Genomic DNA, 115,343 nt, shown 5'->3' on the forward strand with positions numbered 1-115,343 from the left:
GGCCGCCACGCTGAACCAAATGGAAGCGCTCTCCCCGGATATGTTGAATTCCCCTCCCATCCAGACCTCCTTCTCCGTCTGGAGGAAAACTCCGGCGACCGTGAGACTGGCGGAGGAATGGGAAGAAAAATGCCGCCATTTGCCGCTGGTAGGAGATTACGACGCAAATACGGACATTCCGAACGGCCCTTCCTTCAAGGACCACAGGCACGACCAAGCCATCTTCTCCATCCTGTGTTTTCAGCGCCACCTAAAGGCATTGGACTCCATCGGGGGACAACGGCCGGAAGTTGACAAGGATATGGACGCCTGGCTTCAGCTTCAGGGAGCTCCGCCGTCAGGCGCCTGTACAGATGCCCTGTTAAACGGCCTTTCCGCCACCGCCAGAAAACTGGAAAGCGCCGTCAGAACTTGTTTGAAAAAGTAGCCCTCTCCCTTTCCGGCCACCACAGAATCTCCATGCAGCCATACCCAGCCACCCTCTCCACCCTGTTCCTTGCCGGTCCCACCGGATCCGGAAAATCCGCCGTGGCCGTGGAACTGGCGGACATGCTGGGCGCGGAGATCGTCAGCTCGGACGCCTACCAGGTGTACCGTGAAATTCCCGTCCTGACGGCGGTCCCTTCCCCGGAAGAACAGGCGCGCATCCCCCATCACATGATTTCCGTCATTCCCGTCCAGATGCCCTGGGACGCCACGGAACACTACCACCGGGCCATGCGGTGCGTGGAAGACATCCATGCGCGGGGAAAAACGGCCATCGTCACGGGAGGCTCCGGCCTGTACTTCAAATTCCTTTCCCACGGCCTGTCGGAAGCTCCGCCGGGAGACGCCTCCCTGCGCGCCGCCTTTGCAGGCTACTCCACGAAAGAGCTGTACGCCCGGCTCTACGCCCTGGACCCGGAAGGCGCGGCAACTACCAGCCCCGCCAACCGGCGTTACGTGGAGCGCAACCTGGAAATCGTCCTTGCAGGAGGAAAACCCCTTTCCTTCTGGAAGCGGAACTGGTTGAAACCGCCCCGTGGCCCAGGCTGGGCCATCACCCGGGAAGTTCCGGAACTGGACGGCAGAATAGCCGCCCGCGCCGCCCGCATGATGCAGGAGGGAGCCGTGGAGGAAGTGGAGCGGCTGGGCCCCTGCTCCGCCACGGCGGAACGCACCCTTGGCCTGACGCTCATACGCAGCATGCTGCGGGGGGAAACCACCCGTGAAACCTGCCAGGCGCAGCTGGCCCTGGCCACCCGCCAGTACGCCAAACGGCAGCGGACCTGGCTGAAACGCGAACAATGGCTCCGGGAGCTTCCCGCCTCCCCGTCCACCTCCCCCCGGGAACTTGCGGAGCGCATCATGAGGGAGCTGGAGCGTTAGCCCTTTTTACACGGCGGCAACATCCGGAACCGTTCCAAACAGTGCTGCGTATTCAGCAATGCCACGTGGCCCGCGGGGAAAGATATGCCCGGTTGTCCGCACGGAAACACCGCGCTACCGCCTGATGTTGGCGCCGGATGCCTGTCTTCCCCGCTTTTTGTCTTGGCTTGCGGGGGCATCTTTGATTTACAGGGGCAGGCGGGAAAGACTTCCCAAACGCAGGTTCCCTATCACACCCATATCCTTTTCAACATCGTGGCACGCATTCTTGTAGGCTTATCCGGCGGGGTGGACAGCTCCGTGGCAGCAGCCCTGCTCGTGGAGCAGGGACATGACGTGGTGGGGGCCTACATGAAAAACTGGGTGAATGACGAGGGCATTCCCGGAGAATGCCCGTGGGAGCAGGATATCCAGGACGCGCTGGCCGTCGCCAAAAAAATCGGCATTGAATTCCGGGTCATCGACCTGGTGGACGAATACCGTTCCCGCATCGTGAATTATCTGATTGAAGGCTACCGCGCCGGATACACGCCCAATCCGGACGTGCTCTGCAACCGGGAAATGAAGTTCGGCGTTTTTCTGGATTACGCCCTGGAACAGGGGTTTGATTCCGTAGCCACCGGCCACTACGCCCGCAGGCTGGATACGCCGCAAGGTTCCTTCATCCTGCGCGGGCGGGACCCCAACAAGGACCAGTCCTACTTCCTGTCCCTGATGCGCCCGGACCAGACAGCCCGTGCCATGTTCCCCCTGGGGGACCTGCTGAAGCCGGAAGTCCGCGTGCTGGCGGATAAATACGGCCTTCCCACAGCGCGCAAGAAGGACAGCCAGGGCATCTGCTTCATCGGCCAGGTGAAGATGAGCGACTTCCTGCGCCACTACCTGCCGGACAAACCCGGCAAAATCGTGGATACGGAGGGGAAGGCGCTTGGCTCCCACAACGGCCTGCACCTGTTCACCATGGGCCAGAGGAAAGGCCACGGCGTCGCCTCCCCGCGGGAAGGAATCGCCTACGTGGTGGTGGGGAAGGACGTCAAACGCAACCGCCTGATCCTGGGGTATGAAGACGCGTCCACGCAGGGACTGTACGCAGCCCATGCGGTGGTTGGCGGCATTTCCAATACGCTGTCTCCCCTGCCCTCCCGCGTGATGGCGCAGCCCCGCTACCGCGCCAAGGCGGAATGGGCCTCCTGCGAATATCTGGAAGAAGGAAAGGTGCGCCTGAGCTTTGATACGCCCCTCCGGGCGCTGGCCGTGGGACAGGTCTGCGCCTTTTACGACGGAGGCAAGCTGCTGGGCGGCGGTTTTTTTGAATCCATAGAACCATGATTGACCCGGAACGCACCATAGCCGCGCAGGCCACCGCCGCAGGACAGGGAGCCATCGCCGTCATCCGCATGAGCGGTCCCGGCTGCATGGCCGTCCTGAAACAATGCACCCCCGCGGCCTTCACGGAACACCTCCAGCCGCGCCGGGCAACGCTGGCCCGCATTCTGGACGCGGAGGGAACCGCCATTGACCAGGCGCTCATCACCTGGTTCCCGGCCCCGGCCAGTTATACGGGGGAAGATACCGTGGAAATCTCCTGCCACGGCGGCATGCTGGTGACAGACCGCCTGCTGAAACACCTGTACCAGTGCGGAGCTTTCCCGGCGGAACCGGGCGAGTTCACAAAGAGGGCCTTCCTGAACGGGCGCATGGACCTGACCCAGGCGGAAGCCGTCATGGACGTGATTTCCGCCGGAAGCGACCTGGCCCTGAAGGCCGCGCAAAGCCAGTTGGGCGGGGGCATCGGCTCCCAGGTGAACGAACTGAAGGACAGCCTGGTTCATGTTCTGGCCCATATTGAGGCCTATATCGATTTTCCGGATGAAGACATTTCCCCGGACACCGCCTCCGGTTTGCTGGCGCGTCTCCGGAGCATGGAAGAAAAACTTTCCGCCCTCCTCCGGACCGCCGAGGGCGGCCGCCTGCTGCGGGAAGGAATCCGCACCGCGATCGCCGGACCGCCCAATGTCGGAAAATCCAGCCTGCTGAATACCCTGCTGGGGTATGACCGGGCCATTGTCAGCAATATTGCCGGAACCACGCGGGACACGGTGGAGGAATCCGTCCAGCTTGCCGGGCTGGCCCTGCGGCTGATTGACACGGCAGGCGTCCGGGAATCTTCCGACGTCATTGAACAGGCCGGCATCACCCGCACCAACAGGGCGCTGGAATCCGCGGACCTAGTTCTGGAAGTGGCGGACGCCTCCGCGCCCCGGACAGAGGCGTTCCCCACCGCCGCCCGTACCGCGCCCCGGCTGCTAATTCTGAACAAGTGCGACCTGGGAATCCACCCGGACTGGGAGGCCGTTCCCGGCATCCGGTTCTCCTGCGCCACCGGAGAAGGCAGAAAGGAATTGGAAGAAGCCATCGTCCGGGCCTTCGCCTCCTCCCTGCCCGGTGAAACGGGCAGCTCCCTGGTAGCCATCAACGCCCGGCACCAGCATGAACTGGGCCTGTGCCTGGAGCATGTGCGGATGGCTTCGGAATCCATCTCCCGGCAGGAAAGCCCGGAATTTACGGCGCTGGAACTGAGGGAAGCCCTGACGCACCTGGGGGAAATCACCGGGGCTGTGGATACGGAGGACGTGCTGGGCGCCATTTTCTCCTCCTTCTGCCTGGGCAAATAACCCTCCGGAACGTCCGGAAACGCCATTCAACGAGCGGAAACCGTTACTTCCCGCCGGACTTCCCGGCAAGGGCTTCCTTCTCCTCCTCTTCCATGGCTTCCGGTTCCGCCTCCGGGGAGAACAGGGGGATGTAGGAAGGCAGGTTCCAGTTCCAGCGGATGGCCGCCAGGCGCACGGAGAGCGTGACTACGAACCCCGTCACGAAGCAGGTGGAGGAGTCGATTCCAAAGTAGTAAAGCACCGCGTACGCCACACCGCCCAGCAGGGCCGCGGTAGCATACAGTTCCCCGGGACGGAACACGTAGGGAACGTTCCCGGTAAGCACGTCGCGCAGCAGGCCGCCCGCCACGCCGGTGCAGATGCCCATCATCACGGAAACGGTAGGCGTATAGCCGTGGAGGTAGGATTTTTCCGTGCCGATCATGCCGAAGAGGGCCAGCACAATGGCGTCCGCCACGCGGATAGTGCCCATGGGCGGCGGATATTTCTGGGCCAGGTAAAAAGTCACCAGGCTGGTGACGACGGCGGCCAGAACGAAAATTTCACCGGAAGGCAGCGTCCAGTATACCGGGATATCCAGCAAAAGGTCACGCACGGTTCCGCCCCCCAGGGCCGCCAGCGTGCCGCAGACAATCACGCCGAACAGGTCCATTTTCACCCGTGAAGAAGCAATGGACCCCGCCAGGGCTCCAATGATCGTGCTCATGATTTCACAGATGGAGAGGAACATGGCGGGGGAAAGGAGGAAGAGGAGAGCTTCAGCAGACCCGTATCCACGGCAGGCAGGAGTCCTGGCTGGCGCAGAACAGGGAGGTGGAAGCCAGTCCCATGTCATGCAGGGTAGCACGCATCAGGCTTTCTGCCAATGCCGGAGAATTGCTTTCTGCGCTCAGGTGCGCCAGCACCACGTTTTTCAGGGCGTCATGGGCGATGCGCCGCAACAGGTCGCAGGCCTGCTCGTTGGACAGGTGCCCGTGCTCGGAGGCAATGCGCTGCTTCAGCGGCCAGGGACGCTTGGGGGTGGCGGCCAGCATGTCCGGATCATAGTTTGATTCCACCACCAGGCTGTCCACCATGGAGAGGTATTCCGCCACGCTGCCGGGGGCATGCCCCGTATCGGAAATGAAGCCCAGGCTGGACTGTTCCGTTTCAAACTTGAACCCCACGGGGTCCACGGCGTCATGGTAGGTGGCAAAGGGGGTGACCACGATGTCCCCTATTTTAAAGGACTGCCCCTTTTCAAAGTAGGCCCAGGGGGCTTCCGGCGCCTTTTCCTGAACGCACATGGCCGTATGGCGGGTGGCATAAACGCGCACGGTGTACTTCTTGGTGAACTGGTGCACGCCTTTCATGTGGTCGTTGTGCTCGTGGGTGAGCAGAATGGCGTCCAGGTCATCCGGTTCCACACCGGCGGATTTCATTTTATCCCGCAGTCTGGCGGCGCTGAACCCGGCATCCACCAGCAGCACGGTTTCCCCCGCCTTCACGATGGTGGCATTTCCTCCGCTGCCGCTGCCCAACACGCAAAACTGCATCATGCGCGGAATATAATACCGGTCCCGGAGCGGCGCAAGACCGGATCAATGCTTTTTTTTCACGACATGAACACAATAAAAAATACTTTTTTCCAGTACGGTGTTGACATTTCAAGTGCATTAAAGTGTATTGAAGTCACTACGTAGTGTACTTGCATGTGATGAGCAGTGTATCTGACAACCTTTTTGGTGCATACACCCACAAGCTGGACCCCAAAAACCGGATTGCAATTCCGACTGAATGGAGGCCTACCGAAGGTTGCGCCCTGCTCCTGCTGTCCGGACGGCGCCTTGAACTGCCGACTGTTAAAGCCTACACGCGGGAAAAATTCCAGCAAATCATTGATAAGATTGAATCCACCCCCGGATACACGGAGGCGCAGATCGACCTGTTTATCGGCAGATTATACGCCAACTGCGTGGAGGCTGTCATTAACGCCCAGGGTAAATTGCTGATACCCAAACAAATGTGCGAACACGCACAATTAAGTTCCTCCGTCAAGCTGGCCGCGCGGAGAGGATACTTCGAATTATGGGAACCGTCTCTCTACGAAGAGGTTTCCCGGCGGGAAAACGCCAGCATTTCCGATATTAACCAATCCTACGGCATTCTCTGATCTCCATCCTTCATGCCCCCTGACTCCACCATTCCGCCCTCGCACCAGGCCCATCCGTACGCAACGCTTGCGCTGCGCCCGGGCTGGCTTGTTTCCAGCCTGGGCGTTGGAGCCAGAACCGGGCTGGATGCGGAAGTCACGGCATATTCCATTGTTTTCTGGGGGCACGACGCCCTTCCGGCGCAGGACATGATCGCCTGGCAGCAGGAAAAAACGCGCATCACCGGGGAAATGTCCCTGGCGGGCCAGAAGGGCGCCTACGGCAAATTGGGCGCATTGTCCTCCAGCCTGAACCGGGCTTTTGACAGCCACGTTGAGCTTTCCTTACGCGCGGGCGCGGGTACGCACATCCGCCCGGACGAGGTCCAGGCCCTGGCGGACGGCCTGGCGGATACCACCTCCTGCCGCGTGCTGGCGTGGAGCATCTGCCGCAACCATGTGCATGTGATTGCGGAGCTGACGGAGGAGATGGGCGTGGATGAGCTGGTCTGCTCCTGGAAAGCGCTCGCCCCCTCCATGGCCTGGGAAAACGTGTACCATACGGAAGCCCTGAAGGCTCCGGAAGCCGGAGCCAAAGTGGACGCCCTGGTTGCCGAGCTGGGGGATGACGCCATTTCCGCCACCGCTGACGCGGAAACGGACGAAGCCGTCTCCGGCAACGGCTTCAGCCACATCACCGTCCTGCTGCATGAGACGGTGGACATGCTGGCGGCTGGCCCCGGCAAACTCATCGTGGACTGCACGCTGGGCGGCGGCGGCCACACGGAACTTCTTCTGGAACAGGGCGCTACCGTCTGGGGCATTGACCGTGACCCGGACGCACGCCGCGCCGCCACGCTCAAGCTGGCCCGCTTCGGCTCCCGCTTCAAGGTGCTCGCGGGCAATTTCCAGGATGTGGAAGCCATCCTCGCCCAGCAGGGAGTTTCCCGGGTGGACGGCCTTTTGGCGGACCTGGGCGTTTCTTCCCACCAGCTTGACACCGCCTCCCGCGGCTTTTCCTTCCGGGAAGACGGCCCGCTGGACATGCGCATGGATACCCGCGCCGCCTTCTCCGCCCGGAACCTGGTTAACGAGGCTCCGGAGGAAGAGATCGCGGACATTCTCTGGCAGTTCGGCGAGGAACGCGCCTCCCGCGCCATCGCCCGCGCCATCGTGAAGGCCCGCTCCCAGGCTCCCGTCACCACCACCGCCCAGCTTGCCCGCGTGGTGGAATCCGTTCTCCCCCGCAAAGGCAGGCAGCATCCCGGCACCCGCACGTTCCAGGCCCTGAGAATTGCCGTCAACGGCGAGCTGGACGCCCTGGACTCCCTGCTGGATTCCTCCGTGCGCCTGCTCGGCAAGGGGGGCCGCATGGCCGTCATCACCTTCCACAGCCTGGAAGACCGCAGGGTCAAGCAGTTCTTCGACCTCCGGAGCCGTCCGGAGATCGACCGCCCGGAATGGCCGGCGCCGCGCCCCAATCCGGATTACTGCTTCCGCCTGCTTTCCCGCAAGCCAGTCACCGCGGGAGAAGAAGAACTTTCAACCAACCACCGTTCCCGCAGCGCCAAATTGCGCGGTGTGGAAAAAATCGTCTGACACCCTCTCCTTCGCCACCACCATGAAAAAATTCAAACAGCGTTTCACCGGCCACCAGATCAGCGTAAGCATGATCATGTGGCTCATTGCCTTCGCCGCCCTGACCTGCGGAGCGGGCATCACTTATGCCGTGCTGAAGAACGACCAGATCCAGGTCGCCCGCGACATCAAGCAAATGAACGAGGAGATCGCCTCCTGCGAACTCACGAAGGAATACTACCGCTCCAAGACTTCCTCCCTGACCAGCCGCTGGGCCATCCGCGACCGGCTGGCCCAGGACAAGTCCAGCCTTCAGCCTATTGAGCCCTCCGCCATCGAATACATTTCTTCCGAAAACGCCTCCCGCATTGCCGCGGCAGGCAATTAATGCGTTGAGCCGTTCATGACCACGATCACGAAGTCCAGATTTGCCAGAAGAAGCCTCGTCCTGTGCGGCGTGGCGGGAGCTGCGGTCATCTGGCTGATGCTGACTCTGGTCAACCTCCAGCTGGTTTCCCCCCGGAAAACGAGCGGCGTTCCCAGCGGCGGCATCATTGAACGGGAGGTGCTTCTGCCCCAGCGCGGCCGCATCATGGATGCCAATGAGGAAATCCTGACCAACAACATGCAGAGCTCCGAGCTGATTGCGGATGGCTACCACCTGAACGATCCCAAGACCATCAGCTGGGCGCTTGCCTATTCCAAGGCCGTCCATTCCGCCTTCTGGGAGAAAGCCGTGACGGAAAAGGAAAAAGAGAAGCTCGTTTCCGGCTTCCGCAGCAAGATTCTGGGCCAGGCGGCCAGCAAAAAAGACGGCAGCAAGGAACATAATCTGGCCAAAATCCTGCTGGAAGAACCTGAAGACGGCCCGGAAGGGGTGGACATGGCCAGGAAAAAGCTGGAAGAGCTGTACGAGCCGGAGATGGTGAAGGAATACGTGCAGGCCCATCTGGAATACGCCGCCAACGTGATTGCCCCCTTCCTGCCGGACGTAAGCGTGCAGGACATCATCAACACGGTGGAAAAGGACGGGGAGATTCCCAAAAAGCGCATCGTCATCGCCAAGAACCTGTCCGAGGAAAAAGCGGAGCTGCTGCGGCAGGCCATCCAGAACGCCCGCGTCCAGGGGTTCCGGTTTGAAACCTCTTCCAAGCGCGTCTATTCCGTACCGGAATGCATGGTGCACATTCTGGGCTACATTGCCCAGACGAAGGACAGCGGCCCCCGGCCCGTGGCTCTTTCCGGCCTTGAAAAGCAGCTGGACGACCAGCTTCTGGGCCACAACGGCATCAGGGAGTACCGGAAGGACAGCCGCGGCCGCATCATCCCCTCCGCGGATTCACGGTTCAAGGACGCCGTGGACGGCCTGAACGTGCGCCTGACGGTGAACATGGAGTACCAGACCATCGTGGAGGAGGAACTGGATGCCGCCATCTCCTTTTACACGGACCAGACCCACAAGCCCCGCGGCTGCATCATCGTGGTGGAGCCCAAGACCGGCAGCATTCTGGCGATGGCCAGCCGCCCCCACTATAATTTAAATACGCGCGAGGGGCTTCAGGAGGGAGCCTACCACTTTGCCGTGCAGTCCCTGTACGAACCGGGCTCCACGTTCAAAATAGTTTCCGTCACTTCCGCCGTGGATACCGGGAAAGCCACGTTTGACACCATGATCAACTGCACGCCGTACATGGTGCCCGGCTCCCGCCCCGTCACGGACGCTCCCCGCTTCTACAGCGGCCTGACCGTAGCGGGCGTGCTGAAAAAGTCCAGCAACCCGGGCGCCTTCCGCATTGCGCTCAGGTCCGGCTGGCCCACCTATAAAAAGTACTTTGACCTGTACGGCTTTTCCTCCAAGACGGGCATTGACCTGCCGGGAGAAACCAGCAGCCAGTGCCAGGACGGCAACAACTTCGTCAACTTCTCCCGCATCAGCTTCGGCTATTCCCTGATGGTCTCCCCTCTGCAAGTCGCCATGGCTTATGCCGCCATCGCCAATGACGGGGTGCGCATGCGCCCGCGCCTGGTGGACGGCATTTATGTGGATGACAAGAACTTCCAGCCCTCCCCGCCCGTGGAAGCCTGCCGGGTCATGAGCGTTAAAACGGCCCGCAGCCTCCGGAACGCCCTGTTCCATGTCACGGACCTGGACGGCACCGCCAAAAGGGCGCGGATTGAAGGTTACAACGTGGGGGGCAAAACCGGAACCGCCCACAAGGTGAAGCCCACGGGCGGCTACTTTGAAAACCGCTATACCGTCTCTTTCGTAGGGATGCTTCCGGTGGAGGACCCTGCCTTCGTCTGCCTCATCGTCATTGACGACCCCACCTCCAAGCACTGCCATCCCGGCGGCGGCACCGTCTGCGCCCCGGTCTTCCAGAAACTGGCCACACGCCTGGCGGCGGCCATGAACATCCCCAAAAACACGCCTTCCGCAGAGGCGGACAAGAAAGCCTCCCGGGCGCAAGCCTCTTCCTCCACGTCCAAACCGCCGCGCAGATAAACCACATCATGAAGCTACTTACGCTACTCAAAGACCTTCCCGCCCATACGCTCACCGGCTCCCCCCAGGTGAAAATCTCCCATCTGGAATGCGACAGCCGCCGTGTTCTGCCCGGCTCCTGCTACATCGCCGTGAAGGGGACCCAGACAGACGGGCACGAGTTCATCCCGGAAGCCATCCGCCGCGGAGCCTGCGCCATTGTCGCGGAAATGCCCTGCACGAAGGAAGCCCGGGACGGCGGCGTCTCCTGGGTGGAGGTAAATGATTCCCGCCTGGCCGTCAGCCTGCTGGGCGCGGCCTGGAACGGCCATCCCTCCCGCCACATGACCATGATCGGCGTAACGGGGACGAACGGAAAGACCACCACGGCCTACATCGCCCATTCCCTGCTCAAACAGTCCTGGCTGCGCGCCGGGCTGATCGGCACCATCGCCTATGACAACGGGGAGGAAATCACCCCCTCCACCCACACCACGCCCGGCCCGCTGGAACTGGAACACCTGTTGAAGGAAATGAATGAAAACGGCTGCCGCGGCGTCTCCATGGAGGTATCCTCCCATGCGCTGGACCAGGAACGCGTGGCAGGCATCAATTTCAACGTGGGCATTTTCACCAACCTGACCCAGGACCATCTGGACTACCACCACACCATGGAAAACTATTTCCAGGCCAAGGCGAAGCTGTTCGAGCAGATGGCGCAGGAAACCAAGTCCCGCCGCAAGCCCGTGGCCGTCATCAACATTGACGACGCCTACGGCCGACGCCTGGCGGAGATGTTCTCCGGCCGCATGACCGTGAAGACCTACGGTTCCGCCCTGGGCGCGGATTTCCGCATGCTGGTGCACCACGCCACGGCCAAGGGCAGCGAGTATGAACTGGAATACAAGGGGAAAAGCTACCTGGTGCGCGTGCCCCTGATCGGCAAATTCAACATGTACAACAGCCTCGCCGCGCTGGCGGCCGTGATCTGCGCCGGCATCCCGGTGCGGGACGCCATCGCGAACCTCCAGAACATTCCTCAGGTTCCCGGCAGGCTGCAATTGTTCACCCACCCCGGAGGCGCCCAGATCTTCATTGACTACGCCCATACGCCGGACGCCCTGGAAAACGTCTGCAAGACGCTCAAGGAAATCTGCTCCCGCCGCCTGATTACCGTGTTCGGCTGCGGCGGGGACCGGGACAAGGGCAAGCGTCCGCTGATGGGCGCCGTGGCCGCGCGCCTGTCTGACGCCAGCATCGTCACCTCCGACAATCCCAGGAGCGAGGAACCCCTCTCCATCATCAACCAGATTACGGCGGGCATGCCGGAAGGCAGGTACGCCATCATTCCGGACCGCGCCCGGGCCATCGCCACAGCCATTGAACAGGCCCGGCTGGGGGACGTCGTCCTCATTGCGGGCAAGGGCCATGAAAACTACCAGGAGCTTTCCACCGGGCGCATTGATTTCAGCGACGCCAAGGAAGTTCGCCGCAACATGTTCATCAAGGAGAGGGAAGAATTCCCGCAGGCATAACACACGCACCATCATTTTCATGACCTCCCTCACGGCACACGGCATCTGCAATGCCATCGGCGGAAAACCGGTCAGCGGCCCCTTGGAAAGGGTCGCTTCCGGAGGCGTGTGCACGGACAGCCGCTCCCTGCCGCCCCATGCCGTTTTCTTCGCGCTGGGGGGAGAAAATTTTGACGGCAACCTGTTTGCGCCGGAGGCATCCCGCACCGCGGCGGCCGTCGTCGTCAGCCGCGTGGAACCGGGCATTGACCCCTCCTGCGCCGTCATCCTGGTGGAGGATACGCTGAAAGCCCTTCAGAAGCTCGCCTCCTGGTGGCGCACGGGCCTTACCCTCACCGCCGTCGGGCTGACGGGGTCCAACGGAAAAACGTCTACGAAGGACCTGACGGCCTCCGTTCTTTCCCAGGGCCTCCGGACCATTGCCACGCAGGGCAACCTGAACAACCACATCGGCGTTCCCCTCAGCATCCTCCAGGCCTCTCCGGCGGATGAAGCCGCCGTGTGGGAAATGGGCATGAACCACCCGGGAGAACTGGCCCCCCTGTGCGACATGACGCGCCCTAAGATCGGCATCATCACCAGCATCGGCACCTCCCACATTGAATACATGGGGTCCCGGGAAAACATCGCCCGGGAAAAATGCACGGTGGCGCGCTGCCTGCCGGAAGACGGCTTCATGATTTTCCCGGCGGACTGCGACTACGCGGACATGATCCGCCAGTCCACCCGCGCCGCCTGCATTGACTGCGGCATTGACGCCGGAACCGTCCGCGCGGAAAACCCCGTTTCCACGGAAAACGGGACGCGCTTCACCCTCTCCATCCCGGACTTCTGCCGGGAGGTGGTGGAACTGCCCGTCCACGGCCGCCACATGGTGAAAAATGCTCTGCTGGCCGCCGCCGCGGGCTGGGTGGCAGGTCTTGCGAAGGAGCAGATCGTCTCCGGCCTCAACAGCGCGCAGCTTACGGGGGGCAGGCTCCACTGCACCCGGGTCAACGGCATCCTGGTGGTGGACGATACCTATAACGCCAATCCGGATTCCATGCAGGCCGCCCTGCACACCGTAGCGGAACTCTCCTGCCCTGGCAGGCGCTTTGCCGTGCTGGGCAGAATGGGGGAACTGGGCACGTTCTCCGCGGAAGGCCACGCCCTGGTGGGCCGCACGGCGGAAAAACTCCGCTTTGACTGCGTGGTCAGCGTAGGGCCGGACGCGGCACGCATCACGGACGCCATTTCCCCCGGCTCCTCCACCCAGGCCGTAAACCTGGGCACCGCGGAAGAAGCCGCGGAGTGGCTCCGCAGCCACACATCCCCCGGGGACATCGTCCTGTTCAAGGGCAGCCGCCTTGCCCGGATGGAGCAAGTCATGAACCTCACCTTTCCGCCCCAGTAAATTTTATGCATTCCCTCATTGAACAGCTCAGCCCCGCAGGGGCGCTTGCAGAACCGGCAGGGAGAGCCCTGCTGGCCTGCCTCATCTCCTTTGTCCTGACCATGATGTTCGCCCCGCGGGTGATCCGCGCGCTGATTTCCCTGAAAATCGGCCAGCCCATCAGAACGGCGGAGGAAGTGCACAAGCTGGCGGAGCTCCACGGCGCCAAGGCGGGCACGCCCACCATGGGCGGCGTGCTGATTACAGGCTCCATGACGGCAGCCACCCTGCTGTGCGCCAGAATGGGCAATCCCTTCATCATCGCCTGCCTGTTCGTCACGCTGGCGCTGGGGCTGCTGGGCTTCCGGGACGACTACCTGAAGGTGGCCAAGAAAACGTCGGACGGCATCTCCGCGCGCAAAAAACTCCTCATCCAGTTTCTGGCCGGGCTGGCTGGCGTCACGTTCCTGTACCTGTACCCGGAAGGCGCTCCCCGCGTGGAACTGAATGACTATGTTTCCTCCCTCTTCATCCCGTTTTACGGCCAGGTAAACCTGCCGTGGTATGTTTACATCCCCTTCGGCACCGTGGTGGTCATGTCCGCTTCCAATGCGGTGAACCTGACGGACGGCCTGGACGGCCTCGCCTCCGGCTGCTCCGTCACCACGGGCATCTCCTATGCCATCCTTGCCGCCGTCTGCGGGAACTGGCTGATGGCGGATTCCCTGGACATCCCCTTCCACCCCGGCGCAGGTGAAATCAGCGTCTTCATGATGGCCCTGGTGGGGGCCTGCCTGGGCTTCCTGTGGCATAACTGCTACCCGGCCAGGGTTTTCATGGGGGACACCGGCTCCCTGGCCCTGGGCGGGGCGTTCGGCATGGCCGCCGTCTGCACGGCGCAGGAACTTCTCTTCATCGTCATCGGGGGCGTCTTCGTCATGGAAGCCGTATCCGTCGTCCTCCAGGTAGGCAGCTTCAAACTGCGCCACGGCAAGCGCATCTTCGCCATGGCCCCCATTCACCACCACTTTGAACTCAAGGGATGGAAGGAAACGCAGGTAATCACCCGCTTCTGGATGATCAGCCTCCTGCTGGCGTTCCTGGGCCTGTTCCTGATCACCACCGCCTGACAAGCCACGGACATGCAGCTCAACAACCTCAACATAGCCGTCCTGGGAGCGGGAAGAAGCGGACGCGCCGCCGCGCGCCTCGCCATGAAGCACGGCGCCCGCGTACGCGTGTTTGACACCTCCGCCTCCATCGGAAACTGGCCGGAAGACATTCCGCTGCACGCTGCCGCCACGGAGGAAGACGGGCGCGCCTTCCGCGCGGACCTGGTAGTCATTTCCCCCGGCATTGAGACGGACAGCCCCTTTGTCAGGGCCTTCGGGCGGGAAGGCGTGGAAACCATCGGTGAAATGGAGCTGGCCTGCCGCTTCTACCATGGCCGCATCATCGCCATCACCGGAACCAACGGAAAAACCACCACCACGTCCCTGGTGGAAAAAATCCTGCTGCGCGCCGGAAAGGATGCCGTGGCCTGCGGCAATTACGGCGTTCCCATGGCGGAAATCCTGCTCCGTGATTCCGTGCCGGAAGTGCTTGCGCTGGAAGTCAGTTCCTTCCAGCTGGAAACCATCCGTGACTTCCACCCGGACGTGGCCGTATGGCTCAACTTTGCGCCGGACCACATGGACCGCTACAAGTCCGTGGAGGATTATTACCAGGCCAAGCTGCACATCTTCGACAACCAGACGGAAAACGACCTGGCCGTGGTACGCTCCGGAGAGCGGCTTCCGCACCTGGACGCCCCCGTCCGCACCTTCAGTTCGGAAGATCCGGCGGCGGACCTTTATTACCGGGAACCGCAGGTCATGGAGGGAGACAAGCCCCTGCTGAACCTGGCGGATACCACCCTGAACCAGCGCCACAACGCGGAAAACGCCATGGCCGCCGTGCTGGCCTGCCGCCACCTGGGCATTCCCACGGAAACGGCTGCGAAAGTATTGAAGGAGTTCACTCCCCCCGGCCACCGCTGCGAGACCGTCCGCACGCTGGACGGCGTGCTGTGGCTGAACGATTCCAAGGCCACGAACCTGCACGCGCTGGAAGCGGCGCTGAAATCCCAGAACTCCCCCGTGGTCCTCATTGCCGGAGGCAAGGACAAGGGACTGGATTACCTGCCCCTGCGGCCCATGCTGAAGGAAAAGGTGCGCGCGTGCGTCGTCTTCGGCCAGATCGCGGACCAGCTTCAGAATGCCTTTTCCCCCGTGGTTCCCACGGAAAAAGCCGCGGACGTGGCGGACTGCGCAGCCAGGGCCCGCGCCCTGGCGCAGCCGGGAGACACCGTCCTGTTCTCCCCCGGCACCTCCTCTTTTGACATGTTCACCGGGTATGTCCAGCGCGGCCAGGCCTTCCGGGACGCGGTGAACGCCCTCACACCCCTTCCCTGACAACCCACCAGAAACCCACCATCATGAAAACGACCAAGACCCCCGATCACAATCCGACCGGACGCACCCGTCCGAAACGCAAAATGGGCACCGTACTCCGCGCCAAGCTCAGCAGGTACCGCGCCCGCGTCTCCGAATTTGAAGATGACGCTCCCAGCAGCACCGTCGTGCGCTGGCTTGTCGTCCTCCTTCTTCTCCACCTTCTCGTGATCGGCGGCGTCTATATCCGCAGCACCTGGTTCAGAAACACCACGGAAACAGTGGAAATGGCAACCACGCTGCCTGCGCCGCCCACTGTTGCCCAGACGCCCGCGCCTGCGGCTGCCCCCGCGGCGCTGCCCCGTGTTCCGCAAGCCGCTCCCGCCGCCCCGGTCACCATCACGCAGCCGGAACAGGTAGTGGACGCCCGCCCGGACAGGCAGCCTGCGCCCGCCGCCCGGGAACATATTCCGGACGCCGCTCCGGTGGCAGGTCCTGCGCGCCACATTGTACGCACGGGGGACACGTGGGACCGCGTTGCCCGCGACAACCGGGTGGCCGTCAATGACCTGAAGGCCGTCAACCCCAAGGTGCAGCGCCTTGTCAGCGGAAGCACGCTGGTCATCCCCGCACGCCCGGGGGACAAGCCCGTGCAGGAAAAGACCGCCGCGGCTGAGGCGGAACTGGACGGCGTGCCGCACGTTGTGAAAAAGGGAGAAACCCTCTCCGTGATTGGCCGCAAGTACAAGATGAACTGGCGCAGTATCCAGAAATTCAACAAGATGAGCGACAAGGACGTAGCGCGCCTCAAGATCGGCCAAAAGATCATGATCCCCAAGAAGTAGCTCTCCTCCCGCCCCCAACCCTCCCGCCATGTCTTCCAAAGTCTGCATGATTCTGGTCTGGTTTTTCGTCATCTGCCTTCTGGTCGTGGGCCTGGTGATGGTATCCAGCACGGCGGCGTGGGCGGAGGAAACCACGCATCCGTACGAGCCCCTGTTCAAGCAGACGGCCTTTGCCTGCGCGGGCCTGCTGGGGGCCCTGGTCCTCTCCCGGATAGATTACCGGATATGGAGGAAATACATCTGGTGGATCCTGGGGTTCGCCTCCTTCCTGCTGGTGCTGTGCTACGTGCCGGGCATCGGGAAGGAAATCAACGGGGAACGCCGCTGGATCACCATCGGCATGCAGTTCCAGCCCAGTGAATGCGCCAAGCTCTGCATGATGATGGCGCTGGCCCACTGGCTGGCCCTGTACCGGGACCGCACCACTTCCTTCTGGTGGGGGTTCGCCATGCCCGGCCTCATCTTCGGCATTCCGCTGGCGCTGATCCTTTTTGAAAAGGACATGGGCACCTCCGTAGCGCTGGCCCTGGCCGCGTTCTGCGTGATGTTCGTGGCGGGAACGCGTAAAATTTACCTGGGCGGCGCCCTGGCCCTGGCCGGGGGAGCCCTTTACGTTCTGGTCCAGAGCAACGCCAACCGCCTGGAACGCTTCCTGGCCTGGAAGGACCTGGACGCCCACCGCCTGGGCGCGGGGCTCCAGCAGTACCGCGCCTCCATCGCCCTGTCCCGCGGGGGACTGGACGGGGTGGGCCTGGGCAACAGCGCGGAAAAACACGGCACGCTGCCCTTCGCCCATACGGACTTTATCTTCGCCCCGCTTGGCGAGGAATTCGGCTTTTACGGAACCATGTTCGTCCTGCTCTGCTACTTCCTGATGACGTACGCGGGCATCGGCGTAGCCATGCAGTGCCGGGACGCCTACGGGCGGTTCCTGGCCGTGGGAATCGTCGCCATCATCTTCTGTCCCGCCATCCTGAACATTGCCGTGGTGACCAACGCCGTGCCCAACTCCGGCCTTCCCCTGCCCTTCATCAGCTTCGGGGGCACCAACCTGGTTTTCACGCTGGCCGCCCTGGGCATGCTCACCAGTATTCAGAGATTTTCCACCGGAGCACAGCCCAATTGTGAAATCACCCGCAAAGACGAACGTTCCATTGATGTAAGATTATGACTGACCCCTCCTCCACGCGTCCCACCCTGAACATCGTGATTGCCTGCGGCGGCACGGGGGGACACCTTTTCCCCGGCATCGCCGTGGCCCAGGAACTTAAAAAGCGCGGCCACAACGTCACCCTGCTCATCTCCCAGAAGAAGGTGGACGCCCAGGCCAGCCGGAATTACGGCGATCTCAACTTCCGCACCATTGAAGCCATTGCCATGCCCAAAATCCCGTCCATGGCCCTGCTGGGGTTCGGAATCAAGCTGTACAAGGCCATCCGTTTCAGCCGCAGCCTGCTGGACGAGGTGAACGCGGACGTCGTCATCGGCATGGGGGGCTTCACCTCCTTTCCGCCCGTGTACGCCGCCCACCGCAAGGGCATCCGCACTTACGTGCATGACTCCAACGCGCTGCCCGGCAAAGCCAACCGCATGACCGCCAAATGCTGCACGAACGTGCTGCTGGGCATTGAGGAGGCCAGGCACTATTTCAACCCCGCCAAGTGCATCGTCACCGGCACCCCGGTGCGCCAGGAGATGGAGGAGCGCAGGGACAAGGATGAATCCCGGGCGGAGCTCAACCTGCCGAAGGACCGCCGCGTAGCCCTGGTGATGGGCGGCTCCCAGGGGGCCAAGAACCTGAATTCCCTGGTCATTGAAGCGGCCCGGCAGTGCGCGAACCTGTGCGACTTCCTCATCATCACCGGCTCCGCGGACTTTGCGCGCGTGAGCCAGCTGACGGCGGACATGCCCCATGTGCACGTCATTGAGTTCTGTTCCGCCATGGCGACCGCGTATGCCGCGGCGGACGTGGTCATTTCCCGTTCCGGGGCGTCCAGCCTGACGGAGCTGGCCCACATGGGGAAGGCGGCCCTGCTGGTTCCCTACCCCTTTGCCGCGGATGACCACCAGGCGCACAACGCGCGCGTCTTCGCCGCCCACGGGGCGGCGCGCATGATGCGTGAAAACACCCTCACGCCGGACGATATTACGGCCTTTCTGAACGAAGTCTTCAAGGATTCCTCCCTGCTGGCCTCCATGAATGAATGTGCTTTACGTCTGGATACGCCTGATGCAGTATCCCGCATCGCCAATGTCATTGAAAACACGGACCATGCAGCCATCCATGATTGAAACCTTACGCAAACGCCTGATGGACAGGGAACACCCGGCACGCCTGCATCTCATCGGCGTAGCGGGTTCCGGCATGTCCGGCCTGGCTCTCATGCTGATGGAAATGGGCCACCGGGTGAGCGGCTGCGACCGGGTAACCAGCACGGAAACGGAACGGCTCCAGAGCCTGGGCCTGTCTTTTTCCTGCCCTCACTCCGCGGACGCCGTCTCGGACGCGGAAATCGTCATTTATTCCAGCGCCATCCGGGAAGACAACCCGGCCCTGTCCGCCGCGCGCAAGCTGAACATCCCCTGCATGCGCCGCGCGGAATGCCTGGCGGCCATCCTGAACGGTAAGAAGGGCGTCGTGGTCTCCGGAACGCACGGCAAAACCACCACGTCAGCCCTCTGCGCCCACCTGATGCGGGAAGGGCGCATGCGCCCGTGCCATTACGTGGGCGCGGAAATTCCCGTGCTGGGCACCAACGCCCACTGGAACGAGGACAGCGAATACCTGGTGGCGGAAGGGGACGAGAGCGACGGCACGCTGGTGAACTACATTCCGGAGCACAGCATCGTCCTCAACATTGAGCCGGAACACCTGGACCACTACAAGGATCTGGATGAAATCAAGACCGTATTCAACCAGCTGTGCTCCCAGACGCGGGGCAAGATCATTTACTGCCGCGCCCATCCCGGCGCTGCGGACGTATGCGCCGCGTACCCCAATTCCGTTTCCTACGGCTGGTCCGATGCGGACTACACCGCCACGGACGTGGTGGAACGCCGCGGCCGCACCCTGTTCACCGTGCTGAAGGGGCAGGAGGAACTGGGCCGCGTGGAGCTGGGCATCCCCGGACGCCACAACGTGCTGAACTCCCTGGCGGCCATTGCGCTGGCAACGGAACTGGGCGTGGATTTCCCGGCGGTGACGCGCGGGCTGGCCTCCTTTGCCGGAGCCAAGCGCCGCTTTGAAACCAAGTACCTTTCCCCCTCCATCCGGATTGTGGACGATTACGGCCACCATCCCACGGAGATAGCCGCCACCCTTCAGACCGCCCGTTCCCTCCAGCCCAACCGCCTGGTAGTGTACTTCCAGCCGCACCGCTACACGCGCACGCAGATGCTGGCGGACGACTTCGGCAAGGTGCTCCAGGCGGCGGACCTCGTCTTTGTGGCGGACGTTTATCCCGCCAGCGAACTACCCATCAAGGGAGTAAGCGGGCAGACCATCATTGACGCCATGCACAAGCACGGCCCGGTGGAAACCCATTACCTTCCCAACCTCGCCACGGCGCACCACGCCATCGGCAACGCGCTGAACCCGGGAGACCTGTTCCTGACGCTGGGAGCCGGGAACGTCCATGAATGCGGCATGCGCATCGCCCGTGACCTGGCCCTGCTGGAAGACCTGGAACGCACCGCGGGGGAAGACTTGAAAGGCAGGCTGTATGAACCCATGTCACGCCATACCACCATGGGCGTGGGCGGCTGCGCCCAGTACTGGCTGGAGCCTTCCACCTTTTCCGGAATGCGGACGGCGGTCAACTACTGCCGGGACCGGAACATTCCCGTGCACGTCATTGGCCGCGGCTCCAACATCATCGTCAGGGACGGCGGCCTGCGCGGCGCCGTCATTCACCCCTCCGGCGGCGAATTCGACGTGCTGGACATCCAGGGCAGCCATATCTCCGCAGGTGCGGGCGTACGGCTGAAAAAGCTGGTCTCCGCCTCTGTCCAGAACGGCCTGGGCGGCCTGGAATGGATGGACGGCATTCCCGGCAACGTGGGGGGAAGCCTCCGCATGAACGCCGGAGCCATGGGCATGGATATGATCCAAAACCTGATCTCCGTCGTCTGCCTGGATGAAGACGGGGAAATCCGCAGCCACACAAAGGAGGAACTGAATGCCCAGTACCGTTCCATTCCGGACCTGGCCCATAATTTTGTTCTTCAGGCCGTGTTTGAGACGCAGCCCGCTTCCCCCCAGGAAATGGAGCAGCGCCTGGAAGAAGCCCGCGCCAAGCGCAAGCTTACCCAGCCCGTAGGAGCCAGCGCAGGCTGCATCTTCAAGAACCCGGCGGAAATCCCGGCGGGCAGGCTCATTGACGAACTGGGCCTGAAAAACGCCTGCGTGGGAGATGCCTGCGTGTCCGACGTGCATGCCAACTTCATCATCAACCGCGGCCGCGCCAGGGCGCGGGACATCACCATCCTGATTGACATGATCCGGAAGGAAGCCATGGAAAACCGCGGCATTGACCTGAAATCGGAAGCCCAGGTCATCGGTGACCGGGAACCTCAATTTTAACCTACTTATTATTTTATTTCAATATGAGCACTCTCAAGCGCGACCTCAGGATCGCCCTTCTTCTGGGCGGTCCCGGAGCTGAACGGGAAGTATCCCTCGTCTCCGGCAAATCCGTTTACGACGCCCTGCTCCAGGCGGGCTTCACCCATGTAACGCAGGTGGACGTGCACAGCCCGGACTTACACCTGCCGGAGGGCACGGAACTGGCCTACAACATCATCCACGGCACCTTCGGCGAGGACGGAGCCCTTCAGGCCATTCTGGAGGAACGCGGCGTTCCGTATACGGGGGCCGGCTCCCGTTCCAGCGCCCTGTGTTTTGACAAGGCCAAGTCCAAGAAAGTGTTCCTGGCCGCCGGAGTGCCCACTCCCCGCGCAGAAATTCTGGACTGTTCCGGCGGCATCGTGATGCCCTCACTTCCCCTGCCCTTTGTCATCAAGCCCCCCTGCGAAGGTTCCAGCGTGGGCGTCCACATCGTCCACAGGCAGGAAGACGTGCTCCCCGCCATGGAGGAAGCCGTTACCCACGGCTCCACCGTGCTGGTGGAGGAATTCATTCAAGGCCGTGAACTTACGGTAGGCGTTCTGGACGGGGAAGCCCTCCCCGTCATCCATATCTGCCCCCGCTCCGGGTTCTATGACCTGAGCAACAAGTACCCGTGGATGAATATGGGCGGCGGCACGGACTACATCTGCCCCGCGGACCTGCCGGAGAAAACCGCCCAAAAGGTGCAGGAAGCCGCCCTGAAGGCCTACCGCGCCGCCGGCGTGGAAGTGTACGGCCGCGTGGACGTGCTGCTGCGTGAAGAGGACGACGAACCCTTTGTGCTGGAAATCAACACCATTCCCGGCATGACCCCCTCCAGCCTGCTGCCCAAGGCCGCCGCCGCCGCAGGCTGGTCTTACGGCGCCCTCTGCGAAAAAATAGCGGAATTATCGCTAGCCACCCCCCGGAAATAGCGTAATATCTGACAGAGGGCGGGGAGTCGCCCCTCCTACACCCCCCGATGTCGCACAAAGCCACAACGCCAGTCCCCCGTTCCGCCAAAAGGCCGGAGCTGCTCCAGCTGGAGCGGGAGGCGAGAAAAGAAACCATTGAGCGCAAGGGCCGGAACTACCGTTTCTGGCTCTTCCGGCGCAGGCTGTTCCACATCCTCACCGTTTACACGCTCATCTTCGGCCTCATCGGGGCCATCGTTTTCCTGTGGAAGGACTACATCCTTAAATACGACTGGCTCTCCATTGATACCGTTACGCTGAAAAGCAACGGCATCTTCAACGCGGAGCAGGCCTTCTCCCTCATGGGCGTGGGTCCCGGGGACAACATCTTTTCCATGGACGCCGCAGAGCTGGAACAGCGCCTGCTGAAATGCCCGGCCATCCGCAGAGCGTCCGTCAAACGCCAGATATCTTCTGATCCCACCCTGCTGGTAGATATTGACGCGCGCATCCCCGTGGCCTGGATTGACTGCCCAGAACTCGGCATCCGCCCCGGGGACGCCAGGTACGGCGTTCTGGCGGACAAGGAGGGCGTCATCTTCCCCTGCATGGAGCAGGTCCACCTGCCCTACATCCAGGGCAAGCACATGCCTTCCGTGACCCTCAGGCCGCCCAGCTCCGGCCAGCTTACTTACGGAATCAGCATCCGTGAGCTGGAAGCGCCCATGCAGCTCATTGAACTGCTGTCCGGCAGCGTGACGGAATTCCTGCCCAGCATCGTCTCCATCACCATGCCCAACGACTGGTCCTTCTGCGTGCGCTTCTCCAATGACTGCCAGGCCACCTTCAGCCATTACGGCCTGGAGCACCAGGTGGAAAAACTCTCCAAGGCACTTGAGCACGCGCGCCAGACGCACCGCAAAATCAGCGCCATCAACCTGATTCCGGAACATAACATCCCCGTCATTTTTGACGACGCCTACGAGGATATCCCCCTGGCGGAACCGATTGAGGAATGACGCGCCCCTGCCGCCCTTTCCCGGTGGCGGGCCCTCTCCCATTCCTCGTGCCCACTCACGGAGAATTCTCCATTTTTCTTCAATTCCCAACGGAGGGAATACCCGGTTTTCACAGGATTTTCCCCATGTCAGAATTCTATTCTTTCTCAACGGGAAATGAGGCCGTGAAGACCTACTGAACACTTGCCATCAAGGCCGCGTCAGCTATAATTCCCACGATATTATGAGCAACGAAACACCTTCATCCCCCGAAGCTGAAAAACTGGCGGCGGCCCGCAAGCGCAACCTTGACCTGGCCCTCTCCCAGATCCAGAAAGACTTCGGTGAAAACGCCATCATGCGCCTTGGCGACAACGCAAAAATGGAAGTGGACGTCATTCCCACCGGCAACCTTCTCATTGACCGCGCGCTGGGCGTGGGCGGCTTCGCCCGCGGCCGCATTGTGGAAATCTACGGACCGGAATCCTCCGGCAAGACCACGCTGACCCTGACGGCCATCGCCCAGGCCCAGAAGGCCGGCGGCCTGGCCGCGTTCATTGACGTGGAACATGCGCTGGACCCCCAGTACGCCGCCCGCCTGGGCGTGAACCTGGACGACCTGCTGGTCTCCCAGCCGAGCTCCGGTGAAGAAGCCCTTCAAATCTGTGAAGCCCTGGTGCGCTCCAACTCCATTGACGTCATCGTGCTGGATTCCGTAGCCGCCCTGGTCACCAAGCAGGAACTGGAAGGGGAAATCGGGGACTCCACGGTGGGCGCCCAGGCCCGCCTGATGTCCGCCGCCCTCCGCAAGCTTACCAGCTTCATCTCCAAGGCGCGCACCGTCTGCGTCTTCACCAACCAGATCCGTGAAAAGATCGGCGTCATGTTCGGCAACCCGGAAACGACTCCCGGCGGACGCGCCCTGAAATTCTACGCTTCCGTGCGCGTGGACATCCGCCGCATCGGCCAGATCAAGGCCAGCGACGGAACCGTGGCCGGAAACCGCACCAAGATCAAGGTGGTCAAGAACAAGGTGGCTCCGCCCTTCACGGAATGCGAGTTCGACATCATGTACAATGAAGGCATATCCTCCGTGGGAAGCCTGCTGGACCTGGCGATGGAATACGACATCATCCAGAAGCGCGGCTCCTGGATCAGCTACAACGGCAGCCAGATTGCCCAGGGCAGGGACGCCGCGAAGGAAGCCCTCAAGTCCAATCCGGACCTGTACAAGGAAATCGAAGAACTGGTCAAGGCCAGGATGGACGAGAAGGCGGCCAAATAACCCGTCGCCTTCCCTCTCCCCTCCTCCAAGGCGGCTTCCGGAAACGGAAGCCGCCTTTCCTCTTTACGGACGCGGGCGCAAAAGAATCTTTCACGGAAACTTTTCTCTTGTGCGTCATGAAAAATCCGTTAGTCTGGACGCGATATCGTCCTATGTATCCGACCTCTCGCACATCATTTGCAGCCATGCTCGGCGTTTTGGGCATGTTTCTGCTGACGCTGTCTACGGCCTTCGGATGGAACCCGGAAACCATCAACGGAATACAGTATATTCCTATGTCCGAGGTGCGCACCCATTACAAGCTGACCCGTGAGCGCACGGAAGGACGGCAGAAAGTTTACGAAGTGCCGGAAAAGATTCAGATCCGCATGCAGGCGCACAGCCAGGACATGTTCATGAACAATATGAAGTTCGTGCTGTCCTATCCCGTGGCTGACCATCCTTCCAAGGGGCTGATGGTCTCCAACATGGACCTGCATAAAATCATTGATCCGGTTCTGCGCCCCATTTACATCGCCAACCGCCGCAGCTTCAACACGGTAGTCATTGATCCCGGCCACGGCGGCCATGACAGCGGCACGCGCAACCGCATCAGCCGGGAGGCGGACATCAACCTTTCCGTGGCCAAAAAACTGCGCGACCGCCTCAAGGGCATGGGCTACCAGGTGGTGATGACCCGTGACACGGACAACTTCATCACCCTCCAGGACCGCGTCCGCATTGCCAACAGGCATGACAACGCCATTTTCATCAGCATCCATTTTAATGACGGAGGCTCCTCCGCCCGCGGAGTGGAAACCTTTACGCTGGCTCCTGCAGGAACTTCCTCCTCCATGTCCCGCAACATCCGGCAGGACGCGCTCCAAGGCAACGCCCAGGACAGCATGAACATTGCCCTGGCTACGGCCGTGCAGGGGCACATGCTGAAAGGGCCGCTCGCCATCAAGGAGGGCATCTCCATGGTTGACCGCGGCATCAAGCGCGCGCGTTATTCCGTGCTGTGCACCATCAAGCACCCGGCCATCCTGGTGGAAGGGGGTTTCATGTCCAACCCGCAGGAGGCCCTGCTCATCGCTACGGAACGCTACCAGAACTTCATGGCCTCCTCCCTGGCCGCCGCCGTGCGCCAGTACCGCACCGCCCTGGGCCAGCAGGCGCGCAGAACGCGTTAAACCCGGTCCTACCGGGCATTGCCTCCCGCCGCATGAACATCATCCGCATTCCCGGCCTGGCAGACTATCAGGAAACCCTCCAGCTCCAGGAACAACTGGTCCGCGCCCATCAGGAAAACCCGGAGCGAGAAGACGACCTGCTCCTGCTGGAACACGCCGGGGTTTACACCATCGGCCGCACGCGGGACCGCGCCAGCCTGCATCCCGGTTCCATGCTCCCCTTCCCCGTTTATGAAATCAACCGCGGAGGGCAGGCCACCTACCACGGCCCCGGCCAGCTGGTAGGGTACCCCATTACGGACCTGAACCGCTGCGGCAGGGACCTGCACAACTACGTTACCGCTCTGGAAAATGCCCTGATTGAAACCTGCGCCCGGTTCGGCGTGCATGCCCGCATCCGGGAAGGGCTGGTGGGCGTGTGGGTGGAGGACCGCAAAATAGCCTCCATCGGCGTAGGGGTGAAAAAATGGATTGCCATGCACGGCTTTGCCTTCAACGTGACCCGTGAATCCCTGCCTCCCTTCCAGGCCATCACCCCCTGCGGCATCCAGGGCGTGCAGATGACCTGCCTGGAGAACGAGATGCCGGACCCTGGCCCCGGGGACGCGCTGCTGACCCGGTTCGGGGACGTTTTCGCAGAACTGTGGAAGGAAAAATTCCACAGGAATTCCGGCGCAGGAGAGCGTTGAAAGCCTTCTTTCCTTGAAGACGTAAATGCGCCAAAGACTGGGAAGCGGCCATTTCAGACCATGAATGCAGTGAAAATGTTCAAAAAAACACTTTCTGTAAGACACAGACCGTGTCAGCAATACGCCCTTGCATCTTGACGCGGTTCCCGAACGGACGGATGCTTATGCCAGCTATGGGGAAAACGCTTTTCCAAAAAATCTGGGACGCTCATTCCGTCGGCATCCTGCCGGACGGAAGAACGCAAATGTTCATCGCTACACACCTGCTGCATGAAGTCACCTCTCCGCAGGCCTTCGGAATGGTCCGGGACCTGGGCCTTGCCGTGCGCCATCCGGAACGCACCTTTGCCACCGTGGACCACATCATTCCCACGGACAACCAGGCGGAACCGTTCGCGGACGCCACGGCTGACGCCATGATCAAGGAACTGCGCCGGAACTGCGCGGAAAACGGCATCCGCTTCTTCGACCTCCCTACCGGGCTCCAGGGCATCGTTCACATGGTGGGTCCGGAACTTGGCATCACCCAGCCGGGCATGACCATCGTGTGCGGTGACTCCCACACGGCCACGCACGGCGCCTTCGGCTCCATTGCCATGGGCATCGGCACCACGCAGGTGCGCGACGTGCTGGCTACGCAGACCATGGCGCTCAGCCCGCTCAAGGTGCGCCGCATCAATGTAAACGGAAAGCTGGCTCCCGGCGTTCGCGCCAAGGACGTGGCCCTGCACATCATCGGCCTTCTGGGCGCCAAGGGCGGCCTGGGCTTCGCCTATGAATACGGCGGCAGCGTCATCGACGCCATGAGCATGGACGAACGCATGACCCTCTGCAACATGTCCATTGAAGGCGCGGCCCGCTGCGGTTATGTAAATCCTGACCAAACCACGGTGGAATATATCAAGGGACGCCTGTTCGCCCCCACCGGCGCGGACTGGGACAAGGCCGTGGAACGCTGGCTGGGCTTCGCTTCCGATGCGGACGCGGAATATGACGAGATCGTGGAGATTGACGGCGCCGCCATTGAACCGACGGTAACATGGGGCATTTCCCCGGACCAGAACACGGGCATCAGCGGCAGCACGCCCAGCCCGGCCTCCGCCAAAGATGATGACGAACGGAAGATGATTAATGAAGCGCTGGAATACATGAAATTCCCCGCTGGAATGCCTCTCAAGGGACTGCCGGTGCAGGTGTGCTTCGTAGGCTCCTGCACCAATGGCCGCATCTCTGACTTCCGGGAAGTGGCCGCCCTCATCAAGGGGCGCCATGTGGCGCCCGGCGTAAGGGCGCTGGCTGTTCCCGGCTCCCAGATGACTGCAAAGCAGTGTGAGGAGGAAGGCATTGCGGACATCTTCCGTGAAGCCGGCTTTGAATGGCGCCTGGCGGGGTGCTCCATGTGCCTGGCCATGAACCCGGACAAGCTCCAGGGGGACCAGCTCTGCGCCAGCTCCTCCAACCGGAACTTCAAGGGACGCCAGGGAAGCCCCACCGGGCGCACCCTGCTGATGAGCCCCGCCATGGTGGCCGCCGCCGCCCTGACCGGGAAAGTCTGTGACGCCCGCGAAGTATTCTCCTTTAATTAACTTTCCAACTTTTTCCTTTATGTCTCTGACCAAATTCACCTCCATCACCGGCACCTGCGTTCCCGTTCCCGGACCGGACATGGACACGGACCGCATCATTCCTTCCCGCTTCCTCAAGTGCATCACGTTTGACGAGCTGGCAGGGGTCATGTTCTGGGACGAACGTTTTGATGAAAACGGACAGTCCAAATCCCACCCGGTGGACGATCCCCGTTTCAAGGGGGCTTCCATCATCCTGGGGGGCTCCAACTTCGGCTGCGGCTCCTCCCGCGAGCACGCTCCGCAGACCATTAAACGCTCCGGCGTCAACGCCGTCATCGCGGAATCCTTTGCGGAAATCTTCTTCGGCAACAGCACCGGCATCGGCCTGCCCTGCGTGTGCGCGTCCGCCGGGGACATTGCCGCTCTGGCCCAATACATCTCCAGTCATCCGGAAACGGAAGTGACGATCGACCTCCTGAACATGACAGCCTCCTGGAAGGAAGGTTCCTTCCCCATCCGGATGCCTGCGGAAGCCCGGGAAGCCCTGAGCAGGGGCCGCTGGGATTCCATCGCGGAACTGCTTGTCAACATGGAGGCCGTGGAAAAGAAGAATGCGGAGCTGCCCCAGGTAACGGCAGCCTGCTGATCCTGTATTCACCAATCTCCCCCTACCCCCCGCTCCCCATATGATTTTCAGAATTACAGACTACGTCCACTACGGCACCCTGGACAACCGCGAACGCGGAACCGTCAAACTTACGCTGCAGCTCATGGGGATGTCCCATCCGGTGAACATCACCCTGCAGGGAGATTGCTTGCAGGATCTGGCCGGATGCACGGTGGACTTCAGGAACCCCTCCCCCCAGCGGCTCCCTGCGGAGCTCACCCAGCTCCCGGAAAACATCCGGGGCGTGGCGGGAGACATGACGGCCAGCCGCCGCATGCCCGTCAAGGGGAAGAAAACCATGGAAAACTCCCTGTACCTGGAATGGTTCACGGACCATCACGACATGGTGCTGCTGGAAAGCACGGCCTTTTCCATCAAGGTGTCCCTGCCCGAATGGGTCATGGACTCCTGTGAGGAACAGGCGCAGATCATGGCGAGCCAGCAGATGCTGCGCACCCAGGTAAAGGAATGGTCCAGAGCCTATTCCAACAACCAGGAGGACGGCAACCTGCCGGACCACCACTGGGACAAGCGTCTGCGGGAGGCGGAAGCCATCGCCATCGCCTACCAGGAGGTGTTCCAGAAATACAGGCTGAACCCCAGCGGGGACATCCGCCTTGCCTTTGTAATGGGCTGGGACGACGTGCTGGACAACATTGCCCAGTCGGAAGAAACGGGCACCCCGTGCTCCTGTAAAAGCACCGGCATGCTCAGCCTGTTTGACATCCTCAATGAGGAGGAGGCCCAGGAAGTGCAGTCCTGCATGTTCCATCCCCTGTTCCAGCAGGTCATGGAGCTGACAGACCTGTGCCAGCGCCAGTTCAGCAGGGAGATCAGCAAGTCCCAGCGGAACCGGACGGAACCGCCGGAACCCCTGAGCCAGATTTTCTACTGCATCCGCTACATCACTCCGCGCATTCTTTCCTGCCTTCTCCAGGAGAAGGACAACGATGCGGACTACTGCACCATGGCGGCCCGCATGGCCCTGTGCGTGGAACAAACGCGCCAGACCGTCGGCACTCTGGACAACCGCGGCAACCAGGTGGACGACGAGGTGACGGAGCGTTTCTCCTCCCTGCTGGAAGAAGTCAACTCCTTCCAGGAAAGCCTGGCCACCCAAAGCCGGAAGAGCAATTTATAAACACCATTCCCTTTCTTAACAACATCACCTTCAACCGCTGACCACCATGCATCCCCATACTTGCTTCCAAGGACTGTGTGCAGTCCTGGCCGCCGCCGCCCTTTCCCATGCGGATGAACCGGCCGTTTCCCTCTCAGACTTCGGCGTGGACAAGGTCATGTCCGGCCCTGTCCTTTCCATTAACGACCAGTACAAGGGAGTCGTTAAAATTGAAGTGGACTCCCTGACGCCGGATTACGCCACGCCGTGGGACACGGGCCGCTACCAGGGCGGCATCGGCACCGGCTTCCTGATCGGGGAAAACGCCTTCATGACGAATGCCCACGTAGTCAGCAACGCGGAGCGCATTTACATCTCCATGTACGGGGACTCCCGCAAAATTCCCGCCAGGGTCAAATTCATCGCCCATGACGCGGACCTGGCCCTGCTGGAAGCAGAGGACCCCAAGCCCTTCAAGGGCATCAAACCCTTTGAATTCAGCAAAAACCTGCCCCACCTGGAAGATGAGGTGCGGGTGATCGGCTACCCCATCGGCGGGAACAGGCTTTCCGTCACGCGCGGCGTGGTCTCCCGCATAGACTTCACCACGTACGCCCATCCCCGGAACACGGAGCACCTGACCATCCAGGTGGACGCCGCCATTAACCCGGGCAACAGCGGCGGTCCGGCCCTGATGGGGAACAAAGTCATCGGCGTGGCCTTCCAGGGCCTGAACAATGCCAATAACACGGGTTACGTGATTCCCACGCCCGTCATCCGCCACTTTCTGGAAGACATCAAGGACGGCGTCTATGACGGCTATGTGGACATGGGCATCCAGGCCGCTCCCATCCTGAACCCCGCCATGCGCAAGGCGTTCGGCCTGCCGGACGACGAAAAGGGCGTGCTGATCGGTAAGGTGCTCAAGGGCTCCTCCGCGGACGGCGTGCTCCGCAACGGAGACCTGCTGATGAAGGTGGACGGGTACGATGTGGACAGCTCCGCCATGATTGAACTGGACGGCCAGAAAATCAGCATGAAAGAGCTTATTGAGCGCTGCTTCAAGGATGACCGGCTCCCGCTGGACATCATCCGGGACGGCAAGCCCATGAAAGTGGACATGGTCATGAAACCCTCCCTTTCCAAGGATCTGCTGATGGCGGAATACGATAAAATGCCCCGTTACGTCGTCTTCGGCGGCCTGGTGTTCCAGCCCATCCAGCGCAACGTGCTGGCGGCGGCGGACATCTCCCTGCTGGACGTGGCCCTGGACATCCGGGATTACCAGGAAGACGGGGGCTGCGTGGACCATGAAGACATGGTGATCATTACCAAGGTGCTGGATGATGAAGTGAACGCCCGCCTGTCCGGCTCCATCTCCAACGCCATTGTGGAAAAAATCAACGGCGTGAAGGTCAAGGGCCTCACCCATGCCTACGAGCTCCTTTACCCGAAGAACATGCCGGAATACGTGGTCATTGAACTGAAAGACGGGGAACGCCCCCTGGTCTTTGAAGGCAAAGCCATGGAAGCGGCCAACAAGCGCATTTCCAAAACCTACAATATTCCGAAAAACGCCCGTCTGGACAGCGCCATTCCCGGCCGCCAGCCTGAACGGAACACCAATCCCGCCCGTTAACCGCCATGAAAATTCTTTCTCTTTTCTCCCTTGCTTCCCTGATTCTCCTCAGCGGCTGCCAGCCGCGCGAAGACGGCCGTACGGCCCCCACGCCGCAGCCTAAACAGCAACAGCCGGAACCCTCCCGGGAACAGCTGGAGGAAGCGTCCGCCCCGGCCAGGCTCCCCTCCCCCACCAACTCCATGGTGGGCATCAACGCCACCAACCAGGGCTATGCCATGGTTCAGCCGTGGAGCAAGGAAAACCCGGCGTACAGCCAGGGCTTCGGCATTTACCTGGGGGACGGCAACATCCTGACGGCGGCCAACATCGTTTATTCCGCCAGTTTTGTGGAGGTGACCTCCGCGGACGGCTCCCAGACGGTTCCCGTGACCGTAACCGCCTTTGACCCGGAGGCCAATCTTGCCCTGCTGCGCCTGAAAAATGAAAAGGACGCCTCCTTCCTGGACAAGCTGGTGCCCGTTACGCTGGGGAGCGCTCCCCGCCTGGGGGACAAGGTAGTCTTCTGGCAGTTCAATGACGACGGCCTCCCCATCACTACCTCCGGCACCCTTCTGGCTACGGAAAGTTCCAGCCCTTTCACCAACAGCGAACCTTTTGTCCTGTACAATGTCAAATCTTCCGTCACGCCCCTGAAAGGCGGCGCGGGCAACCCCATCATGAGGGATAATGAACTGGTGGCTCTCAGCGCCAACTGCGACCCCTCCGCCCAGAAGGCGCTGGCCGTCACCCAGACCATGATTTCCCGCTTTCTCAAGCAGGCCCGGTCCGGCAATTACATCGGCTTCCCGGCGGACGGCACCCAGGTCACGGAGCTGACGGACCCCGTTTTCCGCAAATTCCTGGGCCTTCCGGAAACCGGAGGCGGCTTTTACGTGGTAAAGCTGCCTGTTTACGGCTCCTTTTACAAAGCCGGCGTGCGTCCCGGAGACGTAGTGGAAAGCGTCAACGGAATCCCGCTGGACAGCAAGGGACTGATCAAGGACCCCGCGCTGGGCCCCGTATCAGCCAACGTCCTGTTCCGTGACTCCGCCATGCCGGGGGACACTATCACGCTGGGCATTCGCCGCAAGGACAAAGACGGCGTCAGCCAGCCCATGACGCTGGACGTCAAGCTGGACCGCAGCGCCCTGGACGGTGACCTGGTCAATCCCGCCCCCTTCGTCTCCAATCCCCCCTACCGCATTTACGGCGGCCTGGTCTTCGTTCCTCTGACCGGAGCCCTGATAGGGGAAATCAACAAGCTCAGCAAGAACCGCCCCCCGCTCAACCTGGTGGAAGCCATTCAGAAGAAAGAGGACATCCGGAAAAAGGGCGTGGACGAAATTGTGGTCTTTCTGATGGCGTTGCCCACCCAGGCCACGCTGGGCTACGCCCAGATGAGCCCCTCCATTGTGGAAAAAGTGAACGGCGTCCAGGTGAAAAGCCTGAAGCATCTGAACCAGCTCCTGGACCTGCCCGCTCCCGGCGGCACGCACCGCATTGAGGTAAGCCAGCAGCCGTACGCCATGTACATGTCCCAGAAGGAGGCTGCCAAGGCAGACCGCTTCATCCAGATGAGGGCCGTGCCCGTACTCCGCAGGGATTAGGGCTCCGCAGCATTCCGCCATTCCATTGCCTCTACCCTGAAATGTCCCTCCATACGCTGAACATCCGTCTGGATTTTCCCTACAGAACAGGCTTCACCCACGGAGCCTTCCAACCGGAAAACAGCGCGCTGTCCAGCCTGATGGAGCAGAGGCCCGGTGGCCGCATCCTCGTCCTGATGGAGGAAGGCCTGGAACGGTTTTACCCGGAACTCCCCGCGGAGATTGACCGTTATTTTGAAAAAAACGCCGGGGAACTGGCTTATGCGGGCTGCCATCCCGTTCCGGGAGGGGAGGCCGCCAAAACTACCTTCGCCGCCTGGGAAACGGCCCTGCGCCACATTGTGGAAGCGGGCATTGACCGCCATTCCTACATCATTGCCGTGGGCGGCGGGGCGTTTCTGGACGTAGCGGGCTTTGCCGCCGCCACCGCCCACCGCGGCATCCGCCTGCTGCGCGTGCCTACCACCACCCTCTCCCAGGCGGACTCCGGCGTTGGCGTCAAAAACGGCATCAACTTCATGGGGCAGAAAAACTACCTGGGAACCTTCGCCGTGGCCTGGGCCACGCTTAACGACTTCCTGTTCCTTCATTCCCAGCCCCTTGCCCTGAAAAGGGCCGGACTGGCGGAAGTGGTGAAGGTGGCCGTGGTAAAAGACGTCGCCTTCTTTGACTGGCTGGAAGGGAACGCCCACGCGCTGGCCGCCTGTGAGCGGGATGCGCTGGAATATGCCGTGGAGCGTTCTGCCCTGCTGCACGCCTCCCACATCGCTAGGGGAGGGGACGCCTTTGAACTGGGGTCCAGCCGACCGCTGGACTTCGGACACTGGGCCGCCCATTACCTGGAAACCATGTCCGGCTACACGCTGGGCCATGCGGAAGCCGTTTCCGTGGGCATGTGCCTGGACATCCTTTACTCCGTTAAAAAGGGATGGCTGCCTGCCGGAGAGGCGGAAAGAATCATCTCCGTGCTGAAAGCCCTGGAACTGCCCGTGTTCCATCCCCTGCTCTCCCACAGGACGGAGGACGGCCAGTGTGAAGTCCTGAAGGGCCTGGAAGCCTTCCGCGAACATCTGGGCGGCCATTTGACCATCCTGATGCTCACCGGCATAGGCCGTGGAAAGGATGTCCATGAAATAGACGCCGCGCTGATGGAGGAATGCATCCGGGAAATGGAGGAAGCCGCCCGCTGTTCCGGCTAAGGGAGCGCGAACCCTGAATGCCTCCTTTATTTGGCGTTCAAATAATTCAGGATCATTTGAACCTCGGTCTTGATTCCGTTGTAAATCGCTCCGTCATCCGCTTTAAAGCCGGGATGATGGTTGGCGGGACCGTCTCCGGAACCCACGGTAATGAAATAGGTGGGAGCCACCTGCGCATAATAGGAAAAGTCCTCGCTGGCCGGAATTCTGGGAGCGTCAAAAACATTCTTCTCACCTACCGCTTCAATAGCCGCCTTCTTCACCAGTTCCCGCAGGGCGGCATTATTCTGGATGGACGGATAGCCCAGCACGTAATCCAGCTTGTACTGCGCCCCGTTTGCCTTGCACACGTGGTCAATGACGGTCCGGACGCGTTCCTCCAGCAATTTGCGGGTTTCCGGCGTTACGGAGCGGATGGAGGCCCCGAGCTCCGCCTTGTCCGGAATGACGTTGGGAGCGTTGCCGGACTGGAACTTGCCCACGGTCACCACGGCCATGTCTCCAGGCGTGGCGCTGCGTGAAACGACCGTTTGCAGCGCCATGACGATTTCAGACCCCGTGACGATGGGGTCCACGCCCAGCTGGGGCATGGAGCCATGGGAGCCCTTTCCCTGGATGGTCAGGGAAAAACCGTCTGAGGCGGAGGAAGCGGCCCCCGCCGGCAGAATGCCGATGGAGCCCGCGGGGGCATTGGGCATCACGTGGGCACCGAAAATGGCGTTCACCTCCTTGAGCACTCCGCTCTTGATGATCGGGAGGGCGCCGCCGGGCGCCTTTTCCTCTCCGGGCTGGAAAATGAAATAAACCGTCCCGGGCAGCTCCTTCTGCATGGAGGCCAGGACCCTGGCTGTTCCAAGCAGCATGGCTGTGTGCATGTCATGTCCGCAGGCATGGCTTACGTCCGGCGTTTTGCTGGCAAAGGAAAATCCTGTCTCCTCCTGCACGGGAAGCGCATCCATGTCCGCCCGGAAGCCGACGGTTCTTCCGGGTTTTCCTCCTTTCAGGATGCCGATCACGGAAGTCTTCGTAGGGCGCAGGACTTCAATGTGGCCGAACGAAGCAAGCAGGTCCGCCACATAATTGCTCGTTTTGTATTCTTCAAAAGATAATTCCGGATTCTGGTGGATGTGGTGCCTCCACTCCACGGCGTCCCTGGCGGCGCTCTGCACGTCCGGTTGTCCCGCCGCTATTGCGGCCAAAGGACAGCAAAAAAGAAACAGCGGGATCAAAAATGAGTTTTTCACGGTATCAGGAGATTGGGATGATGTCTTATTCAGACAATTTTCCGGTTGCCTTCATTCGGAAAAAATTACGCCACCAGGTTAAAAATTTTCCCAGGAGAAGAGAAAAAGGGTTATCCCGGCAGAAAAGCGTGAACCCTCCGGAAATCCGTCCTTTCCACTCGTCATTTCCGCCCTTCCTCCATAACGTTCCGGACTGGTTTCCCTTTTCTTTCAAAAAGGAGATGAAGGAAAAGGCATGAGAGCGTTCCGGAATAAGGAAAAAGGAACACATGCCTCAACACTAAAGAAAATACAACCATGAAATACGTACTTTACGAACGCCAGTACTACACCGCCAACCAGAAGCCCCAGGCGGAAGCGGACATCACTGCCTTTGCCAAGGCAAACAACGCGGAAGCCGTGGGCATCATGCCCATTCCCGGCACCAATTCCATCTATATTCTTTTCAAGGTTCCCGAAAACTAAACCGCCGGGCACCATTCGTCGTTAAAGAATTCAGGGGCGGCCTCTCCGGAGGCCGTCCCTTTTAAATGGGCCGCCGCAGGGAAACAGGCCTTCCCGGAATCACTTCAGATTTCCGCTCACAGTTTCCATTTACAAGCGCGGCACGGCAGCCAGCAACGCCTGCGTATACTCATGGGCAGGGGAGGAAAACACCTGTTCCGCCTCCCCGTACTCGACGATACGGCCCTTGCGCATCACGGCAATGCGGTCCGCAATGTAATGAACCACGGACAAGTCATGGGAAATGAAAACCATGGTCAGGTTCAAGTCCCGGGCCAGGGAGATAAGAAGGTTCAGAATCTGGGACTGGATGGAGACATCCAGAGCGGAAACAGGTTCATCCGCAATGATGAGCCTGGGTTCCGGAGCCAGGGCGCGCGCAATCGCCACACGCTGGCGCTGTCCACCGGAAAATTCATGTGGATATTTCCGCATCAGGGAGGGGTTAAGCCCCACGCGTTCCATCAGTTCCGCCACGGCATCCCTCATCTGGGAAAAGGAGCGCTTGCGGGAACGGCATTCCAAAGCCTCCTTCAGCGTGGCGTACACGGTAAACCGCGGGTTCAGGGAGGCGTACGGATCCTGAAAAACCATCTGGAAATCCGGACGGCGCTTCCTGACCTCGGAAGGGGGCAGGGCGGTCAGCTCCTCCCCCTCCAGCCAAATGCGGCCCTCCGTGGGCTTCTGGAGCAGCATGACTGTCCGGGACAGCGTGGACTTGCCGCAGCCGGATTCCCCCACCAGGCCCAGGATTTCCCCTCGCTCCACGGACAGGGATACCCCGTCCACCGCCACCACGGGCGCCGGTTTACGGGAGGAGAGAAGCCCCTGCACCGCAGGAAAGACAACGCTCACATGATCCAGTTCCAGAAAAGCCATACCATCACTCTAACAAGCCTCCCGAGGCAAGACAAGACCCCAGCCGTGCCAGCTTCGTCAACATACGGGCCGCGGCATTATTGCTCCCTCTTTTTCTTCCCGGTGCAGGCACGGGCAAGGAGGGAGAGAAGAACCACCCCGGCATCACCAGCAAGAGCCGCCATTCCCGCCCAGATCGGACCGAATACGAAAGCCAGCCCTGCCTGGGCATCGCTCCGCAAGTACTCGGGAGTTACCTTCGACCAGTAAATCTGATAGTAGCAGACGACGCCAATGATGACAAAAGCAGCCGTTTCCCATTTCCACCGCCTCTTCGTCTTCATGAAGAACGCCAATACCGCGAGGAAATACCAAAGCCCGAATACAAGGGCAAAAAGCAACCCCATTATGCCGCAGCACTGCCCTGCCATAAAGACATTCCAGAAGAATGCGCCCACAATGGAGGCAATGACAAGCATCAGGACCGGATCGCTCTCTGCGGACTCTTCCTTCTGATCCGTCGTTATGGGTGACCCTTGCATGATGATGAAAATAAACAGTTGAAAGTCAAATAACAAGAAGAAAAGTGGCCGGAGCCGGAAGCACAGCCAGCGCGGTATGCAAAAGAGCCGTTCCCCGCGAAGGGAACGGCTCCTGAGATTGATGCTGCCACGGAGCTTACGCGCCGAGCTGGTAGCGGACGAAGGAGACGACGGAGACGTCGTCGCCGAGTTCCTTGCCGACCTGCTCGAGCAGGGCGTCCACCGTGACGTTGGGATCCTTCACGAATCCCTGGTTCAGCAGGCAGGACTGGGCATACAGGGCCTTCAGCTTGCCGGGAAGAATCTTTTCCAGCAGGTGTTCGGGCTTGCCTTCCTGGATGAGCTGCTGCTTGGCGATTTCCTGTTCCTCGGCCACAAAGGCGGGGTCCAGGCTGTCGGAGCTGACGCTCTTGGGAGCAGCGGCGGCGATGTGCAGGGTCAGGTCCTTGGCAAGAGCCTTGAACGCGTCAGTCTTGACGGTTTCTTCCTTGCCGGCCTTGATGGACAGGAGAACGCCCACCTTGCCGCCCATGTGGATGTAGGAGACTACGGCGCCAGCGCCGTCCGCCGTCAGGCGGGCGAACTTGCGCAGAGCCATGTTTTCACCGATGGAGCTGCACATGGCCTTGATGTATTCTTCCGTGGTGCCTTCCGGCATAGCCACCTGAAGGGCTTCCTCCAGCGTGGCGGCCTTGGAATCCATGAGAGCCTTGGCAACGTCGCTCACCAGGCCCTGGAACTTGTCGCCCTTGGCGCAGAAGTCCGTTTCACAGTTGAGTTCAAGGATGATGCCGGAGCAGCCGCAGGGAGCCACGGCGGCGCGGATCACGCCTTCCTTGGCGTCACGGTCAGCCTTGGCGGCAGCCTTGGCAATGCCCTTTTCGCGAAGATACTTCACGGCGGCGTCCATGTCGCCGTTGCATTCGTTGAGGGCCTTCTTGCAATCCATCATGCCGGCGTCCGTTTTGTCACGGAGGGCCTTGACGAGAGCTGCAGTAATTTCTGCCATAGTGTTTCTGTTCTTTCTAAATGGGTGTTCAGGCTTCGGCGGGAGCGCCCTTGCCTTCGTTGATGGCCTTGACAATGCAGTCAAGGACCAGACGGATGGAACGGACGGCGTCGTCGTTGCCGGGAATCGGGAAATCAATTTCCTTCGGGTCGGCGTTGGTGTCAACCAGAACGCAGACGGGAATGTTCAGGCGGTGGGCTTCGCGGATGGCGATGTCTTCATGATCGGCGCCAATGGCTACCATGGCGTCCGGAGAACCGCCCATGTTGCGGATACCCTGGAGGTTGCGTTCCAGCTTCTGGCGTTCGCGGTCCAGAGCGGCCAGTTCCTTCTTGGACATGCTCTTGAATTCCGGGGTCTTTTCAATCCCTTCAAGATAGGCAAGGCGTTCGATGCTCTTGCGGATCGTGCTCATGTTGGTGAGCATGCCGCCCAGCCAGCGATGGTTGACGTAGTACTGACCAGTGGCTTCCGCGGCTTCGCGGACGGCTTCCTGGGCCTGGCGCTTGCAGCCGACGAAGAGAATCTTCTTGTTGCGGCGTGCCAGATCGGCCAGGAAGGAGCAAGCCTTGTCCAGGCATTTTTCCGTTTCCTCAAGGTTGATGATATGGATACCGGCCTTGTCCTTGAGAAGGTACTTCTTCATGCTGGGGTGCCATTTGCGGGTTTGGTGGCCCAAATGAACACCGGCTTCAACCATCTGGTTAATCAGATCATTAATCATATTTGTATGTAGGTGGCTTTCCTTGCGTCAGGAAAAGCGTTTTTTTGAGGACTTCGCCGCTTTCTACCCCTCCGATCCCCATTGTTTAGGTTGCGACGAATCACGCGAGGGACAAATAATGTACTTCAGAACGGCCTTCTTGTCAAAGCATAAATCATTGATTTACGTTGCCATTCCGCCATCCGCGGATATCCTCCGGAAGAGGCTCCCGGCAGAGTCTTCCATATTCCGCCGAACCCTTATCGTACAAAAAACAGGAACATGCCGCAAAACAGTCTTGGAAAAAACATGGAAGAGGCGTTTCATGCGGGCGTTCCGGATGACCAAGACCCTGACAAGCGGCAATCCCGCTAAATTGATTTTCCTGTTTACCATACCCCTGCTGATCGGCAACCTGTTCCAGCAGCTTTACAACATGGCGGACACCCTGATCGTGGGGCGCACGCTGGGCGTGGAGGCGCTGGCGGCCGTGGGCTGCACGGGCGGGCTGATGTTCTTCATCCTCGGCTTCGTCATCGGGTTTACGGCGGGGCTGGCCATCATCACGGCACAGCGCTTCGGCGCCGGACGCAGGCGCGCAGTGCGGCGCAGCTTTGCCGTCTGCATCGTCCTGAGTTCCGTCATGACCGTCCTGCTGACGGCTGTCAGCGTCATCTTTGCACGTCCGGTGCTGGAACTGCTGCAAACGCCGCCGGAAATCCTGGATGCGGCCTACGCCTACATCATTGTCATCTCCTGGGGCATCGGCGCGGCCATGCTGTTCAACCTCCTTTCCAACGTGCTCCGCGCCCTGGGGGACAGCCGGACGCCCCTTTATTTCCTGGTTCTGGCCTGCGTGCTGAACATCGCGCTGGACCTGGCGCTGATCCTGCGGTTCGGCATGGGGCCTGCGGGCGCGGCCGTCGCCACCGTAGCCTCCCAGCTTGTTGCGGGGCTGTGCTGCACCGCGTATGTCTTTAAAAGGTTTCCCATTCTCCGGCTGACCCGGGCGGACTGGAACATGAGCCGCCGCTACCTCTGGGCCCACATCCGCGTGGCCCTTCCCATGGGGTTCCAGGCATCCATCATCGCCATTGGGGCCATTCTGGTGCAGTTCGCCCTCAACCGGCTGGGAGCGCAGGCGGTGGCCGCTTTCAGCGCGGCCCAGAAAATTGACATGGTCGCCACGCTGCCCATGATGTCCTTCGGCATCACGATGGCTACGTACGTGGCGCAGAACTACGGAGCCAGGAACCTGGCGCGCATCCGCCAGGGCGTTCTCCAGTGCAACCTGATGTCCGTGGGGTTCAGCATCGCCATAGCAGCCGTCAACATTGCCTGGGGGCCCGAACTGATCCGGCTGTTTGTGGGAGACGGGGAAAGGGAAGTCGTCAACCTGGCCCAGACCTACCTGAATATCAACGCCTCCATGTATTGGGTGCTGGCACTCCTCTTCGTCTTCCGTTACACGCTCCAGGGACTGGGCCAGAGCATCGTGCCCACCTTCGCGGGCGTCATGGAGCTGTGCATGCGCGCCCTGGCCGCGGTCATCCTGGCGCGCTACCTGGGCTTTACGGGCGCCAGCATGGCGAGCCCCGCCGCCTGGATAGGCTCCTGCGTGCCGCTCGCCATCGCCTATTACTTCACCAGTAAAAAGATGGCGCGGGCCATAAGGCAACCCTTCCCGGAATGCTGTGGGGAAGAACCGGAAACCGCCCGGCAGGCAGCGTAACTGCGGCTGTGAAAAAGAGCCGTAAGGAATGCCACAAACCTCTTAGGGCTCAATTCCGTTTCGCTCCGCCTGCAAGTAAAATGCTCCAAGGGGAGGCAAAATTTCAAGTTCCTTGCCAAACTTTGCCGCCAGTTCCGGAGAAGGCATGTCCTCCCTTACATGCTTTCCTTCCCCAATCAGGAACGGCAGCACCACGATCCTGTCCCCCTTCAATTGCGGAAGCACCTCCTCTACGGAGGGAGAAGCGCCAAAATACGCCAGGGCCATGTCCTTCACCTGCGGCTGCAGCCAGGTGCGGAGCATCCGCAGGAATTCGGATGGCTCCGGGGGCAGTTCTTTTCCCACCACCCCATGCGCCACCAGCAGCAGGGACGTACCCGGCTCCAGCTCTTTCGCAAGGGCGGCGCCAATAACGCCGTGAAAGTTTTCCATACTTTCTCCAGCCCCCCAAACCGGCTTGAATTCCAATTCCGGGAGCAGGCCGCGTTCCGCATACAGGGCACGCAATTTTTCCGGCAGCGCCTCCGTCACCGTCCAGCCGCTCTGCATGAAAACCGGATAAACCCGGACCAGTCCGTCGCCCGGCGGCAAGTCAGCCGCTTCCATATCCCTGAAGGAAGCCTGCCAGACGGAAGCGTGATCCAGGCTCCGCGCCCGGAGGTCATCAGCCAGATGCTGCCGCAGTTCGGCCCCCGCCTCATCATAGGAGACGCATAGCGTGTAAATTTTTCTGGGCATGTCAAGTGAGACCCCGGAGGGGAAGCGGCGTTCAGCATCTTTCCCTGTCCGGAGACGCAGGGCAGTGCATGCCTGCCGTTTGTAACAGAAACTCCGGATTACGGCAATACCATAACCATCTTTTCCATTTATGGGCTCCAGCCCTCCTGGAAATGTAACAAAAAAATAATTATTATACTGACAATTATTGAGTTATAAATCTTCGAAAGAAGTGTTCCAGATAAAATGCAACCCTTCTTTCCAATCTCCCCCGGAGGCAGGATAGCGGCTTGACCGGAGGTCTTGAAACCGTCATAATATAAAGACATACAGGTTTTGTTTTATGTCGTTTTACATTCAATCCGTTGAAATCGGCGGCCCGCGGCCGTTCTACCTTCTGGGCCCCTGCTCTCTGGAGTGCGAATCCTTCGTCTGGGAAATGGCCCGCTCCATCAAGTCCATTGCGGAAAACCTGGATATTCCTCTTATCTTCAAGGCCTCCTACGACAAGGCCAACAGGACTTCCATCACCTCCTTCCGGGGTCCCGGCGTCCGGGAAGGCTGCCGCATCCTGTCGGAAATAGGGAAGGAATTAAAAATTCCCGTGGTCACGGACGTACATACGGCCCAGGAAGCGGAAATTGCAGCCGAGTATGTGGACCTGCTCCAAATCCCGGCTTTCCTGTGCCGCCAGACGGACCTTCTGGAAGCCTGCGCCAAGAGCGGGCGCCCCGTGAATATCAAGAAAGGCCAGTTCCTGGCTCCGTGGGATACCGTGAACATCGGGGAAAAGATGCGCGCTTTCGGCTGTGACAAGTTCATGATGTGCGAACGCGGCACCTCCTTCGGCTACAACAATCTGGTGGTGGACATGCGCTCCCTGTACTGGATGAAGCAGGAAGGCTTCCCCGTGGTATTTGACGCCACTCACGCCGTCCAAAGGCCCGGAGGCCTGGGCGGAACAACGGGCGGAGACAGTGAGCTGGCCCCCGTGCTGGCGTCCGCCGCCATGGCGACGGGCAGCATTGACGGCGTGTTCATGGAAGTGCACAAGGATCCGTCCAAAGCGCTTTCCGACGGCCCCAACCAAATTCCCCTCCACCTGCTTGAAGGAGTGCTGAAACGCCTTCAGTCCATCCATCAGGCGGTTCAATCATGATGAAATTATTGTCCACATGCATTCTGGCGACGGCCATGCACGGCATGGCGGCGCAGGCGGATACCAGCCTGCCCGCAGCCACGCCTTTCGCCGGGGTGGACAAAAAATTGCCCATGCTGGAGCTTCTGCCCGTGGGCAAGGTACTGCCCAAGGTAAGCCTGTCACGTTATGAGGGCCCGCGCCTTTCCATGCTGCTGACCGCGTCAAGCGTGACGGTAGCCGCTCCGCAGGAAATCGCAGCCAGCATCCTGAATATTTACCTGTACGGGAAGGACAACCAGACTTCCCGGCTTTTCACCAGGGCCGCGTCCTACTTTCTGGACAAAAAACTGGTTGTCTCCCATACGGAAACCACTCTCAAGGAAGAGAATATCTCCGCGCGGGGAACCGGCCTTTACCTGGATACCGACATTAAGAGGGGCATCATTCTGGGCCCCGTCCAAACAACCATCCGCACGGATCAACGCAACAAGTAACCATTACTTTCATGAAGAAACTTTCCTCCCTGCTGCTGCTCGCCCTGACCGGGGGCCTTGCCTGCGGCGCCACTGACGGCGTCCCGGCCCACATCGTCCAGCCCCTGCCGAAGGAGCTGGATCCCCGCCTGGAACCGCCCCTGACTCCTCCCTCCAGCATCGTGCGCCCCATGACGGCGGAAGAGACCGCCCGGAGAAACCAGGAACTGGCCCCCGTTCCGACTGAGCGCCTGAAGGAAGACGGGAAAAAGGCAATTGACACCTACAACGCGCAGGCAAAGGCCGTTGACAGGCAGATACAGGAGTTCCGGCAAAAGCACCAGGTCACCGGCAATGCCGCCGCCCCGGCAGCGGAACCCGCTCCCGCTGCGCCCAATCCGGAAGAGAGCTTCATGCGCTCCAACTCCGCAAATAATTTGTACTCCGTGGATTGTGACGGGGACCTGTACTTCGACATGGAAGAAGGCGTGCTGGTGTTCATGAAAAACGTCCGGGTGCGCAACCCCAACCTTTCCATGGATTGCGCGGACCACCTGAAGATTTATGCGGAGTTCGTGCCCAAAAAGCCGGGCGACAAAAAGCCCTCCGAACGCAAGCAGGAGAAAGAGAAGGGAAAGGCCGCGGAAAAAGAGGGGGAGAAGCCCCAGGTGGCCCTCCCCAACGGCGGCAACTTTGACTATAACTCCATTAAAACGGTCGCGGCTTCCGGCAACGTGAGGGCCAGCTATACCAACAAGGAGGGGGAAACCAGCAACGCCCAGGCGGACAAGATCACCTATAACGCCAAAACAGGGGAAATCATCCTGACAGGCTCCCCGGTGATTATCACGCCGGACGCCATCATTAAGAATCCGAGCAAGGACGCCTTCATCCGCGTATACTCAAACGGAAATATGTACAGCAGCCGGGGGACCAAGACCACGTTCCGCCACATAGATAAAAAACTTTCCGACCAGGAAAAACAGAAAACCAACCGCAAGCCGTGAGTTCCTTCCACTCCTCCCCCTTGCTGAGCGCCGAAGGCATCTGCAAAACCTATAAAACGCGCACGGTCGTGGACCAGGTCAGCCTGAAGGTGGGCCATGGCGAGATCGTGGGCCTGCTGGGACCGAACGGCGCGGGAAAAACCACCTCCTTTTACATGGTGGCGGGGCTCGTGCGCCCGGATGAGGGACGCGTGATTTTTGCGGATGAGAACATCACGGAACTGCCCATGAACCTGCGCGCCAGGCGCGGCATGGGCTACCTGCCGCAGGAGGAATCCATCTTCCGCAAGCTTTCCGTGGAGGACAACCTCCTGGCCATTCTCCAGACCCGCAAGGACATGACCTCCCGCCAGCAGAAGGACCGCGCCGTGGAGCTGATGGACCGCTTCGGCATCACCAAGCTGCGCCGCTCCATGGCCATCCAGCTTTCCGGCGGGGAAAAGAGGCGGCTGACCATCGCCCGCGCCCTCGCCACCAATCCAAAGCTGCTGATGCTGGACGAGCCATTCAGCGGGGTGGACCCCATCGCCGTTTCAGACATCCAAAAGATCGTCATGGAACTGCGGGACACGGACGGCCTCTCCATCCTGATCACGGACCACAACGTGCGGGAAACCCTCCACATCGTGGACCGCGCCTACATCCTGTTTGAAGGGAAAGTGATCAAGCACGGCACTTCCGAGGAAATCGCCAACGACCCCATTGCCCGCAAGCAGTACCTGGGCGACCAGTTCCGCATGTAACCCCCTCTTTCCGCCAGTATCCATGTCCTCCCCGCAGAATACGATCGCCCTGGTGTTCGACTATGACCAGACCTTGAGCCCCTTTTACATGCAGGATCAGGCCATTTTTCCGGAATTCGGCATCTCCCCGCAGGAGTTCTGGGCCCGGTGCAACGCCACCGGAGAAAAGGAAGGCTGGGACGGCGAACTGATTTACATGAAAAGCCTGCTGGACGCCCTTTCCCTGGACCGCGTCAGCAATTCCCGGCTCACCCAGCTTGGGAAACATCTCACTTTTTATCCCGGCCTGCCGGAGTTTTTCGACGCCTTTCCGGCCATGACCCTCTCCTCCCTTCATACGGACCTGGGCATCAACATCGAATACTACATCATCTCCTCCGGCCTGAAAGCCCTGATTGACGGCTCCGCCCTGCGCCCCTACTTCAAGGCCGTGTTCGGCTGTGAGTTCAGCGAGGTGGACGGGCACATCAACTTTCCCAAAAGGGTCATCTCCCACACCACGAAAACCCAGTACCTCTTCCGCATCAACAAGGGCATGCTGGATTACGACCAGGACGTAAACGACCACATGCCGGAAGACATGCGCCCCATCCCCTTCGCCAACATGATCTACATCGGCGACGGCCCCACGGATGTCCCCTGCTTTACCGTCATGCGCAGGAACGGCGGCCATGCCGTGGCCGTCTACAATCCGGAAGATGAAACGGGCCGCAGCTTCCGCAAGTGCTACAACCTGGCCTCCAATTCCGACCGCGTTAACTTCATCGCCCCGGCGGACTACACGCCCGGAAGCCACCTCACCCGCGTGCTGTCCGGCATGGTCACGGACATCGCCAACGGCATCGTGCGCCGCCGGGACCGCGCCCTGGCGGATTCCTGCGTAGCGGCGCCCTCCTTTTCCAAATAAACCTGCTTCATTCCTCTTCCGTCATGAACAATCATTTTCACTTTCTCGGCATCTGCGGAACCGCCATGGGGGCGGTAGCCGCCGCCATGGCGCGCCGCGGCTACACCGTCACCGGGTCAGACGCCAACGTGTACCCCCCCATGTCCACCTTCCTGGAGGACGAGGGCATCACCCTGTTTGAAGGCTACAAGGCGGCCAACATCCCCAAGGATGCGGACGTCATCGTCATCGGCAACGCCATGAGCCGCGGCAATGAGGAGGTGGAAGCCGTGCTCCAGCGCCGCCTGCGCTACCTCTCCCTGCCGGAAACGATGAAGGAATATTTCCTGCGCGGCAAGCGCAACTACGTGGTGACCGGCACCCACGGGAAAACCACCACCACATCCATGCTTGCGTGGCTCATGGAAGACTCCGGCCTGAACCCCAGCTTCATGATCGGCGGCATCGCCCGCAACCTGGGCCGCGGCGGACGTTTCACGGATTCCGACTTTTCCGTGCTGGAAGGGGACGAGTACGACACGGCCTTTTTCGACAAACGCTCCAAGTTCCTGCACTACCTGCCGGAACTTGTGGTCATCAACAACATTGAGTTTGACCATGCGGACATATACAACTCCCTGGAAGAAATCAAACTGAGCTTCCGCCGCCTGACCAAGATCATTCCCCGCAACGGCCTGGCGCTGGTGAACGCGGACGACCCCAACTGCCTGGACGTGGTGAAGGGGGCGCCCTGCCCCGTCAAGACGCTGGGCTTTTCCGACTCCTCCAATATCCGCATCCTGGATGTGGAAACTTCCACGGACGGAAGCCACTTCACGCTGGAAGGCACCAGGTACTACGTGCCGATGATCGGGGAATTCAACATCCGCAATGCCGCCATGGCGATCACCGCCGCGCAGTTCGCCGGCCTGAACGTCAAGCAGCTCGCGGACTCCATGGCCCGCTTTGAGGGCGTGGCGCGCCGCCAGGAAGTCAAGGGCGTGGTTAACGGCATTTCCGTGGTGGACGACTTCGCGCACCACCCCACGGCCATCAGGCAGGCCATCCTAGGGCTGCGCCAGCGCTACCCGGACTCACGCATCTGGGCCATCTTTGAACCGCGCTCCAACACCACGCGCCGCAACATCTTCCAGAGTGAACTGGCCCTGTCCCTCGCCACGGCGGATTTCCCCGTAGTGGCCGCCGTGGACCACCCGGACAAGGTGGCCCTGGAAGAGCGCCTGGACCTCACCAAGCTTTCCAATGACCTGTCCGCGCTGGGCAAGGACGCGCTCATTGGAGGCCATGCGCAGGAAATCGTCTCCGCCGTCTGCAAGAAAGCCCAGCCGGGAGACGTTATTCTGGTAATGAGCAACGGCGGTTTTGACGGAATTCACGCCAAACTGCTGGAAGCCCTGAACGCCTGACCCTTTTTCCCACACCATTCATCTCCAATGAAAAACGCATCCACCATCACCGCCTTCATCATCAGCTTCCTGGTCGTAGGCAGCCTGGCCCTGGTCTTCCTGTTCCTGGGCAACCGGGAGGACGAGCCTGCCGCCGCGGAACCCGCGGCGCAAACGGAAGTTCCGGCGCGCCAGACGGTGACGCCCCAGCCCACCGTGGACCCGCTTACCAAGGAGGACATCAGCCGGCAGACGGCCACGCCGTCCTCCCTGGTCAATCTCAGCTCCCCCCAGACGCTGGCCCAGGCCATCGCCAAAGTCATCCAGGACAGGGATACGGATACCCTGAAATCCCTGGAAATCCAGAAGGCCGTCACGGAAGCGCAGAGCCGCACCATCCGGGAGCTCATGGATGCGCGCCACGTGCGCCTTTCCACCCCCGGCATTACCAGCATTGGCGCCAACAACCAGGGCACCAACCCTACGGCCAGGTACACGCTCAATTTCAGCAGCGGCGCGCGCGGCTACCTGGACATGAAACGCAATGACCAGCAGCAGTGGACGCTGGATAACCTGACGCTGCCCAGCAAACAGGACCTGGCGAAGGACAAGGCCGCCCCCATGGCCATGAATGATCCCATGGGCGTCGTCAGTTCTTTCATGGATGCCGTAGCCAAGGCGGACTTCCGCACGGCGCGGAAATTCGTGGACGGAGCCAGGGTGCAGGACGCCACCGTGGCCGGACTGTGCATCCTGTTTGAGGAAGGGGCTTTCCGCCTCCGGGAGGATGCCCCCATCAAGACCGCCTATGAGGCGCCCACCAATGCCGGGTTCTTCGTGCACCTTCAGGACGCCCAGGGCCGGAAAGCCGGCAACGTGGGCCTGACCGTAGCCAAAAAGGATGAACAATGGCTGATTGCGGAAGCCTCCCTGGACAGCATGCTGGAAGCCTATACCAAACGGCAGGGCGCCGGAGACGACATCTTCATTCCCATTGTGAAAAACCCGCAAGGGGGGGATTCCCTGGCCCTGTTCTTCGGCTTTAATGAGGATGCCCTCTCCAAACGTTCCGAACGCCAGCTCCAGATCGTGGCTGAAGCCATCAAGATGGACGGCGGCAAGAAACTGGAAATCAGCGGCCACACGGACGACGTGGGCAGCGAACGCTACAACCAGGGCCTCTCCGAACGCCGGGCGGCGGCAGTCAAGGCCCAGCTCGTCCGGTTCGGCGTGCCTGCGGAAAGAATCGTCACGAAGGGGTTCGGCAAATCACAGCCGCGCCGCACCTACTCCCCCACGGCGGACGAAGGAACGCGTGATGAAGCCCGCAAGGAAAACCGCCGTGCGGAAATGTACCTGGACTTTTAAAGAGTGATTAGAGTGGAGAGTGGAGAGAAAAGTTTTTCAGCCAATTCCATTAACTATTCTCTATTAACTATTAACTGAAACCCCATGGCCCGCCGTTACGTCATTAAGCAGGATGCCGCGCCAGCCGCGCCCATCTCAGGGATTGACTACCGCACGGCCCTCAATGAAGAACAGTACGCCGCCGTTTCCTCGGAACCGGGACCGGCGCTCGTCATTGCGGGGGCCGGTTCCGGAAAAACGCGCACGCTGACCTACCGCGTGGCGTGGCTTCTGGACCATGGCACAGACCCGTGGAACATCCTGCTGCTGACCTTCACCAACAAGGCGGCGCGGGAAATGACGGAGCGGGTACGCTCCCTGATTCCGCTGGACCTGTCCCGCCTGTGGAGCGGCACCTTCCATTCCATTGCCAACCGCATTCTGCGCCAGCATGCGGAATACCTGGGCTATACCCCGGCTTTCACCATCATGGATTCCGACGACCGCAAATCCATGATCAAAAGCGTGGTCAAGTCGCTCAAGCTGGATGAAAAGTCCACCCGCTTCCCCAAGGCGGAGGTTCTTTCCTCCCTGTTCAGCCTGGCGGATAATGAGGGCGCCAACATCCAGGAAACGCTGGAAAACGCCTATCCGTACCTTTCCAACCATCTGGACGCCATCCTGGACGTGCACGGGCAGTACGTGGCCCGCAAGCAGGAGACCAACAGCATGGACTTTGACGACCTGCTGCTCAACGTCGTGAAACTCTTCCAGGAGCAGGAACACCTGCGCGCCCTGTACGGCTCCCGCTTCCAGCACATCCTGGTGGACGAATACCAGGACACCAATTACCTCCAGAGCCGCTTCATCGACATGCTGTCCCGGGAGCACGGCCAGCTCATGGTGGTGGGGGACGACGCCCAGAGCATCTACTCCTGGCGCGGGGCGGACATGGAGAACATCCTCAGCTTCACCACCCGTTACCCGGCCGCAACAACCTTCAAGATAGAGACCAACTACCGCAGCGTGCCGGAGATACTGGAGCTTTCCAACGCCGCCATCGCCGCCAACGAGGTGCAGATTGAAAAGCAGCTCCGCTCCGTGCGCCCTACCGGGGAAATGCAGCCCGCCCTTGTCCCGCTCAATGACGACCGGATGCAGGCCAAATTCATCGCCCAGCGCATCCGGGACCTCATTGAAGAAGGCACGGACCCCAATGAAATAGCCGTGCTCTACCGCGCCCATTTCCACAGCATGGAACTGCAGATGGAACTGACCCGCGGGGAAATCCCCTTCCGCATCACCAGCGGCATCAGGTTTTTTGAACAGGCCCACATTAAAGACGTAGTGGCGTTCATGCGCTTTGTGGTCAATCCCAGGGATGAACTCTCCTTCCGCCGCATGGTGATGCTGCTGCCCGGCATCGGCCCCGGCATGGCCCAGAAGCTCTGGACGCGCTGGGCCGCCTGCCCGGAAAGCCGGATGGAAACGCCGCCGGAATCCTTCTCCGCCCTGATGCTGGACTTTCCGGTTCCGGCCAAGTCCAAAACAGGCTGGACGCAGCTCTGCTACACGCTGGATGAACTGGCCCCTGCCGGTAAAACCGCCGGGCCGGCCTCCATGCTCCTCTCCATCAATGAAGCCGTGTATGACGAGTACATGCAGTCCGCCTTTGAAAACTATGACCAGCGCAGGCAGGACCTGCTGCATCTGGCCGGATTTTCCGAACGCTTTGACTCCGCGGAGGATTTTCTCTCCCAGCTTTCCCTGCTGGGCAATACGGATGATGAAAGCGCGGCCGCGGACCTCTCCGGAGGAGCCGTCACCCTGTCCACCATCCACCAGGCCAAGGGGCTGGAATGGTCCGTGGTCTTCCTGATAGGCCTGTGCGACGGCATGTTCCCGCACCAGCGCGTGATTGATGACGGAGACCTGGCGGGGCTGGAAGAGGAGCGCCGCCTCTTTTATGTGGGCATCACCCGCGCCAAGGACCAGCTTTACCTGACCTACCCCCGCTGGAACTGCCGCGCGCAGGGAGGAACCTTCATGCAGATGCCCTCCCGCTTTCTGGATGAATTCCCCGCCAGCCTGGTGGAGGAATGGCAGGTGGAGTGAACCTCCCTCCCTTCTGTAATAGAGCAGATATGCACCGTCCCTAATCCTTTTCTACAGGAAAGGAAAAGCGCTCTCCGGAAATTTGGGAAGCCGCTTGACGCATCCGCCTGAGGGCTTCCGCCAATTCCGGCCCGGCTCCATTTCATGCTTCCCGGAAAGGGATTTTTTTTCATGGAACGCTGCCTTTTTGAGAACCTTGGCCTCATGGATGATGGTGCGGTTCATCCCTTTTTCCGCCTCACTATATATAATAGCTGTTTTCTCCTAATTCCTGTTCACATGCCTTTACCATCTGCACAATTCATTCCATGTTCCAGGGGTTCCAAATTTTTGAAGGCCGCGCATCCCCGGTGACGCCATGGCGCCTATTGACAGAGAAGAGGATTACCCTTCCCCGTCCATATTTGGATCCGGACCTTTTTCAACGGGTGCACACGAAGGAAGGAAACACGGCGTACCCACCCCAATTACCACTGAAAACAGATTTTTTCCGTCCATGTACTGAACATTTTTGACGTTCCTTATGATGGCAGAGTCCCGGCACGGATGAAAGAGACTTTTGAAGAAGTCATATCACATTCATTATCAATGCGATTATTTTATTTGTCCGGGGAATGAATTCTCCTCATGCCTCATGGAATTATTGTTCATTATCAGGCTTAAAAACTCCGTCATGAATGACACATTTAGAGATTATGCGTAAGTTGTTCATTATGAGACATTTCATTTTCAGGTTCTATCACTTTCCCCCTTGTCATGTCCTTGAACGGCCCGGAATGGGAGCCATCTAATCTCTTGAGCGCCGTGATTGTCACGAACGCATAACCACCTAATCATTAAACTAATAAAAAAAGCATGAAATTAAGACTCCCACATATGCTGCTGGCAGCGGTGATCGCCTGCCTCGGTAGTTTATCCGTTGCTACCGCAGCCAACTACACAGCCAACAGCGCCGATACATTCGTTACGGCCTGGAACGAGGCTGCCGCTTCCAATGAAGCATCAACCATCATTATCACTCCGCCGGCAGGTTCCGACAACATTACGCTGACCCAGGAACAACGGGCCCAGCTGAATGCCATCTCCGGAACGGGCAATGTGACCGTCCAGATGACGGATGCCAGCGGCAAATTAGTCAATTTCAACTATGATCTGGTTAATGGTCAGGTCAGCTTCAACGACATCACGCTGAGCGAACCCCTGGGAAGCGACAATGACATCCTGGTGACAAACGCCACGAACACCACCACCATTGACGGCAGGAACATCGCCATTGAAGGCACGAATGACGCCGCCAATCCCAAGACGGTCGGCGCCACCGTCACTTCCACCAATGGGCAGGTAGGCATCGGCGACAACGTCACCATGGAAAAAGCCGTGACCGTCACCGGCCAGGCAGCCCACACGGTGGACCCCGCCACGCCCCCGGCAGGCCAGGCCTACACCAGGACGACGTACGACACCTACAATAATTCCAACGAACAGGCTGTGGTCCTGGGCAACAACGTCACCATGCAGGACACCGTGACGGCTACCGGCCAGATCACCAGCGATCCGGATGCCAAAGTTACGCTGAACGGAGACGTGACCTCCACGGCGGGAATCGGCACCGTGACTACGGAACAATTTGACGCGGGTAACAACCAGAACAGCAAAACCGTCATCGACTCCATGGATGACAGCATTTCCGGCGGCATCATCCTTGGTGAAACCACGGCCGGAGCCATCGACATCAAGGCCCAGGGCGGCCATATTTCCCTGGGAGACAACACCGTCCTGAACGGCACCACCGTTTCCGCGGAATCCATGGACCTGAACAAGACCGTCTACAGCAATGATGACGGCAACTGGAACACCGTCGTGGGCACGGAAAAGCTGGACACCATTGAAGGCAGCATCACGCTGGGCAATAATACCACCGTCAAGGGGAACACTACCCTGACGGCGGACGACAACATTGCCATCGGCAAAGACAGCGTGGTCACCGGCAATACCACTGCTGACGGCGTAATCAACGCGGGAGGCCAAATCTCCATCGGAGACGGCGCCCAGGTTGTAGGCAACACCACCACCAACGCCGGCAAGGCCGCCATCAACCTGGCGGACGGCCAGACCCTGTACATCGGTTCCGGCGTAATTCTTTCCGACAACACGTCCAACGGCGTCCTCGGTTCCGTGCATGCGGGCCAGAACACCCAGATCAACGTTTATACGGACGGGACCGCCTACACCTTCATCAATGACGGCATTGACACTGCGGCGCCCGCAGCCCCCACGGCTGATCCGGCCCCGCTGGCCGCTGACCAGACTGTCATGACGAAGACCGGCACGGGCACCCTCGTCTACGGCAGCGGCGAAGCCACCGATACGTTCGGAGGCACCTACCAGCAGCTTGAAGGGAACCTGATCATCGGCCACGCCACCTTCGGCACTGTGGACGCCGCTACCGGAAAGGTCGGCCCCCTCCAGTCCATCGGCGCCGCCGTGATGGGAACGGATGATACCGTTTATGACATCCGGACTGGGCAGGTGACTCTGGCGCAGAACTCCACCATGAAGGGGGCTTCCGCCACCTTCGGCGGTGATTCCACCCTGCTGCTGAGCGACGGCTCCGTGCTTGACTTCGGCACCCCCGCCACGTTCACGGATAATTCCCGCGTGGGCATCCAGGTATCCGACGCCACGGGCAACCCCGTGCCGATCGCCCAGCTGAAGAAGGGCTCCGAAAGCGTAAATGTTACGCTGAACGGCACGGATATTTCCGGACGCCTGCTTAACAACCTCTTCCTGACCACCACCATGGCTCCGGGAACGACGGAAGGCACCACCACCCTCACCCAGACCATGAGGGGCATTGACGGACCCATGTCCGGCTACAACGGCAACGTTTACACCGTAGCCGCGGCCCTGGAAAACAACCGCCTGAACGTGGCCGCCGGTTCTCCCGCCGCCCAGTTCTATGAAACCCTGCTGCGCGTGACGGACCCGAATGAAGCTGCCAACATGATTCAGTCCGTCAGCGGTGAAAACGTGATGAACTTCGCGTGGGCCGCCAGCCGTACGCTGAGGAGCTTCGCCGACCTGGGCCGCATCCAGTCCGCCGCGTCCATGGCGCGCCAGACGGAATCCACCATTGAAGTGGTGGACGCCAAGGGCTCCCCCATCGCCCGCAAGACGATTGCCCAGGGCAACGGCAACATCTGGGTAGGCGGCATGGGCAACTGGGATGACCAGGACGCCCGCGGAGGAATCTCCGGCTACAAGTACAATGCAGGCGGCTATGCCGTGGGCATTGACTACAAGGCCGCCCAGGGTTCCCTGCTCGGCATTGCCGTAGGCCAGAGCTTCGGCGACATCAAGGACAAGAGCGGATTCGGCTCCGACTATGATGTGGATTCCTTCATGGCCATGATTTACGGCCGCATGCATCCCTTCAGGGAAAGCAAGTTCACGCTGGACGGCTACGGCGCCTACGGACGTTCCAAGTTCAAGGGCAATTCCTACATCATGGGAACCGCCGCCAACGGCAATGAGAACGCGGACTCCTTCAGCGGCGGCCTGTACGCCACCTGGACGGAACATTTCGCCCTCGGCAAAGCCTTCGTGACGCCTTACACGGGTATCGAATTCATGACCACCGAGCTTAAGGGCTTCTCGGAATCCGGGCCTTACGGCCGTACGTTTGACCACGCCCGCGCCCAGAACTGGACCATTCCGTTGGGCGTGACCATCGCCCGCGCCTACCAGACGGACGGCGGCACCACCATCACCCCGGCCCTGACGGTGGCCGCGGCGCAGGATGTGAGCCGCATGAATCCCAAGTCCAACGTCACCGGACCCCTGGGAGCCTGGAACGTGCGCGGCGTGAATGTGGGCCGTACGGCCTTCCGCCTGAACGCAGGTATTGACGTGCTCTTCTCCAATAACTGGGGCGCACGCATCTGCTACCAGTTCGAGACCCGCAACAAGCTGACCTCCCAGGGCATCAACGGAGCCATCAGCTATACGTTCTAAGTAGGACGGCGCATCAGCGCATGCTTTTACTTGGTTATGGTAGGCCCTTTCCCGCCTGGTGCGGGAAAGGGTTTTCCGTGTGTTTCCACAGCGCATTCTGCCGCGCATTAAATCTTTTCTTTTAAAAACGGCATTCCCCGATAAATGGCTTCCGTCTTTACGGATTTCCAATCCGGTTCACAGTTTATCGGAAAACAAATATCTCACATATAATGAATTATGAATTAATTAAATACCCCCGGCTCCTTTTTCCTTTAAACTTGTAATAAAGATATGTTCTTCTGATGTGTTCCTCCTTCAAACATTTGCATTGACCCCGGATTGGAAATCCGTTATCCGTGTCCTTGTTAAAGTATCTGTTAAGCATGAAGCTATCTACATTCTGCATTTTATGCTGCCTGTCCGCGGGGATTTCCCAGGCCGCCACTTACGTCTGGAGCGGAGCGGCAGGAAACGGGATTTACGGAGATTCCAATAACTGGACCGTGAACGGCACGCCAAACGGCTATTATCCGCAGCACAGCACCAATGACAACGCCGTCATTGGGGAAGATGCCGGAACCGTTACATGGTCCACCGCCCAATCCTTTTTCGGCGCCACCAATACGGTCCAGATCGGTTCCGGAAGCACCCTGGTCTGCACCACCACGATAGGGGACCTTAACGTCAATTCCTTTAAGCTGGACGGCAATTCCCAACTGGTATTCGAATCTACCAACGCCTTTGGGCTGGGCCGCGACTTTACGCTGGACTTCGGCACCTTTTCTGCAGCGGAACACGGTTCCTGGGTTGCCACGGACCTCACCAACTTCTGGACCAACGGAAAGACCGTCACCTTCACCGGCACGCTGGACATGAACAGCCTTTCCGGAAGCGGCACCATTGAACTGGCTTCCATCAAATCCGGCCAGCAGGGAGGCAATCTCAACCTGGACCTGAGCGGACTGAACATCGCCAGCAACTCCCAGGTTCATGCGACTGTAACGCAGGTCACGGAAAACGGCGTTACCAAGGTGCTCGTGAACTATGAAACCGTTCCGGAACCCGCAACGGCTACGCTGAGTCTCCTGGGACTGGGCGCCCTGCTGTTAAGAAGAAAGAGACAGTAGCCTCTCTGCCGCAGAAACGATTTTACCCCCGGCTTGCTCCCAAAGGGAAAGCCGGGGTTTTCTTTTACCGTAGCGTCAATCCCTCATGTGCCAGAAGCTCCGCTCCGGGCCAGCCTGCGCGTGGCCCGGACGGAAAAACGGACTGGTTTCCGGTCAGAACTCACAGTTCCGCGGAGTGCGCGCAAAGGGCAGCACGTCCCGGATGTTAGTCACCCCGGTAATGAACATCAAAAGGCGTTCAAACCCGGCGCCGAATCCGGCATGCGGCACGGTGCCGTAACGGCGGAGGTCCGCATACCATTGGTACGCCTCCTCATTCATGCCCATGCGGTTCATGTTTTCCAGCAGAATATCCAGCCTCTCTTCACGCTGGCTCCCACCCACGATTTCGCCGATGCCGGGCACCAGCACATCCATGGCGGTAACGGTTTTTCCGTCCTCATTCAGGCGCATGTAGAAGGGTTTGATCTCCTTAGGGTAGTTGTACACAATGACCGGGCACTTGAAATGCTCTTCCGTCAGGAAGCGTTCGTGCTCGCTCTGAAGGTTGATGCCCCAGGAAACGGGATAATCAAACGCCTTTCCACTCTTGAGAAGGATGTCCACGGCCTCCGTATAGGAACAGCGCACAAATGGCGTTTCCTTCACGTGCTCCAGCCGCTCTTTCAGCCCCTTGTCCACAAACCTGGTCAGGAATTCGACTTCCTCCGCACTGTTTTCCAGGGCGTCGCTGACCAGGAAACGGATAAACGCCTCCGCCATGTCCATGTCCCCGTGCAGGTCGCAGAAGGCCATTTCAGGCTCCACCATCCAGAATTCCGCCGCATGGCGCGTGGTATTGGAATTTTCCGCCCGGAAGGTGGGGCCGAAGGTATAAATATTGCTCAGGGCGCACGCAAAGGCTTCCCCTTCCAGCTGGCCGCTCACGGTGAGGTATGCCGCCTTGCCGAAGAAATCACGGGCAGCGTCATGGGAGGCGGCGTCACCCACCTCCAGCGTCGTTACGCGGAACATTTCACCCGCACCCTCGCAGTCGCTGGCGGTAATGATGGGCGTGCTGACCCAGGAAAAGTCCCTGGCCTGGAAAAACCGGTGAATGGCAAACGCCAGCCTGCTGCGCATGCGGAACACGGCGCCGAACAGGTTGGTGCGGGGCCGCAGATGGGCAATGGAACGCAGGAATTCCGGCGTATGCCCCTTTTTTTGCAGGGGGTAGGAATCCGGGGCGGTCCCCACCAGCTCCAGGGAAGAGGCGCGCAGTTCCCAGCGCTGCCTGCCCTGCCCGGCGACGAGAGCTCCGCGGATGCTCACGGCGGACCCGGTTGTCATTTCCCCGATCCGTTCATAACCGGGAATGCCTTCATCCGCCACCACCTGAAGGGATGCTACGGAAGAACCGTCATTCACCTCCAGAAAGGAAAAAGCCTTGGAATCACGGCGCGTCCGCACCCAGCCCTGAATCAGTACGTCCGGCATTTCCGCCTCACTGGCCAGGGCACGCTTCACCAATGTTCTGCTGATCATGGCGCAAGTATAATACAGCGCCTTTCCCATTCCAGCAGAATTACCTTCCCGCGCGGAGAATAATCCGGCGTTTCCGCCAGCGGAAGAGGGGAAGGAAAAGCCGCTTTACTTGGAAGGCTGCATGACTTGCCGCCCCGTCGTAATGGCGATGGCGTCCGCCAGCGGCATTTCTTTCTCCGTGTGGTCCGCTCCCCAGGAATCCGAGAAGATCAGCGTTTTCTTTTCCTCATCAAAGCCGATGATGAGCCTCAGGTGGCCCCCGCGCGTCTGGGAAATGCGCATCGGTTCCGGAACTACGCCCAGCTGCACGGACCATAATACGGGAATGCCCGCCGAGATGTAGGGCTTGATGGAATTAAGCCATTTATCCATCTGGGAAGGAGATCCGGCCCGCGCCAGTTTCAGCACTTCTCCGTCCGCATTGTCCCAGAAGCCGGGCCAGTCATACTCATCCTCGAACTTTTCCTTTTTCAATTTGGACGCCGCGCGGTTGTAGGCTTTCAGCAGGTTCCTGAAATCCCGGGCATCGGTCAGGGAATCCAGGACCTTGATCCGGATCTGGAAGCGCGCCCCGATCTTTTTCAGGTTCTCCGCCATTTCCTTCGTGCTGGTGCCTCCTTCAGCGGAGGAATTGGCCAGGGAAGCCAGCTCATGCTGGTCCACGTAATCCATTCCGTAATAGGCAAAAATGCGGGCGGCCGTAGCCACCACGCAATAACCCTTCTGCCCCTGGTCCACCATGGGAATATCCTGGATCACCACGCGTTTTCCCTCCTTCCTGACATGCTGTTTCACGTCAGCCTTCTTGGCGCGGGAGGAAGTGTCTCCCCGCGCGATGGAAGCCTCCGTGGGACCAGCCTTCAACCGGATAAATTCCGCTTCAAATTCCCTGCCATCCTTGGACGTATTGATCTCCAGGGCAATCGCCCCCTTGTCCCAGCTCCAGGACCAGCCGTTCACCTTCACCACCGCTTCCCGCCGGGAGGCGCGGTATTCCCTGGGCTGCACTCCGGTGAGCTCTGTCAGGGCCTCCCGGATACGGTCCAGGCGCTTTTCAAACTCTTCCTTGTCAATGGCTCCGTTGTCCCCCTTGTTATACATCATGATGGTCATGGACTGGGGAACTCCCTCCTTCCAGTGCACCAGCATTTCCCCCAGGGACATTTTCCCCAGCTTGATCGCAGGCTTCGCAATCCGCAGCTGGGTCTTTCCCTTGTCCACCCAGCCTCCGGACTCTCCGTTAAAATATTTTCCGAACAAATCCGGCTGCGGCAGACTCCAGAACGCACCGGACTTCAAATCCGGAGCAATGTCTCCCGCGCCCCAGGCGGCGGGAAGAAGACAGCAGGCAGAAAAAAGGGACAGGACTGAAGAGATGAATCGCATCACGGAAAAGGAGTTGAGGGCCATCCCGCGGTGCGGGATTTATACTGACAATGTATTCTCCCATGACGGTTCTGCCAAGAAAAAAGGAATCACCCGGACCGGAGGAAAGCGCGGCCGTTTCCTTCCCTGCATCAGGGAAATTCCTGTCAAAAAAAACGGCCTGCCGCGGTGAATCCGCAACAGGCCGGCTTGAATGAATAACCAGTCCGGTTACATGAACGGGCGCAAGCGCTGCATGATGGCGTCCTTGGAAGAGGCGCCCACCATCGTGTCCATAATTTCCCCATCCTTGATAATCAGGAGCGTGGGAATGGTGCGCACGCCGTAGGTAGCGGCCAGGCCGTTATTGGCGTCCACATCCACTTTGCCCACCTTGATCTTGCCGGCCAGTTCCGTGGAGAGCTGGTCAATGATCGGGGCGATCATGCGGCAGGGACCGCACCATGTAGCCCAGAAGTCGACAAGCACAGGGATGTCGGACTTCAGAACTTCGTCCTCAAAATTTGCTTCGGAAAATACGTTTGCCATAGTACCGCTTAGAGTATTTCAACAATGATTATGTTCACTTATTCTTCTGCATCCGCACTGTCGGAAGACTCGTCAGCGGCTGTGTCGGAGGAGGCGTCATCGGAAGACTCGTCAGCAGCCGTATCCTCCGTGGCTTCTTCATCAGAGGAGGAAGGGGCCGCGGCGGCAGGCTTGGAGTCGCCGCCCAGCCAGCCCGTCATGCTGCGGGCTTCCAGGGTATCCGTGGAATACTGATAGCCAACAAAAATCAGCGCGAAAGCCAGGGCCACGAAGGAAAGGACATTCAGCAGCGTATTGGGGGCGGCTTGCGTATCCTCTTCAAATTTCTTGGCCGTAAAGGAAGTGGAAGAAACGGGAGCCGCCGCAGGAGCGGTATTCAGCCCGATGGTGGCCTGCGGAAGCTGGGCGGTAGCCATTCCTGCGCCGGGAGGCGTCAGGGGAACGGTAGGCGCAGCAGCCGCGGGAGCCGCACCGGCAGGAGGCGCGACGGGCGTGGTGGCGGACCCAAGAGCAACTGTCTTCAACCCGCCGCCAAGCTTGATGCCTCCGCCAAGTCCGGCGGGACGCAGGGGGATGGTGGGCGCCGCAGCTGCGGGCGGAGCGGCGGGAGCCGCAGGAGCGCCGGCTGCGGGAGGCGCCGCAGGTGCCGTGGGAACGGAGGGAGCTGCCGGCGGAGTCGGGATGCTGGGCGGGGGCGGAGTACCGCCCGGAATGGAGGGGGGAGGTGGATTACTCATATCGGAAAAATAGCTGTGCTGAACGATAGCTCTCGCTTATTTCCGTCCGTAAATCAAGAAAAAGAATGCGCAAAGCCTGAATTCCGTGCAATTTTTTTTAATTTGAACCGTATTCCATCCTAAACACGCTGTCCGGACTTGCCCTGAAAAGCGTTCTTTCCTACGCTGTGTATCCGGCATTATTTCATATGAAACCCATTACCAAATTAGCTTCCACCAACCTGCCTGACGGTTCCCTTCTTGAACTCTGGGAACGGGACGGCTTCCATTTTCTTCTCCGTGACGGCATGCAGATGGCGTCCAGTTTTTCCCATGGAAGCAATGAAACGGCCGCAGCCATGGCGGCAGCCCCGGTAAAAAGGGCCAACCAGCCCGCTTTTCTCCTGGACGGGCTTGGCCTGGGATTCACCCTATTTGCCCTGATGGACCAGGTCCAGAGGGAAAAGGCCAGCTTCATTGTGGGGGAACCTTGCAAACAGCTCGTTGAGTGGCATGAACAATTGCTGGACAAAGAACGCCCCGGCTTCCTGCACGATCCCCGCGTCAGCGTGGAGTTCACCCCCGCGCTCCAGGTGGCCCGCAAGAACCCGAAGAGCTTTCACGCCATCCTGTGCCGTTCCACGCATGAGCGCATGAACCTGACCGTAGCGGAGGCTTCCGACTATTTTGCCGCGCTCAAGCAGGGCGGCCTGCTGGTCATCACCATAGCCCGGCCGGACACCCGCCTGGCCCGCACCCTGCAAAAAGCGGGCTTTGAAGTCAGCACGGAAGCCGTGCCTGCCTCACATAAAGGAAAGAAAACCACCTTTCACACCGTTCTTCTTGGAAAGAAGGGCCGTTTCGTCCCCTTCTCCGCCCACCAGTCCTGATTTCACCATTCCATATGAAGCGCATATCCCTCACCACCGCCGGCCTTCTGGCCGCTCTCATCATGGGAGTCCCCGCCATGGCGGATTCCATCGCCCCGGGCATCCTGCTGCCCAAAAAGAACACCAAATCCATTTCCTTTTCCCCCAAGGGAACCTCCGACATCTTCCTTCTGGGCATCATGTCACAGGGCAGTTCCGTGAAAAAGGGAGAATCTGTGGCGCAGGCTGACTTCCGCATCCTGGACAGGAGCATTGAGGACTACGAACGCACCATTAAAAGCAAGAACCTGGAAGTGCTGAAACTCCGTTACGCCCTGGACCAGCAGAAGGAGCGCTCCGCCATGGCCCTGCAAAAATACCAGACCGCCCTGACGCGCACGGAAGAGGACCAGAAGGACTTTCTGGAAAAACGGAAGGCCCGCATGCTGGCGGAAGAGGAGGAACGCGTGAACCGGGCCCTGCGCCACATGTCCTACAAGCAGGAGGAGCTGAACCAGCTCACCAAGATGTACAAGGACGACCAGGTGGCGGAAGAAACGGAGGAAATCATCCTGAAGCGCCTGAAGAACGAACTGGGCGAAAGCGAATTTGCCGTGCAGGGGGCCAAGCTCGTTGCGGAGCTTGCCAAGCTGCGCAACATCCACCGCCTGGGGGAAGATTACGCCACTGCGGTCAGGGAAAAGCAGACAGACCTGGCGGAAGCTAAAAAACAGGCGGACTTTGACCTGGAACAGAAAAAGATAGCCCTGACGGAAGCGGAAGTTTCCCTGCGCCGCCTTCAGGACAAATACAATGAACTGAAAGCGGACCGGGAAATGGCCGCCTTCAAGGCGCCGGAAAGCGGCATCCTCCTTTACGGCGGCTACGTGGCGGACAAATGGGTGGCCATTCCGGTAGCGGAAAAGCTGAAGCCCGGCGGCAAGCTGGAAGCCTTTGATAAAATAGCCACCATCGTCCCCCCTGATTCGGAACTGATCGTTCAGGCTACCCTGCCGGATTCCACCGCCACGCCCAAGGTGGGGGAACCCGTCATCATCAAGGTGACGAACATGCAGATTCCGGGCGTAATCACGGAAGCCAGTCCTATTCCGGGCGCCGACGGCAAGCGGCGCATCATCATCACGCCCAAGGTTCCGGCCAGCCAGATATTCGCACCCGGCCTCCCCGTCCAGGTGACGCTCAAGGACCAGCAGGCGTAAGCCCCTACGGACCCCCATGAACAAGGCTATCCTCCTTCTCGCCGCCCTGGGCGCCTGTACGGCGCTCTGCGCTCCCGCGCAACCGGGAAATACGGAAAAGAAGGAGAAAAGGGATACCATCCCCATCGCCAGGGTGCCGGATGTTCCGCCACCCTCCCGGGAAAAGCTGGACGCCTCCATCCGCAAGGCGGCGGATTTCCTGCTGGACAACCAGAACAGGGACGGTTCCTGGGGAAGCCACACGCTTACCAAGGGGCTGAACGTCATCTGCCCCTATCCGGAAGGCCCCAGGTCATTCAGGACCGCCTCCACCTCCCTGTGCGTGATCGGCCTGCTCACCAGCCCGCTGAAAGAGGACCCGGCCGTGAAAACGGCTCTGGACAAGGCCATCCAGTACCTGCTCACCACGCTTCCCACCCTGAAACGCGGGGACACGCGCACCGTGCTGGGCGTCTGGGGGCATGCCTACGGGCTTTCCGCCCTGTGCAGGGCGGCCCGGGACCTTCCAGAAGATTCCCCCCGGTACGCGGAGCTGAAAAAAGTGGCGGCGCTGCAGATGGAAGCGCTGGACCAGATGGCAGACGTCCAGGGCGGCTGGGGCTACTACACGTTCCAGACCTTCTCCAAACGCCCCATCGGAGAACCTACTTCCTTCCTGACCGCCACGGTGCTGATCGCCTACAAGGATGCGGAACGGGCCTTCGGCCTCAAGCCTGATCCCCGCATCCTCAAACGGGCGGTGGCCGGGCTGGAAAAACTGCGCACTCCCGCCGGGAGCTACGTTTATTCCTTCTCCCACTCCTTCTACCCCGGCAGGCCCATCAACCGCCACACCGGCAGCCTGGCCCGTACCCCGGCGGGTGATCTGGCCCTGATTCAGTATGATCCGGACTTCGTTTCCAGGCTTCAGCTGGAAGACGGCCTGGAACGCATCTGGAGCCGCGGAGGCTGGCTTTCACTGGCCGTGAAAAAGCCCATCCCGCATGAAAGCTTTGCCCAGAATGCGGGCTACTTTTTCTACTACGGCTACTATTATGCCGCCCGCTGCCTTTCCGAAGTGCCTGCCGAACGCCTGAAGCGCCATGCCTCCCATCTGGCGGCCGACCTGCTGCCCATGCAGGAAAAGGACGGTTCCTGGTGGGACTACCCCCTGTACAACTACCACAAATTCTACGGCACCGGCTATGCCCTGTTTGCCGTTTCCCGCGTGCGGGATTCCCTGTATCCACCAAGCCCGGCGCCCGCCCCCTGACCCCATGTTCCGCCTGCTGCTGACCAGCCTGTTTTTGACAGCCACCCTGCACGCTGCCGCAGTGGAAGCGGAATCCCCCGCCCGCGGCAAGGCGGATACCGTCCCCATCGCCAAAATCCCGGACGTTCCCCCTGCGGAAGCCGTGCAGTTTGACCGGGCATTCCGCCGCGGCGCGGACTTCCTGCTGAAAAGCCAGAACAAGGACGGCTCCTGGGGTGATCACCGCGTGATCGGCACCTGGAACATCCTCTGTCCCTATCCGGACGGCCCCCTGACGTTTAAAACGGCCAGCACGGCCCTGTGCATCGTGGGGCTGAACGCCAGCCCCCTGCGGGACGAACCGGCCGTGCAGCAGGCCATGACCCGTGCGGAAGACTACCTGATCCGGACGATGCCCCATTTGAAACGTGGGGACGCTCTCTGCATTTACAACACCTGGGCGCACACCTACGTGCTGGACGCCATGAGCATGCGGGCAGCCGGCCTGGACCGGAACAGCCCGCGCTACCGGGAACTGATGGACTGCGCCCGGTTCCAGATGGAGAGGATCAATGAGCTGGCCTCCGCCAAAGGCGGCTGGGGCTACCTGACCTACACCGGCTACAGCCGGCGTCCTGCGGCGGAACCCACTTCCTTCCTGACGGGAACGGTGCTCATCTCCTCCTGGATGGCCGGCAGGACATTCCATCTTTCCCTGGACGGCAAGGTATTCCGCCGGGCGCTGAAATTCCTGAAGGCCCAGAGGACACCGGCGGGAACCTACGTCTATTCCCTGGGGCACGCCTTCTATCCCGGACGTCCCATCAACCGCCATACCGGCAGCCTGGCCCGCACCCCCGCCTGTGATTACGCCCTCAGGCTGTGGGAGCCGGAAGCCGTCTCCCTGCGCCAGCTCATTGACGGGCTGGACCGTCTGTGGAGCCGCCGCGGCTGGCTGGCCATGGCCCTTCACAAGCCGACGCCGCATGAAAGTTTTGCCCAGAACTCCGGCTACTTTTTTTATTATGGATATTATTATTCGGGAATGTGTCTGGACATGCTGCCCCCAAACAGGGTAAAACGGCATGCGTCTCTGCTGGCGAACGACATTCTCACCCGGCAAGGTGAAGACGGTTCCTGGTGGGACTATCCCCTGTACAATTACCACAAATTCTATGGTACCGGCTATGCCCTGTACGCCCTTTCCCGCGCATGGGACAAGCTCTACGGCACGCCCCCTGAACCACTAATCACGCCCAAATCCATTCAGCCATGACCAGGACCCTTAAATCACTTGCCGCCCTCTGCCTGTTCTGCGGCGCGGCCGCTATCTCCACCGGAGAGACCCCGGAAAAACATTCCTCCTTCAAGCCCGGAGAAATCTGGACGGACAACAACGGCGTGCACATCAACGCCCACGGCGGCGGCATCCTTTACGACAAGGGCACCTACTACTGGTACGGGGAGCACAAGGTGGAGGGAGACGCCGGGAACTACGCCCAGGTGGGCGTGCACTGCTACTCCTCCAAGGACTTGTACAACTGGAAGGATGAAGGAATTGCGTTGAAAGTGGTGGAAGGGGACAACTCCCACCCCATCGCCAAAGGGTGCATCCTGGAACGCCCCAAGGTAGTCTACAACAAAAAGACTAAAAAATACGTGATGTGGTTCCATCTGGAACTCAAGGGGAAAGGCTACGGAGCGGCCTACGCCGGAGTAGCGACGGCTGACAAACCCACGGGACCGTTCACCTTCCTGAAAGCCGGGCGCGTCAACCCGGGCAAATGGCCCGCGAACATGGACAAAAAGGATCAGACCATGAAAACATTCAAGGGAGTGCCCGGCCTGACCTCCAGCGCACTGCCGGAAGGAGTCCGTTCCGAGGACATGTTCAAGAAAGACTTTGAAAAGGGCCAGATGAGCCGTGACATGACCATCTTTGTGGACGACAACGGCAAGGCCTACCACATCTATTCCTCGGAAGAAAACAGCACCACGCACATCGCGGAGCTTACGCCGGACTATACCGGACACACCGGGAAATTCGTGCGTGTCTTCCCGGGGCGTTTCATGGAGGCTCCGGCCATTTTCAAGCACAACGGAAAATACTACTTCATCGCTTCCGGCTGCACGGGCTGGGCGCCCAACGCCGCCCGCAGCGCCGTAGCCAGGAACATCGCCGGACCGTGGACGGAACTCAAGAATCCCTGTGTGGGACCCAAGGCGGGGAGAACCTTCGGCGGCCAGAGCACCTACATCCTGCCCGTGCATGGCAAGCCCGGCAAATTCATCTTCATGGCGGATATCTGGAGGCCCCAGAACGCCATTGACGGCCGCTACCTGTGGCTGCCCATCCAGTTTGACGGAGACCAGATCAAGCTGGAATGGAAGGATGAATGGAAACTGGAAGACATGTAACCCCCCTTGCGACCATTGCTCATGAAACCGCTTCTGCTTACTTTTTTTGCCGGACTGGCCTATTGCCTTTTCCCCGTTGCCACGGCTGACGCCCCCGTCAGGCACACGTCTTTCAAGCCCGGAGAAATCTGGACGGACAACAACGGCGTGCACATTAACGCCCACGGCGGCGGCATCCTTTACGACAAGGGCACCTACTACTGGTACGGGGAGCACAAGGTGGAGGGAGACGCCGGAAACCGCGCCCAGGTGGGCGTGCACTGCTACTCCTCCAAGGACCTGTACAACTGGAAGGACGAAGGCATTGCGTTGAAAGTGGTGGAAGGGGACAACTCCCACCCCATCGCCAAAGGGTGCATCCTGGAACGTCCCAAGGTGGTCTACAACAAAAAGACTAAAAAATACGTGATGTGGTTCCATCTGGAACTCAGGGGCAAGGGTTACGGCTCCGCATATGCGGGCGTGGCAACGGCCACGAAGCCGACGGGCCCGTTCACCTTCCTGAAGGCCGGGCGCGTCAATCCGGGCAAATGGCCCATGAATCTGGACAAAAAGGACCGGACAACCGAGTTCACCAAGGAAATGCCCGACTACGTCCGCATCATCCGCAGGGATTACCCGGGAGGCCAGATGAGCCGTGACATGACCATCTTTGTGGACGACAACGGAAAGGCCTACCACATCTATTCTTCGGAAGGCAACATCACCCTGCACATCGCGGAACTGACGCCGGACTACACGGGACATACGGGAAAATATGTCCGGGCCTTCGTCAACCGCTACATGGAAGCCCCGGCTATCTGCAAACACAACGGGAAATACTACCTTATCGCCTCCGGGTGCTCCGGCTGGGCGCCCAACGCCGCCCGCAGCGCCGTAGCCAAAAACATCGCCGGGCCGTGGACGGAACTCAAGAACCCGTGCGTGGGGCCCAAAGCCGGCATCACCTTCGGCGGCCAGAGCACCTACATCCTGCCCGTGCAGGGCAAGCCCGGCAAATTCATCTTCATGGCGGACATCTGGCGGCCCAAAAACGCCATTGACGGGCGGCATATGTGGCTGCCCATGAAATGGGACGGGGACCAGATTATTCTGGAATGGAAGGATGAATGGACATTAAAAGACCTGTAAGCGCCTCCCTCCCGCCTGAAAAAGATACCCACAATAGTTCCGGCCCGCTTCCCGTTCAAGGGGAAAGCGGGCCGGACGCGGTTAAACGTATTCTAATTGATGAAAGCCGCGGTTAGCGGGCCTTCTTGGAAGCAATCAGATAATTCCTCATGCGCTGGTCGGCGGGGGTGGTGGGGCGCATGCTGGTGACCCAGTTGCCGTCCTTGTCCTTCCTCTTCACTTCCGTCCTGTCGCGGTACAGTTTGGCGGAAAAACCGTCGGAATCAAGAATCACCGGTCCGGGGCCCTTGGTCACAATGGGGGTCGGGGGAACTTCCGCCACTACGGTCATGGGAGTGGTCAGGGAATCATACCAGTATACCAGTTCCTGCTGCCCTGCGGGATTATCCGGATAAGGCGCATACGCTCCGTTATTGGTGGAAACCTTCACATACGCCGGTTCCGGGAACGTGGTCTGGTATGATGAAGGCGAACAGGCGCCCAGCAGTAAAAGGCTGGCGCCGCCGACAATGATCATGGATTGCAGTTTCATATAGGCATTGGAGTCCCTTCCGCCCGCAACCGTTCAGACCGTGAGTGACCGCAGTGTCTTTTCCGGAGTCCGGCCACAGAGAACAACAATCTGACCTTCAAGCAAAAGTGCATCCACATTCAAAACCCTTCCTCCTTTCTGTCTTGCATCGGCGCCACGGCAGAAAGCCGCTTCCAAAACTTAAAAAACTGAGAAACCGGAAAAGCAAGTACCGGAAAGAAATGCCTGTTCATTACATTTCTCCGGAAGATGCCGACAAGTACAAGGAATTCCTGAAAGGGACCGCTCCGGAAACGGGAGGGAGCCGGTAAAAACCGGGAAAGAACCTTGCCGGGGACCGGGTGAAATGGTTGAATGCCATCATTCCATGATTACGGATTTCCGGCTGAAAGTGTTTGAGACCGTTGCGCGGCGGCTTAACTTCACCCGCGCGGCGGAGGAGCTGTTCATTACCCAGCCGGCTGTGACCCGCCATATCAAGGAACTGGAACGGCTGCTTGACGTGCGCCTGTTCAAGAGAGAGGGCCGCGGCATCGCCCTGACGACGGAAGGCGCCCGCCTGCTGGCTCACTCCCGCCGCATTTTAAAAGAATATGAAACGCTGGAGGAGGACATGTCTTCCGGCCGGGATGCCCCCATTTCCGGAGAATTGAGCCTGGGGGCCAGCTCCACCATGTCCCAGTACGTGCTGCCCCCGCTGCTGGCCCTGTTCAACCGCCATTATCCGGAGATAAGGATACGGCTGAAAAGCGGCAATACGGAAGAGATGGAGCAGGCCGTACAGCATGACGCCGTGCAGCTGGGCATCGTGGAAGGCACAGCAACGCGGACGGACCTGCATTACCTGCCCTTCATGGAGGATGAAATCATTCTGGCCGGAGGCGCCCACACCGCCGTGCCGCGGGAAGGTCTTTCCCTTCCGCAGCTTTCCGGCATTCCCCTCATCATGAGGGAGCCGGGGTCCGGAACACGCCGGGTGGTGGAGGAAGCCCTGAAGGCGCACGGAATAACCACTTACGGGCTTCATATCCTGATGACTCTGGGGAATACGGAAAGCATCAAGCTGTATCTGGCGCATTCACCCGCCTGTTCCTTTCTTTCCTCCCTCGCGGTCCGGGAAGAGCTCAAGCGCGGGGACCTGAAAAAAATCCACGTCCGCCAATTGGAAATCCGCCGCTCCTTCCATTTTGCCACCGGGCATGGGGACCACAGCAGAATTAATGAGTTATTCATTAAATTCTGCCGGAATTATTATAACAAAATCTAATCGCCTATAACAATTTCTGATTAGATTTTATCATGATAGTGGAGTATACCTCCTTCGCATCTGCTTCAGAACGCCTTCATCCGGGTGTTTCCCACGGCAGTGATGATCATTCTAAAGCCCATGTCTCCCAAACACCTCGCCAATCCGCTCCACGGCATTCTGCTTATCGTCCTGTTTTCCTTCTCCGCCTTTTACATTGCGGATTTTGAATGGGTGAAACACCTTTCCTTCAGCCCGCTGATCGTCGGCATCGTGCTGGGCATGCTTTACGCCAACAGCCTGCGCAACCATCTTCCGGAACCCTGGGTCCCCGGCATCCAGTTCTGCACCAAGCAGGTTCTGAGAACCGGCATTGTGCTTTACGGGTTCAAGCTGACGTTCCAGAGCGTGATTGACATCGGCGGCGCGGCGCTGCTCATTGACGCGGTTGTCGTTACCCTTACCATCCTCCTTGGAGTGGGTCTGGGGCGGCTGCTGAAAATGGACCGGGATACGGCCCTGCTGACTTCCATCGGCAGTTCCATTTGCGGCGCCGCAGCCGTACTGGGCGCGGAGCCTGTGGTAAAAAGCAAGCCGTACAAGGCGGCGGTAGCCGTTTCCACCGTCGTCATCTTCGGGACTATTTCCATGTTCCTGTATCCGGCCCTCTTCCGTGCCGGGATGCTGGAGCTGACTACGGAACAGATGGGTCTTTTTACCGGAGCCACGCTGCATGAGGTGGCCCATGTGGTAGGCGCGGGCAATGCCATGGGGCAGTCCATTTCCGATTCCGCCATCATCGTCAAGATGATCCGGGTCATGATGCTGGCTCCCGTGCTGGTCATTCTGAGCATCATCCTGGCACGCCGGGATTCCGCCAACGGAACAAACGAGGGAAAACGGAAAATCACCATTCCCTGGTTCGCCTTCCTGTTCCTGGTCGTCATCGGTTTCAATTCCCTGGATCTGCTCCCCTCCGGGCTGGTGGACGCCATCAACACCCTGGACACCTTTCTGCTGACCATGGCCATGACGGCTCTGGGCGCCGAATCCAGTTTTGAGAAATTTAAAAAAGCTGGGGCGCGGCCCTTCCTGCTGGCGGCCTTGCTTTACGCCTGGCTCTTCTTCGGGGGATACTGGCTGGTAAAGGGCGTTACGGCCTGGATGGCCTGAGGAAAATTCCGGAAAGACCATCATTCCGCATTCCCTGCCATGAAGAGCCGGGTTTCCGAGGAATTTTGAATAGCCAAACCGTTTGAAAACGCTATAGTACACGCACCCTGTTTAAAAAACCATGGCAACCAAATTATTCATTCCCGGACCCACTGAAGTAGCACCTGAAGTACTGGCCGCCATGAGCGGCCCGATGATGGGCCACCGCTCCAAGGCCGCTTCCGCCCTGCAGCGCCGCATTTCCGATAATCTGCGCCGCATTCTGCTGACAGACCAGGAAATCCTGCTTTCCACTTCTTCCGGTACGGGCCTGATGGAAGGCGCCGTGCGTTCCTGCACCGCCAAGCGCGCCGCCATTTTTTCCGTGGGAGCCTTTGGTGACAAATGGTACAAGATTGCCACCGGCAATGGCGTTCCCGCAGATATTTTCAAGAGTGAGCTCGGCCAGCCCACCACTCCTGAAATGGTGGACGCCGCCCTGGCTACCGGCAAGTATGATACGATCTGCATCACGCACAATGAAACGTCCACCGGCATTCAGAACCCTGTGGAAGGAATCGCGGAAGTGCTCAGGAAATACCCGGACGTGGTATGGTGCATGGATGCCGTAAGCTCCGCTGCCGGTTCCCGGATTGAAACGGACAAGCTGGGCGTGGACGTGCTGGTGACTTCCACCCAGAAGGCCCTGGCCCTTCCTCCCGGCATGGCTGTCTGCACGCTGTCCCCGAAGGCTTATGAACGCACCGCTTCCGTTCCCAACCGCGGCTGCTATTTTGACCTGCGTTCCATTTACGACACCATCCAGAAGAAGGATTACCAGTACACGAACACCCCCTGCGTTTCCATCATGTACGCCATGGACCTCCAACTTCAGCGCATCATGCAGGAAGGCGTGGAAAACCGCTTTGCGCGCCATGAAGCCATGGCGGAATTCGTGCGCTCCTGGGCGGACGAGTATTTCAGCGTCTTTGCGAACCGCGACCACCTCTCCCGCACCCTGACGGTGATCAGCAATACCCGGGACATTGACATTGCCGCCCTGAACAACGTGCTGATCGAACGCGGCATGCAGCTTGGCAACGGTTACGGAGACCTGAAGAACAAGACCTTCCGCATCGCCCACATGGGTGAACTGACGATGGATGACATGCGCTCCATCACGTCCAATATCGTGGACATCCTGAAGCTCAAATAATCCCTCTTCTCTCCCCTTCCCGGGCCTGCCGGGAAAGGGGGGAGCCTGCCTCTCCGGAGGCATGAAAGGAACGGCTTTCCATGCACAAGATGCTCCAAGCAACTCTGCATACCTTGTCCGCCATGGCCCCGGCCTGCGTTCCGCCGCCTGTTTCCCGCATACGGACGTTGCGTTACAGGTTCCGTTACTCCTGATCCTATCCCTTTTCTTATATTTTCATGTCCACGCTCCATCCTTTTCCGGCCCTGCGCCCCCCGCGCGAACTGGCCGCGCAGGTTTCCTCCCTGCCCTACGACGTCATGAACCACCGGGAAGCCAAAGAAATGGCCGCCGGGAATGACGCCTCCTTCCTTCACATCTGCCGCTCCGACATTGACATGAGCGAAGCCGCCATTCATGACCCGGAAACCTATGCCAAAGCCAGGGAAAACCTGGAGGCGTTCGTGAACAAGGGGTACCTGGTGCGGGATGGCGCGCCGTCCTTCTACATTTACCGCCAGATCATGTGGGGACGCGTGCAAACGGGCATCGTCGGCTGCGCCTCCGTGGACGAATACGCCAACGGCACCATCAAAAAACATGAACTGACCCGCCGGGAGAAGGAGGTGGACCGCATTGAACACTTTGACGCCTGTTCCGCCCAGACGGAGCCGGTCTTCCTGGCCTACCGGAAGCACGAGGGCCTTTCCGGCATCATCCGGGAATGGATTAAATTCCATAAGCCGGAATATGATTTCACCACGGATGACGGCGTCACCCATATCCTGTGGCCCGTTTCCGATCCCGGTACGGTGGAGGCCATCCGGAAAGGCTTTGAAGAAGTGGACGCCCTGTACATTGCGGACGGCCACCACCGCACGGCTTCCAGCGCCGCCGTCTCCGCCAGACGCCGCCGGGAACACCCGGACTACACGGGAGAGGAGGAATTCAATTACCTGATGGCCGTAGTTTTTTGTGATGAAGACCTTTTCATCATGGATTACAACCGTGTGGTGCGCGATCTGAACGGCCTGAGCCGGGAGGAATTCATGGAAAAACTCCAAACCGCCTTTGACGCGGTTCCCGTGGAAACCGTCCCCGGAGAGGGCTACGCTCCCCGCGCCAAGCACGAATTCGGCATGTACCTGGATGGCCGCTGGTATTCCATCACCGCCAGGCCGGGCACCTTCGCTGCTGGCCACCCCATTGAAAGCCTGGACTGCGCCATTCTCCAGGCCAACCTGCTGGCTCCCATCCTGGGGATTGAAGACCCCCGTACGAGCGACCGCATTGACTTTGTGGGCGGCATCCGCGGCCTGGGAGAGCTGGAACGCCGCTGCGCCAGTGAAATGACGCTGGCTTTTTCCCTGTACCCCGTCACCATGGACGACTTGTTCCGCGTGGCGGACGCCGGGGAAATCATGCCGCCCAAGTCCACCTGGTTTGAACCCAAGCTGCGCAGCGGGCTGTTCGTCCACACCATTGAACAATAATCTTTCCACCACACACCAACATGAACAAGGTTCTTATTCCTACCAAACTCTCTGACGTAGCGGCCAATACGCTTAAAACGACCGGTTATGAAGTCATCCAGGACGCAGACACGCCCCTGGAAGAACAGGCCGCCGCCCATCCGGACACCGTGGCCCTGATCGTGCGCAGTGAAAAAGTCACTCCGGAAATCATGGACGCCCTGCCGTCCCTGAAGCTGGTCATCCGTGCCGGAGCCGGCTACGACAATATCGACATCGTTTACGCCCGCAAGAAAAACGTGGATGTCATGAACACCCCAGGCGCCAATTCCAACGCCGTGGCGGAAGAAGTCATGGCGATGATCCTGGCGTATTACCGCCACATCGTCCAGGCGGACACCACCACCCGCGCCGGCCTGTGGGAAAAGAAGAAGTACATGGGGAGCGAGCTGACCAAGAAGACCGTGGGCATCATCGGGCTGGGAAACATCGGCCGCAACCTGGTCAAACGCCTCCAGGGCTTTGAACCCACCCTGCTGGGCTATGACCACTTCCTGGCCCGCCAGCGCGCCCTGAACATCGGCGTCACGCCCACCAGCATTGAAGACATTTTCTCCCAGTGCGACATCATTACCCTGCACGTTCCGGGCGGGCCCTCCACCCACAACATGGTGAATGCCGAGCTTCTTGAAAGCATGAAAGACGGCGCCGTGCTCATCAACTGTTCCCGTTACGGCGTGGTGGATGAAGAAGCCGTTGCCGCCGTCAAGGCCTCCGGCAAGAACATCGGCTACCTGACGGACGTACATCCCAAGGACGCCGCAGGGGAGAAGCCCTCCGCCGCCGTGGCGGACCTGATCCTGCCCCATCTGGGCGCCAACACCCAGGAAGCCAATACCAAGGCCGCCAAACGCGCCGCGGAACAGATGGTGGCCTACTTTTCCGATGGGGACACCTCCTGCGTGGTGAACGGGGAATCCCCCAACGGCCTCAATCCTGCCCATCTCCAGCTTGCCTTCCTTCTGGCCGCCCTGGCACGCAATGCCGGAGGCAACAAACCGATACGCCGCGTGGAATGCACCTTCTACGGCAACCTGCGCGTATTCCGCAAATGGTTCACGGCCCCCATCCTGGAAGGGCTGCTGCCGCACGCGGAAAAGGGCCTGATGCCCGCCGCGGCGGAAGAATCCCTGCGGGAGCACGGCATCGTCTTCAAAGCCCGCGAACCGAAGGATGACAAGCCGTATGAAGACTCCATCACCCTGGACATCGCCATGGAGGAAGACGGGGAATACGTCTCCACCAGCGTGCGCGGCGTAGTGACGGAAGGCATTCCCATGGTTTCCCGCCTGAACAACTTCAACGGGCTGTATGCGGACCTGCGCGGCACCACGCTGTTCCTGCACTACAAGGACCGTCCGGGCATCATCGCCACCATCGGCTCCGCCCTGTATTCCAACGGCATCAACATTGACAACATTGCCGCTCCGGCTGACCACGCGACCCAGGAAGCCCTGGCCGTGCTGAAGACCAATAAGCCCGTTTCCGACGAATTGCTGAACAAGATTGCGGGAGAGATAGGAGCCATTTCCGCCTTCGCCCTGAATCTTTAACCTGAAAAGGCGCCCCTCCGGAAAATTCCGGAATACCGCTTCCCATGCAGCCCGTTTTTCCGCCTGCCACGGTGGAAGGCGGGCTGTCTTTTTTCTGCCATGTTGACAAGGCACGTCCATTTTTGTACTTTTACCCGAATCATTGGAACACTCTCATGCGCTACGTACTGCTTCTCCTGACTATTTTAACCGCCGGATTTTCCGTCTGGTACTATCAAAACCGCATTTCCCCGGAAGGCAGGGAACTGGCCGCCCGGAAAACGGCCATGGAACAAAACGCCGTGGCTCTGGAGAAAACCGTCAGTGAGACCCGGAAAAAGCTGGATGAAACCCAGGATGCCACGCGGACGGCGGAAGAAGCCGTGGAAAAATTCCAGCAGGCTTATCTTGATCAAAAAAGGCAGGAGCAGCAGGAGGCCCTGGATGCCGCCTACCGGAAGAGCGTAGCGGACCAGCAGGAGGAAGTAGCGGAACATAACCAGAAGATTGACCAGCTGCGCCTGCGCATGAACAGGCAGAAGGAAAACTCCAAATCCGCCAGGGAAGAATTGCTGCAGAAGAGGGAGAGCATGAAAACCCTGCTTGCCAAACTGGCCGACAAGCAGCGGAGCCTTCAGACGGAACTGGGACAGGCGGAACGTGAACTCTCCAAGAACCGTGAAGACGCCAAAGCCAAAAAGAAATTTTCCGGAGCCGCCCCCCAGAAGGAGAATATTGCAGGCCTTCAGGCGCAGATGAACCGCATCCGCGCGGCAACCGCCGCCATCAATAAAAAAATGCGCCTCCTGGACGCCGCTCTGGAAGCCCAGGAAGAAAATGCCGGCAAGCAGGAGCTCCAAATGCAGAAAGCGGAGGAAAAACTTACCGAAGAGAAAAACAAGGCCCTGGCCGCCGATGACCAGGAAGAAAACACCCCCCCGGACATGGGAGATGAAGAATTACTGGCCGCCGCCGGATACAGGGAGCAGTCCAAACCCGTCAGGGAAGCTCTGGAGAAAGCCAGGAAAGAAGAGGAACAGGCTTCCCGGGCTTATGACGAGGCCCGCGCAGAACTGCGCCATTCATCCAGGGATGAAGTAAAAAAGCTGGAGAAAGAGGAGAAAGACCAGGCCTCCTTCCGGAAGCTGTTCACGGGCGGCGCCTCTGTAGCGGGTTTCCTTCTGCTCCTGTTCACCGTGGGCGCTTTCCGGCGCAGCAACGGCTGAACCTGTTCCCGTTCATTTTAACATTCCGGATGCAGGGCCATCCCCTGCATCCGGATTCCCGCTCTTCCGGCAGCCCTCCGCAGGCGTTGACGGACGACGCCGATATGATAGTCTCAGGCCTGCCTGATCATGCTTACACTGGCCCAGCTTCACGGACAACCGGAAATTTTCCATTCCATCCAGGGGGAAGGCGTTTCCCAGGGAACGCCCTGCGTCTTCCTGCGCCTGGCAGGCTGCAACCTGGCCTGCTCCTGGTGTGATACGGCGTATTCCTGGAACGGATCAGCCCCTGCCGTGCGGATCACGCCTGAAGCGGCGGCTGAACTGGTGCTCCATTATTCATGCAGGCGCCTGGTCCTCACGGGGGGAGAACCGCTCCTCCAGCAAAAAACCCTCCCTTCCCTCCTGCGCCTGCTGCCGGAACATGCCGTGGAAATGGAGACCAACGGCACCATCATGCCGGATGCGGAGCTGCTGGAACGCATCACGCAGTTCAACGTGTCTCCCAAGCTTCCCCACTCCGGCAACGATGCCGGCAGGGCCTGGAAGCCGGATATCCTGCGCCGCCTGGCGGACACGGAAAAAGCCTGGTTCAAATTTGTAGTGGCGTGCGAAGAAGACGTGGAGACCATCCTGCGGCAGGCTTCCCGGGCCGGTATTCCCGCGCAACGCATCCTCATCATGCCCCTGGCTGCCACACGGCAGGAACTGGACGCCATGCGGGAGCCAACGGTGGAATGGTGCCTGCGCTACGGCCTGCGCTTTTCAGACCGCCTGCACATCGCCATCTGGGGCAGCAAAAAGGGCGTCTGAAGACGCCCTTGCTTTTAAACGGCTGGAACTTTCCCGGCAGGAAGGGCCCTTACAGGAAACCCTCTCCTGCTGCTTCCGCGGCCTACACCTTCTGCTTCAGGTCCAGCAGCATCTGCGCGTTGCCGGGATATTTGTTCAGGAAAAACAGGAAGCGTTCCATGGCTTCCACAGGCTTGTGCCCTGCCAGGGCGCGGCGGATCAGGTTCATCTTGTACAGCCATGCCTCCGGCATAATCAGCTCTTCCCGGCGCGTCCCGGATTTCAGGATATCCACGGCAGGGAAAATATACTGTTCCGCAATGCGGCGGTTCAGCACCAGCTCCATGTTGCCCGTTCCCTTGAACTCCTGGAAAATCAGGTCATCCATGCGGCTGTTGGTCTCCACCAGGGCCGTGGCGATGATGGTGAGGGAACCGGCCTGGCGCGTATTGCGCGCGGCGGCAAAAAGGCGGCGGGGCATTTCCAGCGCGCGGGCGTCAATGCCCCCGGACATGGTGCGCCCGCTCCCCTTGTCCGCGTTATTATAGGCACGGGCAAGGCGCGTGATGGAATCCATCAGCAGGAAGACATGCTGTCCGGCTTCCACCAGCCGTTTGGCGCGCTCAATGCAGAGTTCCGCCATGCGGCAGTGGTCACGCACTCTTCCGTCATTGGAAGAAGCATATACCTCAGCGCCGGGCAGCGAACGCTTGAATTCCGTCACCTCTTCCGGGCGTTCGTCCACCAGCAGCACCATCAGGTGGATGGAATCCTTGTAATTCTCCAGAATGGCTTCCGCCATGTGCTGCAGCAATGTGGTCTTGCCCGCACGCGGGGGAGAAACGATCAGGCCGCGCTGGCCGCGCCCGATTGGCGCAATCAAATCCAGCGTGCGCGTGGTATAACGCTCCGGACGGGTTTCAAAGGAAATGCGCTTGTTCGGATTGACCGCCTTGAGCTCTTCAAAATGCGGGTTCTTGCGCGCCTTCTCCGGAGCGTCTCCATTAATGGTGGTGATTTCCGTCAGCAGAATGCCGCGGTCATGGCGGCAGGCCTGTCCATGCACCCATACGGCGGGACGCAGGCCGAACTTGCGGATCATGTCCTGCGGAACGTAAACGGCTTCCGCAAAGGCGTCAAAATCATTGTCCTGCTTCCTTAAAAAGCCGAACCCCTTATTTGTAATTTCCAACAGGCCGTCCACAGGCTCCGGCGGTCCCAGCTCACGGGGAGCGTTATTCTGGGGTGCGGTTCCCTCCTGATGGTTATTGTTCCAGCGGTTCTTGACCCGGTCATTGCCGTTCCTGCCATTGCGGCCGTCCTGGCGATTGTTCCGGTTCTTGTTGAAACGGTCGTTATTATTGTTATTACGGCGATTCTGCCTGTCAAAACGCTGTCTCTGCGGCTCATTGCCCCGGTGGTTTTCACGGGCGGCGTCCGCGGATAAATCCGCCGCGCCTTCCTGCACCACCTTGATGGACGGGGCGGAACCATTCGCATCCTCCCCCCCCTCCTGTGCGCGAGGTTTTCTCACAAACCTCTGGCGGATCACCCTCGGCCTGCCTTCCCCGGACTGCTCAGGAGCGGCGCCCGGTTCCGCAGGAACCATGGGAACAGAGGCTTCCGCCCTGGCTTCCCCCGCGGTATCGCCCTCAGGAGCGACAGCTTTGGTGAAACGCCTGCGGACAGGCTTGACGGGGGCCTCCGTTACGGGCGCGTCATGGGCACCGTCCGTTTCCGGCACTTCCTCCACAGGCTTCTTGCGGGGACGTCCGCGCCGCGGCTTGGCCGGGGCCTCCTCCGTACCCTCCTGCGCCGGAATTTCAGCACTGCTTTTGCGGACAGTCTTCTTTTTGGGTTCAGGCGTTTCCCCCATTCCTTCACCCGCCATTTCCGGAACCTTTTTCCTTGCCGTCCTCTTGCGGGGAGCGGGGGAAGCATCCGGTCCGGATGCGGAAAGCTCAACGGCAACCTGGGGCTCCGAAGGAGTTTCCGCCGCAGGCTTGGCTCTGCGAACAACACGTTTTTTGGGCGCCGGCTCCGGAGAAACCTGCTCCGGAGTCAAATCTGGGGGGGTATCAGACATGGAAAAGAAAATTGGACTGCAACAACAGGCGTCTCCTGAAAGACAACGGCGTTAGTCAAGCTGTTCGAGGATTTCTTCCGCCACGTCGAAATTGGAGAAGACATTCAGCGCGTCGTCGTAATCGTCCAGCGCTTCATACAGGCGCAGGGCGGCTTTTGCCGTATCCAGATCATTAATCACGGAAATGTTCTGCGCTACGGAAATCAGCTTCATGGAAATCACCGTATGGCCAGCCTCGCGCAGGGCGGCGCATACATTATTCAGTTCCGTCGGGTCCGTTACAAACACCCATTCGTTATCGGTATCCCCCTGCTCCACATCGTCCGCGCCGCATTCCAGCGCCAGATCCATGGCGGAATCCTCCGTCAGGCCTTCCGCCATGATGCGGGCTTCTCCCTTGCGTTCAAACTGGTAGGCCACGGACCCGGGCGTGCCGATGCTGCCCCCGTTCTTGGTGAAAAGAGTCCGGAGTTCGGAAGCGGAGCGGTTCGTGTTGTCCGTAGCCACTTCAACCAGGAAAGCCGTACCCGCCGGGCCGTAGCCCTCATAAGTAATCTCCTGAATGGTGGCCCCTCCCAGTTCCCCGGTTCCCTTCTTGATGGCGCGTTCAATATTCTCCTTGGGGGTGGACACGGCCTTGGCCCCGTCAATGGCGGCGCGCAGGCGCGGATTCAGGTCAGGATCTCCGCCGCCGCTCTTGGCGGCCAGCATGATTTCATGGGCAAAGCGGGCAAAGACCTTGCCCTTCTTGGCATCTTCCTTAGCCTTAACGTACTTGATCTTAGACCATTTATTATGTCCTGACATAGAATTGGGAATAATAGTAAGTGAATGTAAAAGAGACAAACTAACCAGCGGAACTGTTCTTCAACCCGGGCGAACACATTGTCTTTCGCAAATACCACGCAGGAAGGGAATCAGGGTGCGGCCATCCGTAAATACGTTACAGGGACCGGATACTCTGCCGGGGAACACGCCGCACACCCCTCAGGGCTCCGGCTACCGCTTGGCAGTCACTCTCAACACACGCAAAATAACGTATTCCCCAGCATTGGCAATACTTTTTTAGGTCACGGAAACACAGGAGCAATGCCGGGGAATGGGATAGGCAGTCTCCTCACCAACCAAGAGGAAAAGAGGCCTCCTGCGGGAATGTACCTCTTCCCGTTTAACTTGACGAAAAAGCGGACTGCCAATGAAAAAGCCGAGCTGAACGCTTTATCCGTCTCCGTCAGTCCTCATCATCCTTTACCTCTTCTCCATCATCCCGATTATCGGCCTCATACACGGTCACATCATCATCAAGCATGGAATAATACGTATAGGAATCAGAAGATTCCCTGTCCAAAGTTTTCAAAAGGCCTTTCTTTTCTTTTTTCAACTGTTTCAGTTCCCTGCCATGTTCATCAAAATAAGCAATCTGTTGAACTCCCTTCTCTGGATAAGAAAAACGGATAATCGCACACTTCCTCTGATGATCGGAACTTAACTTTCCGTCTTGGTCGTAGTACCGTATTTCCTTTATAGCGCGGCCTCCCCCCAAGTCGCTCCCACGCTCATAATGATCCGCACAACGCCGGGCCCACCCCTGGAGGCCACGAGTCAACCGGCCAAACTTATCCGTATATTCAGCTTCAGCTACATCATAAGGGTCCAGATAATATTTTGTTTGAAGCAGATTTTCGGGCAGGAATAACCGCAATTGATTAATATCGTTCCAATCACCGAATCTTCCTTTTAAATAAAAGGTTTTTCTTGTTGAGGCTGTCAATTCCGCTTCCCATCCTTTGTGAACTTCCAGGCAACTAACGCCCGCATCCCCGGCGGGTGTTGCTTTATATTGATGGTAACGGATCATCCGTCCTTTCGGAAAAATAGCCGGACGTTCCACATCTACAGGATCCTGGTCTGCAACAATTCTTGAATCATCTCCTTTTCCAAAAAAGGATTCCCTGAAAATGAAGGAACCATTGAGAATCCCCGCCCCTGCCTGGCGAATAACCTCTCCCCGGTGGTAAGAACCATTTGTACAAAGAGCATTTTCTCCCCGGACACCATAAAAAGTGACGCACCTCCGCCCCCTATTTTCTTCCACCACACGCATGTGATAACCCTGATCGTCAAGGCCACAGATTTTCCCTTCCGGAGTGAAATAAGTGTAAATACTCAACGCATATTCCTGAATGTCCGTCCATGCCCGGTCGTTCGTTTCATCATAATCCTTTTTGGGGTAAAATCCGGACAGGAGGTTCAAAAACTCTCCCTGCTTCCGGTTTCTTCCGCGGGGCGCGTCGGTCCATTCTTCACAATTAAGAATTAGTTTCCATTGAAGAAATTGATGATGATTGAATTCTATCAACTTTTGTTCACTCCATCTTCCATTGAAGGGAGGATACTTTCTATCGGAATACCCGGGATTTGGAGGTTCCAATAAATCCATCACAGGATGTCCAATAGGGTCTATCATTCGCCTCGCCCCCTCTGAAAGAGTTGTCCCGCCCGAAACTGCTATTAAAAAAATGTATAAAAAATACTTCATAACATGATCAATATTATCACCCCTGATGATGCATTCTAATATGATGTAACAGATATATCAATTATTTCAACAAGTTTAACCGCCGCTGCATTTGATCTTCTAAGAGCCATTTCCGGAAAACGTCACGATTATCTGGATGTTGAGCGATAACCGCTTTTGCCGGACCTCCGCTGCCTTTTCCCTGCACAGTCCTTTGGAGGGAAGCAGAATGGTATTCCCCATATTGGAAGAACCCCCGTAATTATCCCCCGCACAGGAAAAAGGGATTTCTGCCGCACGTCCAGCATGTTCCGGCTTCATTAAAAATATCTGCGATATCCGGCCCCGCATTTTCGCGGGAAAACCTCTATTCCGTCATGGCACGGGACCGAAGTTCAACGCCATCTGTGTTATCATTGACTAAGAAAGGAAGACGGGCTTAGATATGCTCCTCTTCCTTTTCTCTGTCTTATGGAACAAGCAGCGCACCAAGAAAAATCACATGCGGCCTTTTCCTCCGTCCTGTGGTCCGCCTTTTTGACGGGCATCAAGCTCTGGGCCGGTATTGTGACGGGCAGCTTGGGCATTATTTCCGAGGCCCTGCACAGCGGCCTGGACCTGATGGCGGCAGCCATGACTTTTTACGCCGTGAAGGTGGCCGCCCGGCCTGCCGACGAAAGCCATCCCTACGGGCATGAGAAGGTGGAAAATCTTTCCGCGCTGGCGGAAACGGCCCTGCTCCTGGTCACCTGCGCCTGGATTGTCTGGGAGGCGGTGGACCGCCTGTTTTACAATGAGGCGGAAATCACCCTCACCTGGTGGGCCTTTGCCGTGGTGGCCGTCTCCCTGCTGGTGGACGTGAACCGCTCCGCAATGCTCCGCCGGGTGGCCAAAAAGCACAAGAGCCAGGCCCTGGAGGCGGACGCCCTTCATTTCACCACGGATATCTGGTCTTCCGCCGTGGTGCTGCTGGGCCTTTTCTGCGTATGGCTGGCCCATCTGGTTCCCGCAGATTCCGTCTGGCACGGACTGCTGGAAAAGGCGGATGCCATCGCGGCCCTGTTTGTGGCGGCCCTGGTTTGTTCCGTGGCCTTCGGCCTTGCCAAGCGCTCCATCCACGCCCTGATGGACGGGGGGTCTTCCGCCCTGACGCACCAGGTGCTGGCCGCCATGAAGAAGAACGCACCGGATTATCCGGTCAAGCGCATCCGCCTGCGTGACGGCGGCGCACGCATTTTTGTGGAGCTGGACGTGGAAGCGCCCGCGGAACTGCACGTGGACGACGCCCATGACGTGGCTGAGTCCATTGAGGGCATTGTGAAGTATGAACTGCCTGAAGCGGACGTCATCGTCCATATTGAACCGGCACAGGAGAATTTTTCCAACATGGAGCCGGATACAGTCGTCCACCGGCTGGCGCTGCGGCACCACGTCCGCATTCACGGTTTTTACGCCGGCAGGGGCAAGCATGCCCCCTGCTATTTCATGGATGTGGAGATTCCTGCGGACTGGCCTCTGGAACGCGGTTACCAGGTAGTAAAATCGTTCCGGGATTCCGTGCGGCATGCTCTCAAGCCGGAGAAGGTGATCTGCCGCATTGAGCCGAATTGCCGGGACATGAAGGCGAACGCCATTCCGGAACACGTTTCTCCGGAGGAGGTGCGCCTGAAGGTGAATCTCATCCTCCAGCAGCACAGGAACATCTGCAAGGTTCTCAAGCTGGACCTGGCACGGGAGGATAATTTCCCAACCCTGACGTGCGTGTGTTCCGCGGATGCCGCCCTGACCATCCGGGAGTGCCACCAGATCGCTTCACAACTGGAAAACCAGATAGAAAACGCCCTGCACCATCTGGGGCGCGTCACCGTCATTCTGAAACCGTCCAAATAAACAGCACTTTATTCATTCCCGCACAAGATACTTTCCGCCCATCATGAAACAAAACAAGTACGACGATAACGCCTTTTTCCGGAAATACAGCCAGATGGACCGCTCCGTGAAGGGGCTGGAAGGAGCCGGAGAATGGAAGACGCTGGAACGGCTCCTGCCGGATTTCCGTGACAAGGACGTACTGGACCTGGGATGCGGCTTCGGCTGGCACTGCCGGTATGCGGCGGAACACGGGGCAGCCTCTGTCCTGGGCGTGGATATTTCTTCAAAGATGATCGCCAAAGCCCGTTCCATGGGAAATGAAGGCATCATTGAATACCGCTGCATGCCCATGGAAGACATCCAGCTGCCCGAGGCTTCCTTCGACATTGTGATCAGTTCCCTGGCCTTCCATTACACGCCGGATTTCAACGGAGTCTGCCGGAACGTTTTCCGCTGGCTCAAGCCGGGGGGCGTCTTTATCTTCTCCGTGGAGCATCCCGTTTTCACCGCCCAGGGCACCCAGGACTGGCAACATGATGAATCAGGAAAAATCATGCACTGGCCCGTGGACCGCTATTTCATGGAAGGGCCGCGGCAGGCTGTCTTCCTGGGAGAAGAAGTGACCAAATACCACAGGACGCTCACTTCCTATCTCGGCGCGCTGGCCGCAAACGAATTCGAGGTAACGGCCCTGGAGGAGCCGCAGCCGCCGCGGGAGCTCCTGGAGTCCGTCCCCGGCATGCAGGATGAACTGCGCCGCCCCATGATGCTGATTATCTCCGCCCGCAAGAAGTAGCGCCCGCGGTGGTCAGCGCCCGGCAACGGGAGCTCCGGGAACTTCACGGTCCAGTTCCGCCCGGATGCGCTGGCGTTCGGAAACGATCTGTTCATCGTCCGCTCCTCCCTCACGCAGGAAGTATTCCGCCATGGACAGGGCCACCTCCGATTCCGAGGAAAAAACCTGGGAGGCTCCGGCCTCCTTCAGCACGTCCACATCCCTCATGTATTTGGTGTGGATCATCACGTCTATGTGTGGGTTGAGCTCCAGGGCCACTCCCACGATCTCCTTGGCGTCCGGAATGGAGGCGGAGAGAATCAGGCTTTCCGCATATTCAATGCCCGCATGGCGCAGGATTTCCCGCTGGCTGGCATCTCCGTAAACGATGTCTCCGCCCTGTTCCCTGATCGCGGTAACGGTATCTATGTTCATCTCCACAATGACGACTTCCACCCCGTTGTCATTCAATATCCTTTTAAGCATCCGCCCCGTGGGGCCAAACCCCACCAGCACCACGCGCCGCGCGTCCGGCGAGGGCAAGGCCATGCTGTTCACCCCGCCCATGTCCGTAAGGCCAATGCCGCGCTTTTGCATCCACTTGACCACAGGGCCAATCTGGCGGTACAAAATGGGATTGAGGGAAATGGAAACCACGGCCGCCAGAATGATGGCCTGGTTGGCGTCCGGCGGCAAAATATTGTACATGAGCCCCATCCCGGCAAGGATGAAGGAGAATTCACCCACCTGCGCCAGAGCCACGGATACGCTCAGAGCCAGCGGCAGCGGGCGCCGCAGGCACCGCACCACCACATAGGCCGCCAGCGGCTTGCCGATCATGACCACCCCCAGCGTCGCCAGGGCCAACGGCCAGCAGTCCCCCACGGACATGGGGTCAAACATCATCCCCACGGAAACGAAGAAGAGCACGGCAAAGGCGTCCCGCATCAACATGGCCTCCGCCGCCGCACGCGCGCAGAAGTCAGACTGGCCCACGACCATGCCCGCCAGAAACGCGCCCAGCACCATGGAGGCGCCGAAGAATTTCGCGGAGCACACCGCCACGCCCAGCGCAATGACCAGCACAGCCAGCGTGAACAAGTCCCGCGCTCCCGTCCGCGCCACATAACGCAGTACGAAAGGAATAACCTTTTTCCCGGCAAGCAGCGTCAGGCCCACCAGAAGGGTCAGTTTGACAAACATCCACCCCAGTTTCTCGAGAATGCCATTCAAGTCCCCGGCGCCGCTCTGGCGCGCCTCCATCACCGCGGGGATGAGCACCAGCAGCAGAATGGTAAAGAGGTCTTCCACCACCAGCCAGCCCAGGGCCACATGGCCGCTTGGCGTGTGAAGGTTCTGATTATCCTCCAGCACCCGGGTAAGAACCACCGTGCTTGCCACGGAAATGGCCATGCCGAACACCAGTCCGGAAATGGTGGACCATCCGAACATCCAGCCCACCAGCACCCCCAGCACGGTAGCCACGGATATCTGCACCACGGCCCCCGGCACAGCCACCCTCTGCACGGCAATCAAATCCTTGAGATGGAAATGAAGCCCCACCCCGAACATCAGCAGAATAACGCCCAGCTCCGCGAATTGTTCCACCGTATGGGAGTCCGCTACAAAGCCCGGCGAGTACGGCCCCACCACCACTCCGGCCAGCAGATACCCCACCAGCGGGGACAAATGCAGTTTTCTGGCAATAAGACCGAAAAGGAGGGCGGCGGTTAATCCGCCGACAAAAGTGAAAATGAGGCTAAAATCGTGATCCATACGCGCGTGTCAGGTCTGAGGAATGTTCTTTGACCAGCAGGTCGTTCCCACGCTACCGCGTTTGATTTCCCCCCACAAGAACGCATTGCGCCGCATCGGAATGCAGTCGCACTTTTTCAAGGCATCCGGTTCAGCGCCCGGAAAACGGGGATTTACCGGATTCTACCATATTTTTATTATTATTAAAAATACTGTTTTTATTTTACTTTCAATTGTTTCTGATTGACTTCAATAACATGGGCTACCTATAAAGCGTGTTGATGAAACTCACCCTATTTATCCTGTCATATCTGGCGGGCCTCTCTATCCTGGCCCCCATGGGCTGGGCGGCCACCCATGAAATCACTACCAAAAACTTCCACATCACGCTCCTCGGCAACGGGGACGGTCCAGCGGACTGGATGGGGACCCGTGACTGGAGTGACGCCCAGATAGCCGCCGTCACCACCACGCTCAATATCTGGGATGACACCTTCCGCAATACCGCTTCCCGGAAGATTGAAGCAACCATCTCCTGGGGCGCCCTTGAAGAAGGCACCCTGGCAGCTTCCTTCTCCAATTATTTTGAATACGACGGGGAAAACTACAATGCGGCCACTTCCACGGAAATCATCTGGAAGGAAGGGGAAGACGTCGCGCTGGACGAAGGGGATATGGATTTCAGGCTCCAATTCAATCCCGTTTACGGCTTCAGCACGGGCAATACCACGCCCCAGAACTCTACGGATTTCATCAGCGTCCTCCTGCATGAAATCGGACACAATGTCGGTTTCAACTCGTTAAACAACGCAGGAGCATACGGAGAATACTACACGATCTGGGATTCCCTGATCACGGATGCCCAAGGCAACCATCCGGGAGAGGCGGGCTTCAATTACCAGTCCGGAGTTTCCTACACCATCGGCTCCGGCGGCCTCACTGTCTACAATCCCTTTATTTTCAATCCCGGTTCCAGCATGTCCCACGTGGACGCTTTAAGCGACCCGGACGCGCTGATGCAATATTCCATCGGGACGGGCATCCAGAGGAGAAACCTCAGTGACCAGGAAAAAGCGCTCCTTGCGGAGATGGGCTGGGTGCTCAAGGATGACCCCACCTATTATGCGTCCGTGGACGGCGCTTCCATCACGGACCAGATTGACCTGGATTTCTTCACCTCCGTTCTCGTCAACCGGAACATGACCATTGATCCGGGTGACGGAGCCACCATTATCCTGCCTTCCCTGAGAGGGGACAAGGCGGAATACAACGTCACCATTACCGCAGGAAAATCCCTGACCGTCAACCTTTCCAACACGGCCATGGATTCCATCTGCGCGGGCGAGGTCATCGGCAATGACGCCAACTTCATCAAGACGGGAGGCAAAAACCTGATGCTGGCCGGCGGCTTTTCCACCACCGGCGCCCTGGACGTGCAGCAGGGGGGCCTGGTGCTTTCCGGCGCTTCCAACACCATCGGGGAACTGAAGATAAACGGTGGCGCTTTCGGCGTATCCCAGCTGGCCAAGGAAGAAGTCACGGCGGAGGTAGGAAAGCTGACGGGCACCAAAGGCTCCATCAACCTCCTGCATTCCACCCTTACCCTGACCGGAACGGACAATACCATTTACAGCGGCCTGCAACTGGTAGGCACCGGCACCATCGCCCTGGCGGAAGGAAAGTCCCTCACCTTTGACGGCAGCAACACCATCGGAGACGCCATCTACATTGACGGGTCCCGGAACGGAACCGTGCACATCACCCGGGGCACGCTTTCCTTCGCCAGCCAGGCCCGGATGGAAATAGCCGCGCTGGCCCTGGATTCCGGAACCTCCACCCTGAATGCGGGAGCCACGCAGAATATCGTCATCCACTCCATCACGGGAGACGGCATTCTGGCGGCCCAGGGAGGGAAAATCACCCTGGATACGGCAAATCCCCTGACCTGGAACGGAGCCCTCCAGGGCACGGGCACGCTCAGCAAGAAAGGAGACGGCAACCTGACGCTGGGCGGCGCAGGCAACGCGGGATTCCATCTGGACTCCTCCAGCGGCGCCATCATCCTGACAGCAGCATCCTCCGCTTACGGCGCCATGACGCTGAACGGCGGCGGCATTTCCATCTTCCATGCCTCCTCCACCACGCGCCTTAACGGGCAGGAGGGCACCCTGACGCTGAATGACGCCGCGCTGTCCATAAGCGGCACGGCCAGCCTCCTGGCGGAAAAAGCCTCCATCACCGGAACCGGCGTCCTGCAACTGAATGCGGATTCCGTGCTCACCGTCCGCAACGGCAACAAGCTGGACACGGACATCAGCATCAGCGGCTCCGGCCTGCTGGCTGTACAGGGCGGAACCTTCACCCTGTCCGGAGACGCCAGGTTTGACGGAGCGGCAGTCGCCGTGGGAACGGACTCCGCGGGCGCCGCGCTGGACCTGGGCTCCACGCGCAATTCCGTAGTAGGCGGCCTGCTGGGGAAAGGCTCCGTGGCCTTCAATAATGGGGTACTTGGCATCCATGCGGAGAAATCCTCCGTCTTCTCCGGCTCCTTCCAGGGGAACGGCACCATCAACAAGAGCGGGCAGGCGGGATGGACCTACACCGGAGCGGGGTCAAACACCCTGAACCTCAACATTACGGAAGGCGAAGTCTCCCTGGTCCGGGATTCCGCCAGCCCCATTCTGCTCAACTCCCTCACGGTAGGCTCCTCCGGCACGCTTACTCTTTCCATGGCCTCTGCCGGGGCCGCCCATAACACCACGCTTCTTCTCAACGGAGCAAGCCAGTTCATGAACGGCTCCACCGTCACGCTCGTGATCAATCCCCTGCTGGCGCAAAACAATACGCCCTTTATTTCCACGGAAGACGGGGCCACGCTGACCGTCCAGGGAGACCGCAACGGAACCACCCTCAACATTGAATCCAATGTCGCCGCGCCGGAAAGAACACTTGAACTGGTGCTCTTTGAAGGGGATCTGGTGGGCGCCGATCTCAATATCAACGCTTACGGCGCATTGGGGACCTATTATTCCGACCTGCATGCGGAAGAACGGAACGGACGGATCGTGCTGACCGGCACGCGCAAGGCGGACAATGCCCTGCTTGCCACGGCTGACACCTCCAATTCCGCCGCCGGGGCCGTCCTGCTCTGGAACTGTGACAAGATTGAAGACGGAACGGAGCTGGGCTATCTGAACCGCGCCGTTTCCGACGCCTGGAATGACGGGGACTACTCCAGAGCCAACCGCCTGCTGAGCGCTTCCGCGGGTACGGCCATTCCCGGCATCCTGGCCGCCCAGAGGTCCGGCCTGCGGAGGGAGATGACCTTTCTCCGCAACCGTGCGGAAACCATGGGGCTTAATCCCAGCAACCTCCCGGGGGACCTCCCCCAGGTGAACGGCTGGATTGAAGCCAACACGGGGAGGGATTCCCTGGACGGCTCCAACGAAGGCAACGGTTTCACGCTCAGTTCCTGGGGCGGCACGGCCGGCCTGGACGTCAACTGCACGGAGAATTTCACCCTGGGCGGCGCCTTTTCCGCCAACTACGGGGATTACTCCTCTGACGGGGCTGATTCCGCCTCCGGCAATTTGGATACCTATTACGTGAGCCTCTTCGGCCACTACCGCCACAAAAAATGGGGGCACTCCCTCATTCTTTCCGGCGGATGGTCGGATGCGGACATCACCCGCAGCGTACGCCATGACCTGGGGAGCTACCAGACCAGCTTCAGCACCACGGGCATGAGCTTCGGGGCCATGTACGAACTCACCTATGACCTGGCTCTCAACAAGCGCCGGACGGCCATTCTCCAGCCGGTCGCCAACGTCAGCATCATGCGTTCCTCCGTGGACGGCTTCAATGAAGCCGGCGCGGGCGGCGCGGGGCTCCGTGTGGATGACATGGACATCACCACCGGAAGCGTTGCCGCCGGTATGCGCCTGAAAGGCGTTCTGGGCACCAGCCTGACCGGGCGCGACATCATGGGTGAATTCCGCGTCCTCGTCTCCCAGGACTTTGGAGATGACAAGGCCCAGGCCAATGTGGCCTACCTCGCCAATCCTGGCCTCATCCAGACCATCAGGGGAGCCAGGCTCGGCCGCACCGGCGTTCAGCTGGGCGCAGGCCTCAACATCCCCTGCGCCGATTACGGCGCGGTTTATGTGGACGGCAACGCCGACCTCCGCTCCGGAGACACCTCCATTGGCGCTGCCCTCGGCTACCGCTATAATTTCTGATCCGGCCCAAGCCGCATTTAACAAGCGCCATGCCTGCACTTCCGGGCATGGCGCTTTTTCATGTCCCGTTCCCCCCCCTTCAAGAGCACATGCGTCTTCAACTTCCGCAAACGTTTTCCCGCGGGCTTTCATTCCCCCTGCATGTATTTGATATTTCTCAGGCTTGCTTGCTATTTTATTTGAATTTAATAGAAATATATTCCATATTTATTGAAAATAAATCCTTATCAAATTCATGACGGGAGATTCAATATTCAAGGAACAGTGGACCCTCCTCCGGAAGGAAACGGAAATGGACTCCGCTGCCCTCCAGGAAAAGCTGGAACACTTCATTTTCCGGCAGTATGGCCTGATGGCCCTGATGCATTACATCAAAGCCCTTTCCATCCTGGAACTCAGCCATCGCTTCTACCTGCGGTTCCGCGGGAGAAGCCGCTCCCTGGCGGAATCCATTCTTTACTGGACCGTCCTTGCGGAAACGAATATCCACATGACGCTCCAGGGGGTGAAGGATGAGCCGCCTTTCATCAAGCCGCACGCGGGAACTGAAACGGCTTCCCAGCTTGATATGCTAAAAGACTGCTATCTCCTTTATCTGAAAGACAGGCAGCACCCCTGCTGGCCTCCGGACTCCCGCAGGAGCCGCCTCATCCGGGATAAATGGAATGGGCCGGAGCTGGAGGAGGACTACTTCCCGGGGTTGTGCCGGAACAACACGGACCGCCATTACGCCAACATCATGTACATCCTGCTGGGAGAAACCCTGCACTCCCTGGTTTCCCTCCGGCAAATCAGGAACCACGGCAAAAACATGCTGACGCTCAGCCGGGAACAATATTCACAGCCCCCAATTGACGCCCCAAGGCCTCCAGCGGCCTCTCGTCACAGGGAATGCGCTCCGGACGGCAAGCCGTAAACCTACAGAATCAGCATGCAGTCCCCGTAGGAAAAGAATCTGTAACGTTCCCGGATGGCTTCCAGGTAAGCCTTCATGACCAGCTCCTTCCCGGCAAAGGCGCTAACCAGCATCAGCAGCGTACTCTGCGGCAGGTGGAAATTCGTGATCAGGGCATCCACCACCTTGTACTTGTAGGGGGGATAAATAAAAATGTTCGTTGCCCCGGCACACTCCCTCAAGGGCAAACCCTCCGCGGCAGCCACGTGTTCCAGCACGCGCACGCTGGTAGTGCCCACGGCAAATACCCTCCCGGCTTCATTGATCGCCCGGGCAGTAGCTTCAGGCAGGAAAAAATGCTCCGTGTGCATCTGGTGGTCTTCAATCCTGTCCGCCTTGACTGGGCGGAACGTCCCCACGCCCACGTGAAGCGTCAGAAAATCATGGGGAACGGACGCCAGCAGTTCCGGCGTAAAATGCAGCCCTGCCGTGGGAGCGGCAATGGCCCCCTCATGCCTGGCGTAAACGGTCTGGTAGCGCTCCTTGTCGGACGGGTCGCTTTCGCGGTTCATGTAATGGGGAAGCGCCAGGCGGCCATACTTCTCCTCATCCACCTCCCGGTCAAAGCGGATGAGGCGGTAGCCTTCCTCATCAATGCCTTCCACGGTGCCCACAGCTTCTCCCACGGCGACCGTGCGCCCCGGCTTCATCTTGCGCCCCGGACGCACCATGCATTTCCACAGCAGGGGGTTAAGCACCTCCGCACGCACTATTTCAATAGACCCGTCATTGGAAAAATACCGCGCCGGAACCACCCGGGTATCATTCAGGATAAAATGATCCCCTTCCCGCACATACTCCGGCAAATCACTGAAATGCCTGTGCTCAATCAGGCCCGTGTCCCGGTGGATGACCATCATCCGGGAAGCGGCGCGGTCCGGAAGGGGCCGGTCCGCAATTAATTCCTCCGGCAGCGGATAATCAAAATCAATGGTGCGCACGGCCAAGTGCATTGCCACGAATCCGCTGAAAGGTCAATACCTTTAAACCATAGGTAACACAATTATATCTTTGCCTGTACCGGATAATATGGTATGGAAGGAAACATGAACAACTTGCTGTCAGCAACCATTTCCAACACCACTGCCTGGGGGACTATCCTGGTAGTCGTCCTCGTCATCTTTCTGGTCATCTTCTTCGCCATCATCGCTAAATTCTTCAAGACATGGCTGCGTGCGCGGCTGGCAAAAGCCCCCGTCTCCATGAGCAACATGCTGGGGATGTGGCTCCGGAAAGTGCCCTACCCCCTGGTGGTGGACACCCGCATTACGGCAGCCAAGGCCGGACTGGACATCAGCACGGATGAACTGGAAGCCCACTTCCTGGCCGGCGGTGACATCGTGGACTGCGTGCTGGCCCTGATTGCCGCGGAAAAAGCCGGAATCCCGCTGAGTTATGACCGCGCCTGCGCCATTGACCTGGCCGTGAAAGGCACGTCCAAAACCGTGCTGGAGGCCGTGAGAACCTCCATCAATCCCCGCGTCATCGACTGCCCGAACCCCAGCTCCGGCCAGACGCGCCTGACGGCTGTGGCCCGTGACGGCATTGCCGTGGCGGTACGCGCCCGCGTAACGGTGCGCACCAACCTTGACCTCTTCGTGGGGGGCGCCACGGAAGAAACGGTGGTCGCCCGCGTAGGGGAAGGCATCGTTTCCGCGGTAGGTTCAGCCCCCTCCTACAAGGACGTTCTGGAAAAGCCGGAAGTGATTTCCCGCACCGTGAGCGACAAGGGCGTGGACGCCGCCACCGCGTTTGAAGTGCTCTCCATTGACATTGCAGACGTGGATGTAGCGGGCAACGTGGGCGCACGCCTCCAGGCAGAGCAGGCGGAAGCGGACAAGCAGATTGCCCAGGCCAAGGCGGAAGTGCGCCGCGCCGCCGCCGTGGCCACGGAACAGGAAATGGCCGCCAAGACGCAGGAGATGCGCGCCAAGGTGGTGGAAGCGGAAGCTCAAATCCCCATGGCCATGGCGGAAGCCTTCCGCAACGGCAACCTGGGCGTGCTGGACTATGCCCGTTACCAGAATGTAGTGGCTGACACCCGGATGAGGGACTCCATCGCCAAGCCGGATACCTCCCCCTCCTCCATTAAATAAACTTTCCGGCCTCCGTAAAGACCGGGTGCTCTCCACGGAGGCCTCTCCCCCCCTTATGGATTTACTGGCATACATGCTTGCCTCCGGCGGCGATGACGACCACCTGAAAGTCTGGTTCTGGCTGATCGTGGGGGCCATTTACCTTATCAAGGTGGTGGTAAATTTCCTGAAACCAAAAGAGGAGGAAAAGGAAAAGCCCATCCTGGACACGGAGGACCATCATGAAAAACGCGTGAAGGAGGTTATTGCGGAAATGCGCCGGACTACTCCACAGCCGCAGCCCCCGGCGCGGCACCAGGCGCCGCAGCGCGCCCCGCGCCCTTCCGCCCCGCCTGTTGAGCTTCCCACCCCCGCCGTAACCCGCAAGCCGCGCCCTGCACCGGAACCTGTGCCTGAGCAGACCCGGCCGACAGCCCAGCAAGCAGCCCAGAACGTTCTGGAGCAATACGTGAAAGCCACGGAAGAGGCACAGCGGTCCATGCGTGCCCTGTCTGATGCGGAACAGGCAGCCCTGCACCGTTTACAGGAAAGGGAAATGAAGGAAAGCCGCCCTGAACCGCTCCCGGCGGTTGCCCCGGCCGACCCTCTCTCCCTGAAAAACTCCCTGCGCCGCTCCCAATCCCTGAAAACGGCCATCCTTTATCAGGAAATCCTGGGCAAGCCCCGCGCCCTCCGGGGCGTCTCCTTCAGCGGGGAATAGGCAGGAACGTTCCCTTCACGGCTGAGCCCGCCGCTCCCCACGTTCCCCGCTGGCCGCACTGCCAGGGGACAAGGGGTGACTCCTTCATCTTTCGGATTCACCCGCCCTGCGGGTTCATGCTGGACATTCCAGCCAGCCGGAAAACTGGTTTTCCGCCCTGAAAAAACCGCCTCCCCCGCTATTCCCCCCGCACCCTTTTCTCCATTCTCCCTTGCCTGGAAAAGAAAGCGGGGGTACCCTTCTCCCGCAATGACAGATACACCTTTGCAGATAGCCGGGCGCCAATTCACCTCCCGCCTGATGATGGGAACGGGAAAATTTTCTTCCAATGAGAGCATGAAAGAGGCTCTGGAAGCTTCCGGCTCCCAAATTGTTACGGTGGCTCTGCGCCGGGCGGACCTGACGGGCTCCCATGATCCTGCCGCCAATATCCTGGACTTTATTGATCCGGAAAAATACCTCCTTCTCCCAAACACCAGCGGAGCGACCACGGCGGAAGAAGCCGTGCGCCTGGCGCGCCTGGCCGTAGCGGCCGGCCTTCCCAACTGGATCAAACTGGAAATCCACCCGGATGCCCAGTACCTGATGCCGGACCCCATAGAAACGCTCAAGGCGGCGGAAATCCTGGTCAGGGAAGGCTTCACGGTGCTTCCCTACATCAACGCGGACCCCGTGCTCGCCAAGCGCCTTCAGGAAGCCGGAGCGGCGGCCGTCATGCCTCTGGGCGCGCCGATCGGCACCAACAAGGGCGTTCTTACCAGGGAACTGATCAGCATCATCATTGAACAAGCCGTCGTCCCCGTCGTGGTGGACGCCGGGCTGGGAGCGCCCAGCCACGCGGCGGAAGCCCTGGAAATGGGAGCGGACGCCGTGCTGGTCAATACGGCCATTGCCGCCGCCGGAGACCCTTCCAGCATGGCAAAAGCCTTTGCCCTGGCCTGCCGCGCAGGCCGCATGGCCTATCTGTCCGGCCTCCCCGCCGTTTCCGCCAAGGCCGCTGCCACCAGTCCCCTCACTTCCTTCCTGCATTAAAGGCGGGAGCGGGGGCCTATTCTTTACCGCTACGGCTCAGGGAGCCTTGGACGCCGCCGTCTTTGCCATCTTTCTGCGAATCAGGAACTCCAGAACGAAGCAGGCCGCCACAAACAGGACAATCAGCGGAATCAGGTAAGGCTGGCTGAAGAACATCTGGTAGAAAAAGGCGCCCAGAATAAACAGCATCAGCAGGAATCCCAGGATAATCAGCAGGATGTTCCCCTTCGTCTCCTTCCGGAGCCGCCAGTGGGCTACGAACACAGCCAGATAGCTGATCAGGAAACATGCCCCCGCCAGATTGGCGATGGCTACCAGGTTAAAGGCATTCGTCATCACCAGAATGCCCAGCAGCAGGTAAAAAAAGCCCTCTGTGCCGTTTCCCCAGAAGGGGCGTTTGAAAATGGCTCCCAACTGTCCGTTGTGGGCCAGGGCCCTGGAAATGTCCAGCATGCTGAACATGGTGGCATTAATGGCTGACGCCGTGGCAATCAATGCCGCTACGGAGACGGCCATGAACCCCCACACGCCCAGCACGGGATAGGCGGCCTGCGCTACGGCGGTCTCCGTATGGCTTTCCAGGGAAGTGGCGGGAACATTGGACAGGACCACGTAGGAAAGCACCAGATACAGCACCAGCACGATGCCTATCGCCAGAAAAATGGCCTTGGGCAATGTTTTGGCCGGATTCTTCAGATTGCCCGCCGTATTGGCCATCATGCCGTAACCGGCAAAAGCGAAGAACGTCAGCCCTACACTCCCCAGCAGGCCGTCCAGCCCCTTCACCGGAATGGGGTCCGCGCCCACCGGCACGGTGGAACCGAAGCTGGCAAGCATCAGCACCGTCAGAATCAGCAGCTTGAACGCCACCATCACCACCTCGGACTTCCCGACGGCCTTGGCCCCGCCCATGTTCAGCGCCCCCAGCAGAAGAATGGCCACGCTGGCAAACAGGGCGGTGGAATACATGCTGACCAGCCCGTCCGGCAAAAACAGGCGGGACGCGTACGCGCCAAAGGACTTGGCTACCAGGGCCACGGTAATGACCAGCGTTCCCAAATAAATCAATGTGAGCGCACCGGAAAGGGTCTTGTGGGAAAAAGCCTGGTTGAAATAATCCATGATTCCTCCGGAACCGGGATAACGGGAGCCCAGCTTGGCGTACGTATAACCGGAAAGCAGGGCGGCAGCGCCTCCCAGCAGGAAAGACCAGTACACGTTTTTACCCGCCATCAGGGTCGCCTGACCCATGAGGGCGAAAATTCCCGCTCCCACCATGGAACCTATTCCCAATGCAATCACGCTCCACAGGGATAAATATTCTTTTGGAGCCTTTCCGTGCATAAGGGAATTAGAAAGCTCCGGGCCCCGGAACGTTGACCTTTCCCCGCGGCATGACACGTCTGCCGGTTCCGGACGGACAACGTCATCATGACTATTCCGGCACGGCTTTCCCCTTGAACCGCCCTCAGGGGGCATGTAGGGTACGGCTGATGATCAAAACCGCCATTTTTGACTTTGACGGAACCCTTGCGGATACCCTGCCCCTGTGCCGGGAAGCCTTCCGCCAGGCTGTACGGGATCTGGACGGCAGGACGGCGACGGATGAAGAAATAGAAAGCCAGTTCGGGCCGGACGACCTGGGCGTCATTCAAAGGCTGCTTCCCGGAAAGCCGGAGCTCCACGAACGCGGCAGGGAGCTTTTCATCCGCTATTACCGTGAACTCCACCCGGAACTGGCACCCTCCCCTTTCCCCGGCGCCCATGAGTTGCTGCACGCTCTCCGCAACCGCGGCATCCGGCTGGCCATGGTCACCGGCAAGCGCCTGGAAAGCGCAGACATTTCTCTCCGGTTCTTCCACCTGGACGGGTTCTTTCCCATTCTGGAAACAGGCTCCCCGCAAGGCGGCGTAAAGCCGGACCGCATTAAACGGGCGCTGAACCGCCTGAATTCTTCTGCTGAAGAAGCCGTCTACATTGGGGACTCCCCCACGGATGTGGACGCTTGCCGCGCCGTCCCCATCCGCATTCTTGCCGCAGGCTGGGCCGCGGAAGCGGACGTGGAGGGGCTGAAAGAACGGAAGCCGGACTACCTGCTGACCCGCTTTGAAGATATGGACCGCTTTTTCCGGGAGCATGCATCCGGGGGACCGGGTGAGCCGATGCCGCCTCACGGTGGAAATGAAGGCCTTTAATATTGCAATCCCGCAGGAAATCAGACACCATTGCTCACCCCGTTAAAACCAATCCTTCAATGACTTCCCAGAAAGAATCCGGAAAAGAGGGCCTGAAAATCCTGCTCATGCTCGCCAGCGCCATCGTCATCACGGCCGGACTGCAGGCGGGAAAGCCGGTGCTGCTCCCCATCGTTCTGTCCGGCTTTCTGGCTATTGTCAGCTATCCGCTAACCTCCTTCTTCAAAGGGCGCCTGCGCTTTCCGCACTGGCTGGCAGTGACCTTCACGGTCATCATGGACTTTGGGATTCTGGCGGGGCTGGGTTATCTGGCCCAGTACCTGGGGCAGGATCTCGCCAACACCGTCACGAACAAATACCAGCCCATGCTGGTGGAAAAAATTCATGAACTCCGCGCTTTCCTGATTGAACATGACTGGAACAACCTGGCGGACCAGGTGCTTCAGGAACTGCCGGACCTGCTCAATGGCCAGCGCATCGTGGCATTTTCCACAGGGGTCATGGGGCAGCTCGCCTCCATGCTGACCTTCACCACCCTCATCCTGATCCTGATGACCTTCTTCCTGGGAGAGGCGCCCCGTTTCCGGATGAATATCAACAAGCTGGGAAACAACAGCGACACAGGCATCCGCAAATTCTCCAAAGCCCTGGCCGGAGTCCAGAAATACCTGATCATCAAAACCTTCATCAGCGCGGCTACAGGCCTGCTCGCCTTCCTGCTCTGCTATTACATGAAGGTGGACTTTCCTCTGCTGTGGGGCATCGTGGCCTTTGCGCTCAACTTCATCCCCACCTTCGGCTCCATCATCGCGGCCATTCCGCCCACCCTGCTCGCCATGCTGCTGATCAGCCCTACGGCCGGCATCATCGTGGCCGGCGGGTATCTGGTAATCAATACGGCCCTGGGGAGCTGCCTGGAACCCATGCTGCTGGGGCGCCAGTTCGGCATCGTCACCAGCATGGTGCTGCTCTCCGTCATCTTCTGGGGCTGGGTATGGGGGCCCATCGGCATGCTTCTGGCCGTACCCATCACCATGCTGATCAAGCTGGGGCTGGAAAGCTCCAAGGACCTCGCCTGGATCGCCCAGCTCATCGACAACCCTCCCACGCCCAGATTCCCCCTCCCCCCCCTCCACTCCGGGAAAACCAACGAAAGCACAACCAAGGAATAATCCATGCATTCATTCGCATACAAAAACGGCACGCTCTACTGTGAAAACGTCAACCTCCAGGAACTGGCGGACAAGGAAGGGACGCCCCTGTACGTTTACAGCAAGCAGACCATCCTGAACCATTTCCACCGCCTCCGGGAAGCCCTGGCGCCCCTTAACGCGGAAGTGGCCTACGCCGTCAAGGCCAGCTCCAACATCGCCATCCTGAACCTCATGGCCCGCAACGGCGCGGGGTTCGACATCGTTTCCGGCGGCGAGCTCTTCCGCGTTCTCAAGGCAGGGGGCGATCCTGCCAAATGCACTTATGCCGGGGTGGGAAAAACGGAGCAGGAAATCCGCTACGCCCTGGAACAGGGAATTTACTGCTTCAACGTGGAATCGGAGGCGGAACTGCGCGCCATTGACGCCATTGCCGCGTCCATGGGAGTGAAAGCCCCGGTAGCCGTGCGCGTCAATCCCAACGTGGAGGCGGGAACGCACAAATACATCACCACCGGCAAGGCTGAAAACAAATTCGGCGTGGACTTTGAACTCATTGAACCTCTATACGAGATGGCGGCCCGTGAGCTCCCGCACCTCCAGCTGAAAGGCCTGCAAATGCACATCGGCTCCCAGCTCACCCAGGCGAAACCCTTCATGGAAGCCGTCAGAAAAGTGGCTCCGCTTGCCGCCTCGCTAAAAGAAAAACACGGCATTGAATTCTTCTCCATCGGCGGCGGCATCGGCATCGTTTACCAGGACACGCTGGATTCCGGCGTGCAGGAATGGTGGAACGAAGACTGCGCCCAGCTCACGCTGAGCACCTACGCCCAGGCCGTCGTGCCCACCCTGCAGCCTCTGGGGCTGCACATCATCGTGGAACCGGGGCGCCTCATCGTGGGGAATGCCGGCGCGCTCATTACCCGCTGCCTGTATGAAAAAACGGGAAAGGCCAAGACCTTTAAAATTGTGGATGCGGGCATGAACGACCTCATCCGCCCGGCCCTGTACCAGGGCTACCATGAAATCATCCCGGTAAAGGAACACCTCTCCGAATCCTGCATCACCACGGACGTCGTGGGCCCCATCTGTGAATCCGGTGACTTCCTGGCCCAGAACAGGGACATGACGGACGTGCGCCAGGGAGAGCTCCTGGCCGTGCTGTCCGCCGGCGCCTATGGTTTTTCCATGTCCTCCAACTACAATTCCCGCCCCATGGCGGAAGAAGTGCTGGTGGACGGAAACCAGTGGAACATCATCCGCAGCCGCCAGACCTGGGAAGACCTAATCCGGGGAGAATCCATTCCGGAATAATCTCCCTTATCAATTCCTGTTCTCCATCAGGGGATGTCCCTCCCGGGTAAAACCGGGAATGGGCATCCCCTTGCATCCGAAAGGCAAATCCCGTAAAGCCGCCTTGCAAATGCCAGCGGAATATATTATTCACGGTAAAACTTTTTCCGTTATGTTTTCCAAAATCCCCTTTCTGGCCGCCGGCCTCCTGTCCGCGTCCGCCGCCTTCTCCCTGCCCTCCAAACCCGTACAGGGCGACCCGGCCATCATCCCCCTTCCATCCGCGCTGGATGTGGAAAAAAACAAACCGGGATTTCTGGTCAACAACACGCTGCCCGTTTCCAAAGCGGGAGACAAGAGCTGCATTGCCTCCTTCGTGACAGGGTTCTCCAACAACACTCATCAAATCAAGGTCAGCCCGGCCCCCTCCGCAACCAATGCCGTGCAGATTCTTCTGAAAAAAGACGCTTCCCTGTCTCCGGAATGGTACTCCATCAAGGTCTCCACGCAGGGTGTCACCGTCTCATGCACATCTCCCGCCGGAGCTTTCTATGCGGCGCAGACCCTCAAGCAGTCTCTGGAAAAGGATGCCGCCGGCCACTGGGCCCTTCCCTGCATGACCATCACGGACAGCCCGCGTTTCACCTGGCGCGGCATCATGATTGACAGCGGCCGCAACCCCCGTTCCATTGAGGAGCTGAAAACCATCATTGACCTGCTCGCCCGCTACAAGGTAAACACCATCCACTGGCACCTGACGGAAGACCAGGGATGGCGGCTGGAAATCAAAAAATATCCCAGGCTCACCTCCATCGGCGCCACCCGCCCGGAAAGCCCCATTCCCGGCAACCGCAACAAGGGGGACGGCAAGCCCTTCACCTTCTTCTACACCCAGAAGGAAGTGAAGGAACTGGTGGACTATGCCAAACGCAGGCACATCACCATCGTGCCGGAAATAGAAACGCCGGGACACGCCGCGGCCGCCATCACGGCCTATCCCGAATTCGGCAACAAGGACATTCCCGGCTACAAGCCCCGGGTGGCGACGCGCTGGGGCATTCTCCCCTTCACGTTCAGTCCCACGGAACCCACCTTCAAATTCATTGACGGCATTCTGGAAGAAGTCTGCCAGCTCTTTCCGGATTCCCCCTACATCCACATAGGCGGAGACGAAGCCCCCAAGCAGCAGTGGAAAAACTCCCCCCAGGCCCAGGAGGTGATGAAGAAAAACGGCCTGAAAAACGAACAGGAACTCCAAAGCTACTTCGTCCACCGCGTGGAAAAACTCGTCAACGCGCGCGGCAAGCAGATCATTGGCTGGGATGAAATCCGGGAAGGCGGCCTTTCCAAGACGGCCACCCTGATGGTCTGGCACGATCCCGGCATTGCCAGGGAAGCCATCAAGCACGGAAACAAGGTGATCATGACCCCCTTTGAAAGCACGTACCTGATCCGGCAGGAAGGGCCGCATCCCGAAGGCCCCGAATATGAAATGGCGACTTTCTCCACCATTCCGCTGCAAAAAGTCTATAACATGAATCCCGTCCCGAAAGGCCTCACCCCGGAACAGGAAAAGAACATCCTGGGCGTGCAGGGAAGCTGCTGGAGCGAATACATGACCACGCTGGCCAAATGGCAGTACATGGTCTTTCCGCGCATGTTCGCCATCGCAGAGCTGGGCTGGACGCAGCCCGGCCGCAAGGATTTTACGGATTTCAAGGGGCGCCTGGACAGGCACAAGCCTTTTCTGGACGCGCTGCGCGTCAACTACCGGACGGACTCCGGGGAACCGGCGCAGCCGGAGGCAAAAATGATCCGTGAATGACCATATCCCGCAAGAGCGCGCCGCCCCCTGCGCGCGCCGGAGTTCAGCCTTGCCCTCCTGAAAAAAAACACCTATCATACCGCCGTTATGCCAATAGCCACACCAGAACAATACATCACCATGCTTGAAACGGCCAAGAAGGAAGGCTATGCCTACCCCGCCGTCAACGTGACCACGATCGAAGTGATCAACGGCGCTCTCCGCGCCTTCTCCGAAGCCAAAAGCGACGGCATCATCCAGGTCTCCATCGGCGGCGGCAAATTCGCCTCCGGCACCTCCATCGGCAATTCCGCCCTTGGCGCCATTGTTCTGGCGGAAGCCACGCGCCGCCTGGCTGAAAAGCACAACGTGCTCGTAGCCCTGCACACGGACCACTGCCAGCCCGAACACGTGGACACCTTCCTGCGCCCCCTGATCGCTGAATCCCGCCGCCGCGTGGAACGCGGTGAAGCCCCCCTCTTCAACTCCCACATGCTGGACGCTTCCACCCTGCCCATGGCTGAAAACCTCAAGCTCTCCCGGGAACTGCTGAAGGAATGCGCCGAACTGGGCATCGTCCTTGAAATCGAAATCGGCGTCGTGGGCGGCGAAGAAGACGGCGTGGACAACTCCGGCCACCCTGCCGACAAGCTTTACACCTCCCCGGAAGACATGCTGATGACGTATGAAGCCCTGGCCCCCCTCGGCAAATTCATGCTGGCCGCCACCTTCGGCAACGTGCACGGCGTCTACAAGCCCGGCCACGTCAAGCTGAAGCCCAGCATCCTGCGCGACGGCCAGGAAGCCGTGGTCGCCAAGCACGGCGAAGCGGCCCGCATGCCCCTCGTCTTCCACGGCGGTTCCGGCTCCGAACTCTCCGACATCCGCGAAGCCGTTTCCTACGGCGTGGTCAAGATGAACATCGACACCGATACGCAGTACGCCTTCACCCGCCCGATCGTCTCCCACATGTGCGAACACATCAACGGAGTGCTCAAGATTGACGGAGAAGTGGGCAACAAGAAGGACTACGATCCCCGTTCCTACCTCGCCAAGGGTGAAAAGGGAGTCGCCGCCCGCCTTCAGGAAGCCGCAGACAACCTCATGTCCGCCGGCAAGACCCTCTTCGGCAAGATATAAACAGCCCTTCAACGGCTTTGATGCAATGCCCGGTTTCCCGAAAGGAACCGGGCATTTTGCTGTCCTTCCGTCTTGCAATAACTATTTCCTAAAACTACGGCAAAGACGTGAAAAAACATTTCTCCTGCTCCTTTTATGTTTTAACGGCTGTCTGGATTTCTCCAGTTTCATCCGTATGATTGTGACTAGAGACTCCGGTAATTGCTGCGTTGCACTGTTAACTTCCAAAATATCCTGATAATAGGAGCAACGTTCTCTGTCCCACAATTCTTCATTCATTAAAGCATCCAGCGGCATAGAGGATGGCATACATGGCAACTGCTTCACGCCTAATGTCATGAAATTCAGACGAGTACGAATACATTTCTCACACTTCCCACAGTTCTGGCCTTTTTCCTCTCCCTGCCAGCATACCCGAAGATTCTCTAGAACGGCGGAATAATCCTTGATAATGTTACACCGGGCCGTCCTGCCGAATGATGATCCACAAGGATGAATGAAAAATGATGGGGAAGATAAAAAATGGTTGGTCACAGGATTTTCTCCCCACGGAATTGTCAGGGTATCATAGGCATAAGACTGGTCCGTACCAAGAATACCATGGCGATATTTGCCGCCAAAGAAAGCAAGACAGGCGCAGACTACGGAGAAAAACGCATGCTCCCAATGATGATCGTAGGAACGATAATTCGTTTTGATACAGACAAGCGGAATATTCCAGGAATCCAGCATGCGCTTGGCACTCATCTGTGCCAAGTCAAATCCTTCTTCATCATCCAAGGAAATATCGGCTCCGTGAATCATCACAGCCAAGTCAATGTCACAACTCCCATGCCCCCACATCCCTTTCCGATGGCTGCATATGCAAAAAGCTGCGTCCACGCCCCCTGAAAAGGCGCACACAGCCTGCCGGCCTGTTTCTGTTCCAGGATCTTCCAGCTCTTCATCGACTATAAGCGTAGGAAGATGATATCGGCCTGGTACCCACCCGGACCAGCATCGCATGTATTCTTCCAAATTAGCCAACAGAGTTTTGTGTATTTTGCCGTGGATACAACAGGTTCCCTCATGCTGCATGATATAATGCAGCATGAGAATCAATCCGGCATCATCATCAACAGGAATATTCTCCGCATATTGAAGGGGAATCTCCACATAAACGACAATGGGTTCTTTCCCTTCAATGGAAAGACGGGATACCTTCCGCATAACATCTCCGAGGATTTGTGTATCAAATTCAAGTTTCATAAAAATCAGGGATGATAATCAAATGTTTTTACATTAGGGTGATTATCAGGATCAAACCACAGGCACGAATTGATATTGAAGCTATCAATAATATCCATCTCCTGTCTGGAAAGTTCAAAATCTCCCAGCTGGAGAGCTTCCCGCTGGTGATACGGATTCAATGTCTTGATGATAGGAATAAGACCTTGTTGAACATGCCACCGCAAAATGACCTGAACCGCCGACTTATGATGATGCTCCGCTATCCTGTGCAAAATATCGTACTGGAAAAGCCTGAAATCATGGCGGGCTATGGGAGAATAGCTCTCTACTGTAATGGATTTGTCCCTGCAATATTCGAGCACATGCTTTTTGGTCAGCAAGGGATGGATTTCTATCTGGTTAACATCCGGCAAAATGCCAAGCTCCTTCTCCAGCCGCTCCAAGTGCTGGATATGGAAATTCCCGACTCCCAGGCACCGAATATATCCCTCCTCCTGCAATTCCTGCATAGAGAAAAACGCCTCCACATATTTTCCCTGGGGCCACGGAAGCATGTAAAGATCCAAGTATTCTGTCTTCAAATTGGACAAGGTTTCCATCAAGCTGGCTCTTACATCGCCGGATATTAATGCGGAATGCCATGCACTTGAGGACAGGAACAGCTTTTCACGTGGAATACCGCACTCATTCATAACTTTAGCAATAACATGTTCACTGCCGTACCGGGGCTTATAGTCCAAAAGCCGGAATCCTTGTTCCAGTGCTCCCTGAACCCTTTCAAAATATTTACATCCCAAGTGATGGTGCCTATAGCGTTTGATGGCTCTCTTCCACATTCCTGCTAGGCCTTTCCCTCGGGTACGGTCTGAAGAGGAATTCAAATCCACGTATGGTGAAAGATAGCCGGGTCCAAGTCCAATGGCTGGAATAGCCACTCCATTTTTCAGGGTGATGCAGGGAAGATCATTCATATCAAGTTGGTCACTAGTGTAGTCCTATCTGTGCAGTACGGCAGAATATTTCAGTAAAACGTTCCCTGTCTCCACCATAAATGGCTTCATGAAGCAAGGTTCCCCAATCCCGGTTGGCTTCAATAATAACAGGTCCTTCAGGCGTAACGGCAATATCCCACCCTATGGAATGAATCCCGGGAAACAATTGATGGGCATCCAGCGCCAATTGACAGCTTTCTTCAAAGAAAGGAATTTGGAATCCGGCAAAAGGAATTCCGGTATCAGGATGTCCATGAAATTTCCCAAAACATGATTTTAAATTCCTGTGGCCTTTTGTATTTAACATCCCAGTCCTGTCTATTCCAACGCCAATTCCTCCCGTACGGCCATTAGAAAGATTGCTGCCATTAGAGCCAACCAGCAGAAACTGGGTATAAATATAAATTCCTTCTGAATCAGAAAGAGTGACAAATCTTATCGTATTAACAGCCTCAGGATATAATACATCCATTTCCGGATGCTGAACAATCTTCGCCTCCACCAGATGATTTGCCGCCTGATGTTCCATTTCCCCACGTTCCGCGGGCAGGCCGTTCAACAGCAGACTAAGCACCCCTTCCCTGTTTTGCATTTCCAACTCAAAACATTTTCTTCCCTGAACACCATCCTGAGGCTTCAAAAACAGAGGAATATTGCAGGAATGAAGCCATTCTGCAAAAGGAATATTTAAGCAGTTGTAATGAAAGATGCCTTCACCGTCTACAATACCCAAAGGAACGGAAACAGGCAACCGGGCATTGGACAAATACCGGGCCGTTACATCCTTGTAATCCAGCATGTGGGCCAAGGTAATATGCCGGGAATCGCGAGCCATATCAAATTCCCTCTGGAAAACAAACTCCTGCACGCACGAAGATTCCCGATCCAATCCCATTTGCATGTAATGGACATAGGCGTCTTCAATGTTCCATTCCCCACCTTCCCGGTAAATCTGAATGATCTCCTCCATCATCTGTTTCCTGCTTTTCCGGGATTCCTCAGGATAAAAGGAATACTCATCAAAATTCAGGGATTCCACATACCGACGAATTTCGTCCTGATGCCCTTTCAAACGCTTTTTTGATGAAAATAAGCGACGGATGCAATTCATAATTTCAACATGATGAAGGCAAAAGAAATTCAATCCTTTCAGATAGAAAAAGTTATCCTGTCTGATGATCGCGAATTGCCAATTCTGTGTCAATAATAATTTTTTAATTTGAAAAAGACGAAAAACTAGAAGATGCGGTCAAAGTATTTTAAGGTTAGGCCAATACCTTCCCAATTTTAAACTCTTATAGTTGAATAAGATAATTTTTTGTATAAAATTTTATCATATATATAAATCCAGAGATTTTCGAAAGACGTTTTCTGACAAATGGTGAATTTACAGATAAAATAAACCTTGATAGTGACCTGCAGCAACTATGAGCCATTTTAAATGGACACCATCCTCCTTTACCTCCAAAAGGGTCTCCGAGTCATTCCAGCGATCCCGGCATTAAAAGGAAGGAGTCCCCGTCTTCCCAACCGGGGGATGCCCCAGCCGCTTCTTGTAAACCCGCAAGCCGCAGACCTTGATACGAAGCATTCCGTTTTCTTCCTTGCGGTAATAAAGGTATTTGAACAAAGCGGCGGCCTTCCCTGTCCGCCGGGCATGCGCAGCCTTTTTCTCCCGGCAGCGGTCCATGTCCGGAGCAGCCAAAACCTTGTCCAGCCAGGGAAACTCACTTAGCTCATTCAGCAGATGCACGCGGGGAAAACGCTCCCGCAGGGACAATTCATAAATTCCGGAAATCTTTCCGTAAACGTTATCCATCAGAAAAACCTCCTTGCCCAGAAGGGCTCCGGAAATGCCCAGATGCAACCTGTCCGTTAAAATGACGTCAGGCTGGTCCAGCGCCTTCAAAAGCCAGCGGGCATAGGCAAAAGCGTGTTCCACTTCATCAATTACGCGTACGGAATACGCGGAAAGGTCCGTATTCAAAGGAAGTTCCTTCAGGGATTGAGCATGGCCGGTACTTTCCGGGTCACTCCGTAGGCAGACAGCGAGCTTTCCGGCGCCGGGGAGCGTCACCAGGGAAGTTTTGGTATCCTTTTTCATGCATTTTCCCCACGCCCGTTCCTCCATCTCCAGAAAAGGCAGCCTGACAGGCCGTTTCTTCAGCATCTCCGGCTCCGCGGCCAGGGCCATGTCATCCGCCAGCATAAACCGGGCCTTTCCATTCCGTGACAGGCAGTAATCATAACTGGCCCGTTCCCGGCAAAATACGGTAAAACGTTCATCCAGCACATCCACCAGTTCATCACAATCCCTGAAGCTCTGCGGCAGGATCACACACCTCCGGAGATGCGGATCCGAAAAAAGGCGCACGTAATGAGGCAGCATGCCAAAATAAGGGACAAAACCTCCCCCGCCGCCGTAAACCAGCGTTATTTCTTCCTTTCCGGCAGGGAGTTCCGGCCCGCATGAACTGAACTCCAGTCCCTCCCTTTCAAACAGGGCAACCGTGGAAGCGGCAATCAGGGCATCCCCCACATTCCCCTGGTTCATCATATAATGGAATGGCCCCAGCTCACGCAGAAGCTCCATCATCTCGTGAACAGGGACAGGGGAACAGGGAATCCGGCTACAATCCATCACCCTGATTCTACCTTACCGGCCATCAGGACGCAACTACATAGGGCGGGGACGCCTCTCCGGCGTTTCTAGTTGCCTGCCTTGCGGGATTCCCTCACGCGGTCGTTGGCGTTCAGGATGCGCTTGCGCAGGCGGATGAAATGGGGAGTGGCTTCCACCAGTTCATCAGGCTCAATGTACTCAATGGCGCGCTCCAGTGAAAAGATGACGGGAGGGGAAAGCTGAATGCCGTCACCCTTCGTGGCGGACCGGATGTTGTTCAGGTGCTTTTCCTTGCACGGATTGACCGGCATGTCCATCTGGCGCGGGTTTTCACCCACGATCTGGCCTTCGTAAATATCTTCCTGGGCCCCTACGAACAAACGTCCTCGTTCTTCCAGGGCCACCAGCGCAAAGGGAGTGGAGACGCCCGTTTCCATGGAAACCAGCGTTCCCGTGGTACGCGTGGTGATGTCCCCGGCGTAAGGGCCGTAATCCCGGAACAGGTGGGAGAAAATGCCGTGGCCGGACGTCAGGTTGACCAGCTCAAACTCAAACCCGATGATGCCGCGCGTAGGAATGTAGGCTTGAATGAAGGTATGGCCCGTCCCTTCCTTGCACACCATGTCTTCCATCTGCCCCTTGCGGGCGTGAAGAAGCTTCATGACGCCATTGGCGTGTTCGTCCGGAACTTCCACGTAGATCGTTTCATACGGTTCCGTAAGGCGGTCGTTCTCATCCCTCTTCATGATCACGGTGGGACGGGAGACGCACAGTTCATAATTTTCACGGCGCATGGTTTCCACCAGCACGGCAATCTGCATGGCGCCGCGGGCGGAGACGGAAAAGACGCCGGCCTTGTCCGTATCTTCCACCTGGATGGAAATATTCGTGCGCATCTCCCTCATCAGGCGGTCGCGGATCACGCGGGAAGTCACATTCTTGCCGTCACGGCCGCCGAAAGGCCCGTTGTTAATGGAAAATTCCATGGAGATGGTGGGCGGGTCAATCGCCACGAACGGCAGGGCTTCCGTTTCTGCGGAACCGCCCAGGGTCTCCCCGATGTTCACATTTTCAAACCCCGCCACGCCTACGATGTTGCCCGCCACGCCAATGGCTGAATCCGTGGCGCCCAGACCGGAATATTCAAACATGCGGGTCACCTTGCCGGAGATGCAGGTGCCGTCGCTCTGATGAAGCCAGACGGTATCCCCTTTCTTCACGGTGCCTGAGGTAATGCGGCCGATGGCCACGCGGCCTACATAGTCATCCCAGTCAATATTGGAAACGAGCATCTTGAACTCGCCTTCCGGATCGGCATCCTTCGGAGCGGGAATGTGCTCCACAATCTTGAACAGAAGAGGCGTACAGTCCACGGGGGGTTCCCCCTCCATGGAATTCATGAAATAGCCGTCGCGGGCGGAACCGTATACAAAGGGGGCTTCAAACTGTTCGTCCGTGGCGCCCAGTTCCAAAAAGAGTTCCAGCACCTGGTCATGCACCGCGGCGGGGTCCGCATGGGGACGGTCAATCTTGTTGATCACCACAATGGGCATCAGCCCTTCCTGCAAGGCCTTGCGGAGCACGAAGCGCGTCTGGGCCTGCGGACCTTCAAAAGCGTCCACCACCAGCAGTACGCCGTCCACCATCTTCATCACGCGTTCCACTTCGCCGCCGAAGTCGGCGTGCCCGGGGGTATCCACAATGTTGATGGTATAGTCATTCCAGAGAATGGAAGTATTCTTGGCCTTGATCGTAATGCCTTTTTCACGCTCCAGATCCATGGAATCCATGGCGCGTTCCTGCACGGCCTGGTTGGCCCGGTAGGCTCCCCCCGCCTGCAAAAGTTGGTCCACCAGGGTCGTTTTCCCATGGTCAACGTGAGCGATAATAGCGAGGTTGCGGAACTTGGAAGGGTCTGACATTGCGCGCGAGAGCTAAAAGCACTGGAAAATAAATGTCAAGTCTGCTCCATGAATACCTCCATATTATTTTTTACGCGCGCGCCATGGCAGCCGCAGGTGACGGAACTTTTATCTTCTGCGGTGAATTTATAGCTTTCCCCCCCCTCCAAATGGGGCTATCCTGTTCTGGCATAAATAATTTCTAAATTCTAGACAACGATGAAGATTTGGTTAGATGGAAAACTGGTGGAACAGGAGGAGGCCAAGACCTCCGTTTTTGACCACGGTACGCTCTATGGAGACGGCATTTTTGAAGGCATCCGGTTCTACAACAAGCGCGTCTTCCGCCTGGAAGACCACATGGAACGCTTGTATGACTGCGCCCATTACCTCCTGCTGGACATCCCCTATACCCGGGAAGAACTCTCCAAGGCCGTATGTGATACGGCGGCGGCCTCCGGCCTGAAAGACGGGTACATCCGCCTGGTGGTTACCCGCGGCATCGGCAACCTGGGGCTCAATCCCTTCAACTGCAAACGCCCCAGTGTCTTCATCATCGCGGATAAAATCTCCCTGTATGATCCCGCCGTGTATGAAAACGGGCTGGCTCTGATCACCAGCTCCGTACGCCGCAACCGTCCGGACACCCTCTGCCCCCAGGTCAAATCCCTCAACTATCTCAACAACATCCTGGCCAAAATGGAAGCTGTGCGCCAGGGCGTTGCGGAAGCCCTGATGCTGAATGACCTGGGCAACGTGGCCGAATGCACGGGTGACAACATCTTCATTGTGAAGGACGGAGCCGTCTTCACGCCGCCCGTCACGGACGGCTGCCTGGACGGCATCACGCGCCGCGTGGTGCTGGAAATCTGCCGGGAACTGCAAATCCCGGCGGAAGAGAAAACCATGAACCGTTTCACCATCACCTGCGCGGATGAATGCTTCCTGACCGGCACCGCAGCGGAATGCGTTCCCGTCACCAAACTGGACGCCTACCAGCTGGGTTCCGGAAAAATCGGCCCGGTGACGGCCCGCATCCTGGCCCGCTTCCAGGAACTGACCCAAACCACGGGAACGAGCTTCTGAAGAACGTCGCGTCCCTCTCAAGCAAAAAACGGCCCTCCTCCCGGAGGACCGTTTTTTGTTGCCCCGCCTTCATCCATGATTCCTTTCCGGAGTGCAACGGAGGGGCTTTTTAAAAAGCCAAGCCATGCTGCATCCCGGGCAGGCGGACCCCGGCGGAAAAAGGACAACTTTATTTCTTCTTCGGCAATCCGGTTTCCGGATCAAATTGTTTGGCCTGCTGGGCGTGCTCCTTCGTCTGGTAAAACCGGACGTAATCAATCAGGAATTTCACGGGATAACCCTGCCCGTCCTTCGGCGCTTTCTCGCACCAGGTGCCGCCCACGGCGGAATTGAGAATCAGGTAAAACGGCGTGCGGAACGGATTGCCCTCGTCCTTGGTATAATTCGTGGTATTCAGGTCAATGGACTTCACAAGCTTGTCATCCACCAGCAGCTTGATGGAATCCTTGTCCCACTCCATGACATAGGTATGGAAATCATCGGAAAGATTGTCAATCTTCACCGTTCCCCCGCGGGAGGCATCCCTGCTGGATACGCCATCCGGGCTTAAATGGAAGGTGGAGTAAACCACGTCCGGCTGCTGGGAAATGTTTTCCAGCATATCAATCTCTCCGTTGCCGGGCCAGCCCCACTTGTTCTTGCCAAGCAGCCAGATGGCAGGCCAGATGCCCTTGGTTTTGGGGACTTTGGCCCGCACTTCCAGACGGCCGAACATAAAGTTCTTTGTCTTGATAGTGGTGACGGATCCGGAGGTATAGGGCATGAACTTGGTATTCTTGATCCAGTCCGCCTGGCTCTTTTTATAATTGATGTTGGCAAACTTTTCAAAATGGGTCTCCAGCACCAGGCAGCCGTCCTCCACCCTCATATTCTTCGGACGCCCGGTATAAGTCTGCTGGGAACCCTGGTTGCGCACCACGCCCAATTCCGGCTTCCACTTCTTAGCGTCTATTTTGGAGCCGTTAAACTCATCCCCCCAAACATAAACCCAACCGCCGGGAAGGGTTTTAGGAGGCTTGACGTCTTCTCCCTTTCCGGACATGCAGAGGCATGCGGTTAACAGTACGGCAAACAGGCTTTTCTTCATATGGAGCAATACTGTACATGGAACCGCCGCCTTTCAAACAAAATACGTCCGGGCAGGCGCCTTTTCCCTTCCTTCTTCCCTTCCGGATGGCAAAACTCCCCGGAAAATGAGTCGCAGGCCTCTTCCGCCGCATGCTATATTCTACGGTATGAAGGCAAATCCCCCTCCCTGCGGTCCGGCTCTTCTTCATCAAACCCCGGCAGGCCCCATCGTCATCGTGGAAAATGGAGCGGCTGTCACACACGTCTTCTTCAGGCGCCTGATGCAGCCGGAGCATGTGGAATGGAAGGAAACGCCCCTGCTGCGCCGCACGGCCCGCCAGCTGGACGAGTACTTCCAAGGCACGCGCCGCACGTTTGACGTGCCGCTATCTCCGCAGGGAACGGAATTTGAACAAACGGTCTGGAGAGCTCTTCAAACCATCCCCCATGGAGAAACCAGAAGCTATGGAAACATCGCCCGGCAAATAGGGCGTCCATCCGCCTGCCGGGCTGTGGGGCATGCCAACAACCAGAATCCCATCGGCATCATCATCCCCTGCCACCGGGTGATTGGAGCCAGCGGCAAACTGACCGGTTATGCAGGCGGCCTGACCATTAAGCAATACCTGCTGGAACTGGAACAGGGCGCCGTGGCTCCCTTCATGCTGTTTCCGGACGCGGAACGCATGTTATGGGACATCCCTGCCGGTTCCTGATACCGGCGCGGAAAATCCGGCCGCTCTCAGTGCGGCGCAGCCTCCGTCTGTGGAGGAGTCATGGATTTCAAGGCAGCCTTGGGGGATTCAATGCCGAGCCACTGGAGAGGCAGCAGCTCTCCCGTCAACTTGTAATGCTTGTAGGTCAGGCCGGCGAAAACGGCCAGGAAAAACATCAAAACGGCATACAGGGCCATCCACAAGTAATTCTTCCGCGCCGTACGGTTGGCTTGATCCGCCAGGTGCTGCAAATTCCGCATGGCGGGAGAAGGGGCCGTCTGCTCTTCCTCCCCTTCGTCCGGAGCGGGAGACATCCCGGGGGAAGGTTCTTCGACAAACCGGAGCCGGGCATCCCCCAGGGATATCTCATCCCCGTCGTAAAGGGAAGCGCCTCCCATGGGCGTCAGTCCGTTAATTTTGATTCCGTTAGTGGAGCCAAGGTCTTCAAGGACATAGCCACCTTCCTTGAACTGGAGCAGAGCATGCTCCCCGGACACGGATTGAAAAGGCAGCACGATTTCACAATGTTCATCGCGCCCGATGCGGGCGAAATATTCGCCGTTTTTCGGAAGAACTATGGTTTTCTCGGAACCGTCGGGGAGTTGGATGGAAAGGCGAGGCATGATTTGCGGGCATGATGCCATGCCGATGCTCATTTTCAATCCAAAAGACCGTTTACGCCTCCTCCGGCAGTAAAAAATAACGGAGGCATCAGAGCTCCGCCAGTCCGGTTTGGAAATAACGGGATTCCTTGGCAACGCCTTCTCCAGGCCGCTTTTTCCCGGTGACGGCTTTGCCGCCCCGTTAAGGCTGTTTTCTGCTGCGGCGCCTGTTTCCCGCTTCACTGGAAAAGGGCAGCCGCACATGCCATGGAAAAGCCGTACAGTCCTGCACTTGTCTTGCGTTTTGGGGGGAAATGGTTCATATTAAGAATATGTTTGTTGACAACATCCGCATATTTGCCAAGGCAGGAAAGGGAGGAAACGGGCTCGTCAGTTTCCGCAGGGCCAAATTCGTGCCCAAAGGCGGCCCGGACGGCGGCGACGGCGGCGACGGCGGAAGCGTTATTCTGGAAGTGGACCCGCACACGAACGACCTGCGTTCCTTCTTTTATGACCCCAAACTGATTGCCACGGATGGAGTAGGCGGCCAGAGCGCTAAAAAACATGGTAAAAACGGCAAATCCGTCATCGGGAAGGTGCCTCCCGGCACTATCATTTACCGCAGTAATGCCTCCTCCATGTCGGAGGCGACGTGGCTGGAACGGGAAGGCGAAGGCATTGAGCTGGAAAAAATTGCGGACCTGACGGAAATCGGCACCCGGTTCACGCTGTGCCAGGGGGGCATAGGAGGCAAGGGCAACTGGCATTTCCGCTCTGCAACCAACCAGGCTCCCACGGAAGCCGAATTGGGAACGGAAGGAGAGGAAGGCGTCTTTTTCATGGAACTGCGCCGCATTGCGGACGCTGGACTGGTGGGCTACCCCAACGCGGGCAAAAGCACTCTGCTGGGCGACATCTCGCAAGCCAAGCCCAAGGTAGCCAATTATCCCTTCACCACGCTCCAGCCCATCATCGGGGTGGTGGAATTCAACAGCTTCCGCCGCTGCATCGTGGCGGACATTCCCGGCATCATTGAGGGCGCGCACAATAACCGCGGCCTGGGGCATGAATTCCTGCGCCACATCACGCGCTGCAAGGTGCTGGTCTTCGTTCTGGACATGGCCGGCAGCGAAGGCCGCGACCCCATTGAAGACCTTCAGAACCTCCGCACGGAAATCAAGCTGTACAGTGAAGACCTGGCCAAACAGCCCTGGTTCGTCGTTGCCAACAAAATGGACCTGGAAGGCGCGGAAGAAAACCTGAACAACTTCCGCATGCGTTTTCCGAAGGTGGACGTCATTCCCATCTCCGCCCTCAACGGGGACGGCATTTCCCAGCTCAAAAGCAAGCTTGATGAACTTGTAGGTTATAAATTCGTCCGTTAAAAACCAACTGCCAATCCTCTCCCACCATCCGACATGACCGCTCCGCTCACCGAGGCAACAGACCCGAACCAGCTTTTGTGCCGCATCGCCGGAATTGGAGACCTCTTCGCCATTGAAGGGGAATTCGTCACAGGGAAGGAAATACCCAGCGGCCATATCAACACCACCTACAAGGCCACCTACCGCAAAAGCGACGGGACGGAAGACTCCTACATCCTCCAGCGCATCAATGATTATGTGTTCAAGGATCCCAGGGCCGTCATGCGCAATGTGGAGAAAGTCACGCGCCACATCAACTGGAAAGTACTGCGCCGCCTGAAGGACTCCGCCGGACAGACCCTCAATCTTTATCCGGCCCGCGGAGGGCGCAACTACATTGACATCCCCGGTGACGGCATCTGGCGCTGCTACAATTACCTGGCCGGCACGCACACCTATGACGTGGTGGAAAACACCCGGCAGGCTTACCAGGCCGGATTTGCGTTCGGCTCCTTCCAGGACTTGATCAGCGATATGAATCCGGAGGACATCGTGGAAACCATCCCCGGCTTCCACCATACCCGGAACCGTTTCAACCGCCTGATGGAAGTGGCGGAGCAGGACCCGCAGAAACGCCTTTCCACCTGCCTTCCGGAACTGGATTTCATCAAGGCGAGGGAAGAAGATGTGGACCGCCTTCTGGACCTTCAGGAGAGGGGCGTGCTCCCCACCCGCATCACCCATAATGACACCAAGATCAACAACGTCATGCTGGATGAAGACACAGACCACGCCGTCTGCGTCATTGATCTGGATACGGTGATGCCCGGGCTTGTCCTGTACGACTTCGGCGACATGGTGCGCACCGTCACCCCGCCCACGGAAGAAGATGAGGAAGACCTGGACAAGGTGCGCATGCGCATGCCCATGTTCCAGTCCATTGTGGAGGGCTATCTGGCTGCCGCCCACGGCTTCCTGACCCAGGCGGAAATAGACCAGCTTGCCTTTTCCGGAAAACTTATCACGCTGGAAATCGGCATCCGGTTCCTGACGGACTACCTGGAAGGAGACCAGTACTTCAAAGTCTCCCGCCCGGACCACAACCTCATCCGCTGCCGCACGCAGCTCAAGCTGGTGGAATGCATTGAACGGGAGCTTCCGGTCATGGAACAATACGTCCAGCGCCTGGCCAGGGGATTTGCCAGAAAATAGGAGGCTGAGTCCCTCTGCCAATTTTCCACTCCCGGAGGGACGGCTGTACGCCGTCCCTTATTATTTATCTATTGTTTGAACACTGCGGCGATTTCCATAATCCAAGAAACATTCCACGCAATCGCCACAAACCATGTTTGAAGTACCGGATATTCAACTCAATCAATATGGCAAGCCGGCAAGGATCATGTATCTGGCCCCCTATGCCCCCGACGCTCCCGATTTCTCCAAAAAGCCTTACACGGGCAACGGAGGCTATCCCCAGTATCACTACAACATTTACAAAGCTATTCAGGACATCGGTTATGACGTCGTCTCCACCTCCAAACCCTATTCCGTGCAATTTGCCAAAGGAAACGTGGACTATGTGTTCTCCCTGATGAACAGGTTCGCCATGTCCAAGCCTGAAATATTCATCTCCTCCTACTGCGAATTCATCCAGGTTCCCTACCTGGGCGCTCCGCCCAACATCCGTGCCATTGCGGAAGACAAGTTCCTGACCAAGATGGTGTTCCGCTCCCTGGGCCTGAACGTTCCGGAAGGTATGGGGCTGTCCAGGGAAAAAGGCATTCCGGACAAGGCGCCCTTCCCCGGCCCCTACTTTGTCAAAAAACGGTTTGGCGCCGCTTCCGGCGGCATCCGGGAAGACAGCATCTGCGGCTCCTGGGAAGCAGTCTCCGCGTGTGCTGAACGCCTCATGGAGGAAGGACACGAAGTGCTCGTGGAGCAATACTGCGAAGGCATTGACGTCACGGTTCCCGTGCTGGGGGGTGAAAAGCCTGTTATCCTGGGATACGTGCAGCCGAAATCCGATAAACCGGGCAGCATCATCACGGAAGACCTGAAACTGCATGACCACCTGGGCTACCAGATAGTCTCCGTGCACGACCTGGAACAGGACATCGCCAGGGACGTGCAGAAAGTCTGGGACGCCCTGGGCCCCATGGACTATTTCCGCATCGACTACCGGATTGACTTTGAAAAAGGCGAACGGCGCATCCTGGAAATGAACATCTGCTGCCACCTGGGCAAAAGCGGCTCCATCTGCCTGGCGGCCGCAGAACACGGCTACTCCCAGGCGGACCTGCTCAAATACATCCTCGCCTACAGCATGAACAGGCAGAAAAACCTCTGCCAATACGGCACGTGGCTTATCTGACCGTGTACGGCAACAGAACACATGCCAATCATGGCGGGGAGAAGGATGCTAATCCGGTATCCGGCTGATTGCTTCAAACACCTCCTGCCAGCTTTCCCTGGACGCCTCCAGCCCTCCCAGGACCATGCCGCGTTCC

At 58.7% G+C, this 115,343-nt stretch carries 96 protein-coding genes (2 of these 96 running past the window's edge); 69 read left to right on the forward strand and 27 right to left on the reverse strand.

Features of this window, described 5'->3' with window-relative positions:
* From CXU21_RS10860 to mnmE, 4 genes are all read left to right on the forward strand, one after another.
* Positions 1-427, forward strand: the 3' portion of a protein-coding gene (locus CXU21_RS10860; protein WP_102726045.1) for a hypothetical protein. It extends 395 nt beyond the left edge of the window; 427 of the gene's 822 nt are visible here — the last part of the coding sequence; the start codon falls outside the window, past its left edge; it ends in the stop codon at positions 425-427.
* A 32-nt stretch (positions 428-459) separates the two neighbouring features.
* Positions 460-1,368, forward strand: a complete 909-nt coding sequence (gene miaA, locus CXU21_RS10865) for a tRNA (adenosine(37)-N6)-dimethylallyltransferase MiaA (protein ID WP_146017064.1) — start codon at positions 460-462, stop codon at positions 1,366-1,368.
* Positions 1,369-1,623: 255 nt separating this feature from the next.
* Positions 1,624-2,697 carry a tRNA 2-thiouridine(34) synthase MnmA gene (mnmA, locus tag CXU21_RS10870; protein WP_102726183.1) on the forward strand — a complete coding sequence of 358 codons (1,074 nt, stop codon included), beginning with the start codon at positions 1,624-1,626 and terminating at the stop codon, positions 2,695-2,697.
* A complete protein-coding gene (gene mnmE / locus CXU21_RS10875) occupies positions 2,694-4,043 on the forward strand; it encodes a tRNA uridine-5-carboxymethylaminomethyl(34) synthesis GTPase MnmE (protein WP_102726047.1) in 1,350 nt (449 codons plus the stop codon). Before mnmA ends, mnmE begins: the two co-directional genes overlap by 4 nt.
* Positions 4,044-4,086: 43 nt before the next feature.
* Here mnmE and CXU21_RS10880 read toward each other — a convergent pair whose 3' ends face one another.
* Complete coding sequence (locus CXU21_RS10880; RefSeq protein ID WP_180972322.1) at positions 4,087-4,749, reverse strand: trimeric intracellular cation channel family protein; 663 nt, start codon at positions 4,747-4,749, stop codon at positions 4,087-4,089.
* A 52-nt stretch (positions 4,750-4,801) separates the two neighbouring features.
* Entirely contained in the window at positions 4,802-5,581 is a 780-nt protein-coding gene (locus CXU21_RS10885; RefSeq protein WP_102712667.1) for an MBL fold metallo-hydrolase, read from the reverse strand.
* A gap of 158 nt (positions 5,582-5,739) precedes the next feature.
* Here CXU21_RS10885 and CXU21_RS10890 point away from each other — a divergent pair, with 158 nt between their 5' ends.
* The 23 genes from CXU21_RS10890 (at position 5,740) to CXU21_RS11000 (ending at position 33,864) form a co-directional block, all read left to right on the forward strand.
* Positions 5,740-6,195, forward strand: a complete 456-nt coding sequence (locus CXU21_RS10890) for a division/cell wall cluster transcriptional repressor MraZ (protein WP_102712669.1) — start codon at positions 5,740-5,742, stop codon at positions 6,193-6,195.
* A gap of 12 nt (positions 6,196-6,207) precedes the next feature.
* Positions 6,208-7,773, forward strand: coding sequence for a 16S rRNA (cytosine(1402)-N(4))-methyltransferase RsmH (gene rsmH / locus CXU21_RS10895; RefSeq protein WP_257997392.1), 1,566 nt, complete (start codon positions 6,208-6,210; stop codon positions 7,771-7,773).
* Between the two features lie 22 nt (positions 7,774-7,795).
* Positions 7,796-8,140 (forward strand): hypothetical protein, encoded by a 345-nt coding sequence (locus CXU21_RS10900; protein WP_102712671.1) that lies wholly within the window; start codon positions 7,796-7,798, stop codon positions 8,138-8,140.
* Between the two features lie 15 nt (positions 8,141-8,155).
* Positions 8,156-10,255, forward strand: coding sequence for a peptidoglycan D,D-transpeptidase FtsI family protein (locus CXU21_RS10905; protein WP_102726049.1), 2,100 nt, complete (start codon positions 8,156-8,158; stop codon positions 10,253-10,255).
* A gap of 8 nt (positions 10,256-10,263) precedes the next feature.
* Positions 10,264-11,769: a UDP-N-acetylmuramoyl-L-alanyl-D-glutamate--2,6-diaminopimelate ligase gene (locus tag CXU21_RS10910; protein WP_102726050.1), complete on the forward strand. Its 1,506-nt coding sequence runs from the start codon at positions 10,264-10,266 to the stop codon at positions 11,767-11,769.
* Between the two features lie 19 nt (positions 11,770-11,788).
* Positions 11,789-13,162, forward strand: a complete 1,374-nt coding sequence (locus CXU21_RS10915) for a UDP-N-acetylmuramoyl-tripeptide--D-alanyl-D-alanine ligase (RefSeq protein WP_180972786.1) — start codon at positions 11,789-11,791, stop codon at positions 13,160-13,162.
* A gap of 5 nt (positions 13,163-13,167) precedes the next feature.
* The gene (mraY, locus tag CXU21_RS10920; RefSeq protein WP_102726052.1) at positions 13,168-14,271 is read left to right on the forward strand and encodes a phospho-N-acetylmuramoyl-pentapeptide-transferase; all 1,104 of its coding nucleotides are present in this window, start codon (positions 13,168-13,170) and stop codon (positions 14,269-14,271) included.
* 12 nt (positions 14,272-14,283) lie between these two features.
* Positions 14,284-15,594: a UDP-N-acetylmuramoyl-L-alanine--D-glutamate ligase gene (gene murD, locus CXU21_RS10925; protein ID WP_102726053.1), complete on the forward strand. Its 1,311-nt coding sequence runs from the start codon at positions 14,284-14,286 to the stop codon at positions 15,592-15,594.
* A 23-nt stretch (positions 15,595-15,617) separates the two neighbouring features.
* Positions 15,618-16,418 (forward strand): LysM peptidoglycan-binding domain-containing protein, encoded by an 801-nt coding sequence (locus CXU21_RS10930; protein WP_102712683.1) that lies wholly within the window; start codon positions 15,618-15,620, stop codon positions 16,416-16,418.
* Between the two features lie 28 nt (positions 16,419-16,446).
* On the forward strand, positions 16,447-17,589 hold the full coding sequence (locus CXU21_RS10935; RefSeq protein ID WP_102712685.1) for an FtsW/RodA/SpoVE family cell cycle protein: 1,143 nt from the start codon (positions 16,447-16,449) through the stop codon (positions 17,587-17,589).
* On the forward strand, positions 17,586-18,710 hold the full coding sequence (gene murG / locus CXU21_RS10940) for an undecaprenyldiphospho-muramoylpentapeptide beta-N-acetylglucosaminyltransferase (RefSeq protein ID WP_102726054.1): 1,125 nt from the start codon (positions 17,586-17,588) through the stop codon (positions 18,708-18,710). The genes CXU21_RS10935 and murG overlap by 4 nt, the downstream gene beginning before the upstream one ends.
* Positions 18,703-21,000, forward strand: a complete 2,298-nt coding sequence (gene murC / locus CXU21_RS10945; RefSeq protein WP_102726055.1) for a UDP-N-acetylmuramate--L-alanine ligase — start codon at positions 18,703-18,705, stop codon at positions 20,998-21,000. Before murG ends, murC begins: the two co-directional genes overlap by 8 nt.
* Positions 21,001-21,023: 23 nt before the next feature.
* Positions 21,024-21,959, forward strand: a complete 936-nt coding sequence (locus CXU21_RS10950) for a D-alanine--D-alanine ligase (RefSeq protein ID WP_102726056.1) — start codon at positions 21,024-21,026, stop codon at positions 21,957-21,959.
* Between the two features lie 47 nt (positions 21,960-22,006).
* On the forward strand, positions 22,007-22,957 hold the full coding sequence (locus CXU21_RS10955; protein WP_102726057.1) for a cell division protein FtsQ/DivIB: 951 nt from the start codon (positions 22,007-22,009) through the stop codon (positions 22,955-22,957).
* A 223-nt stretch (positions 22,958-23,180) separates the two neighbouring features.
* Positions 23,181-24,221, forward strand: coding sequence for a recombinase RecA (gene recA, locus CXU21_RS10960; protein WP_102712695.1), 1,041 nt, complete (start codon positions 23,181-23,183; stop codon positions 24,219-24,221).
* 185 nt (positions 24,222-24,406) lie between these two features.
* Positions 24,407-25,393: an N-acetylmuramoyl-L-alanine amidase family protein gene (locus CXU21_RS10965; protein WP_180972324.1), complete on the forward strand. Its 987-nt coding sequence runs from the start codon at positions 24,407-24,409 to the stop codon at positions 25,391-25,393.
* Positions 25,394-25,425: 32 nt separating this feature from the next.
* Positions 25,426-26,082 (forward strand): lipoyl(octanoyl) transferase LipB, encoded by a 657-nt coding sequence (lipB, locus tag CXU21_RS10970; protein WP_102726058.1) that lies wholly within the window; start codon positions 25,426-25,428, stop codon positions 26,080-26,082.
* Positions 26,083-26,255: 173 nt separating this feature from the next.
* Positions 26,256-27,668: a 3-isopropylmalate dehydratase large subunit gene (gene leuC / locus CXU21_RS10975; protein WP_102726059.1), complete on the forward strand. Its 1,413-nt coding sequence runs from the start codon at positions 26,256-26,258 to the stop codon at positions 27,666-27,668.
* Between the two features lie 19 nt (positions 27,669-27,687).
* On the forward strand, positions 27,688-28,296 hold the full coding sequence (gene leuD / locus CXU21_RS10980) for a 3-isopropylmalate dehydratase small subunit (protein ID WP_102712702.1): 609 nt from the start codon (positions 27,688-27,690) through the stop codon (positions 28,294-28,296).
* A gap of 40 nt (positions 28,297-28,336) precedes the next feature.
* Complete coding sequence (locus CXU21_RS10985; RefSeq protein ID WP_102712704.1) at positions 28,337-29,458, forward strand: hypothetical protein; 1,122 nt, start codon at positions 28,337-28,339, stop codon at positions 29,456-29,458.
* 46 nt (positions 29,459-29,504) lie between these two features.
* Entirely contained in the window at positions 29,505-31,076 is a 1,572-nt protein-coding gene (locus tag CXU21_RS10990) for a S1C family serine protease (protein WP_102726060.1), read from the forward strand.
* Positions 31,077-31,081: 5 nt separating this feature from the next.
* Positions 31,082-32,665, forward strand: coding sequence for a PDZ domain-containing protein (locus CXU21_RS10995; RefSeq protein ID WP_102726061.1), 1,584 nt, complete (start codon positions 31,082-31,084; stop codon positions 32,663-32,665).
* Between the two features lie 41 nt (positions 32,666-32,706).
* Entirely contained in the window at positions 32,707-33,864 is a 1,158-nt protein-coding gene (locus CXU21_RS11000; protein ID WP_102726062.1) for a 3-dehydroquinate synthase, read from the forward strand.
* Between the two features lie 26 nt (positions 33,865-33,890).
* Here CXU21_RS11000 and CXU21_RS11005 read toward each other — a convergent pair whose 3' ends face one another.
* Positions 33,891-35,063 carry a M20 metallopeptidase family protein gene (locus CXU21_RS11005; protein ID WP_219723183.1) on the reverse strand — a complete coding sequence of 391 codons (1,173 nt, stop codon included), beginning with the start codon at positions 35,061-35,063 and terminating at the stop codon, positions 33,891-33,893.
* 342 nt (positions 35,064-35,405) lie between these two features.
* On the opposite strand from CXU21_RS11005, the gene CXU21_RS12440 reads away from it, so the two are divergent.
* A complete protein-coding gene (locus tag CXU21_RS12440; protein WP_180972325.1) occupies positions 35,406-35,573 on the forward strand; it encodes a hypothetical protein in 168 nt (55 codons plus the stop codon).
* A 129-nt stretch (positions 35,574-35,702) separates the two neighbouring features.
* On the opposite strand, the gene CXU21_RS11015 is transcribed toward CXU21_RS12440, so the two are convergent.
* The 4 genes from CXU21_RS11015 to rpsB all read right to left on the reverse strand — a co-directional run bounded on the left by CXU21_RS11015 (position 35,703) and on the right by rpsB (position 38,745).
* On the reverse strand, positions 35,703-36,491 hold the full coding sequence (locus tag CXU21_RS11015) for an ATP-binding cassette domain-containing protein (RefSeq protein ID WP_102712714.1): 789 nt from the start codon (positions 36,489-36,491) through the stop codon (positions 35,703-35,705).
* A gap of 77 nt (positions 36,492-36,568) precedes the next feature.
* Positions 36,569-37,048, reverse strand: a complete 480-nt coding sequence (locus CXU21_RS11020; RefSeq protein ID WP_102726064.1) for a hypothetical protein — start codon at positions 37,046-37,048, stop codon at positions 36,569-36,571.
* A gap of 100 nt (positions 37,049-37,148) precedes the next feature.
* Positions 37,149-38,021 (reverse strand): translation elongation factor Ts, encoded by an 873-nt coding sequence (tsf, locus tag CXU21_RS11025; RefSeq protein WP_102726065.1) that lies wholly within the window; start codon positions 38,019-38,021, stop codon positions 37,149-37,151.
* Between the two features lie 28 nt (positions 38,022-38,049).
* The gene (gene rpsB / locus CXU21_RS11030) at positions 38,050-38,745 is read right to left on the reverse strand and encodes a 30S ribosomal protein S2 (RefSeq protein ID WP_102712720.1); all 696 of its coding nucleotides are present in this window, start codon (positions 38,743-38,745) and stop codon (positions 38,050-38,052) included.
* Between the two features lie 319 nt (positions 38,746-39,064).
* Here rpsB and CXU21_RS11035 point away from each other — a divergent pair, with 319 nt between their 5' ends.
* Positions 39,065-40,456, forward strand: a complete 1,392-nt coding sequence (locus CXU21_RS11035) for an MATE family efflux transporter (protein WP_102712999.1) — start codon at positions 39,065-39,067, stop codon at positions 40,454-40,456.
* A 42-nt stretch (positions 40,457-40,498) separates the two neighbouring features.
* Here CXU21_RS11035 and CXU21_RS11040 read toward each other — a convergent pair whose 3' ends face one another.
* Positions 40,499-41,194, reverse strand: coding sequence for a sirohydrochlorin chelatase (locus CXU21_RS11040; RefSeq protein ID WP_102712722.1), 696 nt, complete (start codon positions 41,192-41,194; stop codon positions 40,499-40,501).
* 322 nt (positions 41,195-41,516) lie between these two features.
* Between CXU21_RS11040 and kdsA the strand changes: the two genes are divergently transcribed.
* The 10 genes from kdsA (at position 41,517) to CXU21_RS11090 (ending at position 55,414) form a co-directional block, all read left to right on the forward strand.
* Positions 41,517-42,332: a 3-deoxy-8-phosphooctulonate synthase gene (kdsA, locus tag CXU21_RS11045; protein ID WP_102712724.1), complete on the forward strand. Its 816-nt coding sequence runs from the start codon at positions 41,517-41,519 to the stop codon at positions 42,330-42,332.
* Entirely contained in the window at positions 42,329-42,808 is a 480-nt protein-coding gene (locus CXU21_RS11050) for a hypothetical protein (RefSeq protein ID WP_102712726.1), read from the forward strand. The genes kdsA and CXU21_RS11050 overlap by 4 nt, the downstream gene beginning before the upstream one ends.
* Before the next feature lie 11 nt (positions 42,809-42,819).
* Positions 42,820-43,794, forward strand: a complete 975-nt coding sequence (locus tag CXU21_RS11055) for an LptA/OstA family protein (protein ID WP_102712728.1) — start codon at positions 42,820-42,822, stop codon at positions 43,792-43,794.
* Complete coding sequence (gene lptB / locus CXU21_RS11060; RefSeq protein ID WP_102712730.1) at positions 43,791-44,537, forward strand: LPS export ABC transporter ATP-binding protein; 747 nt, start codon at positions 43,791-43,793, stop codon at positions 44,535-44,537. The genes CXU21_RS11055 and lptB overlap by 4 nt, the downstream gene beginning before the upstream one ends.
* Positions 44,538-44,559: 22 nt before the next feature.
* Positions 44,560-45,444, forward strand: a complete 885-nt coding sequence (locus tag CXU21_RS11065) for a haloacid dehalogenase-like hydrolase (RefSeq protein WP_102726066.1) — start codon at positions 44,560-44,562, stop codon at positions 45,442-45,444.
* 23 nt (positions 45,445-45,467) lie between these two features.
* The gene (gene mpl / locus CXU21_RS11070; RefSeq protein WP_102712733.1) at positions 45,468-46,850 is read left to right on the forward strand and encodes a UDP-N-acetylmuramate:L-alanyl-gamma-D-glutamyl-meso-diaminopimelate ligase; all 1,383 of its coding nucleotides are present in this window, start codon (positions 45,468-45,470) and stop codon (positions 46,848-46,850) included.
* Positions 46,851-46,877: 27 nt separating this feature from the next.
* Positions 46,878-48,197 carry an OmpA family protein gene (locus CXU21_RS12530; protein WP_219723184.1) on the forward strand — a complete coding sequence of 440 codons (1,320 nt, stop codon included), beginning with the start codon at positions 46,878-46,880 and terminating at the stop codon, positions 48,195-48,197.
* Positions 48,198-48,281: 84 nt separating this feature from the next.
* Positions 48,282-50,291, forward strand: a complete 2,010-nt coding sequence (locus CXU21_RS11080) for an ATP-dependent helicase (protein ID WP_102726067.1) — start codon at positions 48,282-48,284, stop codon at positions 50,289-50,291.
* Positions 50,292-51,146: 855 nt separating this feature from the next.
* Positions 51,147-54,305 (forward strand): autotransporter domain-containing protein, encoded by a 3,159-nt coding sequence (locus tag CXU21_RS11085; RefSeq protein ID WP_102726068.1) that lies wholly within the window; start codon positions 51,147-51,149, stop codon positions 54,303-54,305.
* 365 nt (positions 54,306-54,670) lie between these two features.
* Positions 54,671-55,414, forward strand: coding sequence for a PEP-CTERM sorting domain-containing protein (locus CXU21_RS11090; protein ID WP_102726069.1), 744 nt, complete (start codon positions 54,671-54,673; stop codon positions 55,412-55,414).
* A 153-nt stretch (positions 55,415-55,567) separates the two neighbouring features.
* Here CXU21_RS11090 and asnS read toward each other — a convergent pair whose 3' ends face one another.
* From asnS to CXU21_RS12235, 4 genes are all read right to left on the reverse strand, one after another.
* The gene (gene asnS / locus CXU21_RS11095; protein ID WP_180972810.1) at positions 55,568-56,935 is read right to left on the reverse strand and encodes an asparagine--tRNA ligase; all 1,368 of its coding nucleotides are present in this window, start codon (positions 56,933-56,935) and stop codon (positions 55,568-55,570) included.
* Positions 56,936-57,043: 108 nt separating this feature from the next.
* Complete coding sequence (locus CXU21_RS11100; protein WP_180972787.1) at positions 57,044-58,324, reverse strand: C39 family peptidase; 1,281 nt, start codon at positions 58,322-58,324, stop codon at positions 57,044-57,046.
* 210 nt (positions 58,325-58,534) lie between these two features.
* Complete coding sequence (gene trxA / locus CXU21_RS11105) at positions 58,535-58,852, reverse strand: thioredoxin (RefSeq protein WP_012419743.1); 318 nt, start codon at positions 58,850-58,852, stop codon at positions 58,535-58,537.
* 38 nt (positions 58,853-58,890) lie between these two features.
* On the reverse strand, positions 58,891-59,589 hold the full coding sequence (locus CXU21_RS12235; RefSeq protein WP_146016611.1) for a hypothetical protein: 699 nt from the start codon (positions 59,587-59,589) through the stop codon (positions 58,891-58,893).
* A 188-nt stretch (positions 59,590-59,777) separates the two neighbouring features.
* Here CXU21_RS12235 and CXU21_RS11115 point away from each other — a divergent pair, with 188 nt between their 5' ends.
* From CXU21_RS11115 to CXU21_RS11140, 6 genes are read left to right on the forward strand one after another with little or no spacing between them, the layout of a single operon-like run.
* Positions 59,778-60,458 carry a hypothetical protein gene (locus CXU21_RS11115; RefSeq protein WP_146017065.1) on the forward strand — a complete coding sequence of 227 codons (681 nt, stop codon included), beginning with the start codon at positions 59,778-59,780 and terminating at the stop codon, positions 60,456-60,458.
* A 14-nt stretch (positions 60,459-60,472) separates the two neighbouring features.
* Positions 60,473-61,657, forward strand: a complete 1,185-nt coding sequence (locus tag CXU21_RS11120) for an HlyD family efflux transporter periplasmic adaptor subunit (protein ID WP_102726072.1) — start codon at positions 60,473-60,475, stop codon at positions 61,655-61,657.
* Positions 61,658-61,673: 16 nt separating this feature from the next.
* Entirely contained in the window at positions 61,674-62,909 is a 1,236-nt protein-coding gene (locus tag CXU21_RS11125) for a prenyltransferase/squalene oxidase repeat-containing protein (RefSeq protein ID WP_102712751.1), read from the forward strand.
* Positions 62,910-62,913: 4 nt separating this feature from the next.
* Complete coding sequence (locus CXU21_RS11130) at positions 62,914-64,164, forward strand: prenyltransferase/squalene oxidase repeat-containing protein (RefSeq protein ID WP_146017066.1); 1,251 nt, start codon at positions 62,914-62,916, stop codon at positions 64,162-64,164.
* Positions 64,161-65,306, forward strand: a complete 1,146-nt coding sequence (locus CXU21_RS11135) for a glycoside hydrolase family 43 protein (RefSeq protein WP_102726073.1) — start codon at positions 64,161-64,163, stop codon at positions 65,304-65,306. The genes CXU21_RS11130 and CXU21_RS11135 overlap by 4 nt, the downstream gene beginning before the upstream one ends.
* Before the next feature lie 21 nt (positions 65,307-65,327).
* The gene (locus CXU21_RS11140) at positions 65,328-66,437 is read left to right on the forward strand and encodes a glycoside hydrolase family 43 protein (protein ID WP_102712755.1); all 1,110 of its coding nucleotides are present in this window, start codon (positions 65,328-65,330) and stop codon (positions 66,435-66,437) included.
* 112 nt (positions 66,438-66,549) lie between these two features.
* Here the strand turns inward: CXU21_RS11140 and CXU21_RS11145 are convergent, their stop codons facing one another.
* Entirely contained in the window at positions 66,550-66,969 is a 420-nt protein-coding gene (locus CXU21_RS11145) for a hypothetical protein (RefSeq protein ID WP_102712757.1), read from the reverse strand.
* Positions 66,970-67,336: 367 nt separating this feature from the next.
* Between CXU21_RS11145 and CXU21_RS11150 the strand changes: the two genes are divergently transcribed.
* The 7 genes from CXU21_RS11150 to CXU21_RS11180 all read left to right on the forward strand — a co-directional run bounded on the left by CXU21_RS11150 (position 67,337) and on the right by CXU21_RS11180 (position 75,665).
* Positions 67,337-68,236: a LysR substrate-binding domain-containing protein gene (locus CXU21_RS11150; RefSeq protein WP_102726187.1), complete on the forward strand. Its 900-nt coding sequence runs from the start codon at positions 67,337-67,339 to the stop codon at positions 68,234-68,236.
* Between the two features lie 120 nt (positions 68,237-68,356).
* A complete protein-coding gene (locus CXU21_RS11155) occupies positions 68,357-69,388 on the forward strand; it encodes a YeiH family protein (RefSeq protein WP_102713007.1) in 1,032 nt (343 codons plus the stop codon).
* Between the two features lie 121 nt (positions 69,389-69,509).
* Positions 69,510-70,583 carry a pyridoxal-phosphate-dependent aminotransferase family protein gene (locus tag CXU21_RS11160; RefSeq protein ID WP_102726074.1) on the forward strand — a complete coding sequence of 358 codons (1,074 nt, stop codon included), beginning with the start codon at positions 69,510-69,512 and terminating at the stop codon, positions 70,581-70,583.
* A gap of 218 nt (positions 70,584-70,801) precedes the next feature.
* The gene (locus CXU21_RS11165) at positions 70,802-72,055 is read left to right on the forward strand and encodes a DUF1015 domain-containing protein (RefSeq protein WP_102726075.1); all 1,254 of its coding nucleotides are present in this window, start codon (positions 70,802-70,804) and stop codon (positions 72,053-72,055) included.
* 20 nt (positions 72,056-72,075) lie between these two features.
* On the forward strand, positions 72,076-73,647 hold the full coding sequence (locus CXU21_RS11170; protein ID WP_102726076.1) for a 3-phosphoglycerate dehydrogenase family protein: 1,572 nt from the start codon (positions 72,076-72,078) through the stop codon (positions 73,645-73,647).
* A 155-nt stretch (positions 73,648-73,802) separates the two neighbouring features.
* On the forward strand, positions 73,803-74,852 hold the full coding sequence (locus tag CXU21_RS11175; RefSeq protein ID WP_146017067.1) for a hypothetical protein: 1,050 nt from the start codon (positions 73,803-73,805) through the stop codon (positions 74,850-74,852).
* Positions 74,853-74,981: 129 nt separating this feature from the next.
* The gene (locus tag CXU21_RS11180) at positions 74,982-75,665 is read left to right on the forward strand and encodes a 7-carboxy-7-deazaguanine synthase QueE (protein ID WP_102712768.1); all 684 of its coding nucleotides are present in this window, start codon (positions 74,982-74,984) and stop codon (positions 75,663-75,665) included.
* Positions 75,666-75,747: 82 nt separating this feature from the next.
* On the opposite strand, the gene rho is transcribed toward CXU21_RS11180, so the two are convergent.
* The 3 genes from rho to CXU21_RS11195 form a co-directional block, all read right to left on the reverse strand.
* The gene (gene rho, locus CXU21_RS11185) at positions 75,748-77,730 is read right to left on the reverse strand and encodes a transcription termination factor Rho (RefSeq protein WP_257997393.1); all 1,983 of its coding nucleotides are present in this window, start codon (positions 77,728-77,730) and stop codon (positions 75,748-75,750) included.
* 51 nt (positions 77,731-77,781) lie between these two features.
* The gene (locus tag CXU21_RS11190) at positions 77,782-78,537 is read right to left on the reverse strand and encodes a YebC/PmpR family DNA-binding transcriptional regulator (RefSeq protein ID WP_102712770.1); all 756 of its coding nucleotides are present in this window, start codon (positions 78,535-78,537) and stop codon (positions 77,782-77,784) included.
* 424 nt (positions 78,538-78,961) lie between these two features.
* On the reverse strand, positions 78,962-80,269 hold the full coding sequence (locus CXU21_RS11195; protein ID WP_146017068.1) for a hypothetical protein: 1,308 nt from the start codon (positions 80,267-80,269) through the stop codon (positions 78,962-78,964).
* A 450-nt stretch (positions 80,270-80,719) separates the two neighbouring features.
* Between CXU21_RS11195 and CXU21_RS11205 the strand changes: the two genes are divergently transcribed.
* Positions 80,720-82,138, forward strand: coding sequence for a cation diffusion facilitator family transporter (locus tag CXU21_RS11205; protein ID WP_102726080.1), 1,419 nt, complete (start codon positions 80,720-80,722; stop codon positions 82,136-82,138).
* Between the two features lie 43 nt (positions 82,139-82,181).
* Positions 82,182-82,916, forward strand: coding sequence for a class I SAM-dependent methyltransferase (locus tag CXU21_RS11210; RefSeq protein ID WP_102726081.1), 735 nt, complete (start codon positions 82,182-82,184; stop codon positions 82,914-82,916).
* Positions 82,917-82,928: 12 nt separating this feature from the next.
* On the opposite strand, the gene CXU21_RS11215 is transcribed toward CXU21_RS11210, so the two are convergent.
* The gene (locus CXU21_RS11215; protein WP_102726082.1) at positions 82,929-84,671 is read right to left on the reverse strand and encodes a cation:proton antiporter; all 1,743 of its coding nucleotides are present in this window, start codon (positions 84,669-84,671) and stop codon (positions 82,929-82,931) included.
* Between the two features lie 260 nt (positions 84,672-84,931).
* On the opposite strand from CXU21_RS11215, the gene CXU21_RS11220 reads away from it, so the two are divergent.
* Both CXU21_RS11220 and CXU21_RS11225 read left to right on the forward strand, forming a co-directional pair.
* A complete protein-coding gene (locus CXU21_RS11220; protein ID WP_102726083.1) occupies positions 84,932-88,888 on the forward strand; it encodes an autotransporter domain-containing protein in 3,957 nt (1,318 codons plus the stop codon).
* A gap of 235 nt (positions 88,889-89,123) precedes the next feature.
* Positions 89,124-89,804: a hypothetical protein gene (locus tag CXU21_RS11225; protein ID WP_102726084.1), complete on the forward strand. Its 681-nt coding sequence runs from the start codon at positions 89,124-89,126 to the stop codon at positions 89,802-89,804.
* 2 nt (positions 89,805-89,806) lie between these two features.
* On the opposite strand, the gene queA is transcribed toward CXU21_RS11225, so the two are convergent.
* The gene (queA, locus tag CXU21_RS11230; RefSeq protein WP_219723194.1) at positions 89,807-90,796 is read right to left on the reverse strand and encodes a tRNA preQ1(34) S-adenosylmethionine ribosyltransferase-isomerase QueA; all 990 of its coding nucleotides are present in this window, start codon (positions 90,794-90,796) and stop codon (positions 89,807-89,809) included.
* A gap of 93 nt (positions 90,797-90,889) precedes the next feature.
* Here queA and floA point away from each other — a divergent pair, with 93 nt between their 5' ends.
* From floA to CXU21_RS11245, 3 genes are all read left to right on the forward strand, one after another.
* Positions 90,890-91,939 (forward strand): flotillin-like protein FloA, encoded by a 1,050-nt coding sequence (gene floA / locus CXU21_RS11235; RefSeq protein WP_180972328.1) that lies wholly within the window; start codon positions 90,890-90,892, stop codon positions 91,937-91,939.
* Between the two features lie 55 nt (positions 91,940-91,994).
* Complete coding sequence (locus tag CXU21_RS11240) at positions 91,995-92,639, forward strand: hypothetical protein (RefSeq protein ID WP_146016617.1); 645 nt, start codon at positions 91,995-91,997, stop codon at positions 92,637-92,639.
* Positions 92,640-92,888: 249 nt separating this feature from the next.
* Positions 92,889-93,671, forward strand: coding sequence for a thiazole synthase (locus CXU21_RS11245; RefSeq protein WP_102712788.1), 783 nt, complete (start codon positions 92,889-92,891; stop codon positions 93,669-93,671).
* 36 nt (positions 93,672-93,707) lie between these two features.
* On the opposite strand, the gene CXU21_RS11250 is transcribed toward CXU21_RS11245, so the two are convergent.
* On the reverse strand, positions 93,708-95,015 hold the full coding sequence (locus CXU21_RS11250) for an APC family permease (RefSeq protein WP_257997394.1): 1,308 nt from the start codon (positions 95,013-95,015) through the stop codon (positions 93,708-93,710).
* A 149-nt stretch (positions 95,016-95,164) separates the two neighbouring features.
* Here CXU21_RS11250 and CXU21_RS11255 point away from each other — a divergent pair, with 149 nt between their 5' ends.
* The 5 genes from CXU21_RS11255 (at position 95,165) to fbaA (ending at position 101,254) form a co-directional block, all read left to right on the forward strand.
* Positions 95,165-95,866 (forward strand): HAD family hydrolase, encoded by a 702-nt coding sequence (locus tag CXU21_RS11255; RefSeq protein WP_180972789.1) that lies wholly within the window; start codon positions 95,165-95,167, stop codon positions 95,864-95,866.
* Between the two features lie 59 nt (positions 95,867-95,925).
* A complete protein-coding gene (locus CXU21_RS11260; RefSeq protein WP_102712792.1) occupies positions 95,926-97,038 on the forward strand; it encodes an AI-2E family transporter in 1,113 nt (370 codons plus the stop codon).
* Between the two features lie 3 nt (positions 97,039-97,041).
* Positions 97,042-98,331 (forward strand): diaminopimelate decarboxylase, encoded by a 1,290-nt coding sequence (gene lysA, locus CXU21_RS11265; RefSeq protein WP_102726087.1) that lies wholly within the window; start codon positions 97,042-97,044, stop codon positions 98,329-98,331.
* A 151-nt stretch (positions 98,332-98,482) separates the two neighbouring features.
* Positions 98,483-100,135 carry a beta-N-acetylhexosaminidase gene (locus CXU21_RS11270; RefSeq protein ID WP_180972790.1) on the forward strand — a complete coding sequence of 551 codons (1,653 nt, stop codon included), beginning with the start codon at positions 98,483-98,485 and terminating at the stop codon, positions 100,133-100,135.
* Between the two features lie 87 nt (positions 100,136-100,222).
* Complete coding sequence (gene fbaA / locus CXU21_RS11275) at positions 100,223-101,254, forward strand: class II fructose-bisphosphate aldolase (protein WP_102712798.1); 1,032 nt, start codon at positions 100,223-100,225, stop codon at positions 101,252-101,254.
* A gap of 81 nt (positions 101,255-101,335) precedes the next feature.
* Here the strand turns inward: fbaA and CXU21_RS12240 are convergent, their stop codons facing one another.
* The 5 genes from CXU21_RS12240 to typA form a co-directional block, all read right to left on the reverse strand.
* Entirely contained in the window at positions 101,336-102,502 is a 1,167-nt protein-coding gene (locus CXU21_RS12240; protein WP_146017069.1) for a hypothetical protein, read from the reverse strand.
* Between the two features lie 5 nt (positions 102,503-102,507).
* Positions 102,508-103,455 (reverse strand): aldo/keto reductase, encoded by a 948-nt coding sequence (locus CXU21_RS11290; protein WP_102726091.1) that lies wholly within the window; start codon positions 103,453-103,455, stop codon positions 102,508-102,510.
* 13 nt (positions 103,456-103,468) lie between these two features.
* Positions 103,469-104,587 carry a sugar-transfer associated ATP-grasp domain-containing protein gene (locus tag CXU21_RS11295; protein ID WP_146017070.1) on the reverse strand — a complete coding sequence of 373 codons (1,119 nt, stop codon included), beginning with the start codon at positions 104,585-104,587 and terminating at the stop codon, positions 103,469-103,471.
* Between the two features lie 390 nt (positions 104,588-104,977).
* Entirely contained in the window at positions 104,978-106,072 is a 1,095-nt protein-coding gene (locus CXU21_RS11300) for a polysaccharide pyruvyl transferase family protein (protein ID WP_180972791.1), read from the reverse strand.
* Between the two features lie 113 nt (positions 106,073-106,185).
* Complete coding sequence (typA, locus tag CXU21_RS11305) at positions 106,186-108,021, reverse strand: translational GTPase TypA (protein ID WP_102726094.1); 1,836 nt, start codon at positions 108,019-108,021, stop codon at positions 106,186-106,188.
* Positions 108,022-108,219: 198 nt separating this feature from the next.
* On the opposite strand from typA, the gene ilvE reads away from it, so the two are divergent.
* Positions 108,220-109,086 (forward strand): branched-chain-amino-acid transaminase, encoded by an 867-nt coding sequence (gene ilvE, locus CXU21_RS11310; RefSeq protein WP_102726095.1) that lies wholly within the window; start codon positions 108,220-108,222, stop codon positions 109,084-109,086.
* Between the two features lie 169 nt (positions 109,087-109,255).
* Here ilvE and CXU21_RS11315 read toward each other — a convergent pair whose 3' ends face one another.
* Positions 109,256-110,173, reverse strand: a complete 918-nt coding sequence (locus tag CXU21_RS11315; RefSeq protein WP_102712812.1) for a glycoside hydrolase family 16 protein — start codon at positions 110,171-110,173, stop codon at positions 109,256-109,258.
* A gap of 148 nt (positions 110,174-110,321) precedes the next feature.
* Between CXU21_RS11315 and CXU21_RS11320 the strand changes: the two genes are divergently transcribed.
* A complete protein-coding gene (locus tag CXU21_RS11320) occupies positions 110,322-110,870 on the forward strand; it encodes a methylated-DNA--[protein]-cysteine S-methyltransferase (protein WP_102726096.1) in 549 nt (182 codons plus the stop codon).
* A 26-nt stretch (positions 110,871-110,896) separates the two neighbouring features.
* On the opposite strand, the gene CXU21_RS11325 is transcribed toward CXU21_RS11320, so the two are convergent.
* Entirely contained in the window at positions 110,897-111,493 is a 597-nt protein-coding gene (locus tag CXU21_RS11325) for an FHA domain-containing protein (RefSeq protein ID WP_180972792.1), read from the reverse strand.
* Between the two features lie 311 nt (positions 111,494-111,804).
* Between CXU21_RS11325 and obgE the strand changes: the two genes are divergently transcribed.
* The 3 genes from obgE to CXU21_RS11340 all read left to right on the forward strand — a co-directional run bounded on the left by obgE (position 111,805) and on the right by CXU21_RS11340 (position 115,207).
* A complete protein-coding gene (gene obgE / locus CXU21_RS11330) occupies positions 111,805-112,857 on the forward strand; it encodes a GTPase ObgE (protein WP_102726098.1) in 1,053 nt (350 codons plus the stop codon).
* Between the two features lie 33 nt (positions 112,858-112,890).
* On the forward strand, positions 112,891-114,048 hold the full coding sequence (locus tag CXU21_RS11335) for a phosphotransferase enzyme family protein (RefSeq protein WP_102712820.1): 1,158 nt from the start codon (positions 112,891-112,893) through the stop codon (positions 114,046-114,048).
* Between the two features lie 133 nt (positions 114,049-114,181).
* Entirely contained in the window at positions 114,182-115,207 is a 1,026-nt protein-coding gene (locus CXU21_RS11340; RefSeq protein ID WP_102726099.1) for a hypothetical protein, read from the forward strand.
* Positions 115,208-115,255: 48 nt separating this feature from the next.
* Here the strand turns inward: CXU21_RS11340 and CXU21_RS11345 are convergent, their stop codons facing one another.
* Positions 115,256-115,343, reverse strand: the final stretch of a protein-coding gene (locus CXU21_RS11345; RefSeq protein ID WP_102726100.1) for a glycosyltransferase. 947 nt of this gene lie beyond the right edge of the window; 88 of the gene's 1,035 nt are visible here — the last part of the coding sequence; the start codon falls outside the window, past its right edge; it ends in the stop codon at positions 115,256-115,258.

Source organism: Akkermansia muciniphila (assembly GCF_002884975.1).
Taxonomy (GTDB): Bacteria; Verrucomicrobiota; Verrucomicrobiia; order Verrucomicrobiales; family Akkermansiaceae; genus Akkermansia; species Akkermansia muciniphila_C.

Coding starts and splice junctions, on each gene's coding strand:
- CXU21_RS10995 (WP_102726061.1), top strand. CDS start 31,082: ATGAAAATTCTTTCTCTTTTCTCCCTTGCTTCCCTGATTCTCCTCAGC.
- recA (WP_102712695.1), top strand. CDS start 23,181: ATGAGCAACGAAACACCTTCATCCCCCGAAGCTGAAAAACTGGCGGCG.
- CXU21_RS10955 (WP_102726057.1), top strand. CDS start 22,007: ATGTCGCACAAAGCCACAACGCCAGTCCCCCGTTCCGCCAAAAGGCCG.
- CXU21_RS12440 (WP_180972325.1), top strand. CDS start 35,406: ATGAAATACGTACTTTACGAACGCCAGTACTACACCGCCAACCAGAAG.
- rho (WP_257997393.1), bottom strand. CDS start 77,730: ATGTCTGATACCCCCCCAGATTTGACTCCGGAGCAGGTTTCTCCGGAG.
- murG (WP_102726054.1), top strand. CDS start 17,586: ATGACTGACCCCTCCTCCACGCGTCCCACCCTGAACATCGTGATTGCC.
- CXU21_RS11270 (WP_180972790.1), top strand. CDS start 98,483: ATGTTTTCCAAAATCCCCTTTCTGGCCGCCGGCCTCCTGTCCGCGTCC.
- CXU21_RS11295 (WP_146017070.1), bottom strand. CDS start 104,587: ATGAATTGCATCCGTCGCTTATTTTCATCAAAAAAGCGTTTGAAAGGG.
- leuC (WP_102726059.1), top strand. CDS start 26,256: ATGGGGAAAACGCTTTTCCAAAAAATCTGGGACGCTCATTCCGTCGGC.
- CXU21_RS11170 (WP_102726076.1), top strand. CDS start 72,076: ATGAACAAGGTTCTTATTCCTACCAAACTCTCTGACGTAGCGGCCAAT.
- CXU21_RS11315 (WP_102712812.1), bottom strand. CDS start 110,173: ATGAAGAAAAGCCTGTTTGCCGTACTGTTAACCGCATGCCTCTGCATG.
- CXU21_RS11065 (WP_102726066.1), top strand. CDS start 44,560: ATGTCCTCCCCGCAGAATACGATCGCCCTGGTGTTCGACTATGACCAG.
- CXU21_RS11250 (WP_257997394.1), bottom strand. CDS start 95,015: ATGCACGGAAAGGCTCCAAAAGAATATTTATCCCTGTGGAGCGTGATT.
- ilvE (WP_102726095.1), top strand. CDS start 108,220: ATGAAGATTTGGTTAGATGGAAAACTGGTGGAACAGGAGGAGGCCAAG.
- CXU21_RS11240 (WP_146016617.1), top strand. CDS start 91,995: ATGGATTTACTGGCATACATGCTTGCCTCCGGCGGCGATGACGACCAC.
- CXU21_RS11300 (WP_180972791.1), bottom strand. CDS start 106,072: ATGATGGAGCTTCTGCGTGAGCTGGGGCCATTCCATTATATGATGAAC.
- CXU21_RS11100 (WP_180972787.1), bottom strand. CDS start 58,324: ATGCGATTCATCTCTTCAGTCCTGTCCCTTTTTTCTGCCTGCTGTCTT.
- CXU21_RS11000 (WP_102726062.1), top strand. CDS start 32,707: ATGTCCCTCCATACGCTGAACATCCGTCTGGATTTTCCCTACAGAACA.
- CXU21_RS11205 (WP_102726080.1), top strand. CDS start 80,720: ATGGAACAAGCAGCGCACCAAGAAAAATCACATGCGGCCTTTTCCTCC.
- CXU21_RS11090 (WP_102726069.1), top strand. CDS start 54,671: ATGAAGCTATCTACATTCTGCATTTTATGCTGCCTGTCCGCGGGGATT.
- CXU21_RS11220 (WP_102726083.1), top strand. CDS start 84,932: ATGAAACTCACCCTATTTATCCTGTCATATCTGGCGGGCCTCTCTATC.
- mpl (WP_102712733.1), top strand. CDS start 45,468: ATGAACAATCATTTTCACTTTCTCGGCATCTGCGGAACCGCCATGGGG.
- typA (WP_102726094.1), bottom strand. CDS start 108,021: ATGTCAGACCCTTCCAAGTTCCGCAACCTCGCTATTATCGCTCACGTT.
- CXU21_RS11190 (WP_102712770.1), bottom strand. CDS start 78,537: ATGTCAGGACATAATAAATGGTCTAAGATCAAGTACGTTAAGGCTAAG.
- fbaA (WP_102712798.1), top strand. CDS start 100,223: ATGCCAATAGCCACACCAGAACAATACATCACCATGCTTGAAACGGCC.
- CXU21_RS11085 (WP_102726068.1), top strand. CDS start 51,147: ATGAAATTAAGACTCCCACATATGCTGCTGGCAGCGGTGATCGCCTGC.
- CXU21_RS11195 (WP_146017068.1), bottom strand. CDS start 80,269: ATGAAGTATTTTTTATACATTTTTTTAATAGCAGTTTCGGGCGGGACA.
- CXU21_RS11035 (WP_102712999.1), top strand. CDS start 39,065: ATGACCAAGACCCTGACAAGCGGCAATCCCGCTAAATTGATTTTCCTG.
- CXU21_RS11225 (WP_102726084.1), top strand. CDS start 89,124: ATGACGGGAGATTCAATATTCAAGGAACAGTGGACCCTCCTCCGGAAG.
- CXU21_RS12530 (WP_219723184.1), top strand. CDS start 46,878: ATGAAAAACGCATCCACCATCACCGCCTTCATCATCAGCTTCCTGGTC.
- CXU21_RS10985 (WP_102712704.1), top strand. CDS start 28,337: ATGATTTTCAGAATTACAGACTACGTCCACTACGGCACCCTGGACAAC.
- CXU21_RS10900 (WP_102712671.1), top strand. CDS start 7,796: ATGAAAAAATTCAAACAGCGTTTCACCGGCCACCAGATCAGCGTAAGC.
- CXU21_RS11215 (WP_102726082.1), bottom strand. CDS start 84,671: ATGGATCACGATTTTAGCCTCATTTTCACTTTTGTCGGCGGATTAACC.
- mraY (WP_102726052.1), top strand. CDS start 13,168: ATGCATTCCCTCATTGAACAGCTCAGCCCCGCAGGGGCGCTTGCAGAA.
- CXU21_RS11125 (WP_102712751.1), top strand. CDS start 61,674: ATGAACAAGGCTATCCTCCTTCTCGCCGCCCTGGGCGCCTGTACGGCG.
- CXU21_RS11055 (WP_102712728.1), top strand. CDS start 42,820: ATGAAGAAACTTTCCTCCCTGCTGCTGCTCGCCCTGACCGGGGGCCTT.
- CXU21_RS10890 (WP_102712669.1), top strand. CDS start 5,740: ATGAGCAGTGTATCTGACAACCTTTTTGGTGCATACACCCACAAGCTG.
- CXU21_RS11210 (WP_102726081.1), top strand. CDS start 82,182: ATGAAACAAAACAAGTACGACGATAACGCCTTTTTCCGGAAATACAGC.
- CXU21_RS11080 (WP_102726067.1), top strand. CDS start 48,282: ATGGCCCGCCGTTACGTCATTAAGCAGGATGCCGCGCCAGCCGCGCCC.
- murD (WP_102726053.1), top strand. CDS start 14,284: ATGCAGCTCAACAACCTCAACATAGCCGTCCTGGGAGCGGGAAGAAGC.
- CXU21_RS11150 (WP_102726187.1), top strand. CDS start 67,337: ATGATTACGGATTTCCGGCTGAAAGTGTTTGAGACCGTTGCGCGGCGG.
- CXU21_RS11335 (WP_102712820.1), top strand. CDS start 112,891: ATGACCGCTCCGCTCACCGAGGCAACAGACCCGAACCAGCTTTTGTGC.
- CXU21_RS11115 (WP_146017065.1), top strand. CDS start 59,778: ATGAAACCCATTACCAAATTAGCTTCCACCAACCTGCCTGACGGTTCC.
- mnmE (WP_102726047.1), top strand. CDS start 2,694: ATGATTGACCCGGAACGCACCATAGCCGCGCAGGCCACCGCCGCAGGA.
- CXU21_RS11290 (WP_102726091.1), bottom strand. CDS start 103,455: ATGAATGATCTTCCCTGCATCACCCTGAAAAATGGAGTGGCTATTCCA.
- CXU21_RS11245 (WP_102712788.1), top strand. CDS start 92,889: ATGACAGATACACCTTTGCAGATAGCCGGGCGCCAATTCACCTCCCGC.
- CXU21_RS10990 (WP_102726060.1), top strand. CDS start 29,505: ATGCATCCCCATACTTGCTTCCAAGGACTGTGTGCAGTCCTGGCCGCC.
- CXU21_RS10910 (WP_102726050.1), top strand. CDS start 10,264: ATGAAGCTACTTACGCTACTCAAAGACCTTCCCGCCCATACGCTCACC.
- CXU21_RS11165 (WP_102726075.1), top strand. CDS start 70,802: ATGTCCACGCTCCATCCTTTTCCGGCCCTGCGCCCCCCGCGCGAACTG.
- CXU21_RS10915 (WP_180972786.1), top strand. CDS start 11,789: ATGACCTCCCTCACGGCACACGGCATCTGCAATGCCATCGGCGGAAAA.
- CXU21_RS11040 (WP_102712722.1), bottom strand. CDS start 41,194: ATGCCCAGAAAAATTTACACGCTATGCGTCTCCTATGATGAGGCGGGG.
- CXU21_RS12240 (WP_146017069.1), bottom strand. CDS start 102,502: ATGAAACTTGAATTTGATACACAAATCCTCGGAGATGTTATGCGGAAG.
- CXU21_RS11050 (WP_102712726.1), top strand. CDS start 42,329: ATGATGAAATTATTGTCCACATGCATTCTGGCGACGGCCATGCACGGC.
- CXU21_RS11140 (WP_102712755.1), top strand. CDS start 65,328: ATGAAACCGCTTCTGCTTACTTTTTTTGCCGGACTGGCCTATTGCCTT.
- CXU21_RS11175 (WP_146017067.1), top strand. CDS start 73,803: ATGCGCTACGTACTGCTTCTCCTGACTATTTTAACCGCCGGATTTTCC.
- miaA (WP_146017064.1), top strand. CDS start 460: ATGCAGCCATACCCAGCCACCCTCTCCACCCTGTTCCTTGCCGGTCCC.
- CXU21_RS10880 (WP_180972322.1), bottom strand. CDS start 4,749: ATGAGCACGATCATTGGAGCCCTGGCGGGGTCCATTGCTTCTTCACGG.
- CXU21_RS11135 (WP_102726073.1), top strand. CDS start 64,161: ATGACCAGGACCCTTAAATCACTTGCCGCCCTCTGCCTGTTCTGCGGC.
- lysA (WP_102726087.1), top strand. CDS start 97,042: ATGCATTCATTCGCATACAAAAACGGCACGCTCTACTGTGAAAACGTC.
- queA (WP_219723194.1), bottom strand. CDS start 90,796: ATGCACTTGGCCGTGCGCACCATTGATTTTGATTATCCGCTGCCGGAG.
- CXU21_RS11180 (WP_102712768.1), top strand. CDS start 74,982: ATGCTTACACTGGCCCAGCTTCACGGACAACCGGAAATTTTCCATTCC.
- tsf (WP_102726065.1), bottom strand. CDS start 38,021: ATGGCAGAAATTACTGCAGCTCTCGTCAAGGCCCTCCGTGACAAAACG.
- CXU21_RS11255 (WP_180972789.1), top strand. CDS start 95,165: ATGATCAAAACCGCCATTTTTGACTTTGACGGAACCCTTGCGGATACC.
- trxA (WP_012419743.1), bottom strand. CDS start 58,852: ATGGCAAACGTATTTTCCGAAGCAAATTTTGAGGACGAAGTTCTGAAG.
- CXU21_RS11015 (WP_102712714.1), bottom strand. CDS start 36,491: ATGGCTTTTCTGGAACTGGATCATGTGAGCGTTGTCTTTCCTGCGGTG.
- CXU21_RS12235 (WP_146016611.1), bottom strand. CDS start 59,589: ATGAGTAATCCACCTCCCCCCTCCATTCCGGGCGGTACTCCGCCCCCG.
- CXU21_RS11130 (WP_146017066.1), top strand. CDS start 62,914: ATGTTCCGCCTGCTGCTGACCAGCCTGTTTTTGACAGCCACCCTGCAC.
- CXU21_RS11340 (WP_102726099.1), top strand. CDS start 114,182: ATGTTTGAAGTACCGGATATTCAACTCAATCAATATGGCAAGCCGGCA.
- floA (WP_180972328.1), top strand. CDS start 90,890: ATGAACAACTTGCTGTCAGCAACCATTTCCAACACCACTGCCTGGGGG.
- CXU21_RS10950 (WP_102726056.1), top strand. CDS start 21,024: ATGAGCACTCTCAAGCGCGACCTCAGGATCGCCCTTCTTCTGGGCGGT.
- CXU21_RS10905 (WP_102726049.1), top strand. CDS start 8,156: ATGACCACGATCACGAAGTCCAGATTTGCCAGAAGAAGCCTCGTCCTG.
- CXU21_RS11325 (WP_180972792.1), bottom strand. CDS start 111,493: ATGCCTCGCCTTTCCATCCAACTCCCCGACGGTTCCGAGAAAACCATA.
- kdsA (WP_102712724.1), top strand. CDS start 41,517: ATGTCGTTTTACATTCAATCCGTTGAAATCGGCGGCCCGCGGCCGTTC.
- rpsB (WP_102712720.1), bottom strand. CDS start 38,745: ATGATTAATGATCTGATTAACCAGATGGTTGAAGCCGGTGTTCATTTG.
- rsmH (WP_257997392.1), top strand. CDS start 6,208: ATGCCCCCTGACTCCACCATTCCGCCCTCGCACCAGGCCCATCCGTAC.
- leuD (WP_102712702.1), top strand. CDS start 27,688: ATGTCTCTGACCAAATTCACCTCCATCACCGGCACCTGCGTTCCCGTT.
- murC (WP_102726055.1), top strand. CDS start 18,703: ATGATTGAAACCTTACGCAAACGCCTGATGGACAGGGAACACCCGGCA.
- obgE (WP_102726098.1), top strand. CDS start 111,805: ATGTTTGTTGACAACATCCGCATATTTGCCAAGGCAGGAAAGGGAGGA.
- CXU21_RS11320 (WP_102726096.1), top strand. CDS start 110,322: ATGAAGGCAAATCCCCCTCCCTGCGGTCCGGCTCTTCTTCATCAAACC.
- CXU21_RS11260 (WP_102712792.1), top strand. CDS start 95,926: ATGACTTCCCAGAAAGAATCCGGAAAAGAGGGCCTGAAAATCCTGCTC.
- CXU21_RS10965 (WP_180972324.1), top strand. CDS start 24,407: ATGCTCGGCGTTTTGGGCATGTTTCTGCTGACGCTGTCTACGGCCTTC.
- CXU21_RS10930 (WP_102712683.1), top strand. CDS start 15,618: ATGAAAACGACCAAGACCCCCGATCACAATCCGACCGGACGCACCCGT.
- CXU21_RS11155 (WP_102713007.1), top strand. CDS start 68,357: ATGTCTCCCAAACACCTCGCCAATCCGCTCCACGGCATTCTGCTTATC.
- CXU21_RS11160 (WP_102726074.1), top strand. CDS start 69,510: ATGGCAACCAAATTATTCATTCCCGGACCCACTGAAGTAGCACCTGAA.
- CXU21_RS11145 (WP_102712757.1), bottom strand. CDS start 66,969: ATGAAACTGCAATCCATGATCATTGTCGGCGGCGCCAGCCTTTTACTG.
- CXU21_RS10885 (WP_102712667.1), bottom strand. CDS start 5,581: ATGATGCAGTTTTGCGTGTTGGGCAGCGGCAGCGGAGGAAATGCCACC.
- CXU21_RS11120 (WP_102726072.1), top strand. CDS start 60,473: ATGAAGCGCATATCCCTCACCACCGCCGGCCTTCTGGCCGCTCTCATC.
- lipB (WP_102726058.1), top strand. CDS start 25,426: ATGAACATCATCCGCATTCCCGGCCTGGCAGACTATCAGGAAACCCTC.
- CXU21_RS10935 (WP_102712685.1), top strand. CDS start 16,447: ATGTCTTCCAAAGTCTGCATGATTCTGGTCTGGTTTTTCGTCATCTGC.